The sequence below is a fragment of the Sulfuricurvum sp. genome, from assembly GCF_041651515.1.
In the GTDB taxonomy this organism is placed as follows: domain Bacteria; phylum Campylobacterota; class Campylobacteria; order Campylobacterales; family Sulfurimonadaceae; genus Sulfuricurvum.
This window is the reverse complement of sequence record NZ_JBAZJF010000001.1, coordinates 461,373-576,715: the sequence shown is the minus strand read 5'-3', so window position 1 is coordinate 576,715 and position 115,343 is coordinate 461,373. Positions and strand designations below refer to the sequence as shown.

The window sequence follows — 115,343 nt, the reverse complement described above, 5'->3', positions numbered from 1 at the left end:
AAACGCCCGGGGGAGACTTGGAGATTCTGATCTTTGATCGCTGCGGCGATTTCGGTAGTGCTGACACCTAAAGAGGCCATTTTGTCGGGATTGAGCCAAACACGCATAGCATAATCACGTTGTCCGAATATTTGTGATCGTCCCGCTCCGGGGATTTTTTTGATTTCATCAAGGAGATTAGAGGAGATGTAGTTACTGATCTGCGTCGAATTAAAACTTTCATCCGGTGACGTAATGGCCACAAGCAGGAGAATGTCAGACGTTTTTTTCTCTACGCTTACTCCAAGATCACGTGTACTCTGAGGGAGGAGGGCGAGGACGGTATTAATCCGATTTTGGACATCTACCGCTGCCATATCTTGATTGACCCCGATGTTGAATGTGCAGGTGATCGTGGCACTTCCCGGTAAAGCGGCGGCTTTGGAAGACATATACATTAATCCATCGGCCCCGGAGATCTGAGACTCAAGCGGAGTGAGGATATTGTTTGCTATGGTTTGTGCATCCGCACCTGGATACTGAGCTGTAACGACAACAGTAGGTGGGGTGAGATTGGGTAGTTGTGAAATGGGGAGATTTTTGATCGCCGCAAAGCCCAATATCATAATCATTAAAGCAATAACGGCCGATAAAACAGGTCTATTGATAAAATATTTACTAAACATCTATTATTTCCAATCTATTTTTTATCACTGGGGATAATAGTAGCACCCGGTTTGAGTTTGACCAAGCCGTCTGCAGCAATTTTATCTCCGATATTGATACCACTTTCTATCAAAACATTTTCCCCGACCCACTCTCCGGTCGTCACAGGTTTAGGGGTGACGGTATTGTTGGCTTCGATAGCGTAAACAAATTTCCCTTTGTCCCCTGTAAGAAGGGTTTTTTGCGGGATATAAAGAGTGTTTTTCCACTCCATCCCTTTGACTTTTACATGGACAAATTGCCCCGGAAGAAGTGTATGATCGCTATTGTCGATAATGGCACGGTAGGTAATGGTTCCGGTTGTCGAATCGATGAAGGGAGCCACAAAGTTAATTTGCCCTTTTTTGACCAACGTCGATCCATCGCCTAGGGTGAGTTCTACTTCATAATTTCCATCTTTAGGGGCGACGAGTTGGCCACTTGCAATTGCATTCTGACGAGCAATTTTTTGGTTTTCGCTAAAGGTAAAATTGACATAAATGGGATCATTTTGATAGACCGTGGTAAGAAGACCATTGGCTCCCGCTGTGATATACGTTCCAATATCGATCTTAGACTTATCGACAAATCCGCTGATAGGGGCTTTGATCGTCGTATAGCTAAGATTGAGTTTGGCTTGTTCCAGTGAAGCTTTTGCTCCCATAACAGCAGCAGCGGCATTACGTTCATTTGCCGTTGCGCTGTCGAGATCCTGTTGACTTGCGGCATTGGCTTGTGCCAAAGGTTTGATACGGTTTAAAACAGCTTTTGCATTAGAATAATTTGCATTTGCGAGTTCATAGGCTGCTTTGGCACTCTCTAGAGCATTTTTCAAATCCGATGGATCGATAATAAAGAGCGTTTGTCCTTTGGTTACAAATTGACCTTCTGTATAGGCACGTTTTAGCAGATACCCTGATATCCGAGCATAGACTTGCACGGTATAGTATGCTTGGGTTTGCCCTGTTGCCTCGAGAATGGCAGGAAAACTACCCGATTTTACGTCAGTTACCGTGACAGGAACAGGACCTTCAGGGGGCTTTTCCATCCCCTTGGCTTTCGGGCGTTCGCATCCGCCGAGAGCGAGTAATAAAACAGAAGAGAGGGCGAGGGTAGAGATACGGTTCATTCGGATTCCTTTGAGGTGTAGTTTAAGGTTAGGCACATCTGTTTTAAGACACGCAGTGTAATGGCAAGTTCTTGGGGATCAATTCCCTGATGGATGTAGCAGGTTGCTTCTGCTAAAACTTCCATTGTAGGTTTTTCCAAAGCGACTCCCTGAGGGGTTAGGGTGACATGATTACACCGCTTATCTTGACAACCGGTTGCTCTTTGGATGAGTGAGCGTTTTTCCAAACCGGCGATCAGGCGCGTGACGCTGGTTTTGTCTTTGCCAACGAAATCGGCAATGTTTTGTTGGGTACAACTTCCCTCTTTCCACAAAACGACCATCACTTTAAACTGTTCAATCGTCATATCAATTCCGTGAATGGCGAGTTGACGGGTGAGGTAGTTACGTGCGGCCATGGCAGAGTGATTGGTTACACACCCTAACGATTCTTCAATCGGGCATTCGCATCGATTCATTCATAAACTCCTAAATAGTTGACTATGCAACTAATTGAGCGAATTGTAGGATAATGATACTGAGATGTCAAGATAAATTTGTTAACAATATTAATTCATGGCTTTACAGGTTGCGCTATAATCTGATTAATTTATACAGGGTGGTCTAAATGGTTCGTTTTATATTGGTTTGGGTGTTATTGATGAGTTTTGTTTGGGGTGCAGGAACAGAAAAAAAAGTTCCGATTTTATGTTATCACCGTTTTGGTCTTGAGGTTGTTGATTCGATGACGATGAAAACCTCCGTGTTTAACGAACAGATGGAGTGGCTTAAAACAAACGGTTATAGCGTTATACCTCTTGATACGGCAGTGCAGTATATTCAGGGGAAGATTAAATCGATTCCCTCAAAATCGGTTGTAATCACCGTCGATGACGGACATAAAAGCGTTTACAGCGATATGGCTCCGATTGTAAAAAAATATAAGATTCCGATCACCCTCTTTATCTATCCGAGTGCGATTTCAAATGCGAAATATGCGATGACGTGGGAACAGCTCAGCGAGCTCGAGCGGACAAAACTGTTTCACGTCGAATCCCATACGTACTGGCATCCAAATTTTAAACACGAGAAGAAAAAACTTTCACCCGAAGAGTATGCTAAATTTGTCGATAAACAGCTTGGAGGTGCGAAGAAAAAGCTCGAAGAGCATATGGGACATGAGATCAAATATCTTGCATGGGTCTTCGGTATTTACGATGATGCGCTCCTCGTAGATGCGAAGAAGGCGGGATACGCGGCGGCATTTACGATTGATCGACGTCACGCATCTTCAGGTGGGAATATAATGGCTGAAGGGCGTTATATGGTAATCAGTAAACATACTATTAAAGATTTTGAGAGAATGGTAGATGGAACGGAAGATCGGATGATACCCTCCAAAAAAGAGAAGGTCACGTATTAAATTACAGCATCATATCGCTATAATATAACCATTAAATTCCATTACAAAGACCGTCCTTTGCATTTTGAACCGTACCCATTTGAAAAACTCACCTCCCTTCTAGAAGGGATTACCCCTAATCCTGCTTATTCTCCTATCGCTTTGACCATCGGGGAGCCGCAGTTCGAGACTCCTGCTTTTATCCAAAAATCGCTGGCAAAACACTCCGAAGAGCTTCGCCGTTATCCGAAAACGGCGGGGGAGAGCTATCTCAATGACTCGATGCGCGGTTTTGTCGAGAGCCGTTTCGGCGTGAAGTTGGGAGCGAATGAATTGGTGAGTTCGTTCGGGACACGGGAAGTGCTCTTTAATTTTCCTCAATATTATCTGTTCGATAAAAAAGAGCCTGTAATGGCCTACACCAATCCGTTTTATCAGATTTATGAGGGCTCTGCGATTGCTTCTCGATCACGGGTGATCCATCTCAACCTCACCGAAGCGAACGGTTTTAAGCCGATCATCAACGAAGCGGAACTCGCCGAATGCGATTTGGTGATTCTGAACTTCCCAAATAATCCGACGGCATCGGTACTGAGTCTCGAAGAACTTGGGGCGTGGGTGAAACTTGCCCTCAAGCACGATTTTTGTCTTATCAACGACGAGTGTTACAGTGAGATTTATACCGATCAAAAAGTCCCTTCGCTCCTTGAAGCATCGATTTATGTCGGTAACTCCTCATTCAAAAATGTCCTCGTTATCAACTCGATTTCCAAACGCTCTTCCGCACCTGGACTTCGCAGCGGATTTATCGCGGGGGATGCGGAGATTTTAAAAGGGTACGCACAGTATCGGACGTATGTCGGATGCGCTTCACCTTTGCCTCTCCAAGCAGCAGCAGCAATGGCGTGGGCAGATGGGGAGCATGTGGATCGTGCCCGCGCCGTCTATGCGGAAAATTTCAAAGCGGTGCAGGAAATTTTAGGCATTGAAACCTCCGATGCGACTTTTTATCTTTGGCTCAAAGTAGGGGATGCATTGGAGTTTACAAAACGGCTCTATCGCGACTATAACGTGAAAGTGTTGCCGGGAGAATTCTTGGCACGTGAAGATGCACGAGGAGAAAACCCCGGAATCGGCTATATCCGTATAGCGTTGGTAGAAGAGACGGTACGAACCATCGAAGCACTTAACCGCCTGAAGGAGGCAATGCAATGAATGAACTTAAAGAGAAAATTTTTAAAGCCCAAAGTGAAGGGGACATTGCATCGCTGTACGTACTCGAAGCTCAGGCGCATGAGACATTCGACGAAGAGACGTTGATGGCGTATTATGCCAATATCCTCGATTTGGCGTTAGAGAGACTCACGAATACCTTGGAGAACCTTGAAAAACTCGATATGAGTGAAGTGCAGGATTTCGCAACGCTTCGAGCCTTATACGAATATGCGATCGAGCATTACAGTGCAGGCGCTGCAACGGATGCGAGTGCGTTGTTTGAAGTACTTGGCGGCCTTTCGAATGATGAGGCGTTTTCAGAAGCGATGGCGGTTCACCGCGCGGCATGTGATACCCAAATTCCGTTTGATGATTTTATCGATGAGTACGTCGATATGGTCGCAACTCAAAAGGGTGGGAAGTTTTATATCAGTGTTTTCAAAAAGGAGATCGGAGTATGAAAATCCATTTTATCGGGATCGGCGGGATCGGAATTTCAGGTTTAGCGAAATATATGCGTTTTAGCGGCCATGAGGTGAGCGGTTCGGATATGAAAGCGACCCACATTACACAACGTCTCCTTGATCGCGGTATCAATGTCACAATCGGTCACGATGCGGCAAATATCCCTGATGGGTGTGATTTGGTGATCCACTCGGCGATTATCCGCGATACGAACGTCGAGGTGGTCGAAGCCAAAAGCCGAGGGATCGTAGTTTTGCATCGTCGTGACGCATTGCTCCGCATCCTCAAAGAGAAAAAAGTGTACGCGGTGTGCGGTGCACACGGTAAAAGTACGACGACGGCAATTTTAGCCTCTATTATGAGCGGAAGTGCTATCATCGGCGCGGAGTCCAAGGATTTCGGTTCCAACGTCCGCTATGACGGAAGTACCGACGTGATGCTTTTCGAAGCGGATGAAAGCGATGGCAGTTTTTTGAACTCAAATCCTTACTGCGCAATTGTTACCAATGCCGAGCCGGAACATATGGAGTATTACCACTACAATATCGATGAGTTTCATAATGCCTACCGCCGTTTCGTCGAGATGGCACCGATCCGTGTCATTAACGCCGAAGATCCGTTTATGGCGACATTGGAGTGTGAGGCAATCCGTCTCTATCCGAGTCAGGATATCACCAATATCCGCTATACCCTGATCGATGATGAGCCTTACACCCGCTTTACCCTCAAAAATATGGGCGAGTTTGAAGTATGGGGATTCGGAGAGCATATTGCTATGGATGCGTCACTCGCGATTTTAGCCGCCGCTCAAACGATGAGTATCGCGGCGATCCGCGCCAATATCCTCCACTTCAAAGGGATTAAAAAACGCTTCGATGTGATTTTCAAAGGCTCGGACCGCGTCATCATCGACGATTACGCCCATCACCCGACGGAGATCAAAGCGACCATGGAGTCGCTAAAAATCTACGCGGAACTCAAAGGGTTCAAACGGATTATTGCTATCTGGCAGCCGCATAAATACTCCCGTACTATCGATAACCTCGATGCGTTTGTCGAGTGTTTCGAAGGGTGTGCCGAACTGATCATTCTTCCGGTATGGGCAGCGAGCGAAGAGCCGCGTGAGATCGATTTTGAAGGGCGTTTCGGACACTATAACCTCACGATGAGTGACAAACTTCACCGCGCAGGGGATACGATCGAATCCATTATTGGTGATACCGTTGTAAAAACGTATGATCGTGATCTTATTGTAGGATTCGGAGCAGGGGATTTAACCTATCAGCTGCGAGGAACCAAGTGAGATTGTGCGTTCAATGAGTTCGCTCTCTTCCAACCTCGCCGAGCTTTTCGGCAAGCTTGATCTTCTCCCCCATATTGCCTCGTTAGAGCAGTTTTTCTCCCGTGAGCAAAATATCGCTATCCCCGGAGATCAGGAACGCCATTTTCGTTTTATCGAAGCATTGGATAAGCTGGAGTTCAAGGCTCCCCAAAAAAGTATACCGTTTGAGACGATTATCAATCATCTGAAAAAACAAGGGGTTTTACGGTTCGAAGAGATTTATGAGCTTCTCAAAGTGGTTCGCTATTTTAGACTGATGCGCAACCATGACTTTGCGGGCCTCATCGGCGAATGGATGGATACAATCATCATCCCTGAGCCTTTTAATGAGATTGATGAGTATTTCGATCATGAGGGGAATTTTATCGAATCGCGTGATGAGGAACTTTATAAAATCGCGCAGCGGATCAAAGCGATCAAAACGGAGATCAACGACTCCATCAAGCGCCTCTTTCACACCCAAAAACTCACCCCCTATCTCGTCGATACCCAAATCCACTACATCAATGATGAAGAGACTCTTTTGGTGCGCGGCGGGTTCAACCATGTCCTCAAAGGTGCCGTCGTCGGACGGACGGGGGCGGGATTTTTCTACGTTGCCCCCGATTCGGTGCTCCGCTCCAAAGAGCAGTTGCGGTACGTATTGCAGGAGCGGGAGAGCAAGCTCTATGAGTACGCGAAGCGATTCAGCGCAAAACTTTCCAACCTCGTCCCTTTTATCGGATTTATCGACCGTGAGTTCGACCGGTATGACCACTACCAAGCGCGGGTGTTGTTCGCCCGCGCGAGGGATTTCGCGATACTCAAACCTCAAAACAACACCGATATTGTCCTCGAAGAGTTCTCCCATCCCGCCATCCATAAACCTAAACCGATCAGTGTCGATTTTCGATCCAACCTTCTGATGATTACGGGGGTAAATGCGGGGGGTAAAACGATGCTCCTCAAATCGCTCCTCTCAGCGAGTCTGATGGCGAAATATCTCATCCCGATGAAGATCAATCCCCACAAATCGCGGATCGGGAGTTTCAAACGGATCGAAGCGGTGATCGACGATCCCCAAAGTGTGAGCAACGACATCTCCACCTTTGCAGGGCGGATGGTGCAGTTTAGCCATCTGTTTGAACATAAAAGTGCCCTTGTCGGGGTCGATGAGATCGAGCTGGGAACCGACAGTGACGAGGCGGCGGCACTTTTTGCCATTGTCCTCGACGAGCTGATCAAACGGGGTCAAAAGATCATCGTCACCACCCACCACAAACGTCTCGCCGCACTGATGGCGGATCGCGACGATGTGGAGCTGATGGCGGCGTTGTATGACGAAGAGCGCCGTCTCCCGACCTATGAGTTTTTACAAGGGGTGATCGGCAAGAGCTACGCTTTTGAAACCGCCGCCCGATACGGGATCAACCCCGCCATCATCACCCGTGCCAAATCGCTCTACGGTGAAAACCACGAAAAACTGAGCGTCCTGATCGAGCGGGGGAGTGAGCTGGAGCGGGAACTCAAACGGAAAAACCGCGAGGTGGATGAGCGGCTCGAAGCCCTCAAAGCCCAAGAAGTAGCACTCAAAGAGGCACGGGAGTATTTGCGTGTTGAACTGGATTCAGAGAAATCCAAACTTCGCTCCGGCTACGATGAAGCGATCCGAGAAGCCAAAGAGGCGGCGCGAGGGCACGATATGGCGGCAATCCACCGTCAGCTCAACAAGGCACAAGCCAAACTCCCGAAACCGGAGCCGATCAAGATCGCTGAACCCGAACCGATTCACTACGAAGTAGGGCAGAGCGTGAAATATCGTGCTCAGCGCGGTACGGTGGTGAGCGTCGGAGCCAAAGAGGCGATGATCGAGGTGGAGGGGATGCGTTTGCGGGTCAAACTCACCGATCTCAAACCCAGTGGCAACCTCCCGAAAAAACCGAAAGTGACAGTGACGTCGCAGATCGATCAAAAAAGCGGTCTCAAACTCGATCTTCACGGTCTTCGAGGGGAAGAGGCATGCGAGCGGATGGACAAGTTCCTCTCCGATGCTCTTTTGCAGGGATTCGATGAGGTGATTATCTATCACGGTATCGGAACAGGGAAACTCTCCTATGCGGTCAAAGAGTTTCTAAAAGCTCATCCGAGTGTGAAAAGCTTCACCGATGCTCCGCAACATCTTGGGGGATTTGGGGCGAAGATCGTTCGTCTCTAAGTATCCGTCATCATTCCCAACTTGATTGGGCAAAGTGCCCTTTGGGTAAATCCATTTCTCCGTCATCCCGTGCTCGATACGGGATCTATCCCCTTTCCCCTTGCAAACTTCCTTATTTCATAGTAAAATCTTTAAAAATATGTCATTTTGTTTAATTTTGATAGATTAGTTTTTAGATTTAGATATTCTAAATATCAGATAATCTGTTAGGCGTTGAGTGAAAAGGTACATTTTGGAATAATAATAGTTACAAAGGGAAAAAATATGACAATACCTGGAATATCAACTCTATATTCGATATTGAAACGTCACATTGATCGCGATAACGATATTTTTAATCAACGAAAAAAACTTTCAGATGAATTGGTAGAAAATTGTCGAAAGTGGGCTGAAATTCTTGTTGTTACATTTGATAATGCTGTGGAGAAGTGGGAAATTAAAGGTCGAGATGCTGCTGAAAATGAGATAATGGAGCAACAAATGGATTTTATGAAACTTGATTATTGGTCTATCGAAGAATCAAGTCCAATATTACTTTTTCTTAAAGAAGATTCTCGTTTTGATGCATTTTCGCATAGTTGTGCAGAATTTTATAAATCAGCATTATCTATTAAGCGTCTTGTATATGGTGAAATTGAAAGCCACGCCGGAGTCTACATTAGTTCACATGATGTCGGTATCCGTAAAATGGTAGAACTTTGGAAAAATGAAGTTGAAAGAATGCTTCGTGATGTAACAACTGAGCACATGCGTGTAAAAGTACTTTTACCTAAATGATTACTTGGACTTACAATGCAATATCTAATAAATCGTATTGTGAACAATCAAAAACTAGAGAATATCTTCTTGATTACTCGTGTTAAATATTATACAATGAAGGAATAGTAAAAATCTATGGCTATATTTAATCTATTTTCTAAACGTCAAAAGGCGCTTAGGGGTGAAGTACCTGATGTATATAAATATGATGATTTGTCAAATACTCTAAGAGTTCAAATTGTTCACATATGGACAGATACACTGGGGAATAGTCATGATTACTATAATACCTACAGACATGCAGAAAGCGTAAAGTCCGCATATAAATTTATTGTTGATACCTTATGTCGAGAATATGGTCTTTTCAAATTACCGACGGCAGATAAATATAACGATCGAATGTATCTTGATGAACTAGCCAATTATTTACTTCAAGTAGAAGAAATCGAAAAGCAATTAGATATTGTAGAATTAAGCTTCAAATATATAGATAAAATAACTCGTGATTATAGTTATCTTGGACGTAATAATGCTTCAGAATGTGCTAATAATGCAATAAATGAACTAAATTCGCGCTTTAAGGAGCAAGGTGTTGGTTTCCAGTTTTTAGAAGGTGAAATTGTAAGGGTAGATTCTGAACTAATTCATGTAGAGGCAGTGAAGCCAGCTCTCCGACTATTAAATGAAAAAAATTATAAGGGGGCTCAGCAAGAATTCTTGAGTGCTTATGAACACTATAGACATGGCAAACATAAAGAATCATTGAATGATTGCCTGAAATCTTTCGAAAGCACTATGAAAGGCATTTGCGATAAACGTAAATGGTCATATCTATCAAATGCCACAGCGAAAGTACTTATTCAAATTTGTTTTGATAAAGGGCTTGTTCCTCAGTTCTGGCAACAACAATTGAGTTCATTGCGTAGCATGCTTGAAAGCAGTGTTCCTACAGGTAGAAATAAATTGAGTGGGCACGGTCAAGGATCAACACCTACTGTAGTGCCTGATTATTTGGTCGCTTATATGCTTCATATGACGGCATCGACTTTAGTTTTCCTTACTACTGCGGAGAAAGAACTTGTATAATAAAGCGCTTTCGTTCGAAATACGAAATAGGGGTCAGTCGCCAACAATAACTTCTTAGCTGGATTTACCCTAAAGGGCACTTCGCCCGATCAGGTCGGGAATGACGAAAAATAGGGGTCAGGTGATTACTATAACCCAAAAGCTGGATTCCCGCCTTCGCGGGAATGACGAAATGCAAAAACTTTTTAAAATTCCTGTATAATATTCCGTAAGATTACACGGGAGATTACGATGGTAGCTTATAAATCCAACGAAATGATGAGTTCGACCGATGTCGCCAAAAACTTCGGTGCAGTCCTCTCGAAACTCGCGAACCATGAAGTCGATAAAATCTGCGTACTGCGAAACAACAAACCCGAAGCAGTTGTCCTCAGCGCTCTCGAATATGAACAACTCCGTGATTATCGCTATTGGAATACGATGAGCGAAAAAGAGTATCTTCAAAAATCGCATGAGAGTATCGGCAGTTCACGGAGCTATTCGATAGAAGAAGTAGATGTCTATCTCGAACGGATCATCGACTCGTATGAACGTTAGAATTCTTCCCTCTTTTATCGCCAAACTTCAGTTTGTTTTGGAAAAGATTGCCGAGGATAAAAAAAGTGCGGCACATACATTTCGTCGTGAGATTCTGCGTGAGTGCTATAGCCTCAGCGATTTTCCCTACCGTTGCCGTCGCTCGATCCATTATAATGATGACAATATCCGTGATTTGATTTTTAAAGGGTATACGATTATTTATATAATAGCGGATGATGAGATAAAAGTGTTTGCGCTGACAAAATATGAAGATTACAAAGATGAACTTGGCTCATAAGCCTATATTCCTCTCGTTCCCGATTCAATAAAATCAAAATTGACACAATCAGTCTTAATTCGGTATCATATAAAGACCGAAGGAGTTTATGATGCAGCTGATGAATGATATTAAACCTGTTACCTATTTAAAGAGTCGAGCGGCAGACGTACTCAAACATATCAATGAAACGCATAGACCTATGATCATCACCCAAAACGGTGAAGCCAAAGCGGTTATCCAAGACCCGCAAAGTTATGAAGATATGAAAAATGCGATTTCACTGCTAAAACTTCTCTCTTTTGCCGAAGAAGATATAAAAAACGCCAATGTACAGAGTGAAGAAGATGTATTTCGTTCGGTAGAAGAATTACTAAAAAAATGAGTAAAACGTATAAACTGCTATGGACGCTCAATGCTAAAAATGATCTTTTGAATATCATTGAATATATTAAAAAAGATAGCCCGAACAATGCCAATGAGGTTTATCTGAAAATCAAAAAAGTAGCCCATTCCGCTGATTTTTTCCCTTTAAAAGGGAGAGTTGTACCTGAACTTCAAAAAGAGGGGATAACATACTATCGAGAAGTGATCGCGTCGCCTTGGAGGATTATCTACAAAGTCGGCAATGATACGGTTTATATCATGGCTATTTTGGATTCAAGACAAAATATTGAAGAGATATTGCTACAAAAGCTTTTAAAAGGTTGATTTGCTATTGGCAAACTGCGAAATATATCATTTTATGTTATAGTATAAATATACTATAGAAAAAAGGGGTCATCATGAAGCGTTTTCTTCTATCAGCGGTAATTGCCGCTGCCACTTTTAGTGTTTCGGCACTTGCTGCCGACGTTGGTGTTTCGGTTAGTATCGGTCAGCCTGGCTTTTATGGCCAAATTGATATCGGCGATTTCCCGCGACCAAGGGTGCTCTACTCTCAACCGATAATCGTTGAGCGGGGGGGAATGATGAATCGCCCGCCAGTCTATCTGCGCGTCCCGCCGGGGCATGCTAGAAATTGGAAGAAGCATTGTCACGAATACCGTGCCTGCGGCGAGCGGGTCTTATTTGTGCGCGATGACTGGTACGAACGTGAGTATGTTCCGCGTTATCAAGAAAGACACTATGATCGCGGGTATAATTACCAGAATCAAGGCAGGGGTGATGATCATGGGGACAGAGGCAGAGGTAATGATCATGGGAACAAAGGTCATGGCAGAGACTAAAACATAAAGGGGAGAGGCGAGTGGGAATGCAGACCACTGTTAGACACTCCAACTCAGAAGAGTTGGGGCGAGAAATCGACGATTATAGTATTTTAGATATTCAGTAGTGTATACTATCTCGAAATTTAAATGAACAATGGTTCAGACTGTTAACCGTTGTCAGGATGTTGCCATGAAAACCCGTCTCAAAATCTTATGGCTCCAAGGGGTTACCTGCAACGGTAACACCCATTCCTTCCTCAATTATCCCCACCTCTCCTATATTCTCGAAACGTTTGAATTTTTGTATCATCCCATTTTACCCGCAACCTATACCCTCGAAGAAATCACAACCTGTGCGTATGAGTGTGATATCCTTATTTTTGAGGGGGGGTATGATTCTCGGATGATGCGGATCAATACCAGTATGGAGACTTTGGTAAACCATTACGGCTCTCATGCTCGGTACGTTATTGCGGCAGGGAGCTGTGCGAGTTTCGGCGGTATGTTGAAACAGAGTGATCCTGAACATATTACGGGACTTGGATTTGATCAAAAAGAGCTCAAAGGCCCTTTTGCTCAGAATGATAAGCTTATCAATCTCTCCGGGTGTCCGATCCATCCGGAATGGATGGGATATACCCTTCGGATGATTGCCGAAAAGAAACCTATCTCTGTCGATGAACTGCATCGCCCAAAAGAGCTGTACGCTTATTTGGCACACCATGGATGTACCCGAAACGAATATTTTGAGTGGAAAGTGGATGCGGAGCATTTCGGTACCAAAGAGGGGTGTCTTTTTTACCATCAAGGGTGCCGTGGCCCGATGACCCATGCTTCTTGCAATAAAATATTATGGAATGAAGTAAGCTCGAAAACACGGGTCGGTTCACCGTGCTTTGGGTGTACAGAACCTGACTTTCCCCGAACCGATATGTTTGAGACCAAAACCAATATGTCTATTCCCCAAGATGTCCCGTTCGGTATTTCCAAGCGAAGTTATTTAACCATGGCGGGTATTGCCAAATCGTTTCATATACCCCGCTTAGAACAAAGGCTGATCGATGATAACGCATAAATGGATAGAGCGGATCGAAGGGGAAGCTTCGGTGCAGTTCACTTTCGAAGAGGAGAAAGTTTCGTTTGCGACCATAGCGTTTCCCCATACCCGTGGGATGGAATCGATTTTACGATCCAAACCGGCAATGGATGCATTGGTTATCACTCCGCGCGTATGCGGGATATGCGGTCATTCGCATCTGTTTGCGGCGGTGCGGGCAATCGAATCGGCGTATGAGAACAGCGGGTATCCTATCGAAATCTCTCCCAAAGCCGAGGCTCTCCGAGAGCTGACCCTCTCGTTAGAGTTGATACAAAATCATCTCAAATGGCTTTATCTGGTTATCTATCCGGAATTGTCCCATTTGCTGAAACGTGATATCGCCGACTCGTGTCGGTTGAAGGGGGCCTATTCGGCTTCACTGGCGACAAAGATTTTGGCTATTTTTGCCGGGCAATGGCCTCACTCGTCGTATATGATACCCGGCGGGGTGACGTGTGACCCGACCTATGTCGATACGGTTCGTGCAATAGGGCTTCTGGATGAGTTGATTCGATGGTTTGAGAAAGAGCTGATCGGTATATCTTTGGAAGAGTATGTTCACCTATCCTCGTTAAAAGGGCTTTCTGCGATTAGGGGTGATATGACGAATATCGAAGAAATGTTGCGAGAAGCGGCTATGCATCAGCAGGGTTGTTCTTACGATCGGTATCTGGTATTAGGGGAGCATGGATTTTCCAAACCGTTGAAACTGGCACAAACACGCATGACCAAAGTGAATTCAAAATATGTGACGCTTCAAGAACCGTACACCGTCAATGAAAAAACATTTGCCAAGAATGCCCTCTATAAAAACAGCCATTATGAAACAGGTCCTTTGGCTCGTGCTATGACAAGTAACGTTTCATTAATAAAACAGATACATCGAAACTTTCGCGACAGTACCTATACCCGTGTTATGGCCAGAAGCTATGAGACGGCACTGCTCTTGAGCCACTGCAAAAATCTTTTACAATCGCTCGATTTAAAAGAACCCTCTTTTATTGAGCCGTCGAAAAAAATCGGCTCTATAAGCGGGGAAGGGGTCGGGATCGTCGAAGCTCCACGGGGTTCATTGATCCATAAAACAACCCTGAAAAATGGGATGGTAGAGGATTATACCCTCATCACCCCGACACAATGGAACCTCTCCTCCGGATCACCTCAAACTCCCGGCTCTGCTCAAAAAGCGATGATCGGCGCGGATTCTATCGATGCGGCGACTTTCACATTTCGCTCTTTTGACGTTTGCTCGGTGTGCACTACCCATTAATAGTTTTATTTTTAATAGTAAAAAAATATTTATAGGTGTATATTAGTAAACCGCATCAATAAATTGTTGTTTGATAACTTAGATAATATTTGTTTAAGTTATTTTTCCGTACTATATGAATGATTGTTCATTTAAACAAGGAGGGAATCATGTCCGATAAAGTTGAAGCAGTTAAAAAACTGTTTACTTCGAAAAGTTCGCGTGTTGATACGAAGAAGGGTGATATCTATTATCAGGAGTTGTTTAACAAATGTGAGGCGCGATTGAATGAATTGCGCGCACAAACGCCTGCCAATAGACTAGACTTTTCTGAACTTTTGGAAGAAAACGGAATTGATAGACGAGAATTTATGAAATGGGCAAGTGCTACAACAGCGATGTTGATGCTTCCCCCAATGTTCACTCCACTGGTTGCCGATGCGGCAGTGATGATGAATCGTGCACCGGTCGTTTGGCTTGAGCTACAAGACTGTGCGGGTAACTCTGAAGCACTTTTGCGTGCTGACGGACCAAAAATCGATGAAATCGTACTTGATATTATCTCACTGGAATATCATGAAACATTACAAGCGGCATCAGGCCACCAAGCAGAAAAACAGCTTGATGAAGCGATGGAACACTTTAAAGGGAAATACCTCTTGTTCGTTGAAGGGTCTATTCCTATGGGAATGAACGGTCAATACGGAACTATCGGAGCAAAAGGTGAGACATTTCATGATCACCTTCTCCGTTGTGCTGAAAATGCTGCAGCGGTTATTGCTGTCGGTAACTGTGCTACCTTCGGCGGTATTCCGGCCGCGTCTCCAAATCCTACCGGTGCGGTCGGGGTTATGGATGTCATCAAAAACAAACCTCTTATCAATATTCCGGCATGTCCTGCCAATCCGGCAAATATGGTGGGTGTAATCTTGCATTATGTATTAACCGGACAAGTTCCTGAACTTGACTCATTATTGCGTCCTAAATTTGCATTTGGTTACCGTATCCACGATAACTGCGAACGCCGTGCTCACTTTGATGCGGGTGAATATGTGGAAGAGTGGGGCGATACCGGAGCTCAAAATAACTTCTGTCTTTATAAAATGGGTTGTAAAGGGCCTATGACTTTTAACAACTGTTCTATTGTCCGCTATAACGATGCTGTCAACTGGCCGATCGGTGTAGGACGCGGTTGTATCGGATGTTCAGAGCCTGATTTCTGGGATAAATATGCGTATGAGCGTCCGATGGCCAATGCAAAAATTAAAGCACCTACGGGTGGCGTTGAAAAAACCGTTGACGAATTTGGTTTGGGTATGCTAACCGCCGTTGGAATCGGTATTGGAATTCACGCGGCAGCAAGTGCTGTAGCAGGTAAACGAGAAAATTCAGGAGAGAACCATGAGTAAACATATTGTAGTTGACCCTATCACACGTATTGAGGGGCATTTGCGTATCGAAGCGGTTATTGATGATAACAATACGATTGTTGATGCATACAGTGCATCGACAATGTTTCGTGGTATTGAGACGATTTTGCAAGGGCGTGACCCACGTGACTGCGGATTGTTAGCAATGCGTATCTGCGGAGTTTGTACCGGTACACACTATCAGCGTTCTATCGAAGCGGTAGAGGATGCATTTAAGGTAACTATCCCTAAAAATGCCCGTCTTGTTCGTAATTTGATTCAAGGTGCATTGTATATGCATGACCACGTAGTTCACTTTTATCATCTTCATGCACTTGATTTTGTCGATGTCGTCTCAGCGCTTTCGGCGGATCCGGCTAAAACGGCTGAAGAAGCTCGTAAATGGGCGAGTGTTGCGGGAGAATCTCCGTTTATCGACGGGGAGAGCGAATTTAAAGCGATTCAAGATCGTGTCGCTAAATTTGTCAAACAGGGTCGTTTGGGAATTTTTGGAAACGGATACTGGGGGAATGCTCACTATAAATTGACTCCGGAACAAAACCTTATCGGAGTTGCCCATTATCTTCAAGCGTTAGAAATTCAACGTGAATTGGCAAAAATGCAGGCAATCTTCGGAGGTAAAAATCCGCATCCGCAAAGCATCGTTGTCGGCGGTGTGACATGTGTTCAGGATATCCAAAATCCGGCACGTATTGCACTGTTCAAATCGTTACTCCTTGCTGGGCGTAAATTTATTAAAGAGGCGTATTTGCCGGACGTATATATGGCTGGTACCATGTATGCAGGCGAAGCAACGGATAGCAAAGCGACCTTTACGGAACTTATGGGCGGTAAAGGGGTCGGCGGAACCGGCGGTGGATTGCTTAACTATATGAGTTACGGTGATTTCCGTCTTGATGATACCGGTTTTTACAAATCAGCACTTCTTTTCCCTAGCGGTATTGTAATGGGTGGAGATATTTCCAAAGTAATCCCATTGGATCAAGAAAAAATTGCGGAGGATGTTACCCACTCATGGTACAAAGGGGATAAACCTCTTCACCCGTATGAGGGGCAAACGATTCCTGAATATACCGGTTTAGACAAACGTGAAGACGGTATTGCCTATCTCAAAACCAAAGAGAAATACAGCTGGATTAAATCACCTATTTACAATGATACCCGTGTTGAAGTGGGACCGTTGGCCCGTATGGTTATCGGTGTGGCGGCAAAAGATAAACGTATCACCAAATATGTAACCGAATTTTTAGAGCGCGGTAAGCTTCCGATTGCTGTTTTGTTTAGTACGGTCGGACGTACAGCAGCCCGTGCAATCGAGACATCATTGATGTCCGATGTGATGGTTGAATGGGTAGATGAACTTGCGGCGAATGCAGCATCAGGTGATCATAAAACATGGACCGATTTCAATTTTGACGAAGCAAGCGCCAATACTAAAGGGCGTGGTATGGCAGAAGCTCCTCGTGGAGCATTGGGGCACTGGGTTAGCATCGTAGATGGTAAAGTGGTTAACTATCAAGCTGTTGTTCCTTCAACATGGAATGCTGCTCCTCGGGATCATAAAGGTCGTTTAGGTGCGTATGAAGCGAGTTTGATCGGAACCAAAGTTGCCAATCCGGAACAACCTCTTGAGATCATTCGAACCATCCACAGTTTTGACCCATGTATTGCCTGTGCCGTACACGTTGTCGATACCAAAGGTAAAGAGCTTGCTGTTTACAAAGTAGATACCTCTTGCAGTATCTAAGGAGTTAGCATGAATCAGGAGTACAAACAAATTAAACGTATGACCCCGGCTATGCGCATCATCCATTGGGTGAATGCGTTTAGTATGATCGGAGCCATTGTAACAGGTCTTTATATTGGGCATCCCTATTATCAGACGTTTATTGCAGATGGTGCGGTTGATAAGTATGTGATGGCGTGGAACCGTTACGGACACTTTATTATCGCCATTATCTTTGATGTTACATCGGTTGCCATCGTGTATCTTTATTTTTTCAGTCGATTTGAAAAGCCGTATAAAAAGGTTATTCCAAATAGAAAGAATCTTATTGAGTTTAAAGATGTTTTGGTTAATTTATTGACATTAAACCGAAAAAATGAGTTTAATTCGACACATGCAGACAGTTTCAATACCGTCTATTTTACGATTTTTCATTTGCTTCTTATTTGGATGTTGTTGACCGGTCTTCAAATGTATGTGTGGGGATTGGGATCAGGCTTGAGTTCGATCGGATCATGGTGGCCGTGGATGTTGCACATTGCAACAGACTGGACCATTCCTGTTACCGGCGGAAGTAAAATGGATGTGCGATTGTCGCATCACTATACAATGTGGTTTATTATTTGTTGGATCGTATTTCATATCTATTATCAGGTGTGGAGAACGATTTTCTGGAAAGAGGCAGATATTGCGATCGTTGTCGGCGGTTCAAAATTTGTCAAAGAGAAGAAAGCAAATAGTAAATAAATTCTACGTACACGGATAGATGTGTTTGCCGTGAATAAAACCGAATGAGCAGTATGCTCTTCGGTCATTTTAAGAGAGTTTTCATATATTTCCAATGGAGATGGATGAGAGCTCTATCGATTTAGCAGTAGCAAGGATATTTATGGCATTTACGTTAGAACTTAAGAACTCTTCTTCTCAACCTTATATTAAAAATTATCTGATTTCTACGATCCGATCTTTTAACATTAAAGCGGTTGTCCATCAACAAAAATCAAAAATAATTTGTGCTTTTGAGAGCAATCATGAAAAGCTTCAATCGTGTCTTGAAGCAATAGCTCATACGCTACCGGCTTCGTGTTTTATGACAAGTTCTCAGCACTATGATATTGAGGGAGAACCGGAGTCATTGCCCGACTTTGATGTTGAGTATCCTCTTGGACTCGGGTTATGTCCTTCGTGCCAAAAAGAGATGTTTGATCCCTCATCACGACGCTATTATTACCCTTTTACCCACTGTACCCATTGCGGCGGTCAATACGTATTTTTTGAACACTACCCGTATACGCGTGCCAATACGGTTATGTCGTATATTAAACCGTGTACGAAATGCCAGGCTGAGACCGTTACTTTCGGAAATCGTGAGAAACAGGTACTTAATTCATGCCACGAATGTGCTATTCCGGTTAAGCTGGTGCACAAAGGGAATGAACGTTATGCAAACGATGCAGGGAGTTTTCGAACGATGTTTGAAGTCGCAGCCAAAGCGTTGCGTGACGGTAAAACAGTGTTGATAAAAACGACCATGGGCTATCGTCGTTTTTATCGGACGGATCATTTGAACCAAGGGTCGGTTTTGATGTTGATCAATGCGATGAAGATTACCGACTACTGTTCCCTGATCAACGATGAGTTTAATGCACTGCTGAGTATCGAGCGGCCGATACTGCATGTGGCACTCAAAGATGAAGTACTCCGAAGTACATTCGGTTCGACCATCGATGTTAAATATCCTGATGAGGGATTTTCTATTTTACTCGGAAAAGAGCTCTCGCTTCTGGGTTTGGATATTATTGCCTATGATGCACTTACTGAGGCTGTAGAAGCCGATTTCGTAATGGATTTCGATTTGAGTATTCATACACAAAGCGATATGCGCCTTTTTATCAATAAAGATATTAAATTCATTACTTCCGGGGAGAGAGTTTCGTTTCCCTCACGTTTGTGGTATGGAACCAATACCCTCAGTATTGCAAACGGTTTGGTCGGAATTAAAGATGACAAAGGGATGCTGTTTGATCATTTGGAGCGTTTTACCTCTGCCCCTGCCACCAAAGTCAATCAGTTGGAAGGTGAAACTCCTGCAGTAGAATCGAGTAATTTTCATACTATGGCCGAAGATGAAGCCTCTTTTATGTCGGTAATCGCCGAGCATAATAAATTTGGAACCAAAATCGTGGGAGCCCATTTTGAAGGGGATCCTTCGTTCTTGTATTATGATGGAAAAAAAGTGATTCGAGTCGTTCCGGCACACCCTTTTTCTTCTCAAGGGCTGATTGAAAAGATGAGAACACTGCGAGAAGGCTCAGATCGTCTGATTGTCAATATCCAAACGAAATTTCCGGATATGTATAATCTCCTCTTGGAGATTGAGAACAGTGACGTAAACCTTTTTGAAGCTACCGCTATCATTTTAGGCTTGGAAGATAAAAGCTATGACGGGGTTATGAAAGAGGGATTGAAGTTCATCGGTAAAGGGGGACTTCAAATCGATACCAAAGTGGAAGATAACCGTTTTAACCATACGGCTTTTTTATCGAGTATTATCAGCTATCAAATTGCCGGGGTCGATTCAGTCTATATGAGTTATTCTATCTTTGAATCATTCGGAGATTATTTCAGTGAGTTATTATCGGAGATAAAAGGGAAAACCAATGCTACCGAAGTGGTATTGTGCGGCTCTTATTTTGCAGGGCAATCCCTCTTTAGCAGAATGCAGAGGAATTTGAAAACAACTCCTCCTTTGTTGAATGTAAATTATCCGATCGGGAAGGAAAGTTGCGTTGTCGGTGGAGTCTTTTTATAAACTAATGTTACACACTTGTCGGGCAAAGCCCGCAAAGTGGCAGGGACAAATGTCCCTACAACCCCCTAAAGCTACCCGTATCTTTCGGATACGGGAGAAAGACTGTTTATGATCAGTTGCAAAATTACGATCAAAGGGGTAGTGCAAGGGGTCGGATTTCGTCCTTTCGTCTATCGTGAAGCTATGGCGCATAATGTCATGGGTTTCGTGATTAACACTCCACAAGGGGTAGTGATCGAAGCGGAAGGGTTGGAGTGCAAAGCGTTTATAGATGCTTTGATCACCCATCTTCCTCTCCATGCCCGTATCGACTCTATAGAAATTATGCCGCGCGAAGCATGCAATTATGGCCATTTTGAAATTCGTGACAGTACTCTCGGTGAGGCAAGTGTTGCCATCCCTTTAGACACAGCATTATGCTCTGCCTGCCAAGCTGAAATGAATGATCCTCATAATCGCCGATACCGTTATCCTTTTATCAACTGCACCGATTGCGGCCCCCGATACACGCTTATTCAAATTCCCCCTTATGATCGCGTCCGAACATCGATGAAACATTTTACGATGTGTGACCAATGTCATGATGAGTACATCGATCCTTTATCCCGCCGTTATCATGCCGAGCCGATAAGCTGTCCGGATTGCGGACCACAATTGAAATTTTATGATTCTAAAGGTGTTGTCATTGAAGGTGATCCTTTGGCGTTAGCCGTATCGATGCTGCGAGAGGGGAAAATCATTGCACTCAAAGGGCTGGGCGGGTTTCATCTGATGTGTGATGCGACTTCCGACACAGCAGTTAGCGAATTGCGGCGTCGAAAGCACCGTAAAGCCAAACCGTTAGCCGTGATGTTTTCGTCATTGGAACAGCTGGAAACGTATGCCGATATCAATGACGATGAGAGAGCCCTTATTACCGGAGCTATCAAACCGATTGTTATTGTCCGCGCACAAAAGGGGACAAAGCTCTCCAAAGAGGTGGCCCCCTCCATCGATCGAATCGGGGTGTTTCTCCCTTACACCCCGCTGCATCGTCTTATTTTTGAATCGATCGATTTTCCGCTGATTGCGACGAGTGCCAATATCAGCAATGAACCGATTATTGTCCGTACCGAAGAGATAGCCCAGAGGCTTGGAACGGTTGTAGATGGAATTTTGAGTCATGATCGCTTGATTGTAAATGCGTTGGATGACTCGGTCGTTCAGGTAGCGCAGGGGAGGGTTGTGATGCTCAGGATGGGGCGCGGATATGCACCGTACACCCGTCTTTTGAATCATACGTCAGATAAATGTATTTTGGCGGTGGGGGCGCACCAAAAAAGCTCCATTGCTCTCGGAACTAAGGACAATATAGTTTTGAGCGGGCATATCGGTGATTTGGGAAGTATTGAAGCGGATGGCTATTTTGAGCGGACGGTTCAAACCTTTAAACGGTTTTACGATTGCGAACCAACCCTCTTGATCAGCGATTTACACCCCTTTTATTCTTCAACCCGTTACGCGCAAGGGGAGAATAAAGAGTATTACGGCGTTCAACATCATTATGCCCATATCCTCTCTTGTATGGCGGAATACAGTTTGAACGAAAAAGTGCTGGGCTTCGCATTTGACGGCACGGGATACGGTGAAGACGGGAATCTTTGGGGTGGGGAAGTTATGATCGCCGATACCCATGGGTATGAGCGGATCGGATTTCTAAAACCCTCTGCCCTTATCGGAGGGGACAAAGCGATTAAAGAACCTCGCCGAATTGCTTTATCGCTCTTATTTGAGCGTTATACGCTGGATGAAGTGTTAGAGCTTCAATCTCCAAGCGTAGAAGCTTTTTTATCTCATGAAATTCGCCAGCTTCACCATATGTGGCTTAAGCAAATCAATTCTCCCCTGAGCAGTTCGATGGGCCGTCTTTTCGACGGTGTCGCAAGTTTGGGCGGATTTATCCAGAGCCTTGATTATGAGGGGCAGGGGGGGATGATTATGGAGCAATTTGTAGATGAATCTATTAACGAGCCGTTTGATTTTGAGCTACAAGAGGGTGCGATAGATCTATCCTCGATGGTTCGAGACATTGTCTCTCTCAATGGAGATAAAACACAGATCGCCAGCCGATTTATCGCTACTGTGGAGGCGATAATGGGCTATTATGCTGATCAATATCCTGACTTGCCGATGGTCATCGGGGGCGGAGTATTTCAAAACCAGGCACTTATGTCTCGACTGTATCGCCGTTTTGGTGAGGGGCGATTTTATGCCCAACAGCAAACACCGATGAATGACGGTTCTATTGCACTCGGACAGCTGTATTATGCGATTCATAATACGGAAAAATGCTTCTCTTGAATTCCGCTATAATTTTTGTATTTTAGTGGATGAGATCAGGGTTAAGGAATGGATTGTGAAATGAGTGATAGCAAAATGAAAACCTTTCAAAACGTATTGAAACAACAAAAGCGTTTTGATTTAGCAATAAAATTTGAAAATGCTTATTTTGAACATTATGAGGTTGAAGATAGTGACTATCATATGGGTGCAATTATTTTTTATATAAATCCCATTTATTTTTTTGATTTAGATCAATTACATAAAAAAGATCGAGAACTTTTGTTGTCGATCTTGAACGCATTGAATTTTCCATATGAACGCATATCTCATTTTAAAATTTCTATTAACGAGAAGATTCTCATTGCTGATATTAGTGATACTGTTTATATCTTTGTAGACGAATCAGGTGATATGGATTTTTCTATCAAGGGAAGTAACCACTATATGTTTAATTTTTTGGTGAAGAATAGACCATTTCAACTTCATGAATATATTGCTAATTATCGATATGAGCTCATCGAACGTAATCTTGATCCATTTATAACGCAACATTTAGATATTGAAAAATTTCATGCTTGTGAAGACAATAAATATATTCGTCAGCGGATGTTTGAGATTATCAGTACTTTTACGTCTGAGGCAGTGCAAGTTTATTCCTATATCCTTGAAAAACCGAAAGTTCATCCAGAAAAACGTCAAGAACATTCTATTTTTTATGTTGATAATTTAATGTTTGCCATCACTAAGCTACTTGATAAAATTAATATAGATCGCAACTTCATCATCATTACAGACAGATTGCCTGTTTTAGCAAATAAAAAAGCTCATATTAAAGCATTGAAACAAGGTATTGAAGAATATTTAAAAATTAGTAAAAAAGATTTGAGATATTCAATCCATCATCATTGTAGTGCGTCGAGCTCAAATCTTCAAATTATTGATTATATAGGCTGGGCAATTTATCGTAAATATGAGCACAATGAATCATCCTACTATGAAATGATTAAACAGTATTTGTTGGAAGAAGAGGTGATGACAAAAGATAGAGTAGAAGTACATTATCATAAATGACCCACCTGCCTATCCGAAGAAGCCTCCCTTGGAGTCTTGTCAGCAGGTGGGAACCTTTGCAGAAATTATAGCACAATATACACAAAACGTTACAAAAATTTAGATGACAAAAGGAAAAGAATGAACGCTAAAGTAGCTCTAATCGGTTCGGGGAACGCATTTTTTATGGATGAGGGGATCGGGCTGTACGCGGGTAAATACCTCAAAGAAAATTTTACGTTCACACCTGCATTGGACATTGTGGATGGGGGGACGCTCGGATTTGGATTAATGCCTTTGTTACAAGAATATGAGGTTGTGATAATCGCCAATACCAGCTCGGACGATGACAAGGTAATCGGCAGTATAGAAGTGTTGAGCGGGGAGGAATTGATCGCGAACCAAGGGATTAAAAAAACGGCGAATGAGGTTGAAATAACTGAAATGCTCCAAATTTGTTCCATGGCAAATCATGTCGCAGAGACGACGATGATCAGTATTGTCCCTGAAGATATTATCAGCGTTGAAGTGGGTGTGACGGCAGCATTGCGCGAAAAATGGCTGGAGTATATTGATGTTATCGTGGATGAACTCAAAAAACAGGGGATAACCAGTACCCAAAAAGAGCAATTGATGAGTCTTGATGAGATATTAGAGCAGTTTGCCAATCCGAGCATTGAACACGGAAAAGGATTCTGAATCTCATGACTCGCAGGATTGTTGTATTGGGTGTGGGGAATGTGTTGGAAGAAGATGACGGCGTCGGAATTTACGCGAGCGCGTATCTGGATGCCAATTATACCTTCAGCGATCATGTCCAAATTATAGACGGTGGAGTAGAGGGGATTAATCTGCTGAATCTCTTTTTGGACAACGATCATATCATTATTCTCGATACGATCAATCTTGATGACACGCCGGGAAGTATTTATAATATCCCCTCATATGAACTTAGCGGTTACGGACTTAATAGCGGCGGTGCGCATGAAGTGGGTGTTATGCAGTGTCTTGATATGATTGAACTGATGGGAAAACCGCTTCCGGATTCGAATGTGATTGGGATTATCCCTAAAAGTATTACGTTTCATATGGGTCTAAGCGATGTGTTGATGGATCAATTTGAAGTCTATATTAGCACTGTTTTAACCTATCTCAAAAGTTGTGGTGTCGAGGTGACTCCCAAAGAGAGGGCGTTTTCGTATCAACAGATTATCGAGTTGTTTAAATATCCTACACACGCCTAATCTTTTGTTATTGGGCGAAAATAGAGCTGTTCGAGGATTTCACGGCGCTTCTTGATGGGAGTATTGAATTTAAACTCGGCTTCTTTTAGATAATAGGGGAAGTACTCACGGCTTACCCCTTTGAACGCTATGATAAAGGTCTCAAAATAGTGCCAAAAACGGGTCATCGTATGGTCATATTTGGTGATTTTAATCAGTTTGCTCGATCGCATAAAATGTGAAAATTCTTTTTCATAAATCTCTTCAAGATCATCTTTGATAAATTGCTGTTTGTAGAGATTGAGCGAGGGCATGAGGATATTGTAGACCTTTTCGCCGTAGGCAAAGGTCAAAAAATTATGGGCATCGAAGATGGCTGATTTTTGATTCCGCTTCGATTTTTCCTGATAAATATACTCTTCATATTCACTCTCATTCTTACGATTATTGTGGTATTCCTCTTCACAATGCTCAATGAGTAATTTTCGAAATTCTTGATAATATTTTAGGGCGGCACCATAGCTTATTTCCACTATTTTTGCTCCATCTGACGCGTTATGATCATGGCAAAATAGATCAACCAAATTCAGGATAGTTTCCACTTTTTTCGGACTGTATTTCTTTTTGCAACTTGAACATTTGACCATCCCATCGCTTAGATGATAGAGGCTGTGATGACAGTAAATACAGGGATGAGGTGCTTTCATAAGAGGTATTGTAGCATCTCAAGAGGTTAGAATGTGATACTACCATTTACAATTTATCAGAATCGTTTTATATAAAGTTACATTATAATGCGCCAATAGTTGTTTTAACGCATTTGATAAGAGTATTTATAAGGATTGCAATGAATAAGACATTACTGAAGTCGATTGAATCATTCCCGCCTCTGCGAGAATCCATTAACCAAATTAATGCCATTTGTAATAACGACAACGTTGATTTGAAAGCGCTTATCCGCATCATTGAAGCCGATCCGATGTTATATACGGATATCCTCCGTTATTCCAATGCTCCTCATCACGGATTTAGCCATACCATTATCTCTATCAATCAAGTCATTTCTCTTTTTGGTATTTTTGCGATACGCGGAATGGCTCTAACGGCCGCACTGAAAGCGCATCCTTTTAGCGATCTCACAGCATATGGAACTACTGTGGATCGATGGTTTAACGTCATGACACTGCAGCAACGCTTTTTGGATCTTTGGCTGATGAAGACGCACCGCTCGATTTTGCAATCGTTAGGCGGGCTTACTTTTATTCTCGAAATAGGGCGTTTGGCTGCTTCGTATGTTCTGACGTGTAAGAAAAATCCGTATTCTTTCAGCAAATGCAACCCGCATGAGCTTTCGTTGGAAGAGAAAAATATTATCGGTCTATCCGGTGATGAGTTAGCTGCTGAATTGTTTAAAATGTGGTATTTTGATGAGCTACTTGCCGATTCTTTATGCCATTCCCTTAGTCCGTCCAAGGGGATGAATCCAGAAATCTGTGCCGTTTTGGAATGTGCCAGAACGCTTTTCACCTTGAATGGGATTGAGCCGTTTGAATACATTGAAGCTACTATACAACAGTATAATCTCCCGCTCAGTGATGCGAAACTTGCGTACGAAACCCTCCTTAGGGAAGAATCATAGAGAATAAATTTTAGCGATATGACCGTTTTATGACTTTATGAGTATATGATGTGAACAAATGAAAGAATGTTAGCTGCCTACACGGTATAAAAGCTGTATTTTTTAAAACAATGATGAAGAAGAGCGGCAATGCCAGAAAAAATTCCATTTGTTCAATCGGTCCATAGAGCATATGTGCAAAATCACTTAAATGTGACTTTCCTTCTGCTTGTCTCCGTGATCGTTGCAAGTTTTGTTTGGTCATTTTCAAAAGAGTACTATCACAATCGGGCCCAAGCACTTTTTGAGGTTAAAGTCCATACCAACATTGATCATTTTGAAAAACGGGTTTTCATATATGAGAATGTATTGCGCAGCGGAGTTGCCTATTTTCAGGGAAGTGAAGATGTTGAAGCTCAGGAATGGCACCAATTTATCGAGACACTTCAGATACAAAAATTTTATCCGGGTATGCAGGAAATCGGTTTTTCATTGATGATACGACCGGATGAGGTCGCCAAAGTCGAACGCCAGATGCGCAAAGATTTTCCAAGCTTTATTATTAAGCCCACCGGAAAGAGGGATCAATACAGCGCAATCCTCTATCTTGAACCGCAGGATAAGCGTAATGCGCACGAAATCGGATACGATATGCTTTCTGACCCTATCCTACGAGAAGCGATGGAACAGGCAAGAGACACCGGTCTCGCATCGGCTACAGGGCGTGTAGCCCTAGTGCGGAAGCTTGATTCGGATGTTCAACCGGGTATTGTGATGTATCTGCCGTTATACAAGATAGGGGAAAAAACGGATACGCGTCAAGAACGGCGTAATTCCCTTATCGGATTCATCTACAGCCCTTATCGGATGAAAAATTTGTTTAATGACATCGTTCTCAATGATTCATTGGTGAATTTCGAAGTGTATGATGGAGCGAAGAAATCGCAGAGTACTCTGCTGTACCGGTCATTTGAGCCCTCGACGTATGTTTCCCGATATTATAGCCATCAAACGATAGAAATCGCGGGACGGAAATGGTGTCTTGATTTTGCAAGCACCCCGAAGTTTGATATGGAAATGGATAGTCAGTATCCAATATTTGTGACCTTTGCGGGAATGTTCGTATATTTTATGTTATTGGCGATCATTGTGGTGCTTTTGCGAAGTCGAGAAATGATTCGGAAACAAACGGCTGAGATCGAGATAAACCGATTATGGCTCAATAATTTGCTTAAGTCCGCTACCGATGGAGTCCATATTTTGGATTCCGAGGGGAACCTTATTGAGTACAGCTCTTCTTTTATTCGCTCGCTGGGATACAGTGAGGAGGAAGCACGTTATTTGAGCATTTTTGATTGGGAAGCCCAAATACCCAGACAAATGCTTCGTCAAACGATGGACTCGATTACGCAGTATCCCGTTATGTTTGAAACACGGCACCGCCGCAAAGACGGTACCTCTTTTGATGTGGAAATTACGACTCAAGCGATTGTTTTAGAGGGAAAAAGGTATCTTTCTGCCTCTTCTCGAGATATTTCTGAACGAAAAAATATTGAAAAAGCCCTTCGATACGAAAAAGAGACGGCGCAAAACTATTTGGATATTGTCGATGTGATGATTGTCGTAATCGATGTAAATAAAAAAGTCAAACTGATTAACCGCAGGGGATGTGAGATTATAGGTTACACGACCAATGAGGTCCTCGGAAAAAACTGGATAGAAAATTTTCTGCCGGAACGGATCCACAGCGAAATAGAAAAAGAGGTAGTGGATAAATTGATTCTAGGCAGTGATGATGCCGGCTATTATGAAAACCCTGTTTTGACTAAAAAGGGGGAAGAGCGGCTGATCGCATGGCGAAACACGTTGCTGTTTGATCCACAGGGAAATTTGATCGGCATTTTAGGCTCGGGGGAAGATATCACCGAGATACGGCAGGTGCAAAAACAGCTCAGGGAGAGTGAGGAGTTTTATCGCAGCATATTCTCTTCCGTCCATGAAGCAATTTTCATCTTGGACAATAATCGTATCATCGATTGTAACGATATGGCATTGCAGTTGTTTGAGATGAGCAGAGAAGCACTGATAGGTGCCAATATACTCGATATGGCATGGAATATTCAGTGTGATGAGATGAGTTTTAATCGGTATCTTGATAGCGCGTATCGGGGTGATTTTGTACACGCTCGTTGTTCGTTAGTTATGGAGCACGGGAGTGAAGGGATTAAAATCATTGAGACATCACTCTCAGGGTTTGGCCAAGATAAGAGCAAGTTAATTTTGATTACCCATGATATCACCCAGCGGCTTCAAGAGGAAAAAATGTTCAGAATGCAGATACGGCAGGCTCAAATGGGAGAGATGATTTCAATGATTGCCCATCAGTGGCGGCAGCCTCTTGCCATTATCAATTCCATAATTTCTCAACTGCGCTTAAAAGAGCTTATGAAGGAAGAGAGCGATCCTTTGGTGATAGAGAGTTTAATAAAAGTTGAACTGCAGAATGCTCATCTCTCGCAAACAATTTCCGATTACCGGGATTTTTTCCGTCCTGATAAGCCCAAAGAGCATACCCTTGCCTCTGCTCTTGTGAATCAGGCACTCGATCTGATCGACCATACCCTAAAAAGTCACGGGATTAAGATTGAAAAAGCACTCAATATTGATTCAGAACTCTTCATATATCGTAATGAAGTGCTTCAGGTGTTGATTGCCCTTTTGAAAAATTCGTTGGATGCGTTTACCGAAAACGGTATCTCGGATGGGACCATTACCATCACCGTCACTCAAGAGGATGAATACGGGGTCCTTTTGATCCATGATAATGCAGGAGGGATTGCTCCTGCTGTTATCAGTAGGTTATTCACCCCTTATTTTACGACGAAAAATAAAAATATCGGTACCGGACTAGGGCTTTATATGTCTAAAATGATCATCGAAGAGCATTGTCGTGGAGAACTGAGGGTTAGCAGTACTGGGGATGAAACACTCTTTACCATTAAATTACCGCGAGAAAAGGAAGTGTTATGACATTTAAAGAGACATTGAGTGAGCTAACTCTTTATGCAAAAGGGATGCGGGTATTGTATGTCGAAGATGAGATGCTGATTCGTGAAAATACGGCATCACTTCTGTTGACATTTTTTCCTCAGATAGTAACGGCCAGCAACGGAAAAGAGGGGATGGCTCTTTACAAGGATGGAGTGTATGATTTGGTCATCACCGATATTTTGATGCCGGAGATGAACGGGGTCACGATGATTCAAATGATAAAAGAGCTTAACTCGTCGCAGAATATTATTGTTACCTCCGCATGCGAAGAGAGTAATTATCTTCTTGACCTTATTAATTTAGGGGTAGCGCAATTTCTCCTCAAGCCTATGAAGACGGAGCAGATGGTGCGTGTCCTTTTTGAAGTGGTTAAAAATATATACAATGCACGTAAAGTGCAGGAGTTTACGGCGAATCTCAAACAAGAATTGATTCATCAAACCACCCTTTTAGATCAGTACAAAGAAGTTGTCGATATGTCAATGATTGTGACGCAAACGAACTCGCAGGGGAAGATTATTTATGCCAATGAGGCTTTTTGTAAAACAAGCGGTTACAGCAGCGATGAAATTCTTAATCAAAGTCATAATATGCTTCGAGATCCGGATATGTCTACTGAATTTTATGAACACCTTTGGAATACAATTCTCAAGAAAGAAGCATGGCACGGAACCATTAAAAATCTAAAAAAAGACGGAAGTCGATATATTACCGATACGACAATCAAACCTATTTTGGATGAGTTTGGAAATATTTTGGATTTTATCAGTATCAGTTACGACGTAACCGAATTATATGATTTGAATGAAGAGATATGGCAGACGCAGCATGAGATGCTCTCATTGCTCGGAGAGGTAGGGGAGACCCGTTCCCAGGAAACCGGTAACCATGTTCGTAGGGTCGCCCAGTATTCGAGACTGCTCGGTGAACTTTACGGCCTTGAAGAAGAGGAAATTAAACTTCTTTACAGTGCTTCGCCAATGCACGATATCGGTAAAATCGGAATTCCGGATGCTATTTTATTGAAGCCCGCCAAACTGGATCCCGAAGAGTTTACTATCATGAAAACACACAGTACAATAGGGTACAATATTCTTAAAAACTCGAAGCGCCCACTCCTGCAGGCGGCAGCGATCATCGCCCATGAGCACCATGAAAGATGGGATGGGACAGGATACCCCAGGGGTCTGAGTGGAGAAAATATCCATATTTATGGACGGATTACGGCATTATCGGATGTTTTTGATGCGTTGAGCTGTGAACGCGTTTATAAGAGCATATGGCCGATGGAAACCATCATCGAGTTAATCCAGACACACCGAGGGATCCATTTTGATCCGCAGTTGGTAGATATTTTTATGGACAATATGGATCGCTTTATCGCGATCGCACATGAATTTAAAGATTGAGATATATGAGTAAAGAAAAGATTAGTTTTCAAGAGTTTAAAAATCTCTCCATTTTATATGCGGAAGATGATGTGGTATTGCGCGATATAACGGAAAAAACCCTTCAGCTGATTGTCGGGAAAGTTTATTCTGCTTCAGATGGTACGGAAGCGTTGGCAATTTTCAATGCTAATCATATTGATATAGTCATATTAGATATTCATATGGGGGCTATCAGCGGAATTGAAGTAGCCGAGAAAATCCGGAAGCAAGATAAGGAAATACCTATTGTTATTGTATCGGGATCGGTCGAAACAAAAGATCTTTTGGCAGCGTGCAAACTGAATCTGGTGGAATATATCCCTAAGCCGATCGAATTTAAAACGATGATTAATGTCCTCTTCACCGCGCTTAATAAGCTGAAAGAGAATGGATTATTGTTTGCAAAAATCAATAATTCTTTGTCGTATGATTATTTTGCAAAGGCCATTATCAAAGGAGAAGAGAAAATCGCCCTCTCCAACTATGAAATTAATACGATAGAACTTCTCCTTTCGCGTAGAGGGCAACTTGTTAGCTATGAAACTTTTTTTCATGTTTTGGATGAAGATATGTCTCACGGTGCTTTAAAAAATATTATTCTCAGACTGCGCAAAAAGATGGGAAATGATGAAAGTATTCATAACCTTTCTAAAGTCGGGTATATGCTGATATGAGGGAACCGCATTGCAACAAGTGATTGAAGAATTAAAAAAATTATCCCATTCGTTAGGGATTCTTTATGTTGAGGACAATAAAGGGTTGAGAGATAATATGGCATCTCTATTAGGAAAATTTTTTCCTCATATTTGGGTTGCCGAAGATGGACAAAGCGGATTAGAACTTTATCATGCACATAACCCCGACATAGTCTTAACCGATATCAATATGCCCAAGTTGAAGGGGTTTGCATTAGCACGAGAGATCAAAGCACACAATGCTGATGTTCGTGTTATTGTTCTTTCTGCCTATGATGAAAAAGAGTATTTGTATGAGGCAATCGAAATCGGAATCTTTCGTTATCTGACGAAGCCGACAAAAGTTCCTTTGTTAATTGCAGCGTTGCGTGATGCTAGTTTGGCTATACATACTGAACAAAATAAAAGAATATTTGAGAATCAGCTCAAAGACATTTTTAACTATCAGAATAATCTTTTGATTATGTTAAGGGGGAGAGAGCCTGTTCTTGTAAATCAGCAGTTTTTAAATTTTTTCGGGGTTAAAAGTCTGGATAAATTCATGGAAAATCAGGCTGAATTTGACCAATTGCTCCTTGAACATAAAGGATTTTTGTATTCAACTCCTGAATCACTTTGGTTTGATCAAGCCGTTGCCAATCCCGGCAAATTATTTCATACCAAAGTGCTCAATCATACCAAGAAAGCATGTCATTTGATCATGAAACTCAGAACGATTCCGGATAAAGAAGGGTATACGATTCTCTCTTTTGATGATATTACCGATTTGAACTTGATGATGATTTTTGATAATAAAGCGGCCCAAAATGATCAGAAACTGCAAGATTGCACCGCCGTTTTGAAGCTAATGAATGTTATCAAAGAGAACAGCTCGGAAGTGAAGCTTCATAACTTTTATCGCGGTTTGACGATTGTGAACAGTGCGGTTCTGATCAAAAATGATGATCAAGAGATTACTCTAAAAACAACGCATTCACAGCTAAAAGCGATCAAATTGGCTAAAAATATCACGATTACATCAGAACTTTTCCCTTTTAGCGTCTTATGCAAAACGGCAAATGCAATTGATTTTGATTTACAGACCGTTTCCTTTAGTGATATGCAGTTTGTTCAAGAGAGCGCCGATCAGCGAGCTAATATCAGACTGGAACCGGATGAAAAACGGCATTCCGTGACGCTCTTCCAGCGTGAAATTAAATTTTTGGGTAATGTACGGATTGTTGATATTTCCATTTGTTCGGTCAAAATAGAGATAGATGCCCTTCCTGCAGGATTGGCTGTCGGAGAGATAGCCAAAATCGCGATCGTATTAGAGACCGATAAACAGCCCATAAATCTTTCAATCAGCGGAACAGTTTATCGTATTGACAGTTTTTCAAAATCTTTTCATGTTGTATTACTGTTTGAACTTACTTCCCTAAATGAGGATAAATTATTAGGGTATTTAGCAAATCGGCAGATGGAATTAATTCGTGAATTCAAGGCTATCTGATATGATAAAATTTAACAGTATCAAATCATTTTCGAAATCAGCCATTATTGCTTTGTTAGGTTTTCTGATTTCCATGGGAATCACGTTTTTTCTTTGGTTTAATGCACATGAGAAAGCGCAAAAGGATGCTAAAAAGAATTTTGAAGCCTTTTCGGTTAAAACCACTGTTGAGATTAAAAATCGGATGTTGGCGTATGAAAATGTGTTGCATGGGGGAGCGGCGCTATTAAATACGGTTGAACACATGAACCGTAAAAAGTGGCATATCTATGTAGAAAGTTCCAAGGTCGTCCAAATGTATCCCGGATTTCAGGGGATTGGGGTTTCCGACGTTATTCCTGCAGATGATCTTAGGAACCATTTTAAAAAAATGCGTGAGGATGGATTCGAGGATTATCAGATTAAACCCAGTGGAAAACGGGATGAATACCATACTATTGTCTATCTCGAACCGCTTGATGCAAAAAATCGTAGAGCAATCGGTTACGATATGTACACCAATCCTGTCCGTAAACAAGCAATGGTACGTGCCAGAGATACCGGAACGGCAGCACTCTCGGATAAAGTAACGCTGGTACAGGAACAAGGTATTGACAAACAGGCCGGATTTTTATTGTATATTCCATTCTATCATCTGGAAAATACCCCGAAGACTCAAATACAGCGAAGAGAGGATATTAAAGGTTTCGTTTTTGCCCCTTTTCGTGCACGTGATTTGATGAATGAGATTCTTCAGCAAAAAAATGACAATGTCGCTATGCAACTCTATGATGGTTCTGTTGATGAAAAAAATCTTCTTTACAACCGAGGTACCGTGGTATCTCAACCACTTTTTAAGAAGACTATTCCTATTGAGATGTATGGACATACATGGACAGCCGTATTTCAGACGCTTCCCTCTTTTGAAGAATCGATTGACTATGAAGAGTCTCATTTAATCTTACTGAGTGGATTTCCGATTTCATTTTTACTCTTGTTGAGTATTTTCTTTTATTCACAGACGACAGAGCGGGCACGCAGGATGGCCTATAAGATGACAGCTGAAATTAGAGCACTGAATAATGAGCTGGAAACAATTATAGAAACCGCCCCAAACCCGATAATTTTACATACAGAAGACGGGAGAATTGTAAAAATAAATAAAGCATGGAGCGATAGCTCAGGGTATTCTTTATCGGATATTCCGACAACCGACATTTGGGTTGCTAAAACATACAAAGACGATCACAAAAAGGTGAAAGAACATATCCATAGTCTTTTTTCGATTACCGAAAAAGTGGATGAAGGTGAATTCTCCTTTTTTAGTAAATCAGGAGCCAAAATAACATGGCAGTTTAGTTCAGCCCCGTTTGGGATGCTCAACGGAAAACGGGCAGTCATTACGTCAGCAATGGATGTGACGGAGCTGAAAAATAAAGATGATATGATGATGATGCAGTCACGGCATGCTGCAATGGGGGAAATGATCAATATGATTGCCCACCAGTGGCGGCAGCCTTTAGCCTCTATCGCTGCAATCAGCGGTATTTTGAATCTTGAAGCAATGATGGATCAATACGATCAAGAGTATTTTATGGAAAAGCTTGATTTGATCAGTAACTTGTCGATAGAACTGTCCGATACTATCAACGACTTTAGAAATTTTTTCAAAGAAGATAAACAACAAGAATTAATGACTTGGAAAGAGATCGCGAATGGGAGTTTGACCATTATTGAGCCAATATTAAAAGCAAAGAATATTACACTTCATACTCGGGTAGAGGATGATGCTCTTTTTATGGTTTATCCGCGTGAAATTAGACAAGTTATACTTAATATTCTTAAAAATGCAGAAGATGTATTGACGGATAATATGATTTCTGAGCCTCAAATTTGGATTCAGACTTTACGTGAGGAGAATATGAGTTGTTTGGAGATAGAAGATAATGGCGGAGGGATACCGGAGGAGCTAATCAACAAAATTTTTGATCCTTATTTCAGCACGAAGATGGAGAAAAATGGAACCGGAATTGGACTCTATATGTCAAAAACGATTGTCGAGCAGCATGGTAAAGGAAGACTAACGGTGCATAACACTGCACGCGGAGCCTGTTTTCACATCCTTTTCCCCATCCATCGATAATTATTTAATTCGGGGTATACACGTGAGCATTCAAAAAGAATCATCATTATTCATTCAAACCATATGGCAGAGTGTGGTTGTCTCCCTCTTTTTTGTCCTTTTTTTTATGTTATACGTTTATTCTGAAAAACAGACCGATTTAGCCAATGAAAAGCGCCTGAACTCCTTTTTGCTTGCGGATGAATTGCGTCAATCTTCAGATGATTTGACTCGAATGGTTCGAACATACGCGGTGACTAAAAATCCACTGTATAAAAAGCACTATGAGGAAATTTTAGATATTCGCAACGGCAAAAGGCTGCGTCCGATAGGGTATCAAAATATTTATTGGGATTTGGTTGGATTGGAGGATCAACGTCCTCGCCCTTTGAGTCAGCAATCTATCTCCCTCATGGATGAAATTCGTCAAGCCGGATTTAGTGAGATTGAATTGGCCAAGCTCTTGGAAGCCAAAAACAATTCGGATCGCTTGACTCAGACGGAATACAGCGCTATGAAGCTGATTGAGTCTAACGGCTCAGATGCACAGAAAATGAAGCAACAGCAACACGCGCTTGAACTCTTGCATAATGGAGCTTATCATCAGGCGAAAGCCTCTATTATGCATGCGATAGATGAATTTTCTTTTCTTATGAACGAGCGGACCGCAGCAACCGTCCATAGGGCAAAAGTCACTGCAATAATACTGCAAACGCTTGTTGGCGTTATAGGGCTTTACTTATTTTTTATACTGTGGCGTCTTAAAAAAATATTGAATTTAATATTGGGGAGCTCACCCAGTGATTTGCACGATCATATTAGCCGAATAGGACAAGGAGATTTTTCTGTACCTATCCGTATCGATGATGCGGGAAAAGAGAGTGTTCTAGGTTGGTTAGGGGAAACTCAGAATCAACTGAAACATTTAGTGGAGAATAATAAACGACTGAATCAGATTTACGTCGCCCTCATACAATGCAATCAAGCGATTGTCCGGTCTAAAGATGAAAGTACCCTTTTTCAAAATATTTGTCGAAATGCGGTGCAGATCGGTGGTATGGAAATGGCATGGATCGGAAAATTGGATGAAAATGGATGTTACATCAAGGCCACAGAATATTTCGGAGAGGGGACAGCCTATTTAGACGGGTTGCTGATTTCTGCCGATCCTACCGTATTAATCGGGCGTGGTCCAACTGGTTCTGCATTTCATAAAGGCCATCCTGTTTGGTGCCAAGATTTTATGAATGACCCTTCAACGTCTGCATGGCATGAGCGGGGAAAAGAGTTCGGATGGAATGCTTCTGCGGCTTTGCCCTTATATTGCAATGGCAAAGTTGTGGGGGTGTTGACATTGTACAGTTCCCAAATTAATGCTTTTGACCCCTTAATAAAAGAACTGCTGGACGAGATGGCAAATGATATCAGCTATGCTTTGGATGGATTTGAACATGCCAGAGCACGTGAAGAGGCAGAGAAAAAGCTTATAGTTGAAAAAAAGACGGCACAAAACTATCTTGACATTGTAGATGTGATTATCATGGTAAGTGATGTCAATAAAAATGTCCAATTGATTAATCGTAAAGGGTGTGAAATCATCGGCTACACGGCAAAAGAAGTTATTGGCAAAAATTGGATCGATAATTTTTTACCGGAACGGATCCGTAAAGAAGTGTATGAAGCATCGGAGGCTTTTATGCATGTTTCTAATGAAGTATTGAGCTATGAAAATGTTGTTTTGACCAAAACCGGAGAAGAGCGGCTGATCGCTTGGAAAAACATACCCCTTTTTAGCCCAGACGGTGAGATCATAGGATTGTTAAGTTCAGGTGAAGACATTACTGAACGGCAGTTAATTGAGCAAAAGCTGCACGAGAATGAAGAATTTTACAGAAGCGTATTCAGATCTGTCAGTGAAGCAATTGTTATTTTGAAAGATAATATCATTCTTGATTGTAACGATATGGCTTTAAACCTATTTGAAACCGACAGAAGTGATTTTCTTGGAAAGAATATACTGGAATATAATTTTGACTGCCAGGAAAATGATTTTATTCATTATAGTGCGTCTTCCAATAAAAATCATCATTCAACAAGAATAGAGTGTTCTATTACCATTAAAAGCCAGCAAACGAGCAAGATAATAGAGATGAATCTTTCACCTTTCGGGGACGGCAATAGTAAATTGATTTTAATGGCACGTGATATCACTCAACAACTTGAAGAAGATAAATTTCTGAAAATTCAAGCGCGTCAAGCACAATTAGGAGAGATGGTTGCGATGATCGCTCATCAGTGGCGTCAACCTTTAGCGATAATTAATGCTATTGCATCGCAACTTCACCTTAATGAAATAATGAAAGAGAATGAAGATGAAGCTCTGGTGGATAAATTGGTAAAGATTGAAGAACAATGCACCCATTTATCACAAACCATTTCGGATTACAGAGATTTGTCTAATCCAAATAAAGTTGAAGAAATTCTTGCTATTTCGATATTAGTTCAACATACCAGCAATCTTCTTGATCATACGTTTAAAAATAGTGGTATTGAGTTTAGAAAAAATATTATCCATGATGCCGATGTGATTACGTTCCATAATGAAGTGGTTCAAGTATTACTGACTCTTTTCAAAAACTCACTGGATGCATTTGAGGAGAATAACATTCAGCAATGTATTATTACCGTTGATATTGATTGTGATGAAGAATTCGGAATTATTAGGGTTAGTGATAATGCCGGTGGTATTGCAGCGGAGGTTATGAAGAAACTTTTTACCCCATACTTTACAACCAAAAACATAAACCATGGTACAGGACTTGGGCTTTATATGAGTAAAAAGATCATTGAAGGCCATTGCAATGGTATGCTAGACGCAAGTAGCCAAGGGACAGAGAGTCTCTTCACCATAAAATTGCCCAGAGCTTTTCCATAATTATCAGCATATTTCTCCTATGTGATTTTTTTAAGACTAAATGTATTTATGATATCTATACATAGAGGATAGAGGATACTGTAATGTCAAAAAACAAATCAACAAAAAGCTCAGAAATAATAGAACAAGTCAACACCGATTTTTTAGAAATTTTATCTGAATTGGCTAATATGGTCTCGATGGAAGAAAAATATCGTGCTGCAGGTATTGAGATGAAAAGCAGCGAGGCATTAGTCAAACTACGAGAGCGGATGACTGAGCTGCAAATAAAAATAGATCAGGGTGATTTTTAATGCAAGCTGTTGAGCGATATTAAAACACCCAAAGCAAGCTTGTTATATAAGCTTTGTCCTCTTTTACAACCCCGATAGGCGGATGGCTGTCATAGCTGTATTTTGCAGTCAAACTCAAATTTAGCGACCCAAAGATCGGGATGATCAATTCCATCGTCTGCGATGAGACATAATCGGATGGGGTATTAAACTTCGGTTGGAAATAGCCTAGATAATTGAGTTTTGAGGAGGTCATAAAGCTTTTGGTGTAGGCCAAGTAGCTGTTGAGACGACCGTTCTCTTCATTTGGATTGATTTGCGGGTTGGCATAATTGATTTTTTCGAATAAACCGCCCATGCCGATATACCCTTTTCCCCACTCATCGGCATTAAAAAATCGCCATCGCAGACCGGCACCCGTAAGTGAACGGGCATTAATGCTTTTTATATTGTCTCGTTCGGATTGTACGAACAATTCACCTGTCCAGTTTTTATTCTCATCTATGGCGTGGATATAACGCACATGGGCATAAGTTTTATCTTCGTTTTTTGTTCCGTTGGAGGTTCCATAATCGTAGGTGAAGATTCCCCACGCTAAATAATCGATTCCTTGATCGTATTGTAATCGGCATCCAAGAGAGTAGTCGTCTTTTTGGGTATTGCCGCTTTTGGAACTTAGTGATCCTGAAACATTTCCGCTTATGCCATTTTTGGAGCCGATATCCACCGGTGCAATACTGACAAGAGCGAAGAGAGAGGTAGAAGTAGATAACAGTAAAAAAAACAAGAAAATAAAACGCAATGGGCACCTTTGGTTAAAATAAGAATCGAATTATACCGTTTGGATGACGTAGTGGTTGTAAAAACAGCATCATTAACACCGTTATTATTAGATTAAATAATTTTTTCGTCGTCTGTGGTACACTGTTTTTACAATTCAAGCAGGAGCGTAGTATGCAATCAAAAATTTTTAGTACGGTATGTTTTACACTGTTGATATTCAGTCCAATGGTTTGGGGTATGGCTATGGAAGAACATCAGGATCATCAAAATAGCGCAGTAGTATCGGAAAGTGCAATTAGTGCGACGGGAACGATCAAATCCATTGCCCCCGATCGTATGAGCGTTCGGATTTTTCACAACCCAATTCCTGCACTTAACTGGCCGGCGATGAATATGCCTTTTTCGGTTGCCGATCCTGAATTACTCCATTCGTTACAAGTCGGGGATAAAGTCCGTTTTGAATTTGTCCAAAAAGAGGGAAGCGACGTCATTGTTAAGATAAGCAAATGAATCGTCTCCTACTCTTGTTTTTGCTGTGTATTGCATCCATGAGTGCGGATACCAAAGTCAAATCACCGATTCTTGGCAATACGGCGGAAGGGAAAAGTGTGTATGTTCCGCTTAAACCTTCTCCGAGTCTCACGGAAGAGAGACGTATTCAGCAAGAGGATCAAAATCTAACCCGGCATGGTATGCAAAAATGAAAAAAGAGGTGATTCTCTCATTTGGTGCATTTCTGATTTTGTCCGGGTGTTCCACTGTCTCCCAAAATGATGTGTTTAATTCAATGAACCGTATGAGCGCTGCTCGCGGAGCGGGTGAACTGAAATGGCTTAAGACGCCTCAGGAAGTTCAAGATGTCGATAAAAGCGTTAATGATCTTTTGTCACAACCTCTGAGTGAAGAGAATGCGGTTCGTATTACGTTGATTAATAACCGTGCGTTGCAGCAAACGTATGAGCGAATAGGGATCGCGCAAAGCGATCTTGTACAAGCGGGATTGATGAGCAACCCATTATTGGGGTATTCGGTTGGCCATGGCGGAGGGATCAATCGTTCAGGGGTGAGTGTAGAATTAGCCTTTTTGGATTTATTGTGGATACCGCTGCGTAAAGAGCTGGGTGGATTGGCTCTCGAAGAGACGAAGCTGAGTGTCGGCGATGAGGTACTGCGGAGTGTTCGAGAGGCTAAAAAAAGCTATATCGATGCGCACGTTGCGCAGGAGATGGTTCGATTGAACGGAGATGTACTCAAATCACAGGAAGCATCACTGCAGTTGGCGATGCGTCAATACAGTGCGGGGAACCTTTCGAAACGGGATCTTTTAAAGATTCAAGATGAATATGAGCATGCGCGTCTCGACTCCATCCGACTCCATCGAGACAATGCCAAGGCACGAGAGGCACTCAATAGAAATATGGGGGTGTATGCGGAGCAAACCGATTATACTTTGGTGGATGAGCCGATGATTCTCAGCTCTCAACCGATAGAGAATACCTCTTTGGAACGATGGGCGATAGAGAATCGTCTTGATATCGCTGCCGCACAAAAGAGGGTTGAATACGCGGCCAAAGAAGCAGGGTATACGAAAGATACCCGTTTACTTCAGGAGGTGCGCCTAGAAGCCGGAAGTGAGAAAAGTACGGGAGAAAATCGATTTAACAGCGTAGGCGTTAAGATTCCCCTCCCGATTTTTGATATGGGGCAGGCTCGTATAAGCCTCACTCAGGCCCGTTACAATCAGAGCGTTCACCGTTTGATTGAATTGGCGGTGAATGTCCGATCGGAAGTTCGTGAATCGTATGCACATCTTTGTTATAGCTATGATATTGCACGTGAATACAACGAATCCATTGTAAAAATCAATCAAAATATATTGGAACAGACACAGCTTTATTATAACGGAATGTTGGATGGTATCTATGAGTTGCTTGCCGATCAGCGCCGGTACAGTGATGTAAAAATGCAATCGCTCATCGCCATTGGGGAATACCAAAAAGCACAAGCGGATTTAGCGTACACCATTGGCGGAGTAAACAATGCAGCACAAAGATAGACGAGAATTTTTAGGTTTGGGTGCGGCACTGTTAGCCTCGGCGGCAGTTGCGCGTGCTTCCGGCAGTGATGAAGCGAAAAGCTGTGAAGCGAGTCATGATAAGCGGCACCTCACATTGGTCCAAGATCCAAAACGGGTTTTATCTCCGGCTACTCTCATTACTTCAACGGAGGGGAAAAATTACAATCCCGTCGTAACTCTCAACGGATGGAGCCTTCCGCATGAGATGAAAGAGGGGGTAAAAGAGTTTCGCATCGTTGCCGAACCGGTGATACGCGAGTTCGCACCCGGTATGGTGGTCAACTGCTGGGGATATAACGGTACCTCTCCTGGGCCGACGATCGAAGCGGTAGAGGGGGATAGGGTGCGCCTTATCGTGACCAATAAACTCCCTGAACACACGACGATTCACTGGCACGGGCTTATCCTTCCCAACGGGATGGACGGTGTTGGGGGCTTGACACAGAGTGCTATTGCTCCGGGCGAAACTTATGTTTACGAGTTTACCCTCCGCCAAAGCGGAACGTTTATGTATCACCCTCACGCAGATGAGATGGTGCAGATGGCGCTTGGGATGATGGGGATGTTTATCATCCATCCGAAAAAACGGCAAGAGCATCGTGTGGATCGCGATTTTTGTTTTCTCCTCGCCAGCTATGATGTAGCACCCGGAACCTATACCCCAAACCCCTCGACCATGACGGAGTTTAACCTTTGGAGTTTTAACAGTCGTGTTTTTCCGGGGATTGACTCGATGAATGTTCGGGTGGGTGATCGCGTCCGTATCCGCGTCGGCAATCTCACCATGACCAACCATCCCATCCACATGCACGGGCATCCGTTTGAGGTGACTTGCACCGATGGGGGATGGGTTCCTAAAAGCGCACGATGGCCCGAAGTGACGGCGGATATACCTGTGGGCGCGGTGAGAGCAATCGAGTTCATCGCAACCGAAGAGGGGGATTGGTCGTTTCACTGCCATAAATCGCACCATACCATGGGGCCGATGGGACACACCGTCCCCAATATGATCGGGGTAAAACAAGACGATTTAACCGAAAAGATCAGCGATCTGATGCCGGAATACATGTATATGCCGATGGGTAAAAACGGGATGGCCGAGATGCAGGATATGGCCGATATGGGGATGGCATTACCGGAGAATACCTTACCGATGATGACAGGAAAAGGGCCGTTTGGCCCCATCGAGATGGGGGGGATGTTTACTCTGGTTAAAGTACGTCGCAATCAGCCTAGGGGAGATTACAGCGATCCGGGTTGGTACAACCATCCGCAGGGAAGTGTTGCCCGAAAAATATGAGTGGAAGTATTTGTCCTGTTTATGTATCAAAAAAACAAATTAAGTCCTGAAATAGCATAAGAACATCATTTTTTTAGTTTGTTTTTATCCTATTCTCCTATAATCTTTTATCTGAATGATTATTCATATAAGTGGGGATGCCATGGAACTGGGTTTAATCGTAATTTTTTGGTACGGAATACTGCACGCTTTCGGGCCGGATCATTTGACCGCCATTGCCGATTTTTCCATCGGTAAAGAGGCGAAAAGAACGCTCTTAAGTGTGGGTGCTTTTGCGATAGGGCATGGGATCATGCTTTTCGTTTTTGCTAAAATACTTCAACATACTGCTATACCCGAAGAGGTATTGGGATATGGCGATATTATCGCATCGAGCGTGATTTTTTCGATCGGTGTCTATCTGCTGTATTTAGTCTATGCCAATAAAATCCATTTGAGCTCTCATACCCACGATCACAAAAAACATGTGCACATTTGGTTCGGGGATGAACACAAACATGAATCTTCTACCCCATCGGCATTCGGTGTGGGTATTTTAATGGGAATCGGCGGGGTGCGCGGTATGTTGGTTACCCTTGGGGTACTTCAAGGGCAAGCGGTTGATGTGTCGATGATCTTTGCTTTTATTTTGGGTGTTATGGTAGTCTTTTTCGCTTTCGGTTTGGTGATTTTATGGATTAACAAGGACATTTTAACAACGATTAAAAATGTTCGCCGAGTCTTTGCCGCAGTAGGAACGATTTCTGTCCTCGTAGGCGGAAATATGCTTATGGCATAAGAATAGAAAATTTAAATAATAAGGATTTTAAAATGTGTAAAGATTGCGGATGTTCACTTACGGATCACGATCACCATCATCACGACCATGGGGATCACCACGACCACGATCACGGAGATCATGACCATCACTCTCACAGCCATCATGCGGCACATGAGACACTGCACCATAATCCGCAGCTCAATGACACCAAAACGATTGCGGTGATCAAAAAGATTTTGGATAAAAACGATCAGGAAGCGCATCATAACCGAGAGCATTTCAATGAGCACGGGGTATTGGCGATCAATCTTATGAGCTCACCCGGAAGCGGTAAAACAGCATTGTTGGAAACAATGGTGGGCTTGGCTCCGTTTAAATTCGGAGTGATTGAAGGGGATTTGGAGACGTCGCGTGATGCCGACCGCCTAATCGCCAAAGGGATCAGTGCGGTGCAGATTCAGACGGGGAGTGCGTGTCATCTGGATGCGTTTATGGTTCACAAAGGGTTGCATGATTTGGCGATAGCCGATTTGGATGTCTGTTTTATCGAAAATGTCGGTAATCTCGTTTGCCCGGCAAGCTACGATGTGGGATCGCATCTCAATATCGTCCTCGTATCTATCCCGGAGGGGGAAGATAAAATCGCCAAATATCCGGTGATGTTCCGAAGCGCTGATCTGATCCTTATCACGAAAACGGATCTTCTCCCTTATTTCCAATACGACATAGAGCGTGAAAAAGCTGAGGCGCGGAAAATCAAACCGAATGTCGATATCTTAGAGGTCAATATTAACGATGAAGCTTCGGTCAAACGGGTTATTGAGTGGATTGAATTTAAACGAAAGATGAGAGCGTAATTATGTGTTTATCGATTCCTTCAAAAGTAGTCAAAATTGACACGGAACTTAATATTGCAACCGTAGATACGATGGGTGTACAGCGTACTGCCGGATTGGATTTGATGGAAGAGGGCTCTGTCAAAATCGGAGATTATGTACTTCTTCATATCGGATTTATCATGAATAAAATTGATGAAGAAGATGCGATGGAATCACTGAGAGTTTATCAGGAAATTCTTGAAAAACTCGATGAAGAAGATCGTCGGCAGTTAGTGCTTGATGATGATAATTGTGCCAATAGAGAAGTGCTATGAGTTCTTTGGAACTAAAAGATTTGTATGACGGATTTCGTGATCCCGACGTTATCAAAAGTTTTCAAAAATTGATAGCGCGTGAGGCTAAAATACTTGAACGCAACGTGAACATCATGGAAGTATGCGGAGGACATACCCATACGATCATGAAATACGGCCTTACTCAACTGTTGCCTGAAAATATCAATTTTATCCACGGTCCGGGGTGCCCGGTGTGTATCATGCCTAAAGAACGGGTTGATCATGCGTCCGTTCTAGCACAGCAGAGCGATGTGATTTTACTCACACTGGGGGATATGATCAAAGTTCCGGGAAGCCACGGCTCTTTACAGGATGCGAGAGCCAAAGGGGCGGATGTACGTTATATCTATTCGCCGATGGATGCGCTTCCAGTAGCTGAGGAAAATCCGGATAAAAAAATTATTTTCTTTGCTATCGGATTTGAGACGACGACCCCGATGACTGCGGCATTGCTGGATGTGGTGATCAAGCGCGGAATTAAAAACATCTTTTTTCATATCAATCATGTCACTGTCCCTGAAGTGATGAAAGAGCTGATTGACAGTCGAGATGAACATGTTAACAGCTACGATCACCGTATCGATGCGTTCATCGGACCTTCACACGTCAGTGTTATCAGCGGATCGAAAATTTACGAGAAGTTTCCCAAAGAATATCATATCCCCGTAGTTGTTGCAGGTTTTGAACCGGTCGATGTCATGGAAGCTATTTATATGATGCTTAAGCAGTTTAATGAGGGGCGCAGTGATCTGGAAATTCAATACAAACGGCTTGTTTCCTCTGAGGGAAATCTCAAAGCTCAGGCATTGATTGAAAAGTATTTTGAAAAAGTGAGCCTCTTCAAATGGCGAGGGATGGGAAATGTTCCCGACAGCGGTTTAAAGCTTCGCGATAAATACGCCGCTTATGATGCAGAAGTGTTGTTCAAAGAGATACTTCCTTATGATGAGATCGATGACCATAAACTGTGTATCTGCGGAGATATTTTACGCGGTTTTGCAAAGCCTCAGGAATGCAGTGTATTTGGAACGGCGTGTAAACCGAGTTCACCGTTGGGAAGCTGTATGGTCAGCAGTGAGGGGGCATGTGCCGCCTATTATAAATACGGGAATTTGATATAATCTATGTTAAATCTAAGGCTTTGCAGTTATGAGTTATAAACCGCCGTTTACGATTACCTCTACTATGCTCTCTTTGGTAAGTGATATTGTTGAAATTGTAACTGACATTAAGCATATAGAAATCAATTTAAAAACTCCGAAACTTCGTAAAAAAAATCGTATAAAGAGTATTACGGGAACGTTGCAGATTGAGGGTAATACGTTTAGTGAAGAGAAAATTACCAATGTAATCAATGGCAAAACAGTTTTAGGGACGATGAGAGAAATCGCTGAGGTACAAGGGGCTATAAGAGCGTATGAGCATTTTGATAATTACTCATTTAAAAGTGAAAAAGATCTCCTAAAATCGCATAAACTGATGATGGATGAACTTTTAACCAATGCGGGAAGTTATAGAAGTTTAAATGCAAGTGTTGGTTCAGAGAATGTCATAACGCATATCGCACCCTCTCCATTTCAAGTTCTAGAGCTAATGGGCAATCTGTTTGAATGGTTACAAAATACAAAAGATCATCCTCTGATCGTCTCTTGCGTATTTCATTATGAATTTGAGTTTATCCATCCATTCAGTGATGGAAACGGCAGGGTTGGACGGCTTTGGCAGAGTGTTATACTGAACCATTACAAAAAGATTTTTGGATTTATCCCCATTGAGAGCGTCGTTCGAGAGCATCAAGCATCGTATTATAAGGCTTTGGAAAATTCAGGAAGTGCAGGAGAAAGCACACCGTTTATAGAATTTATGCTGGAGATTATACTCAAAACATTGAAAAATGCTTCGAATGAAAATGTCCCCAAAAATGTCCCCAAAAATGTCCCTAAAAATCGTTTGGATGAGATTGTAAAACTGATCGAAAAAAACAAAGAGATTACGTCGATACAGATAGCCGAGCGATTAAAAGTAAGCGATAAAACCATCAAAAGGGATATGGCAACACTCAAAGAGCAAGGGAGACTACAGAGGGTCGGTAGTTTGAAAAGCGGGCATTGGGAAGTGTTGAATGATAAATAGAATAAATAAAACAACAAGCTTGCCAAAGGAAAAAAATGAGTGAAGAGGAAAAAAATAAAAACAATCCCTTGAATGGTATTAAACTTCAGGAGATTCTAGAGAGTTTGGTTGAACGTTATGGATTTGAAGAGTTAAGTAATCGCATAAATGTTAGATGCTTTTTGATAAATCCGACTATAAACTCATGTCTAAAGTTTCTTAGAAAGACACCTTGGGCGAGAACGAAGGTGGAAGAGTTGTATATAAAGATTATGAAAAAGTAGGTGGAAAAGATGACAAAAACAGTGACATTAGCCCAAGGGAACGGTGGGCAGGAAAACGGTGAACTGATCTCGAAAATATTTTACAAACATTTTAAAAATGAGATTTTGGCAAAAAGTGAAGATGCCGCAATTATTGACGGCGGGCGCTTAGCCTTTACTACCGACAGCTTTACCGTCAGCCCTATCTTCTTTGACGGCGGCGATATCGGGAAACTGAGTATTTGCGGTACGTGTAACGATTTGGCGATGATGGGGGCAAAACCGACCTATATGACGTGCGCTGTGATTGTTGAAGAGGGATTTTCGGTCGATGATTTGGAAAAAATCGTCCGCTCGATGAAAAAAGAACTTGACATCAACGGAGCTATGATCGTCTGCGGTGATACCAAAGTGGTCCCTCGCGGAAGTGTTGATAAGATTTTTATCAATACGACGGGGGTGGGTGTCGTGCAAAAAAGCGGGATATCTTCCAACTGCGTGAGTGTAGCCGATACGATTATCGTATCCAATCAGATAGGACGTCACGGTGCGACGATTTTTGCCAACCGCGAAGGGATGGAGTTTAGCAGTAACCTCCAAAGCGATTGTACTTCTCTTTGGCCGCTGGTTGAAAAACTCCTCTCTGAAGGTATCCAGATCACGGCGATGCGGGATGCGACGCGCGGCGGTGTTGCAGCGGTGCTTAATGAATGGGCTGCGCAATCTACCGTCTGTATCGAAGTCAAAGAAGAGGCTTTGCCGGTGAGTGACGAGGTACGCGGAATTTGCGAAATTTTGGGTTTTGAAGCGTACAATCTTGCCAATGAGGGGACGTTTGTTCTGGCGGTGAAGAGCGAAGATGCACAGCGGGCAGTAGAGATTTTACAGGGGTTTGAAGAGGCGTACCATGCGGCAATTATTGCTGATGTAACCCATCAGTATGACGGACGTGTCGTATTATTGAGTGCGTGGGGATCGAAGCGGTTTATGGATTTGCCAACGGGTGAGTTATTGCCTCGGATATGTTGAAAAAGTAGAAGCAGTTGCGTATCTTGTTGGTTGTCTCGGCATTTAATTCATTGAGCCAGCGCATTTTTTGCGATCTTCGGGATCGAGGGGAAACGGTAGGGATTGCTTTTGCTATCAATGAGCCTCAACTCATCGAAGAGGTTATGGAATTTAAACCCGATCTTATTCTGTCGCCATTTTTAAAAAAGCGGATTCCTGAGAACATTTGGAGCGTGATCCCTACTTTCATCATCCATCCGGGGATTGCGGGAGACCGTGGAGCGCATGCTCTTGATTGGGCAATCATGAATGAAGAGCAGAGATGGGGTGTAACGATATTGAGGGCAAACGGCGAATACGATGCCGGAGATATTTACGCGCACGATACTTTCCCGATGAGTAGAGCCAGCAAAGCTTCGATCTATCGCACTGCTGTAAGTACCCTTGCGTCACAATTGGTGGTTGAACTCTTCAAATCTTTGAATAATTCGATCTTTGTCCCTATTTCGCAACACTCACATACTTTACCCGGCTCGGCTCATTTGGTGATGACACAGAATGACCGCCGTATCGACTGGGAAGAGGATACGACCGAGCGTATCATTACTAAGATTCGATCTGCCGACAGTCATCCAGGTGTTCTGGATACGATTCTTGGGGTAGAATGTACCTTGTACGGTGTCCATAAAGAGTCGAAGCTTCGAGGCGGAATCAAAGAAATTTTGGCAAAGCGAGAAGGGGCGATCTGTCTGGGTACGAAAGACGCATCGATTTGGATAACCCACCTCAAAGAGCGTCATGCTCCGAGTATCAAACTTCCCGCAACCTATGTCCTCAAAGATCGGCTCAAAGGGGTGAGGGAAGATCGATTGGCGCTGTTTGTCGATCCTTCTTTAGAGACGTTCAAAGAGATCACCTATTATGAACGTGATGAGATAGGGTATCTCGGATTTAATTTTCATAACGGTGCGATGGGCGCCCATCAATGCGTACGTCTTAAATACGCGTTTGATCATCTGAAACAATCGGGGATCAAAGTGCTGGTATTGATGGGAGGAGAGGAGTTCTTTTCCAACGGCATCCATCTCAATATTATGGAAGATTCTAAAAAAGCCGACGAAGACGGATGGTCGAATATCCATTCGATGAACGAAGTGGTCAAATCTATTTTGCAGTGTGATGAGGTGCTCACCGTGAGTTCACTGCATCGTAATGCCGGAGCGGGGGGAGTCTTTTTGGCCCTTGCATCCGATTATATTGTTGCGCGTGAAGGGGTTGTACTCAATCCGCATTATAAGACACTTGGATTACACGGGAGCGAGTATTGGACCTATACTTTGCTGCATCGTGTCGGAGGGGAAATGGCTCAGGAAGTGACAAGCGGTTGTTTGCCGATCAGTGCCGTACATGCGGAGGCTATCGGTTTGGTAGATACGGTTTTATCAGAAGATGATGAGACTTATTTAGATGAACTGCACCGTTATTGTGCATCACTCTGCGAAGATGAAGATCGATATTATGAACTTCTGGATGCCAAACGTCAAAAAATCCATCATACTTCGTTTGCAGAGGAGATTCAGCGTCATCGAGAGTACGAATTGGAGCAGATGTATCCGAGTTTTTATGATCCTGCGAGTGATTTCAACCGTCTGCGCAAAGATTTTGTTTATAAGCTTTGTCCAATTCAAACCCCCAATTACCTAAGAAAAATCTGCTTCGAAGAGGCAAGCTTCAGTGCCATAGCGGCGAGCGTAGCCGATCGGGGCATAGCTCCGAATGGCGTTAAAATTAAATAAAAGGAGTAAATTATGCATGAATATTCGATCGTGCAGGCATTATTGACCCAATGCGAAGAGATCGCGGCGCAAAATGAAGCAGAGTCGGTCAAAAAGATTATCGTTAAAATCGGTAAAATGTCCGGAGTAGAGCCTCATCTGCTTGAAATCGCCTTTAATACCTTCAAAGAGAAAACGGTGTGTGACGGGGCGGATTTTGTGATGAATGTGCAGCCTTTGACGATTGAATGCAAACAATGCGGGAAAATCACTGAATTAGGTGAAGTGTATTACAAGTGTCCGGAGTGTGATAGTCTGGAAGTCAAAGTGATCGACGGTGAAGATATGTATTTAATGACCTTGGAAATGGAGTAGAAGATGCAAGAATATTGGGAATTGTATATGAAAACAATCGATGGCCATATTGCCTCGGTGTTAGTGAATGCGGGTATTTCCGTTGAGTTGCCGAGTGAAGATAAGTTTTATATGGGATTTATCAAAGTCACCATGAAAGCTCCTAATGATAAAGGGCTGATTTCGGAAGATGAAGAGGCACAACTCAGTTTTATCGAAGACCGGATTGAGATGGAATCGTTGCGTTATCGCGTCGGGAGTTATGTCGGGAAGATCGTATCGAACGGGGAGATGACCTTTATCTATTACCTAAAACATACTTTTGATTGGCCAGATGCAGTCAAAGCGGCGATGAATGAATTTCCGGATTACGAGTATGAATTTGGATCAAAAATGGATACAGATTGGGAAATTTATAATAAACTTCTTTTCCCGACCCCCATCGAGTGGCAAATTATCCAAAATCATAAAGTGTGTGACAATTTAAAAGCTTCCGGAGATTCACTCCATTTGCCACGTGCAATTGAACATAAAGCGTATTTTGAAACCCTAGAACAGCGCAATTCTTTTGTTGATCGTATCGAATCTGAAGCGTTTAAAGTTAAAGAGTTGATGGAACCAAGTGAAAATACTCCGATGCTAGGGATCAGTTTTTATCGTCAAGACAAACCTTTTTATTATGATATTGACACTTTGACACTGCATCTTATCGATCTCGCCTATCAATCCGAAGGGCAATATGATGGCTGGGAGACCAGTATCGTGAAAATGTAACAGGAAACTAGTGAGGCATAGTTTTGTTGGTATCATGGCGATCCACTGCCAGTAATAAAACTGGCAGGATAAACAGATCGCTCAATAATGAGATCAGCATTAATACGGCTCCGTATGCACCGATGAGTTGCAAAGACTGCAATTGGGTCAGTGTTAATAATGCAAAAACGATCATTAATACCGATGCGCTGATAATAGCCGGAACACCGGCATAAAAGAACATAATCTCAAGGGCATGTTTTCGAGAACGGCCGAAATACCGGCTTCTGAAATATTTGTATCCGAAATGGATAATCGTGTCGGACGTTAATCCCACTGATATTGTCATTGCAATCAATGCTTCGATACTCAGTTCAAATTTAAACAGTATCATAAAGAGTACGAACCAAATAATAGGGATGGCATTTGAAGCGAAACCGACCAATCCAATGGCGGATGAGCGAAAAATAATCCCCATGACAAGAGAAATGATGAAAAGGGCTGAGAACAGCGATGAAACAAGAATGAGCATTTTATCCATTTTTGAACTTTGAGATAAGCTGTCCACATCGGTCAAATAGATCGGTAAGGCTTTGTACGATTCTAAAAATCGTATGACGCCCGAATGATCTGCATTGTTTAATGTAATGGTAATGTTGAGAGAATCTTTGTCAATATAGGATTGTTTCAGATCATACAGGTCAAGAAAAAACAGGGCTTGCAAAAGCCGCTGTTCATCCAAAGAATTTTTTGGATTATTAGCCAAGTCAACTCTTTTTAGGATGGTGACTACTGAATCTACTTTGACTACTCCAGGGTTTTGAGTGCGGAGTTCATGTTCAAAAGCATCGATTTTGTGCAGCGTACTTAGATCGATTTCTTTAAACGGTACTTTAAGTGTCATTGTCTCATTTCCGACACTTCTTTCGAATAAGGTCGGGGCGGTATAAAGACGAATTCCGACGAATACAAAGATTAATAATGAGACAATCATAAATCTTTGAAGCAGTTTTGGGTTGTAATGAACCTCTTGATTGGCAAACCAATAACATACTCGTGCCAACCCTATTTTTGGATGGGTGACCGTAAAATAACTTAACAATGCCGGTAAAAATAAGATACTAACGATATAAGCGACCGCTGAGGAGACCATCAAGCTCAGGCTCATCATACTTACAATCAGCGAATCGGCAAAAAGCAACGATCCTAAGCTGATAATAAGTACCGGCAATGTCCAAAGTGCGGGAAGAAGATTACGGTTAATACTTTTTTCGAGTGCTACGTTAGGATCATTTTTAAATTGAGAGACATGCCAGCGGTAATAGAAATAGAGATAATGCCCGATTGCAATGCTCACAACCATCAGACTCATCGCAATATGAATCTGTTTGTTGCCGGTTAAAAGATAAATCAGTGAAAAAGTCCAAATTAATGTAATAACAGTAACACTGATGGCCCCTAATGCCGCAATGAAATTTTTAAATATGATTTGAGACATCGCGACGATAGTCAATAGAATGATCCCCACATACCACAAATAATGTGACAACTCTGCTTTCACCATCGGCTCAGAATATTCATATGGATAGGGAATAGTCATACGGTCAATCTGTATAGGCTTTTTGGAGTGGATTATAAAATGAAATTGGCGAAAGTCGTTACGAACAAAACGTCGATACGGTTCGGGAAATGTCTGTATAAAAGTAATCATTTTTGGTGTGCTCATTTGTGCTATCGGTAAGGCTTTGACCAATGCTGATTCTTCGGAGCTTTGATCGTTGAAAATCATATACGCTGAAAAAAGAGATTCGACCTGTTCAACTCCATCGCTATGTTCAAGCTCGGTTTGCAGAGATTGCAATGTATTTTTCGTTGCCTCGTCAAATGACGGTACTTTTACACTTAAACGCCCTACATAAATTTTTGAATAGGCTTGTTGCTGTGTTTTTTGGAGTTGTTTGGATTCACTGAGCCAAAACATTGTATCCGATGAAATCAATTCCGGTCTAAGAACACACAACGCTGCGGCTGAAATGAAGAGAAATAGGGCAATGATGAGAATTCGAAAGCGTCGAATCATATTGATAAATCGTGATGTGTTCGGGGTATGGTAATACATGGTTAATCCCACTTCTTTGCAATTATCAGGTAAGGACGCTTCGATACGCCGATCTCATTGGCAACGCGTGCTATATCACCAATTTTTGTCTCGATTTTAGGCTCGATTTGATTGCTCGTTTGCATCTCTTTCCCCCCAACCATGACTTCCAATGTCCGTTGCAATGGCGTAGCTGATTCGTAAATAGCGGAAATTAGATCGTGCGAATTGAATCGTTTTAGTTCATAGAAAAAAATATAATATCGGTACATAGTACGCATTTTCGCATTTTCGTTTATCATGGATATAAAATCTTGAGAATGAGGACATTTCGGATCCACAAATACATAGACCTTTTTCTCCCCCTCTCCATAAATCATTGCATGGTGTTCGATCTCTTCAAGAAGTATCATCGTATTTTTACTTGAAAGTTCTGCAGCATCCGTTTCAGTTCCACTCATGCACAATAATACAACAATGAGGGGAAGCCAAATAGATAAAATTTTTGGTATGCATTTCATAACACCATTATAAACGAAGTATATTACCGTTGAACTACGAATGTGATTAAAAAGTGATCATTAACAAGAAGAGAGCAGTTTAATCCTTAGTAAAATGCTATGTTAACTAGACATTGTGAAATACTTTTGTTAAACTGCCGTCAAATATTACTGAATAGTTATTCAGTCGTGTTGTTTTGATTAGGTGTGAGTGAAATCACAAAGATGCTTTACTACGCCCCGAGAAGGAGGGAACAATGAAAATAGCGGCCAACATTACAGAGTTGATCGGTAATACACCACTGGTTAAACTCAAATATGCAGAAAATAAAACGACACTGTTAGGTAAATGCGAATTTATGAATCCGTCCGGATCGGTCAAAGATCGGATCGGCAGCAACATGATTCTCAGAGCAATAGAGCGAGGCGAGATTACACCTGAGAGTATTATCGTAGAGCCTACCAGCGGAAATACCGGAATCGCTCTTGCCAGTGTGGCGGCGAACCTCGGGTTAAAATTGATTCTCACTATGCCCAGCTCAATGAGTCTGGAACGTAGACGTTTATTAGCGGCATTAGGTGCTCAAATCGTCCTTACCGAACCTGAAAAAGGGATGGGTGGGGCGGTGACAAGAGCGGCTGAACTTGCTCAAACATTGCCCGGTGCTGTTTTGCTGCAGCAGTTCAATAATCCGGATAACTCCGAGATTCATCGTACAACGACAGCAGAGGAGATATGGCGAGATACGGAAGGCAAGGTCGATATTTTTATCGCAGCTGTCGGTACAGGGGGGACCATCACCGGAGTAGGGGAAGTGCTTAAAAGCTATAACCCAAATATCCAGGTGATTGCGGTAGAGCCGGATGCCTCAGCGGTTTTATCCGGAGAAGGAGCCGGACCTCATAAAATTCAGGGGATCGGGGCCGGATTTGTTCCACAAGTGCTCAATACAGAAGTCTATGACGAGATTCTTCGGATTACCAATGCTGAAGCGTTTGAGACCTCCCGAGAAATTGCAAAAAAAGAGGGGCTTTTAGTCGGAATTTCCGCAGGAGCCAATGTTGCCGCGGCACGTAAAATTGCAGCAAGAGCTGAGAATAAAGGGAAAACAATCGTAACGATTTTGTGCGATACCGGGGAACGGTATTTAAGCACCGAGCTTTACGAGTTTCCATCGGAGAATAATTAAGATGAGAGAAAAACATTACCGTAGCATTATCAAAGCAATATCATGGCGAACGGTAGGAACGATCGATACGATGGTTATTTCATTTTTCATTACCGGGAACTTAGTTTGGGCAATATCGATCGGATCTCTCGAAGTTTTTACCAAAATGGTCTTGTATTATCTTCATGAACGGGCCTGGGATAAGACCAATTTCGGGAGAGAGAAGATAGCCTATAACGACTATCAAATTTAGGATATAGAGTATGCGTATGAATTTAGAAAATTTAAATACACAGTTTGAACATGAGCCGGTTGATGTGGTATTGGCTAATTTTTTGGAAGTATTCAGCGGAAAAATTGCCTTGGCTACAAGCTTTGGTGCAGAAGATCAAGTTTTGACAGATTTAGTGTTACAAGCAGATCCAAAAGCAAAAATTTTTACCCTCGATACGGGAAGATTGCACGAAGAAACCTATACCGTGATGGATAAGATCAATAAAAAATACGACATCAAAATTGATGTCTATTTTCCGAACGCTTCGGATATTGAGGTTCTTTATCAGCGCCAAGGGATTAATGGATTTCGCGAAAGCATTGAAAATCGAAAAATGTGTTGCCATGTTCGTAAAATCGCACCGTTGCAAAGGGCATTAAAAGGGGTTGAAGTATGGATTACCGGACTTCGACGCTCTCAATCTCCAACGCGTGAAACGATGAGGTTGGTAGAGTGGGATCAAGGAAACAAGTTGATTAAGCTTAATCCGTTGATTGAGTGGAGTGAAGAAGAGGTTTGGAACTATATCAAGGAGAATAAGCTTCCGTATAACGTGTTGCATGACCAAGGGTATCCGAGTATCGGGTGTGCCCCGTGTACACGTGCTGTTCGCGAAGGAGAAGATATACGTGCCGGGCGATGGTGGTGGGAAAACCCTGAACATAAAGAGTGCGGATTGCACCTGAAAGGAGCAGAAAAATGAATATTTTGCTTGCAATTTTACGTCAAATATGCGGAGACGATTGTGCGTCGCACCGTGAGGACTTGGCCGATTGGGCCTTATTTGTATGAATATTAATGAACGGATAAAGGAGTTAGAATGACTCAAAAACAATTAACACATCTTAGAGCACTGGAAGCAGAATCGATTCACATTATGCGAGAAGTAGTGGCCGAATTTGAAAATCCGGCGATGCTCTATTCGATCGGAAAAGATTCCTCGGTAATGCTTCATTTGGCATTGAAAGCATTTTATCCGGCGAAATTGCCGTTTCCCCTTTTGCATGTCGATACGACATGGAAATTTAAAGAGATGATTGAATTTCGCGACCGTCGTATCAAAGAATTAGGGTTGAGGCTTTTAACCCACATCAATCCTGAAGGGGTTTCCCCTTTTACCCATGGAAGTTCGGTTTATACGGATATTATGAAAACCCAAGGGCTAAAACAGGCTTTGAATGAACACAAGTTTGATGCCGTTTTCGGTGGAGCGCGACGGGATGAAGAGAAGAGCCGAGCTAAAGAGCGGATCTACTCATTTCGTGATAAAAACCACCGATGGGATCCTAAAAAACAGCGTCCTGAATTGTGGAATATTTACAACGGGCGAATCCATAAAGGGGAGAGCATACGGGTATTTCCGTTGTCCAACTGGACAGAACTGGATATTTGGCAATACATTTATCTTGAAGGGATTCCCATTGTACCTCTTTATTATGCGGCACCGAGACCTGTGGTCGAACGTGACGGGGTTAAAATCATGGTGGACGATGAGCGGTTTCCTCTTGAAGAGGGGGAGATACCGGTTATGGAGAATGTCCGTTTTCGCACACTAGGCTGTTATCCGTTGACGGGTGCAGTCCAGAGCGATGCGGTGACGCTTCCTGACATTATTCAGGAGATGCTTCTGACGAAAACAAGTGAGCGGCAAGGTCGCCTGATCGACGCCGATCAGGCCGGATCCATGGAGAAGAAAAAAATTGAAGGATATTTTTAATGGCACATCAAGGAAATTTGATAGCCACCGATATTGAGGGCTATCTTAAAGAACAAGAACACAAAGAGCTGCTCCGTTTTATAACCTGCGGCAGTGTTGATGATGGTAAAAGTACGTTGATCGGAAGACTTTTGCACGATTCAAAAATGATTTTTGAAGACCATCTGGAAAGTCTCAAAAGGGACAGTAAACGGCTCGGTACAACCGGAGATAAGATTGATCTGGCACTTTTGGTGGACGGTCTTCAGAGTGAACGGGAACAGGGGATTACGATCGACGTAGCGTACCGCTATTTTTCGACCGATAAACGTAAATTCATTATCGCGGATACCCCGGGACATGAGCAGTATACCCGTAACATGGCTACGGGCGCATCGACTGCGGATTTGGCGATTATTCTGATCGATGCACGATACGGGATTGTGACGCAGACGCGTCGCCATTCCTTTATCGTCCGTCTTTTGGGAATTCGAAATGTTATCGTCGCGATCAATAAAATGGATCTATTAAACTTTGATCAGGATGTATTTGAGACCATTGATGCCGAATATCGCGCATTCGCAAAAGAGTTGGGAATCGAGACCATTTTTTCAGTTCCTCTTTCTGCGCTCGATGGAGATAACGTTGTGACACGCAGCATTCATACCCCATGGTATGAAGGGAAGACATTGATACAGCTACTGGAAGAGGTACCTCTTTGTACACCATCAGCGGAAGCCCCGTTTCGAATGGCCATACAGTATGTCAATCGTCCCAATCTCGATTTTAGAGGGTTTGCCGGAACAATTGCATCGGGAACTATTCGCGTCGAGGATAAGATAACCGCATTGCCCTCAGGCAAACATGCAACGGTTAAAGAAATTGTAACGTACGACGGAAACTTGGCATCGGCTTCGACTGCACAGGCGGTAACGTTGACATTGAATGAAGAGATTGATATTAGTCGCGGCAATATTATCATTAAAACGGGGGAACCTATTTTAGTATCGGATGCCATTAGGGCACATCTTGTCTGGATGGATGAAGAAGTATTTTTTCCGGGGAAAAGCTATCTATTCAAAAGAGGTTCGACGGTGACTTCGGCTGTGGCTGAGGGGATTGATTATCGTGTAGATGTTAATACGCAAGTGCGGCATGAAGCCAATCAATTGGGATTGAATGACATCGGTTCGGTTCGTTTTGGTTTGGGAGAATCTTTAGCATTTGACAGGTATGAAGAGAACCGTCAAACAGGAGGATTTATCCTGATTGACAAGATAACGAACAATACGGTTGCTGCGGGAATGATTATCGGCAGTACCGAGAAAGAGACTAAACAAGTAGGTGGAGCGGTTGATTTCGAAATAGAATTCAATGCTCTTGTTCGACGACATTTTCCTCATTGGAATGCCCAAATTGTTACGTAAGGAGTAACCGATGGCTTCAGAATCAAAAGCCCAGCGCGTAGAGCGGATAAAAAGCGAAAAAGACGGATTGGATGTTTTAGATGATATTGCCCGTTACGCCCAAAGCGGTGAGGCAATAGATCCTGAAGATATCGATCGGTTTAAATGGTACGGTCTTTATACGCAGAACAAAAACCTGCAAGGACCAGAGGATGAAACTCTCTACTTTATGCTTCGAGTCAAACTTGAAGGGGGATATCTGAACCGTAAACAGTTGATTGAAATCGGAAAGATATCCAAAGAGTTGGCACGCGATACGGCCGATTTGACAACACGTCAGGATATACAGTTTCATTGGATAAAGGTGAGTGATCTTCCGCAGATATTTGCCCGATTGGCTAGGGTAGGACTCAGTACGATAGAAGCTGCAGGAGATTGTCCGCGCAATATTGTCTGCTGTCCGGTAAACGGTATTGATAAGGAACAGATTGACGATGTCCGTGATGTCGTCGATGCTCTGAATGATTTGTACCGCGAAAATCGCGCTTTTTCCAATCTTCCCCGAAAGTTCAAAGTGGGAGTGAGCGGATGCAGCAAACACTGTATTTCGCACGAAGTTCAGGATTTAGCCTTTACGGCGGTTAAACGTCCTGAAGGTGCAATCATTTTCAGTGTCAGTGTCGGAGGAGGGCAGGCGAGCAATCGCCGCATCGCCGAGCATATCGGATATGTACAACGGACGGATGTGGTGGCAATCGCTGAATCGGTTGCAGGAATTTATCGCGATTACGGAGCACGTGACAATCGTTCAAAAGCCCGTTTGGGTCACTTGATAGAGGATTGGGGTGTTGAGCGTTTTGTGAACGAACTTGAAAAAGATTCGGGAGTAACATTTGATCCGTATGATGGAGCACCTTTTACCCCGTATCCGCGTCGGAGCCATTTCGGAGTATTGGAGAGTACAAAAGAAGGATACAACACCATCGGCTACGCCATTACCAGCGGACGTATCGGCGGTGAACGATTACACTCTCTTGGAAATATTCTTGAATTTTACGGGGTTGAGGGGATCACTCTCACAACCACGCAAAATATTGTTGTCCAAGGGGTTCCAGCAGCAGTGAGTAAAGCATTTACGGAGACATTGGAAGCGGCATTAGGATTGGATGCCAATCCATCTGTTTTTGAAGCGCGTACATTGGCTTGTACGGGATTGAATTTTTGTAAATTTGCAGTGAGTGAAACCAAAAATCTTGCGATTGAGGTTGTAGCGTATCTGAAAGATCGATTTAGCGATTTTAATGAGCCGATCAGTATCAGTATCAACGGATGTCCTAATGCGTGTGCCCATCCGCATATCGTTGATCTTGGTTTTGTCGGCGCGATTGTTAAACGGGACGAAGAGAAGTTCAAAGGGTTTGATTTGATCGTAGGCGGCCATCTCGAAGGGGAACAAAGCCGTTTTGCAGTGAAAACCGGTGTAAAGGTCACTTCAGATGAAGTTGCACCTCTGATTGAATCGCTTATCAGAGAATATGAACCAAGCAGTAGTAGTAATTTTGGAAATTTTTTATTGGAGAAATATACTCATGAGTCAGCTATTCCGACCGCTTCTTGAGGCCGGCGACAAATACTCCCAGATAATCGGCAAGACGATTGGGAGACATAAAAAACACTATTTTGATTATACGGCGTCAGGTTTGGCTTATGAGTCGATTGAAGAGCGTATCCGCGAAGTTCTTGAGACATATGCCAATACCCATTCCAAAGAGGCGTCGATGGCGGCCAAAACGGACAGTTACTACCGTCAGGCACGAGAGCATTTGAAAACGCTCTTAGCGTTGGATGAGGGCTTTGCCATTCTTCCCAGCGGATGCGGTGCGACAGCCGCGGTTAAGCGGCTACAGGAGATTCTTGGGCTTTATATTCCTCCTGCGACGCGAGCGCGATACAGTGGTTTGGATATCGCAAAATTGCCGCTTGTCATTGTAGGGCCGTATGAACACCACTCTAACGAGATCAGCTACCGTGAGGCATTATGCGAAACGGTACGAATCGGTTTGAATTCTAAAGGGCTGGTGGATTTGGAAGAGTTGGAGTGGATATTACGAGCTGCCAAAGATCGAGAGATTATCGGCACCTTTTGTATTGCTTCGAATGTAACGGGAACGATTACCCCTTATGCCGAGATTTCAGCATTGCTGCGACGTTATGGGGCACTCGTTTGTTTTGATGCAGCGGCATCCTCCGCATATCAGAATATTCCCTGTGAACTCTACGATGCAATGGTCTTTTCGCCGCACAAACTGTTGGGCGGTCCCGGATCGTGCGGATTGCTTGCGATACGGAAGAACCTGTTTGATGCAGAGGGTTCTCCGACGTTTGCAGGAGGCGGGACGGTAAGTTACGTGAGCCGTAAAAGCCATACCTTTGTTGAGGAAATCGAAGATCGAGAGGATGCCGGTACTCCGGGAATCTTGCAATTGATTCGTGCTGCACTGGCCTATCAGCTTCGCAATGAACTGGGATTCGAATGGATCGGATCGTCTAAAAAAGTGTTGCATACGCATCTTGTGAAAGAGCTTCGGAAAATTCCGGGTGCAGAGTGTTACGGATGCCGGAGTGCGGAAAATATCGGTATCGTATCGTTTAATATTCATAATGTTGACCCCTATGCTCTGTGTGCGCTTCTCTCCGATGAAGAGGGATTTCAAACGCGCGCCGGATGCTCATGTGCGGGTCCTTACGGACATGACCTGTTAGGTTTGAGTGATGATGAGCCATTGGAAATACGTCCGGGATGGCTTCGGATTACTGTCCATTACTCGCAGACGATTGAGGATATAGATGCTCTGATCGGTGCGATCAAAAAATCGATAAGGAGACTTGAATGAAATCGCTAGATAAAGGTAAAGTATACCTTGTCGGTTGCGGACTTGGTGATGTCGAATTGCTGACATTAAAAGCTGCGCGGATTATTTCAGAAGCACCGGTGATATTATACGATCATCTTATCAGTGCTGAAATACTGGAACTGATACCGCAGCAGAGCAAAAAAATATACGTCGGGAAACAAAAAAGCTGCCACAGCGTTTCCCAAGAAGAGATCAATGCCCTGATTGCAGCGTATGCCGATCAAGGATTGGATGTAGCCCGGCTCAAAAGCGGTGATCCCTATATCTTCGGACGGGGGAGTGAAGAAGCTCTTTATCTGATTGAGAGAGGATATGCAGTCGATGTAATCGCGGGAATCTCCTCCTCGGTAGCCGGACCGGCGTGTGCCGGTATTCCGCCAACCGCACGAGGGTATGCGGCAAGCTTTTCAGTGGTATCAGCACATTTGAAAGATTCTGCGTTTAATGCTGATTGGCTTGGATTATTGCTTGTATCCAATCACACAACCGTTGTGTTGATGGGGCTTACTCTTGTCGGACAGATAAGAGAAGCGGCTCTTGCCATTGGTGTAGATGGCAATTTGCCTGCAGCGATTGTTTCGAATGCATCGCGTCCTGACCAAACGACGATAGTAACAACGCTTAATAATATCGAAGAAGCATCGTATGGCGCTAAGAGTCCTGCCGTATTGGTATTTGGAAATGTTGTACATTTACACGGACGACTTCCGTCGTATTAAAGACGATGGGGTCGTTTAGATAAAATACATCGATTGATTATTCAGTTTTTTCCCCTCATCCACAAGCTCCTGCAATGACTCTTTAAAAAGCTCCTGCATCTCATTGGCTGCCCGTTCCCACAACTTATTTAATACGGCATTGGGGCCTGCATTCATCATACATAGACCTCCCTCAAGGGTAACGAGAACGGTATAAACGGAAATTTCCGAGGGTGCTTTAGCTAATATATAACCACCACGAGCTCCTAAGATACTCTGTATTAGCCCCTCTTTGCGTAGACTCGAGAGAATATGTTCCAGATAGTTTTGAGGTATTGATGCTTTATCGGCAATCTGATGAATTTTTAGAGGGCCCTGTTGATAGTGACATGCCAATTCATACATTGCTGCAAGGCCATATGAACCTTTCGTAGTTATTCCTGCCAAAACTTTCCCTCTCCCTCATAATATGAACATATTATATCGGGGAGAGGGTTAAATTAGTGTGTTATTCGATGTAATATCCAAGCCCCATAGCATTTTGGATGAGAGGGATGGGGACTTTTTGGTTCAGCCGCCAAACAAGTGTCCGTACGTCATTATGGGTCTGATAGTTGCCGCCCCAGACAAACCGGATGATCTGTTCAAAATCGACAATGGTTCCCAGCTGGGCAATGAGTAAGGTTATAAGGGCTCGCTCTTTTTTCGTCATTTTGATCTCATCATTTTGATAAAAGAGGGAATAGTTTTTCAGTTTAAACTGATAACAATCGCACAGCTTTATTTTGGAACTATTGGCCTGTACATTGAAAGCACGTTTTCTTAATTGCTCATATTCACTGCGAAGCTGTTGCATCGTAGCATTATACGTTTCTGTTTTTTTGAAGCAATGAAATGCACATTCCATAGAGGTATGTAGGCTTATGGGATCAAAGGGTTGGACATGATAGCCGTGCGGATTTGTTTTTTGGGCTTTAAAAAGTAAAGCGTCATTAGCCTGGTTAGAGAGATAGATAAAAGGGAGTGCTCCAAATTTATGTAAAAAGTTTCCGATGGTAAAGCTATCTTCGGATGTTTCTATGTCAAGGGTGATCACTACTAAATCCGGTGCGTAATGAGAAAGTGCATTTTCTAATGCAACCACTCTCTTTGGGATTGAAAACAGATCGTATCCATAGGCCTCAAGTGAATGTTTTAAACTGGCTGAATCGCTTTCATCCTCCCCGACAATGAGCACTTTTAATGTGCTTGATGTATCCATAATAACATGCCTTCAATCGAAAATAAAATATAAGGCTAATTTTACTGAATGATCATTCATTTGTCAATAAGGATGGGATGATTTAGATAGGTGTATAATTACAAAAAATAGTGTGTAATTTGACTAAATATAGGATGACTACGTGTTAAAAAAACTGTTCAGCCCTTTCCTCCATGCGATAAATTTTAGGAGAATGATAAAACGTGCAGAGCAAGGAGACTTCATTGAACAAAATAAATTGGGAGATATGTATTATTTAGGTTCCTATGTATCCCAAGATTACAAAAAAGCACTCTATTGGTACACTCAATCGGCTGAGCAGGGATATTTACCTGCTCAAACCCATTTAGGGGAAATGTACGAATGTGGTTATGGCACGTTGCCCGATAATGTTAAAGCTGCACATTGGTACACAAAAGCTGCCAAACGTGGGGAGAACACGGCTCAAAACAGTCTTGGATGGATGTATGAAACAGGTAAAGGTGTTGAACAAGACTACACTTTGGCTGCTGATTGGTATTATAAAGCCGCAGCCAAAGGCGCCGCAGATGCACAGTATAATCTCGGTACGATGTATGAAGCCGGAAAAGGGATGGTCCAAGACTCTCGCCAAGCATTTGAATGGTACAAAAAATCTGCTGAGCAAGGATACGCACCGGCTCAAACAAGTCTCGGTATGATGTTCGCGGAGGGATATGGCGTTTTGCAAGATATACGTCAAGCGATGAGCTGGTATCAAAAAGCGGCAGATGAGGGATACGCTGTTGCACAATCCCGTTTAGGTGATATCTATGAAACTAAAAAAGATACGGCCAAGGCAATTTATTGGTATCGTTCGGCTGCAGAAATCGGAGATACATCGGCACAAACCAAACTGGGGTTAATGTACAGTTTCGGGAAAAATCTCCCCAAAAATCCGATTATCGCCTATGCATTATTAGAAATGGCAGTATCAAGCGGCAATGAAACGGCAAAAGATATTTACGATGCCATAGCCAAAGGGCTCATACCGGCACAAATAGAGCAAGCGAAGATATTAGTGAATGAAGCTGAAAAATTATGGGCATTAATCGATAGCACTTTAGATGAAAAGATGAAAAAATGATTCACACCGAATACCAAAACGCCGTAGAGCAACTTAAAAAATATTCCTACCATTACTATGTCCTCGACGATCCCATTACGACGGATGAAGAGTACGATATCCTCTATCATCAAGTTGTAGCGTATGAGGCAGAACACCCTGATGAAATAATCATCGATTCACCGACACAGCGGGTAGGGGATGTGCCTCAAGATAAATTTGACAAAGCACAGCATCTCAGCCGTATGTGGAGTTTGGAAGACCTTTTCAACCGCGATGAGCTGGAGACGTGGGTAAACCGTATCACCAAGAGTTACGGGGATGTCCGTTTTTACTGTGAACCCAAATTTGACGGGGCAAGTCTGAATCTTATCTATGACAACGGTGTATTGGTACAAGCGATTACACGCGGAGACGGTGTAGAGGGGGAAGATGTTACCCAAAACGCCAAAACGATTCAGAGTATCCCATTAACTATTCAATATCAAGGACGGATTGAGATACGAGGTGAGGTGGTGATCTTCAAAGAGGATTTTGAGAAGATCAACGAAGAGCGGCTACGCAACGGTGAGTCCCTTTTTGCCAACCCGCGCAATGCGGCGGCGGGGAGTCTTCGACAGCTTGATACCCGCATCACTGCATCGCGCCGTTTGGTTTTTATGCCTTACGGTATCGGAGCCAACACGCTGGAAATCAAAAACCTCTCGGAGCGGATGGAGTGGGTTTATAGTCTCGGATTTCGTAATCCTCACATGACCCACTTGTGCGTTAGTGCGGATCAGATCGAGGCTTTTTACCATGAGATGCGCATTGAGCGGGATAACTTTGCGATGCTGTTGGACGGGATGGTGATCAAAGTCGATGCGATTTCAGTTCAGGACGAACTGGGCTATACCGTCAAAAATCCCCGTTGGGCTGCGGCGTATAAATTTCCGGCAATAGAGAAGCTGACAACGCTCAAAGAGGTCATCATGCAGGTGGGTCGCAGCGGTGTAGTTACCCCTGTTGCGATTGTAGAACCGGTCGATATCGAAGGGGTAACGGTAGAGCGCTCAACGCTTCATAATTTTGATGAGATCGAGCGTAAAGATATCCGTATCGGTGACAAGGTGATCATATTGCGCAGCGGTGACGTTATCCCAAAAATTGTTAAGGTAATTGCAAGCGAACGAGATGGAAGCGAACAGATCATCCATCGCCCGCATCATTGTCCTGTATGCGGTTCGGAACTTCTTGATGAAGGAGCATTGATCAAATGCCAAAATCTCTCCTGCGAAGCACGAGTTGTCAATTCCATCATCTATTTTGCTTCTAAACAGTGCCTCAATATCGACGGATTAGGGGACAAAATCGTCGAAGCACTCCATCAATCAGGATTAGTGAGAGAAGTCAGTGATCTTTTTAGCCTTACGATGGAACAGCTCCTTTCTTTGGAAGGGTTCAAGGAGAAAAAGAGCCGCAATCTCATTGATGCGATTGTTGCGGTAAAGGGGTGTGATTGCTGGCGCTTTATCAATGCTTTAGGGATCGAGCATATCGGGGAAGTAGCATCCAAAACGCTTTGCACCTCATTTGGAACGGCATTTGATAAGGCAAGCCGAGAAGAGATTTTGGCATTGGAGGGATTCGGAGGGGAGATGGTCGAATCGGTTCTTGAGTTTGTCCGTGTGAATCAGGAAAAGATTGAAAGACTTAGATCGATTCTAAATCCGGTTGCTCCGATAAAAATTGAAGCTCACGAGAATCCCTTTAAAGGCAAAAGCGTTGTGATTACCGGTTCGATGAGTGTTCCGCGCGATCAAATCAAAGCCGTATTGGAGGGATTGGGGGCAAAAGTTGCCTCATCCGTGTCGAAAAAGACCGATTATGTGGTGTATGGCGAAGATGCGGGGAGCAAGTACGATAAAGCGGTGGAACTGGGTGTGACGTTACTTACCGAGAGCGAATTTCGCTCCTTAACGTCGCTTTCCGATAGTGCTGCGTCGTCGCAAGGGGTTAGTGTACAGCCGAAAAATAGCCTTTTTGATTAAGTAGGCGAGATACCCTTTTACTTTGATCCCTCCGGGCAAGATGCCTGCCCCGTATTCCCCCCCCAACGCAATCATTATTCCTTGATTTTTAAAACGAAACGGACGTTTCGGTTCCCCTTTGAGTGAGCGAAGAATATTGGCGGCAACGTGTTCGGCACCCCGTTCGGCTAATTGTGCGGTCGGCGGGATAAATTTAGCGTTTTCGTCGAGGGCTTGAGTAATATCCCCGATGGCATAAATATTCTCATGTGCAGGAATATTCAGATTTTCATTGACAACCAAATGCCCTTTCCTATTTGTCTCAAATCCGAGATATTGGGTAAGTGTCGATGCGGCAATCCCCCCCGTAAAAATCATAAATTCAAAGGTGAGTGTTGTCCCGCTGTCGAGTAGAATTTCTCTTTCGCGCACTTCACTGATACGGTTATTATGCCAAACATGTACACCAAGTTTTATCAGTCGTTCATAAGCGCTTTCGATCAAAAACGGATCCATCCCAAAGAGGATAGATTCATATGCATCGATGAGGTATACATCGATGCCGCGACATCCGAAATTGCCGTTTTGATAGAAGCTATTGGCATAGGCCGCCATTTCTGCGGCAATCTCAACACCGGAGAGTCCCGCTCCTCCGATGATGATATTAAAAGGTTCAACATCGCATCCGTGCGATTGGGCTTCGATACGGTTGAGGAGCGAGCGTTCAAACTGCTGTTTGAAATCAAGTGCGGCAGGGATACTTTTTACCCCGTGGGTATGCTCCCGAAGTCCTTTGATGAAATCGGGAAAATAGGTTCGGCTTCCGGTTCCGATAATGAGATGATCGTAATGAATGCTTTGAGTTTGGGTTTGTACAAGGGAGCTTGCGGTATCGATGGCACTCACTTCGTCGCAAACAAACTTGACCGTTCCGAAACTTTTACACAGTGAGGGGAGATCGATCATAATGTGGGACATATCGACCTTGTTTGCGATAAAATCGTACACTTCCGCTTGCATATAGTGATAAGGATTTTTATCGATCAGGGTCATCGTGATACGGCTGTTTGCAGCTAACTGCTCAATCGCCCGTATACCGCCATATCCGCCGCCGATGATCACTACATGAACTGATTTCACACGTTATCCCTAATTTTTTTTGCAATGGTAGCGGATTTTGGGCTCATTCTCAACGGTTTCGCTATAATTTGCTTATTAATAGTGATAGGAAATAAATGAGACTTGATAGTCATTTGGTAGACATTGGATTGGTAGAGAGCCGTAACAAAGCACAACAGTTGATAAAAGATCATGCAGTAAGCGTTGATGGAAAGATTATTGATAAAGTCTCTTTTGAAGTGAATGAAGGGATGGTGGTTGAAATTGCTGATGCGGAGCTTTACGTCAGTCGTGCCGCTATCAAGCTAAAAGGATTTCTCCCTTATACCGAATGGGAGTTAAAAGGGTTAAACGCACTTGATATCGGGTCGAGTACGGGAGGATTTACCCAAATTCTTTTAGAAGAGGGTGTTCAGAATGTCACCTGCGTCGATGTCGGAAGTGATCAACTCCATCCAAGTCTGCGCAGTGATTCACGGGTGAGTGTGTATGAAAATACCGATATTCGCGCCTTTACGAGTGAACGTTCTTTTGATATTGTTACGTGCGATGTAGCTTTTATCCCCTTAGAACTTATTCTCGAATCAATGGATCGCCTTGCATCGCGCTATATTATCGTCCTATTTAAACCGCAGTTTCAAGTCGGGCGTGAAGTGAAACGGGATAAAAACGGTGTGGTGAAAGACGATAAAGCTATCGGAAAAGCGATGATCCGTTTTGAAGATTCTTGCGCTTTATTAGGATGGAAAATGGTTGCCAAAGAGGTCGCCCATATAGCAGGAAAAGAGGGAAATCAGGAGACGTGTTATGCCTTTATCAAAGGTTGAAGCGATTGCCTTAGGGGGATTTGACGGGATGCATATTGGGCATCAGCACCTTTTTGATCTATTAGGAGAGAAGGGGGCTATTGTCGTAATCGAGACGGGATATGCCAATCTTACCCCTGCTACTGAGAGGGAACACTATACCCATTATCCGGTAGTCTACTACTCGTTAGATGATATTCGTCATTTGGAAGGGGAAGAGTTTATTGCCTTGCTCTGTGAGCGATTTCCCCATTTGCAAACAATCGTGGTCGGGTATGATTTTCATTTCGGTAAAAATCGTCGTTATTCTCATGCTGAATTGGGTAAATTATTTTCAGGCGATGTAAAAGTGGTCGAAGAGGTGTGTTTGGAAGGAGACTCTGTCCATTCGCATAAAATACGAGCCAAAATTCAGATCGGCGATATCAGTGGGGCAAACCGTTTTTTAGGGCATAACTACTCCATAAAAGGGGTGGTTATCAAAGGACAGGGGATTGGTAAAACCGATCTGGTTCCTACCATCAATTTGGAGTGCACGGGATATTTACTACCAGGCGAGGGGGTTTATGCCGCATTTACGCGTTTGGGTGAGGAAGAACATTATCACCCCTCTGTGGTATTTTTGGGGCACCGTGTAACGACCGATGGAAGCTATGCTGTAGAGAGTCATATTTTAGGGGAGACGATAGGTTCGTACGAAAATGCGTCGATCAGTTTCGTCAAATTTTTACGAAAAAATGAGAAATTCGATTCCCTTGATTCCCTTAAAAATGCGATTGAAAATGACATTGCATCTGCGAAGAGGGAACTGCGTCATCTGAGCTTATAAACATTAAGACTTTTTTAAATACAAGGTGTTATCATTAAGTATATTAATTAAGGAGCTGTAGATGAAAACACGTGGTTTATTTGTAATTGGCCTTGCATCTTTGTTGATGTCAAGTTTCTGTAGTGCGAAAACTTTAGAAACTCCTAGTATGATTTATAAAAATCGTTGTGCTAACTGTCATGGTATTAAAGCAAACGGGATTCCGAAGCTTAAAGAACAGCCGGGTACTTCGGTAGAAGAAGCCGCAGCACAGGGTATGGCATCACAAGAAAAAGCGGATATCTACGGTCCACCTCTAGCCGCATTGAGCAAAGAGGAGCTTGTAGCTAAATTAAAAGATTTAAGAAACAAAGATTTTGACAGTAAATCGGCTCACTCTGTAATGCAGAAGAACTTAAAGAAAGTCGAAGAGCGTGAAGGTAAAATTTCCGATGAAAAAATGGCGGAGTATATTTTTACAACCTTCGGTCCCAAATAAATTCCCCTTTTCCCCAGTTGATCTGGGGTATTTTATAAAATGCCTCTTTTTTCCTCCATTTAAATCGGTTGTATTCCTTCAAAAATAGATTCATGATCATATATTGAGCGCAAAGCGAGAAGTGTAGCGTATCAGTTTATAGGAATTTAATCTCAAAACGATTATAATTGCGGCAATTTTACGCAAAGGAACGCTTCTTATGGGTGAGCTCTTTACCTTCTTTGGCCTTATTAGCCAAGAACATTCTTTTATTTTCCTCACGCACATGCTACTTACGGCGGCAATCGTCCTCGTAATCGCAAAAATGGCGACTTCTAATCTCCGCTTGGTTCCGACCGGAACTCAAAACGTAATGGAAGCCTATTTGAGCGGTGTATTGGCAATGGGTGCCGATGTTATGGGCAGAGCGGAAGCACGTCGCTATCTCCCTCTTGTAGCGACCATCGGTCTTTTCGTCGGTATTGCAAACGTTATCGGGGTTCTTCCGGGTTTTGAAGCACCGAGTGCATTTTTGGATTTTACCCTTGCTTTGGCATTGGTTGTTTTTACCTATTACAACTTCGAAGGTATTCGTCGTAACGGCATCATCAGTTACTTCAAACACTTTATGGGTCCAGTATGGTGGTTGGCATGGTTGATGTTCCCGATCGAGATCGTTTCACATATCTCTCGTATCATCTCTTTGAGTTTCCGATTATTCGGTAATGTCAAAGGGGACGATATGTTCTTGATGGTATTGTTAATGTTGGCTCCGTGGATTCTTCCTATCGTACCGTTTGCATTGTTGACCTTTATGGCATTCTTGCAAGCGTTCATTTTCATGATGCTCACCTATGTTTATCTCGGTGGTGCAGTTCTTCTTCACGACGAACACTAAGTATATAGTATGAAGCGAAGTACGTTCGACGCGCTTTTAAGCTTCCTTAGCGGAGTATCCTGGGCTTTCGTTATCGTCGGAGCCTGGGTGACCTTTCAGTCTTTCGTTTTTCTTGGTATCGTCCCTGCAATCATGTTTACCTTTTTATTTATCTTTTTAGCTCTATTTTTAATTTTGGTACTGGAAATGATGGCGATTTATCGCGAACGTCATGAATCACAGATCAAGCAAACTGAACTTCTCGAAGAGATACAAAAGAGTTTAAAAACGTTGGCTCCGCACACTGTACACGAGTGAAAACTTATTTAATTACCGATCCCTCCTACTATGGCAGTACGCCTGATACTCTCGAATCGGCATTAGATGTGATCTATTCGCATAGATTTCCCGATTTTGTACTATTCAGAGATAAGCAAACCCCTGAATATGCTGATCTCGCACATACATTTATAACGCTCTCTCGTCAATATAAAATTCCTCATGTTTTACTGCACGGTGATTATCTTCTTGCACATGAATTAAAAGCCGATGGGGTGCATTTCACCTCTACACAATTTGACGAGATAACAGAGGCTAAAAAACTGGGGTTATACGCCGTTATCAGTACCCACTCGTATGAAGAAGCGCTCAAAGCGCAAGCGTTAGGTGCCGATGCGATCACCTACAGCCCGATTTTTACCTCCCCGAACAAGGGAGAGCCCAAGGGTTTAGAGGATTTAAAAGAAATAGTGGATAAAATAGAGATACCTATTTTTGCGCTCGGCGGAATTACGACCGAGGAGCAGATAAATGCGGTTAAAGAGTGCGGAGCTTACGGCTTTGCCTCCATCCGCTATTTTATATAAACCAAGGAAATTATTCGTATGTTTGAAACCATTATCGGTTTGGAAGTCCACGTCCAGCTCAATACCCAGTCTAAACTTTTTTGCTCTTGTCCTACGAGTTTTAACCACGAACAAAACACCAATACCTGCCCAACATGTTTGGCATTGCCCGGAGCATTGCCGGTATTGAACAAAGAAGCCGTGCGTAAAGCGGGAATGTTTGGAACAGCCGTGGGTGCAACGATTAACCGAACCAGCTTCTTTGACCGTAAAAGTTACTTTTATCCCGACAGCCCGAGTGCGTATCAAATCACGCAGCTCTATACTCCGATCGTCGAACACGGTAACTTGGTGATCGATTTTGAAGACGGAAGCCACAAAACCATCCGGATCAACCGTGCCCATATCGAGGCGGATGCAGGGAAAAATATCCATGAGGGGGCAATCTCAAAAGTGGACTTGAATCGTGCGGGGACACCGTTATTGGAGATCGTATCCGAGCCCGATATGCGCTCTGCCGAAGATGCGATTTTGTACCTTAAAAAGCTCCACTCGATCGTCCGTTATATTGATATTTCGGATGCGAACATGCAAGAGGGGTCGTTTCGTGTTGACGTTAACGTCTCTATCCGCCCCAAAGGGGATGAGAAACTCTATACCCGTGTTGAGATCAAAAATATCAACAGTTTCCGCTTTATCCAGCGTGCGATTGAACTCGAAGTAGCGCGCCAGCGTGAGGCGTGGGAAGATGGCACCTATGAGAGCGAGATTGTTCAGGAGACGCGATTGTTTGACCAAGCCAAGCAAGAGACACGCTCTATGCGCGGTAAAGAAGAAGCGGCTGATTATCGTTATTTTCCTGAGCCTGATTTGCTCAAAGTCGTGGTAGATGATGCAATGTATACGGCGGTTATCACGATTCCTGAGCTACCTGATGCGAAAAAAGAACGTTTGGTGCGCGAACACGGTATTCGTGAATACGATGCGGCAGTTATAACTGCAGAGCTGGAGAGCGCTCATTATTTTGAAGAGATGTTGGAGTGCGGTATCACGGCTAGAAATGCCGTTTCATGGCTCAGTGTTGAGTTGCAGGGACGTCTCAAAGGGGGAATGGGGGCACACGAATCGGCGGTGAGCGCTAAGATGCTTGGAACCCTTGTCAAGCGGATCGAAGAGAGTGTGATAAGCGGTAAAGCGGCCAAAGAGGTTCTTGATTATCTCCTCGAACAAAACGGCGGTGATGTGGATGCATCGATTGAAAAACTCGGACTTAAACAAGTGAGTGATACGGGTGCTCTTGAAGCATTGATCGATGACATTTTAAATGCTAATGCCGATAAAGTAGCAGAATATAAATCGGGGAAAGATAAACTTTTTGGCTTTTTCGTCGGTCAAGCGATGAAAGCATCAAAAGGTTCGGCAAACCCTAATACGCTCAACGAAATTCTTCAAGCCAAACTGGCACAATAAGGGTGGCGATGATCGGCCGATTGATCGTAGGGATTGCTTTTTATCTACAAGGATCGGCACGTTATCGTCATGTAAAGAAATTCTTTCATAATCTACTCGAAAATCCTACATACCCGTATAAGAAGTTTTTTGATTATGTGATGATGGCATTTATTGTGATGAGCGTTTATATACTTGTCCGTCATGTTAAACATGAAGTAAGTCAGGATTGGCTCTTTTTTAACAACTATATTATTTCTTTCGTTTTTTTGATGGAATATCTTTTACGTCTTTGGGTTTACAGTGATAACTCCAAAGCTATTATCGAACAGTATGAACATGATATTTTTTTACAGCGTCCGTTTGGCTGGATGGGGGCCATGCACCGAATTGTCATGATCAAAATGGGATTTATTTTCTCTCCTGCCGCTATTATCGATTTACTTGCCATAATGCCATTCTTTCACGAAATGCGATTGTTGCGGGTATTCATTTTGTTTCGTGTCTTTAAACTCTTTAGATACGCAAAAAGTTTGACACAGTTTGTTTCTATCCTTGCTTCCAAAAAGTTTGAAATTTTTACTCTCGGTGTTTTTGCAAGTGTGATTATTACGGTCTCTTCCGTACTTATTTATGTTATGGAAGCGAATAACCCCGAATCTCGCATTAATACCCTTTTTGATGCTTTTTACTGGTCTGTGGTCACAATCTTTACGGTCGGATACGGTGACTTTGTTCCGGTAACGGATGAGGGACGTGTGGTCGCAATGGTGATTATTGTGGCGGGTATCGCGGTTATCTCCTTTGCAACATCGATTGTTGTGTCAGCGTTTACCGAAAAATTGGATGAGATTAAAGAGGATAAATTGATCGATGATGTTTCAAAAATTGATCAGTTTTATCTTATTTGCGGGTATGGCCCTTTGGCCTACCAAGTTGCACATCGGTTTATTAAAAATGGAAAACAGGTTGTTATCGTAGATAACAATCATGAAAAAATCTCTGAAGCGCAAAAAGAGGGATTTTTAGCCCTAACGTATGATCCCTCTTCCCTTCATTCGTATCATATGCTGAGAATTGATTTTGAGAGTCAGGTTATTGCCGCTATCTTATTGCAAGAGAGTGATGTTTTAAATGTCTATACAGCACTCACCATTCGTGAAATGACCAAAAAGGTACCTCTTCTATCGATTTTATTACACCATGAAAATCGCCGTAAACTTACCCTTGCAGGGATTGATGAAGTTGTCTATACCCAAGAGCTTATCGGACTTATGAGCAAAGAAGTGAGTGGAAGACCGGTGGCATTTGAAGTTATACATGCTCTTCGATCTGAAAATAGCGGTGTTTTTATCGAAGAGATTATTTTAGACAAGATTATGGCAGAGCGATTTTTTGACATGGGTAAACTCCCGCTTTTTCATAAAAGGCTGATTATATTAGGGGTTTATAAACAAACGTCTCAATCGTTTTTCTTTAACCCCTCAAGTTCTCTTATGGTTGCAGCTGGGGATGTTGCCATTGTTGTAGGGACACGCTCATTGATTGATGAGTTCAAAGTATTGATACGGACCAAGGGGAGACGATGAACTCGAAAAGTGCTGTAGTATTTGGATTTAACGAATATGCTAAACAAATCGCGCTTCAAATTGCTTCGGAATACGATTCATTTGCCGTTTTTGTCCGAAATGAAGCAGAACAAACGGCTGCGCGTGCAGCTGGATTTAATGCTGAGCTATTTGATTTAAGTGAAGATTGGAAGCTTATTGAAGAGAGGTTTGATACCGATAATCTGATGGTTTTTTGTGCTTTGGATAATGATGCGGAGAACGTTTTTTTAACAATATCCTTACGATCCATTTTCGAAGAGCTTCCGATCATCGCATTGGCTGGGGATCATGAGAGTGCGGCAAAGATGAAAAGTGCCGGTGCAAACAAAGTGATGCCGATTTTACAGATTACGGCCAATGTGATTACTGAAATGCTTGAAAAACCGACCGTTACCGAAGTATTACACGATATTTTATATGAGCAATCTTTTTTGAAAATAGCCCAAATTGTAGTCCCGGAAGGGTCATTTATCGTAGGGAAACATCTGCACGACATTGATTTGGGCGAAGAATTTGATGTTTTAGTTTTAGCCATCGTCGATCATGAGATGGCAGCAACGTTTAGTTTTACTTCTCGAGGGCACAATCACCATATTGATCCGGAAGATATTTTAGTGGTTATCGGATATGAGGATAACATTTCGGCATTATCTGAGGCACTTGGGGCGCATAAATGAATACAATTGGTGTTATCGGAGCAGGTAAATGGGGAGAAGCTCTTGCCTTCGCCATGAGTGAGAAAAATGAGGTGATTATAACTTCTCGAACGCTGCGGGATTGGCCTTCATTCAAACCTCTTGAAGAGGTCTTGACCTGTGAATATCTTATTATCACCGTCCCTGCACAAGAGGTTTCGGGATGGCTTGAAGAGAACTTTACTTACAGCGGACAAAAAATTCTGGTTGCGGCCAAAGGGATAGAAGCTTCAAGCGGTCGATTCCTCAATGAAATCTACGCACAGTATGTACCTGAGTCAAATTTGGCATTTTTATCCGGCCCATCTTTCGCCAGTGAGGTGATGCGTTCTCTTCCTACCGCATTGGTGGTGAATTCGAGTTCGCGAGAGACGGCAAAAGCTTTTTGTACTCTATTTCCGACTTTCATCCGTACTTACGTTAGTGAAGATGTGATGGGTGCCGAGATTGCAGGAGCTTATAAAAACGTTATTGCGATTGCTGCGGGGATTTGTGAAGGGTTAGAACTGGGGCACAATGCTGCGGCAAGTCTCATCGCGCGAGGATTAGTCGAAATGGAGCGTTTCGGCAGAGCATACGGAGCGCAGGAAGAGAGTTTTCTTGGACTTAGCGGTGCCGGAGATCTGTTTTTAACGGCGAGTTCACCGATGTCACGCAATTATCGTGTCGGTCTCGGTCTTGCACAGGGAAAAAATAAAGAGGTCGTTTGTGCCCAGATCGGTGAGGTGAGCGAGGGGATAGGAACCGCGTATGCGCTGCATGAGATTGCCACGGCAAGAGGGATTTATCTTCCTATCGCGGCGGAAGTGTATGCAATTTTAGAGGGGAAATCCCCATTGCAAAGTTTACAGGATTTAATACAACGATAAAAGGACTAAGATGCTCGTACACATAGTGATGTTTCAATTCAAAGAAGAGAATAAAGCTGAAAATATAGCACGTGTTAAAGCAATGCTTGAGGCATTGCCGGCACAGATCGATACCCTTAAAAGTATGGAGGTTGGAATCGATATCAGCCGTTCAGAACGCTCCTTTGATCTCTCTCTTATCTCTGTGTTTGACGATCAAGCGGGACTCGATGTGTATGTGCCGCATCCGGCACATCAAGAGGTTGTGAGTATTATAAAAGAGGTGACGCTCCTCTCAAAAGTCGTCGATTACATCCGTTAAGGCCAAAATCGTGAATATTAATTCAGCTGAAGAAACATTTGAAAGTGAATCTACCCCTTTTTATGAGAAATATAAAATCCATCTCTCCCTGGTAGCAGCGATCATTATTGTGGGTATAAGTGCATTTGCACACTACAAAAATGAGCGTATTAAAGGAGAATTGGTTGCATCGATCAGTGCGTATCAAAAGAATCTTCTTCTGGTCGGAGGAGAGATGGCATACGGCTCGATTGATTGCAGCGGTATCGTTACGACGGATTGTGAAATCGAGAAGATCAAACTCTCATTATTGGGACAAGAACAACTTTCGATAGAGTCGCTTCGTCTTGGAGATATGGAAGAACTTGGTGCTTTGAAAGAGCTTGCAGAGGGGAAAGCGATCAATGCATCGATCGATATCGAAGCGGATGCGGTAGCATTGCCGAAAACCCTTATTGCTCAGCTGGTAGCTCAAAATGTGAGCAATGCGTTTCAGCAAAATACTATTGAAAAGCTCAACAGTGTAAACTTGGAATTCAAAGGGGAATTTGAAGGGGATAGAACGGTGATGAAGCATATTGTCATTGATCGATTGGTCATTGATAATGCTATCCTTCCTATACGCTTTGCAATGGAAGCGCATCAAGTTTCTGCCGTTGCTCCGGATTCGATGATACTGGATCATTTTTCTTTAAGTGCCGAGAATCGTGCCCTATCCGATGTGACATATGGATCGGTAAAGAGTTTTCATGATGGGTTAGCGCCCGCAGAACAAGCGTTGTTTTTAAAAGAGTTTGGCCTCACTTCTGAAGATATGTCGGATAAGAAAAAAGCGGCTAGCATAATTGATGCAGTGATGGCGAAACGGTTTGAAGGTGACCTTGCCAATACCCATGGAGTGGTCGAAAAAGAGCTCATTCGCGCTATTATAAAAATATTAAAAGGGGATGCGAGCGAAGTGGTTCTTGAAGGCCAAAATAAGAACAATTTGAGCGTTGCACAGCTCCAAAATGCTTTGTCCCAATCATCAAGTATGAGTGAAGATGCCGCCAAAAAATTTATGGAAGACAAATTTACGATTACGGCCAAAGCCGAGTAGTTTTAAAGCGACTTTTTGTTGCGGTACATAGCTTCATCGGCTTTTTCTATAACACGATTACGGTTGGCACCTTTTAAAAATGAAGCGATTCCGTAGGCAAAATCGATTTTAAATGTCTCTTTTTCAACGTTGAAATGGGTGCGTTGAAAGTAGTTGAGTACCTCTTCCACTTTTTCACTAACATTTTTTTCATCATGCGGGAAAAGGATTACAAATTCATCTCCTCCGTATCGAATTACATTTCCTCCCGTGCTTTTTAGCTTTTTGGCGACGAGAATAAGGACTTTGTCCCCTGTAATATGTCCATACGTATCATTGATACGTTTAAATTTATTGAGATCGATAAGGACGAGAATCCCCTCTTTTTGCATAGTTGATCCATCAGATTCCAGTAAGATGTCATCAAACCATTTTCGATTATATGTATGTGTCAGATTATCTTCATAGACAACTTTACGCAGTTCTTGAATCTCTTCGCGAAGTATTTTGGTTTCGTGAAGAATGGCTTGAAGTTTAGCCGTATCTTGCATTTCGATGGCTTCAATTGCTGTGTCCGTACAGGCGGTGAGGGTGATTATATGACGTATCATCTGCTCATCAAGCATCTCAGTATTCAGTAGTTGCTCAGGTTGGAGCTCGAGGTTGTATTTTTGAGCTAATAGTGTATAAAGATGACCGTATTGGGCGGGGAAAAGAACCTTAAGGGGCTCTACCTCTTTTTTTATTTCTGCGGTTATAGCTACATGCTCTTCGTATAAATCAGTCATTTTTTCTTTCAGCTTTTATCAAATTCTTTATCAGAATATACCCTATTATGGATATAAAAGAGTTGTATGACTTAAATGAATAGTTAAAATCCTTCATAGCTGATGTAATAGATTTAACATTTAACATTTTATTAATACTATTGTTCTACAATGGTTGTAATTATCTAAAGGAGTTTATCATGAAAACAAGTATTATCCTTTTGTCGGCCTCAGTTCTCTTCTCCTCCGTAGTCTTGGGGGAAGTTACTGCTGCTAATCAGGAACGTTCAACCGTTCAAAACGAAATACAAAATCGGTTTCATACGATGAGTACGGATGAACTTCTCCAAAAACGGGGAACCGTAGCAACTCAGCAAGAGCGTGAACAATTGCATAATGAATTGATGAATCGGCAACAAAGTATGACTAAAGAGCAGAACGACAAATTTATGGGGAGACCGGAAAATCGTACTCCAAAAATGAAAAACCAAGGCTCAGGTCAAGGGATGATGCAAGGCTCAGGGATGGGATCAGGTTCAGGCATGGGCGGCGGTATGATGGGTGGAGGCAAAGGGGGGCGTTAATCGCCTCCCTCATCCCCAAATTCTTAGAAATTACCCCTTGGTATAATAGATTGCTTTGAGGGTATGGCTCTCTCCGGGTTGCAGCGTGATGATATCTTTCTCTGCATTTGCGGTCTCGATGCAGACCATCTTTTTATAATCCTCAGCCGTCAAATCAGCTTTTTGTTCACATACCCGTGCCCATGGATTCCATATAACCGCTGTGCGGCTCCCTTCACATTCGATGTGGATATTTCGCTTAGGTGCATCATCACGCAGTACAATATCGCCACCATCGGTAGAATAGATGCGGTCGGTTTCGGCGGCGATGCGGATAGGACCTTCTTCTCTCTTTTCACGTCCGTTGAGTGTTTTATCGGAGTAGGTGTACCCCTCTAGCCCTGTGATGTTTGTATGGGTGATATCTCCGACGGAAAGGTAGGTATGGAGGGCTTGTGTGAGCTCTAATGGAGTCTCATCGCGATTTTGTGTCGTGAGTTCCAGTGTTAGCTGCTTTCCTACGGTGAGTTTTAGAATGAGGCGGAAACGGTGTGGCCATAGTGCGTAGGTTTCTGGGGTATCGGTAAGCTCGAACGTGATAGCACATTCTTGATCATTGAGTAGATAGGTGGATCCGACATTCCACATTTGTGTGCGGGCAAGTCCGTGATCGTTACGTCCGAGATGTTGCGGATCGGGACCGAACCACGGCCAACAGATCGGAACCCCGCCGCGTATGGGAGTTCCCTCTTTGAAGATCGCCTTTTCGCTGAGAAACAGTAAATCAGCCGAATCGGAGGCAAAATAGTATGAGAGGAGCTGTGCTCCGTAGGGGGTAATGGCAGCGGTGGCATGAGGAGTTGTGATGAGGGCAATCGGAAATCCGTTAGGCCCTTCTTTAAAGGTGAGATATCCTGCATGAGAGTGCAAGGAGTTGAGCGTTTCGATATCCATAGAACCTCCTTAGCTGTTTTTGAGTGCTTCGATCTCTTCGGCTTTCTCTTCGATGGTGAGGAGCTCGTCCACTTTTTCTTCATAGAGGGCTTTGGTTTTTTCCAGCTCTTCGGCCAAGAGACTGATCCCGATTTTTTCATATTTTTTCGGATCGGCAAGGGAGGCGTTTAGTTCATCGATTTTAGCTTCTAGCGCTTCGACCTCGGCAGGTAGTTTTTCAAGGGCACGTTGTTCATTGAATGTCAGTTTGAATACTTTCGGTTTTTCGTTCTGTACTGTTGCTGTAGCGGTAGAAGATTTGGAAAATTCGGCCTCCATAGCATCCATTTCGCTAAATTCTTTCTCATCTTCGAGGTATTCGCTGTAAGGTTTGTAGCTCTCCTCTATGGTGCCATCCCCTTTGAAAATAAAGAGTTTTTTCGCAATTTTATCGACGAAATATCTATCATGGCTCACGAGAATAACGGCTCCGGGAAAGTTTTGAAGTTTCTCTTCGAGGATATTGATCGTAGGGATATCGAGATCGTTGGTCGGCTCATCGAGGATGAGAATATCCACTTTTTTTGTAAAGAGGAGGGCGAGGGCGACGCGATTTTTTTCTCCGCCGCTGAGGACGCCGATCTTTTTGTCCAAAAACTCTCTTGGGAAGAGGAAGTTTTTCAGATAACCGTACACATGGTAATCCTGTCCTTGTGCATCAACACGATCTCCGCCGTGCGGACAGAAAGTTTCGACGAGGTTGAGGTTATCATCGAGCATCTCGCGGTGCTGATCGAAATAGCCGATCGTGAGTTCCCCTTGTTTGATAATTCCTGAGGTTGGTTTAAGTCGCCCTAGGAGTGCTTTGAGCAGAGTGGATTTACCGCTCCCGTTGGGTCCGACAACCGCTATGACATCTTTTTGAAGGATTCGGGTGGAGAAATCTTTGATAAGTACTTTATCTCCGAGGGTGAGTCCAAGATGCTCGATTTCAAAGAGCATTTTTTGACGGTTTATCCCTTCGGAGCGGTTAAAATGCTTTGCTTCGCGTTCAAGTTCAAGTTTCATTTTTCGGATTTTACTGGGGTTGTTTTTGGCATCTTCACGCAGTTGCAGAACCCGTTGTTTACGTCCCTCATTCCGTTTTAGTCGTGCTTTAACCCCTCGGCGGAGCCATTCATTTTCTGTTTTTAGAAGTTTGAGGAGATTGTCATGCTGCTGCGCCATCGTCCGAAGGAGCTCTTGCTTTTGTTCGAGGTAGTTACTGTAGCCGCCGTTGAATTCGCGTAAGGCACAATCTTCAACTTCAATCGTTTTGGTGGCAACCTGATCGATGAAGTACCGGTCATGGGAGATAAAGAGGAGGGTGAAGCGCTCTTTGAGGATCAGCTCTTCGAGAAATTCTACCATGTAAACATCGAGGTGATTGGTCGGTTCATCGAGGAGTAATATATCTGGTTTTTGGAGAAGCAGTGAGGCGAGGGCGACACGGCGTTGTTCTCCTCCACTGAGGAGATCGACACTTTTGTGCTCATACTCTTTGAGCATGAAATGGTGCATTACCCGTTCGATTTTATCGTCCAAATTCCAGGCGTTGTGGTGATCGAGAAAGTTGGTTAGATGGGATTGTTCATCGAGGAGTGAGGCGTTATCGGATTGCTCGGCTAAGAGTTGTGAGATTGCGTCAAAACGGACTCGCGCCGATTTGAGTTCCCCCAATCCCGCTTCGATCGCTTCGCGAACCGTATGATTGGGTTCAAATTTCGGTACTTGGGAGAGCATCTTGATTTCAATCCCCTGACGGTTGATCCGCTCACCCGCGTCCGTATCGAGAGACCCGTGGACGATTTTCATGAGTGTCGATTTGCCGCTGCCGTTTTTACCGACGATGACGATCCGTTCCCCTTCATCGATGTGAAAGTTGATGTTTTCTAAAATTTTTTGAGCTTCATAATGTTTGGATACGTTTAGGAGATCGACTAATGCCATAAAAATTATTCCTTAGGAAGTGTAAAACACGCAGTTCGTGAGAGGTACCATGTTGCGATGGCATAATCATCATACGCATATTCGCGTTGAGTCGGAGGGATAGAATCATTACGGAGTTTGGAGCGTACGATACCGAAAACAATGATTCCGAGCAATAGTACTCCGATCGCGATGAACCAGTCACTTATCCACCATACAATTAGAGCGATGGCGTAATTGCCATAGGTTAATCCCCATCCCATAAGGCGTGCCATAAAACGGCATTGTCTTGAGGGGAGAGTTGGCGTTGGATCGATGTGAAAAGTGAACGGTTCATTATTCATAGAGCAATTATAGCCGAAGGGAGTTTAACGACGGTTGTATTTTGATACGAACGATTTCTTTATACTGTGCCTAAGTTCGAAACGATAAAATGCGCTCACAGTTCAAAGGGCAAACGTGCAAAAAATTATCATCAATCAAAAATTTTACGGCTCTATCGCACTCCCCGAAACGGAGGCGGCGCGTAGAGTCTTCGCTATCGTTACCAAAGCGTATGCCTCTCGAAAGCACATGAGCGTCAATCTCCTCTTTTCTCCGGGAAAACTCAGAGCCCTGCAACATTACCAAGCCGGCGGAGCATGGCAGGAGCTTGCGGATTTGGAGCTTTATATAGAATTGGGTGCTATTTTACGATTTGAAACGGTTGATGCGGTTAAGCTGAAAAATTCGATTGAACTTATCAACGATATTGCCCATAACCATTTTAATATCACCAAACGGCTGACCTTGGTAAATAAAGCTCTTCCGTCACCTTCCGGTAGGAAATATATTTTTTGGGATATTGAAAATTTTTCCAATATCGGGCCGATGTTCACTGACCTGATCGAAAAATATGAGGTTCCCGATCACCATATCTACATGGCAGCCAATCCCGATTCGCTCTATTTGTTTAAAGACGAGTGGGAAGCCGATCTGTACGATTACGGAAAAACCCTTAAATCGTTTAACTTTACGAAATGCGATCACGGAAAAAACGTTGCCGATACGGTGCTGTTGGAAAATTTCAAAAGCTTGCAGGCTAAAAATGCCGACATTTATCTGATGACGTTTGATCGGGAACTCAAAGAGCGTTTTAGCGATGTATGCGATATCTCAAATAACCTTTACATTCTTGAAAAATAAAACCGATACAGGAACCTTATGACCCCACTTATTCAACTATTATGCGAAAAAACAGATATTTCCGAAAAAAACGTTGTTAATATTCTCAAACTCCTCGAAGAGGGATCGACGATCCCTTTTATCGCCCGCTATCGCAAAGAGATGACGGGAGGGGCAAGTGATGAGCAGCTACGCGCGTTTGAGAGCGTCTACGTCTATTCTAAAAAATTGCTGGAGCGTAAAGAGGAGATCGGGCGTCTGATACAAGAGAGGGGGCATCTGACCTCGGAACTGCGTTCACAAATTGAAGCGGCCGAAACCCTCCATCTGCTGGAAGATATTTATCGCCCGTTTAAAGAGAAGAAAAATACCCGCGCGAGCGCAGCAATTGCTGCAGGGCTCGAACCGCTGGCCGATATCCTTCAAAGCGGCCGTTTAGAGAGAGGCGAATTTACTAAAAAGGCGGAAGCGTTTATCAAAGGCTCTATCAAAACATCTGAGGATGCGATAAAAGGGGCTCAGGACATTGTGGCAGAGCGGTACAGCGATGATCCGAAAGAGCGTGAGTATTGGCGGAACCAACTGGAGGGTTACTCCTCGTTCGAGATCAAAGGGGCAAAAGCACTAAAAGAAGAAGGGCTGTACGCCAAGCTTGCCGGAAAAGCGGAACGGATCTCCTCTATCCCTTCCCACCGTTATCTGGCAATGATGCGCGGGGTGCACGAAAAAGAGCTGAGTGTCAAACTCTCCATCGACATGGAACGGGTGGAGGGGGCGATAAAACGGTACCGTATCCCCTCTCAAGCGAAAGGGAGCAGAGAGATACTGTTGGAAGCGTATATGGACGGGTTTAAGCGGCTCTTATTCCCCTCGTTGGAGCGGGAAATCCATACACGGATAAAAGAGCGCTCCGATGCTCAGGCCATAGCGACGTTCGGTAAAAATCTGATTCAGCTTCTGGGATCTCCCCCCGTAACCAAGAGGGTCATTTTAGGGGTCGATCCGGCGTACCGCACCGGATGCAAGCTCGCGGTTGTGGATGAACACGGAACCTATCTGGCCCACAGGGTGATCTATCCGACCCCTCCGCAAAGTGACTATGCGGCGTCGGCAAAGGTGATCAAAGAGCTGGCTTCACGCTACCGCATTACAGCCGTCTCGATTGGCAACGGGACCGGCTCGCGCGAGACGCAGGAGTTTTTTGCACGCATAAATCGTGAAGAGGGGTTAAATCTCGCCTATACCGTCGTTTCCGAAGCGGGGGCGTCAGTCTACTCGGCGTCTAAAATTGCCCAAGAGGAGTATCCGGCTCTCGATGTGACGATCCGAGGGGCAATCTCTATCGCTCAGCGTCTGCGCGATCCGATGGCGGCACTGGTCAAAATCGATCCTAAGTCGCTGGGGATCGGGCAGTATCAGCACGATGTCGATCAAAAGCTTTTGGAAAAACAGTTGGGTGACGTGACAGAGGATCTGGTCAATCGTATCGGAGTTGATCCCAACAGCGCTTCCGTCTCCCTCCTCTCCTATGTTGCAGGGGTGGGATCAAAGCTGGCTCGTGCAATTGTCGAGTATCGGGAAACCAAGGGAGCGTTCAAAAGTAAACAGGAACTTTTAAAAGTAAAAGGGCTTGGAGCAAAAGCGTATGAGCAATGTGCGGGATTTTTTCGGATACGGGAGGGGAAAAATATCCTCGACAATACCGGAGTCCATCCTGAAAGTTACCAAGCGACGGACAATTTGACCAAGCGGTACGATGTACAAACGCTCACCAAAGCGCAGATACCCGTTATTGCAAAAGAATTGGGAATAGGGGAGATAACGCTCGGTGATATCATCGCCGAACTTAAAAAACCGGGGTTCGACCCCCGAGAGACGCTCCCACCGATTATGTTCCGATCCGATTTGACCGATATTAAAGAGCTTAAAGAGGGAAATATTGTTTCCGGCGTTGTGCGAAATATTGCCGATTTCGGGGCATTTGTCGATATCGGTCTGAAAAATGACGGATTGATCCATATCTCTCAAATGTCGGAAAAACGGATATCTCATCCGCTGGAGGTGCTGAGCGTGAATCAGCAGTTAAGCCGCATTCGGGTTATTGAAGTGGATATTCAAAAAGGGAAAGTGGCATTGAGTTTAAAAGAAGTATAGAGTAATGTTTTTTATTTACATTGTTAATGTATTTACAAGATAAAATGACAAAAAAATAGGAGTTCATTATGAATCATAAAAAAACAATATCTTTTATCGCGGCTTTATTCATCTCGATGGGGGCACATGCGGGACAAATAGACGGAGGGGCTGTTCTGGGCAGTGCACTTGGTGCGGCGGCAGGTTCGGCAGTCGGTTCCGCCAGTGGCGGTAAAAACGGTGCAATCATAGGCGGAGGTGTCGGTGGAGCCCTTGGAGCAGCAGTTGGGAGCAGAGATACGCAAGAGCGGACAGTATACGTCGATCAACAACGATACTATGATGATCATGGGCATCGTAAACATCATGATGAGGGGAATCATTATGGAGAACGCAAGCACGGGAATGATCGCGATTAAATACTATCTTGATTAGATAGTGGCTCCTTTGTTTTAGATTTAATTGAAATGTGATACTATTATCGATAAAACAAATGAGTGAGAATTCTGAATGAACACAGTGAACATGGTAACTCGAAGTGTAGGGATACTGATCGGGTTAACCATGGCTTTGCAGGCTGAGCCGTACACGTTAGGGCAGGGGATTCAAGTTAACGATATGGTTAATATCGGCAGCTATTTTTCGACGGAGTTTTTAGCTAAAAAAGGGCAGGATACCGCTTCTGTCGAAGATGTGGCCGTTATGGCCTATGGCGATATCAATCCGATGTTATCTTATATGGCGGAGCTTGAATCGGTTGGATTTTATTCGAAAAATATTTCCACCGGTATTGAAACCGGAAATCAAACTTTTCATATAGAACGTTTGTACGGTGATTTGTGGTTGGCAGATGCCTATAATATCCGTTTCGGTAAGCAAATTACCCCAATCGGGTATTGGAATAAAGAACCGATTAATGTCCTACGTGATACCACTTCTAATCCTCTTTACACCACATTGTTGTTTCCGAGATTTTTGACCGGTATCGATATCAATGGGTATATTCCCGGTGTAGAAGGGGCTCGCTACCATCTATTCGGTCAAAAAAATCATGATTTTGATGATGAATATATCAATATTCCCAACACCCATTTTTTTGGATTATCGGTTGAAAAAGAACTATCAACCGAATGGAGTGCCGGGGGAAGCTTTGGAGAATACACCACTAAACTAACAGATCAGCGAACCCGTTTTGTACAGGCAAATGCCAAATATGACGATGCCGTATGGCAGGTGATGGGTGAAGCATTGATGGCCAAGAGTGAATATGCAACAACTGAAGACTCCTCAGCCCTTTCAGGGTATATTCAAGGAATGTATCGATATACACCCGAGCATGCTTTTGTGACACGCGCCGAATATTTTGATGATCACCATACGAAATACAAAGACACTATCGGTATCGTCGGCTACAGCTACCGTCCGCTCTATCCTGTATCCTTAAAAGGGGAATACCAGTGGCATTCGCTCAACGCTGAGAGTTGCTTTTTATTCTCTTTCTCGGTGCTGTTCTAATGAAAGTACTGTTGCTTCTTATAGGGCTTATTGCTGGAAGTGCAGCCTCCGAATACAGTGTGATAATGTCGAAAAAAAATTCTCTCTCGACACTCACTCTTCAACAAATCCGTGATGTTTATTTGCAAAAACGGCATACAATCGGAGATCAGACTATCATTCCTGTTAATCTGGTCGGACAAAATGAAGTTCGAAGTGCATTTGAATCGATAGTACTTGGGATGGATCGAAATCGTCTTAATGCCTACTGGATTAAACAGCATTTCCAAGGTGCTACCCCTCCTTTGACACAGCCCTCTATTGAATCCGTTCGATTATTTGTCCAAAATGTTGAAGGGGCGATGGGATATATCCCATCATCCATGGTGGATAACGGTGTAAAGGTTGTATATGAGTTTTAAGCTTAAAACGATTCTTCTTTTTTTAGGGATCAGTTTAATCCCCTATGCTCTGACCATGTTTGTAATGGGGAGTTCATTCCGCCAAGAGCAATATAATGCTGTTACACAGGAGATGAATACCCAATTAGGTCTTACGGTAGAGAGGATTGATCATCAATTAACTACTCTTAAAAATGATATGGCTTTTATTGTCAAATCCGATGTGATGAATGATATTTATACGCAAGATTTGGATCGACGCATCAGTAGCATGCTGTTGGCAAAGAAAAACGATATGAAAATAGAGGGTGATTTTTACGTTGTAGATCAAAAAAAGAGTATTATCGCTTCCAGTGATTTCAGCTCTATCGGAAAGAAAGAGCCCCCGTCCCCGTTTTATACCATTCCGATCGGATCGAGTTTTTCACAACAGCAGATCGGAACGCTGATGGTTACCTATCCGCTGCAAAATTTTAAACCCTATTTCTCAAACACGCTGCAACGTCATTATTATATTTTACATCCTGACGGTAAAGTTGAATTGCGACCGAGTGTGTTTGACGAGTCGTTGAGCGTTTCAAGAACTCTCTCTGTAAAACCGGAGATAACCATTGTTTTGGAAGAGGAGAAAGGGTTTGCCTATCAGCTGTTGTACAAGTACGAGCGGTGGTTTATCCTTTTATTGATTCTCGGAGCGTTGTTTATTTCAGCAGCGGCTTATTATGTTGCTACCGAGCTTATCCGTCCCGTTATTACCCTTGCCGATACGGCTAAAATTATTACCTTAACCGGTGACTATACCCAGCAGGTTTCTATCCACCGTGATGATGAGATAGGACAGCTTTCCAATGCCTTTAATACCATGATCCATGGGATGGATGATGCGTTGAGCGAAATCACAACTCTCAATAAAGAGATCGAAGATACGCAACGCGAAGTTGTATTTACGATGGGATCGATCGGTGAGAGCCGTTCAAAAGAGACGGGAAACCATGTAAAGAGGGTGGCTGAATACAGTAAATTGCTAGCGATTTATTCTGGATTGGAGGAATCTGAATCTGAAATGCTCAGACAAGCTTCTCCGATGCACGATATCGGTAAAGTCGCTATTCCCGATGCTGTACTGAATAAACCGGGTCGATTTGATGAAGAAGAGCGGCGTATTATGGATACGCATGCTGTTCTAGGCTATGAGATGTTGAAGCACTCTAACCGCTCGTTGCTAAAAACGGCCGCCATTGTTGCGTATGAACATCATGAGAAGTGGGACGGCAGCGGCTATCCTAGAAAACTTTGCGGGGAAGAGATTCATATATACGGTCGCATTACGGCATTAGCTGATGTATTTGATGCTTTGGGAAGTGATCGAGTGTATAAAAAAGCGTGGGATGATGAGAAAATATTTGCCCTTTTTAGAGAAGAGCGAGGAAAACATTTCGATCCGGCACTTGTGGATATCTTTTTTGACCATCTGGATGAATTTTTAACCATTCGTGAACATTTAAAAGATACACTTGAGGGATAATTTTAAAGGAGATAGCACATGCTGAAAGAATTTAAAAAATTCCTTATTTCAGGTAATGTCGTCGATATGGCAGTAGGTTTTATTTTCGGAGCGGCATTTGCAACAGTCGTTAAATCATTGGTGGCTAATATCATTATGCCGCCGATCGGATTACTTATGGGTGGCGTTGACTTCTCCTCTTTGTTTATTGCCCTTGACGGTAAAGAGTATGCTTCACTCTCGGCTTTAGAGGCTGCGGGTGCTCCGGCAATCAAATTTGGGGTGTTTTTCAACGATGTCATTTCATTTACGATTTTGGGGTTTGTAATGTTTATGATGGTGAAAGCCTATAATAAACTTAAAGCTGCCGAACCCACTCCTGAGCCGGTTGCTCCGAGAACAAAAATATGTGATGAATGCGCAATGGATATTCCTCTTGCGGCAAAAATTTGCCCTTACTGCAACATTGCACAGCTCTGAGAGAGCAGTTAAGCGGTAGTGTCCAAGATACTGCCGCCTAATGCGGTGATTTTTTCATCGACTTTCGCGAGAGCTTTTTCAAGAGTCTGATAGGAGATATCGGGGAGTTTCCCGCCCCACATCTTTTCGGCTTCATTGAATCCGTTAATTATCCCCTCACGTCCGGCTTTGAGTTTTTCGACACTGTCTCCGCCACCGCTTAATACAAAATCACTTAACCGTGCTGATGTTTGGGTTATCCCGAAATAGCCATCTTCACTTACCAATGCTTTGGCTTCATCCGGAGTCATATCCGTGATGGCTTTACCCGTATATCCGATCGCTTTGAAGTCGATGGATTTTAAAATGTCTTGGACTTTTTTGGGATCAAAGAGGGTACTTTGTGCTTCTGCATTTCCTGCTGAGTAACTTTCCACACTTTGAGAATATTGGACAAGATAGGCTTGCGATAGCACCTTTCCCGACATCTCACCATTCTTGATTTTATCGTGAAAATCTTTGGCGTCTGTTTCACTCAAAGCGACACCGCTTTGGGCATAAGGATTTATAGATAAGGGTGTTGTTCCGATTTGCATATTCTCTCCTTCTCTCTGTACTTTTATATATCGTCCAAATCACTCATGACGTAAAGCGTCGATGGGATTGAGGCGTGCTGCTTTTCGGGCAGGAAAATAACCAAAGACAATTCCGACAACCGTTGAGAAGAGAAAAGCGATAACGACGATAGAAGTGTTAAAAACGAAGGGCAAATCAAAAAAGAGATTGATGCCGACTCCGACACCGATTCCCAAAGCCATACCGATTATACCGCCCAAAGAGGAGAGAACTACCGCTTCGACCAAGAATTGAAGTAAGACTTCGCGCTCCAATGCACCGATGGCGAGACGGATACCGATCTCACGTGTTCGCTCCGTTACGGAGACCAGCATAATATTCATAATCCCGATCCCTCCGACGAGGAGACTGATCGCGGCAACAGCACCCAGTAAGAGGGTCAGCATTTTAGTTGTCGAAGAGAGGGTTTGAACCACTTCACGTAAATCTCTCACATTAAAATCATCTTCATCTCCGAGATGAATATGGCGGCGTTCGCGCAGGAGAGAGATGATATTGTTTTTAATGTTTTCAATTCCGGATGCATTTTTAGCCGAAACTAAAATGGCAGAGACCTCTTGATTGCCGCTGATACGGCGCTGAAACATTCGGATCGGTGCAACGATAATATCATCTTGGTCCATTCCGAACATTGATGCCCCTTTGGGGTGGAGCAATCCGATGACCTGACAGGAAAAATTACCCAGTCGGATTGATGCGTTGAGAGGATTTTGATCACCAAAAAGCTCTTTATGGACCGTTTCTCCGATAATACAAACGGCTTTTCCTCCCTTTAACTCAGCAGCGCTAAAGGTTCTCCCCTCTTCAAACTGCCAATCCTTGACAGTAAAATAATCATTATCGCTTCCATCAATCGAAGTGGAGTAATTTTGGTTTCCATAGACCGCCTGAATCCCCTTGGAGGAAATTGGGGCTATCCCTTTGAGCCCTCCGATTTCACGGTTTAGGGCAATAACATCATTATGGGTAAACCGTTTTGCTGTGGCATCACCTCCCGGATTATGACGATCTTGGCCAGGGCGGATGATCAGCATGTTACTACCGAGTTTGGAGATACTGTTAGTGACATAGGCAGTGGTTGCGTCGCCCAGCATCACCATGGCGATCACCGATGCGACACCGATCACAATTCCGAGTGTTGTGAGGATGGAACGCATGGCACTGCGGCGTATTTCACGAAGTGCCAAGAGAAAAGCATTCCAGATCATGAGAGAACTTTCGTATCGATCATACCATCGCGAAAATGGATAGTGCGTGAGGCGTATGCCGCCATATCAACTTCATGGGTTACCATTATGATCGTGATCCCTTTATCTCTATTAAAAGCGCGGAGCAGTTCCATTACTTCAATACTTTTAGCGGTGTCAAGGTTTCCTGTCGGTTCATCGGCAAGCAAGATCAATGGATTGGTCACAATGGCACGGGCAATAGCAACCCTCTGCTGTTGTCCGCCGGAGAGTTCGGCAGGGGTGTGATGAGCAACATGTTCAAGTCCGACACTTCGTAACGCCTCTAATGCCAATTCCCGACGTTCATGGGATGAAACTCCTCGATAGAGCAGGGGGAGTTCGACATTTTCAACGGCAGAGGTTTTGCCCAGTAGATTGAATCCCTGAAAGATAAAACCGATGTAATTTCGTCGGAGCAGTGCCCGCTGATCTCGACTGAGTGTTCCGACATCGATCCCTTCAAAGAGGTATTCCCCTTCACTGGGGGTATCTAAACATCCGATAATATTCATAGCGGTTGATTTTCCTGAACCGCTTGGTCCCATAATCGTTACGAATTCACCTCGATGGATAGTAAAATCGACACCTATTAGGGCATAGGCCGTAGCTTCACCTGAGCCGTAATATTTTTTGACCCCTTTGAATTCGATAACACCGGAGAGAGTGTTATTCATGGTTATTCTTCGATTCCGGTGATAACGAGATCGCCGATTTTGAGCGGTGAGTCCAGTAAAACCGTTGAAATACCGTCGCTTTGTCCGATACGAACTTTGACTTTCATCGGAGTTTTATTTTTAAGGATCCAGACGTGATCTCCTTTATCGCTCTCTTCTGTTGCGTGTTTTTTCTTATCCTGCGCATTCGCACTGCTCGGAAGGGGAGGGGTAAAGCGCAATGCGGCATTGGGGACAACATTTGCATGCTTTTGGATACCGGTGATGATCAAGGCATTAGCTGTCATACCGGGGCGCAGGAGGAGGGCATTATTTTGCACTTCTACGACCGCTTCGTAACTCACGACACCGTTTACGACTTCGGAATTTAGACGCAGTTGGGTAATCTTTCCCTCAAATTCGCGATTTGGATAGGCGTCAACACTGAATGTCACTTTTTGGTTCTCTTTGACTCCACCAATGTCCGCCTCATCGACGCTCACGATCGCTTTCATTTTGGTCAAATCTTCTGCCAACGTAAACAAAACCGGCGTTTGCATGGCCGCAACGACGGTTTGTCCCGGCTCGACTTTGCGGGATAAAACGATCCCCTCTATAGGAGAGATGACCAGAGCTTTTTTAAGATTTTCCTCATCGGTTTTGAATTGTGCGAACGACTGAGCCACCTGTGCTTTGGCAGCAGCAAGTCCTGATTTCGCTTGCTCCACGGTCGTTAAGGCCGATTGCATATCTTTTCGTGAGGGGTAGTTACCTTGCGTGGATGCGTACATTTTTAATACACGGTCATTTTCGATTAATGCATTATCCAGTGAGGCTTCGGCACTTTTCTTATTGGCTTGAAACTTCATCCAATTGGCTTTTGAACTGGTCTCTACTGCGGCGAGTTTGGTCGTATCGAGGCGTGCCATCGGTTGATTGATATGGACGCGGTCATTATAATCAACCAGTACTTCGCTGATGGTTCCGGAGACTTCGATTCCGACATCGACAGTATTGGTCGGTTCCAAATTTCCCGTTGCCGATACGGTTGTCGTGAGGTCTTGTACTTTGAGAGGAACGGTGATGTAGGCAACCTCGTTTTTGGCATTGTTCTTCATCACGAGTATCGCAGTACCCCCTGCGATAAGGAGCGCTAAAAGGGCTAATAAAATCTTTTTCCATCGTCTGGAAGTAGGAGTTTTCCCTACACCGAGGGTTTTTTCGATGGTGGCAGCGTCGGAAGTCATAATGCTAGCTCCTGAGAATGGCGTGTAAGAGTGTAAAGAGAGGCAAGCTCAATTTGAATATTGATTTCGTTGATCTTAATTTCAAGTTCTTCGATAGATTTCGTATTTTGAAGGGTTTGTAAATCATAGCCCGCTTTATATCCGGCATTGACGGCTGCTTTGGTTGCATCGATCAATTCTTCGTAAAATTTGAGATTTTCCCCTGTGATAGCAATAACACGTTTATAGCTTTCTATATGAGCAATGGATTGCTCGTATTGTGCATCCATCTGCCGTTTTATATCGGAAGCTTCGGCCTGTTGTTTGAGATAAAGACTTTGCGCCTCTTGAATAGTTGCAGTTGAATTATAGGTTAAGGGCATCGAAAGCTGTAGCCCCATATCGTAGTAATTGCCCCGATAATTAGCGCTAGAGAGTTCGCTGGAATCAAACCGTTGAACTCCTGCATCGGCTATGAGCGTAAGCTTAGGGAGATAGGAACTTTTGGTTTGACCGTATTGCTGTTCACTGCTTTGACTTTGTGCTTGGCTGTAGCGAAAACTCCACCCCTCTTCTAAAAAATCATTTTTTTGCACAAGGGTAAATACGGGCAGCTCAGTTCCTTCAATAGGGTGATTACTGTATTTGAGCGCTTCAAGACGCAGTTGGGAGAGCGTATAGCGTATGGAGGTATTATTTTTAAGCTCACTACTTTGATTCATCAACGCATTATTAAGCAGCGTAATATCGATATCTCCCGCTTCGTACTGTTTGCGTTTGAGAAAAATTTCGATTTTGCCATTCTTGAGTTTGATTTCACTCTGTTCTAAGAGGAGGGTGTTTTTACGATAATTTAATAAGGTGTTGATAAATTGCTGATTAATCGCCGCTATATCTTTGTGCATACCGATTGTATCCGTTTGCTTCTTAGCTTCCGCATACCCTATGGTATACGCAATACCGCCGGATCGAAAGAGATCTTGAGCCATACCTGCGGATATATTTTGGCGGCTGTCATACCCCCCTAGTGAAACCGATTTTTCATACGTATTAGAAGCTTTAAGGGTAATCGGAGAGAGCCAATCATAACGTAGTCTCTCGTATCCCGCATTGATTTGTTGTTGCTGCTGTTCATAGTAGCGTTGTTTTTCAGGGGAGAGGAGCGATATATCTCCACAGAAAAGGGTTGTAACAAGAAACGAAGAGGTGAATATAGGTAATGTACAGCAGTATTTCATAAGCTTATTGTAATCCAATTTTTATAGGATTGCGTCAACAAAATAGATTAATCCATTAAGCGTTGATTGTTATATTGGGTAAAATACCGAAATTTTATATCTATTAGCAGGAATAATTATGATCTATCGTCCGATTATCCCCTTATTATTAACTTCGACGCTAAGTATTTCTGCCGTATGTGCGCAAGAAGTGATGTCGATCGAAGCGATTCAAGTTGAAGAGCATGCAGATACTATCGAAGCGCGCCGTGACAACTCGATTGCCAAACGCTTTATCAGCGGTGAAGAGTTGACAAAATACGGGGATCTCAACGCCCTTGAAATCCTCAAACGTACCCCTGGTGTCAGTATTCCCGATAGTAAAAATACCAAATCCTCTCCCGGCAAAGGATACACGGTTATTTTGATTGACGGGGAAGAGGCTCCGAGTGGTTCCAAACGGGCAAATCCGTTAGAACAGATTGCCCCGGATATGATCGAGAGGATTGAGATTATGACAAACGGTTCGGCAGAATATACGGCTGAATCGATGGGGGGGATTGTTAATATTGTCCTTAAACAGCCCAAATCCAAGGGGCATACCATAGCCAAAGCAACGGTTGGAGAGTATGGCGGAAAGCCGATGGACAGTATGTTTCTCCAAAGAGAAGGGAAATCGGGTGATTTGGGGTATTTGGTCAATCTGAGTGCTTCGGATAATCGTGAAATTTATAACTCCTCTACGGACAAACAAACGGTTGCTTCATCAAGCAGCGAGCAGCGGAATAATACGATGCGCAATCAGAGCCTCAATGTTACGACGAAATTACGTTATACCCCATCAGAAAAAGATAAATATTTTTTTGACGGATCGATCAACTTCCATAAAAGCCAAACCGATACCGATGCGTTGAGTTACACCAACGGTTCGTCCGTGCCCGGTGGGCAACTGAGCAATTATGACCGTTCGCATGGAATGATGCTTTGGTCGGTGATTAAAGGGGAACATCACCTCTCCGGAAGCGAGCTGTTGGAATGGAAACTAAAATTCCATCAAAACGATGACAACGGCGATAGCGGATCGACTCAAATGCCCTCATCGAGCGTGCGGATGCAAAACGATAAAGGTTTTTTACGGATACTCGGAGCAGAGAGTATATACTCCATTGCAAAAGGGGATCATTTTATTAAAACGGGAGTAGAACTCAAAGGGATGAGTCAGCGTGATGAGGTGCAACGTACCCTCAACGGCATTGATGCGACAAATCCTACCGATAACGTCAGCATGCACCAAAACAAAGGATCTGTATATGTGCTCGATGAGGTAAGTTTCGGCGACAATACGGTTGTGACACCGGGGGTACGGTATGAGACCCTCTCAAGAGATTATGGGGCGACAACGCATACGGATTATATGGCCCCTTCGTTGCATTTCTTAACCCATTTAAGTGCCAATGACAATTTTCGAGCCAGTATTGCCAAAACGGTAAAATTACCTCGTCTCGATGAACTTTCCAGCTCACTTGACAGCTCTTTGGAACGTAATGACATTCGTCATCCCGATACTACCGGAAATCCTAATCTTACGGAAGAGAAAGCTCTTAGTTATGAGCTTCGTTTAGAACACTATTTCGAGGATAAAGGGATTATGAGTCTTGGTGGTTTTTATCGAAATATCGATAACAAGATAGAGCAGATGACGGTTTTGGAAGGGTCACGTTATGTGATGCGCCCTTATAACTCAGGGCAGGGTACTTTACACGGGATAGAGTTGGAGCTGAAAAAATCGCTTAGCAACTATGTCGAGGGGGTAGGGATGTTTGCCAATGCGACGTTTCAAAACTCTTCACTTACCAATAATACTACAGGGACAAAACGCCCTTTCAAGCAAACCAGCAATACCCTTGCCAATATCGGGTTGGATCATACTCTGAAGAGATATAATTTGACTTATGGAACGGCCTACCGATATGTCGGAGGGTATGATGATCCTCTCGATGAAACCTTGATATCACAATCTCAAAAAGGGTACGGTGCCCTTGATTTGTATGCAAGCAAACGGATCGATAAAACATTCAAATTTCAACTCAATCTAAAAAATATCACCCGTACGACTATTGAAAACACCGCTACCGTGTATAATAATTCAGGGGTTGTGACAGAGAGACAGGTGGATAACGAGCGTTCAAAACCGTATGTTCTTTTGACACTCGAAGGGCGATGGTAATCTGACGTAAAAATAAACCAATATGTAACCTTAAAGCGTCATTTTAGAGGGTATTCGTTAACTGTATATGGGATAAGATAGCTACTATAGCTTAATTAAAATCCAAGGATACACTTATGAAAGACAATGAACCTACCCTCCGAGGCATTGAGGACTACAATACCCTTAAAGGACCTAAAAAACGGGTTGTTTGGGCTGTTATTATCAGCGGTTTGCTTATCGGGGCCATTTTTTTTGCGGCAAAGACCTATTATGGAAATGTCAATGATTCCCTTCCTCTGCACGATGCGATCGGCAAAGTTCCACTAAAATAATGGTAAAATCACATTCTTTTAATCAAGGAGCTTTATGATTTCGGCCATTATCGGTGTCTATACCCTCTATATTCTTATCCGTCTCTATGTCAGCGTTATGCAGATCGGCTACATCAATCAGGTCAAACGCAAAGGGGCTGTTTTGATGGGGGAGCGCGAGTATTTGGATGCTGCCAATTATGCGGTTGCCAAAGAGAAGCTGGGTATGATCGAAGCATTTGTCGAATTCGGTCTTTTTTTAGTGTGGATCAGCGGGATGATGGCGTGGATGGATGGCGCTTTAATGGGGCAAACGACCATTATTCAATCGATGGTTGCTGTTATGGGGTTGCTTATCATTAACTCTGTGGTGATGTTGCCGTTTGGATGGATTAGTAAATTCAAAATTGATGCACAATACGGCTTTAACCGTTCCACTACCGGACAATTTATTAAAGATACCCTTATCAGTACGGCATTGATGATTGTCATCGGCAGTTTAATAGTTTGGATTGTTACGCTCATTATGACATCAAGCCAGTTGTGGTGGTTATGGAGCTTCGCGTTTATCATGAGCGTTGTTATTGCCGTCAATATGTTTTTTCCTACCATCCGGGCACTTTTCTTTGACAAGGTGACTCCGCTTGAAAACGCACAATTGCGCGGAAAAATCGAAGAGCTAATGGCGAAAACGGGGTTTGTAAGCAGCGGTGTATTTATCAGTGATGCAAGCAAGCGGGATGCTCGATTGAATGCTTATTTCGGCGGTTTAGGGAAAGCCAAACGGGTAGTATTGTTTGATACTTTGATCCAAAAACTTTCCCCGGCCGAATTAATCGCGGTACTGGGGCATGAATTGGGTCATTTCGCTCACGGCGATCTGTATAAAAATATTGCGATTGTCGGAGCAATGTTGTTTACGATGTTTGCTGCTTTTGGAAATTTACCGGAAAAGCTCTATTTGGAACTGGGAGTTGCAGCCTCTCCTCATATTGTTATGATGCTTTTTATCCTCCTCCTTCCGGTCGTGAGTTTTGTAATGATGCCGATTATGGGATTGGTAAGCCGTCATAACGAATACGAAGCCGATAAAAGCGGTGCGGAACTCGGCGGAGCGGAACATCTTGTCAATGCGCTTAAAAAATTGGTAACTGAGAATAAGAGCTTCCCCCTCTCTCATCCGTTGTACCGCTTTTTTCATACCACCCACCCTCCGGTCGTGGATCGACTTCGTGCCTTGGGGTACGATATTCATGTTGATTCGGATGAAGGGTACGCGGATCCATGTCCAAAAGACTAAAGGAGCTGCACGCCGATGTGGCGGCACGATTGGAGGGGATTGTGGAATCTCCCCGCCGTGAGGCAGAACTTCTTCTTATGGCCTATCTTGGCCGTGATCAGCTCTATTTTATTACCCATCAAGAGGATCTTATCGATGATAAAGAGCCGAGATTGTTGGAGTGGGTAGAAAAACGGAGGCTTAACGTCCCACTCGAATACCTCACCAACCGTGTCAGTTTTTATTCCAGAGAATTTTACATTGATGAGGGAGCTTTGATCCCTCGACCCGAAACCGAACACCTCATTGATGAAGTATTAGCCCGTGTTGCGGCGGATGAAATGATAAACGTTGTTGAAGTCGGTGTAGGGAGCGGAATCATTTCGATTTTGTTGGCGCTTCACCTCCCGAATGCCCGATTTATTGCCGTCGATATTTCTCCGCGTGCACTTGCGGTCGCACGCCGCAATATTGAAGCGTTCGGTTTGAGTGAGCGGATTGAATTACGTGAAGGGGATTTATTAGCTCCCGTGAACGAACAAATTGATTTGCTCGTCTCCAATCCCCCCTATATTGCACAAGATGCCCCGTTGGAGAGTAATCTCTCCTATGAGCCGCAAAATGCCCTCTTTGGCGGAGCGATCGGCGATGAGATCATTTGTCGTTTGCTGGATGAAACGATTCAACGTAAAATCCCTGTTTTTGCCTGTGAAATGGGGTACGATCAGCGCCTTAAAGTGCAAGAGTATCTTAAAACTTTTGCGGTACAATCTCTAGAATTTTATAAAGATTTAGCCTCATTTGATCGAGGATTCATAGTAAGGATGCCAAATGAATAAAAAAGCGCTATTGGATGTTTTATATATACTGTGTGTGGGGACAACGATAGGTGCCGTTTTGGTATTGGGGGCAGTGGTAGCAGCAGTTGTTTTCCACTCCGAAGTTTTTCTCAGTGTTCCACTCCTCTCACGCTATGAAGAGGGGAAAATTATGGGTGAGATATTTCGTCGTTTCAGCTACTGGGGTTATTTTATGGCGGCGGTGATTACCCTTTATGAAGTTTCCCGTTATAAAGTGATGCAGATTGATAAAATATCGATTTTAAGTGCGATGGGTTCGATCGGAACCTTGCTTCTTTTCAGCGCCGTCTATACCCCTAAAATTTTAGAGTATCAAGGGGAGGGGGAATCTGTTATGATGGATAACTCTTTTGAAGCACTGCACAAAGCCAGCGAGATTGATTTTAAAATTCTCCTTGTTATGCTAAGTATTTTATTTGTCCGTCGCGCTTATCTTATGGTGGTGAAACGATGATTCGTTTCGAGAATGTCACCAAACGTTTTGGCAAACGTGAGATTCTTCGTGGGGTCAATTTAGAGATTGAAGCAGGGAAAACAACGGTTATTTTTGGCGTTTCCGGCGGTGGTAAATCGACAATCATCAAACACATGGTAGGGCTTTTAAAACCGGATAGCGGAACCATAAGCTATAAAGGGATACGGATTGATCATGCCGATGAGACGACATTACGCGAGATTCGAAAAAAAATAGGCTTTCTCTTTCAAAGCGGTGCGTTGTTCGACAGTATGAACATCCGTGATAATGTTGCATTTCCGATGAATGAACATCAAAAATTAACCCCAAAAGAGCTTGATTTTAAAATCGATGAAAAACTGACAATGGTAGGGCTTGACCCTTCCATCGTAAAATCTCTCTATCCCGAAGAACTCAGCGGTGGGATGCGCAAGCGGGTCGGTTTAGCCCGTACCCTTGCATTGGAACCTGAAGTAATTTTATACGATGAACCGACATCGGGTCTTGATCCGGTTACAAGCGATTTTATTACCCAGATGATCTGCCGTTTACGCGATGAGATCGGGATGACCTCCGTACTCATCAGCCACGATATCGCGGAGAGTTTTAAAGCAGGAGACAACTACGCCATGTTGTTTGACGGTATTATCGTCGAAGCAGGGGATAAAGAGAGCTTCAGAAACTCGCCCAATGCCGTAGTGCAGCAGTTTATCCATGCCCGCGCTGAAGGGCCGATAGCGTTTCATTAATCCCTTTCGTCATTCGGTACTTGACACGGAATCTATTCTCTGTACCGTTTTCCCCTCAACACTATGTTTAACTATTGTCTTTTAGCAAAGTAACAGATTTGGTGTTCGTTTATTTAGTTAAATCCAAGCTCTGAAATATATAATGTTCGTTGAATAAATAGTTAGCTGAAAGGAGTTTCCATGTCTGAGTACAGTCTTACTACAGAGATCATCAATCGCTCTCAATTGAAGATTTGGGATGAGGCAAAACTCGAATGGAATCTCTATCAAATATACGAAGCTGAAGAGCCAGAGAGATGTCTTTGTGGACATTTTCCAATAATGGAAATCTGTATTCTCAAAAATAAATTAAATGGACAACTTGCCACTGTAGGAAATTGTTGTGTTAAAAAATTCATAAGTCTTCCATCTGATTTAATATTTCAAGCAGTAAAGCGTGTTAGAAAAGACAAACAAAAATCATTAAATTCAGAAGCCATTCAACACGCATATGATAAAGGATGGATTAATAAATGGGAATATGATTTTTCTTTTAATACCATACGTAAAAGGAATCTGTCTGAAAAGCAACTCAATACTAGAATTAAAGTTAATGAAAAAATGCTTGCGAACATGAGGCGACACTAATAGTAGCTAGCAAACCAAAAAATAGGAAAAATAGGTGTTAGGTATTCAATCTTCACTTTGACCGTTTTACGCCTAGGTGCGGTTTAGGCAGTTGGAATAAACGTATATGTTGGTATCCTACCATTTTGTGGGCAAAAAGAGAAGATACCATAGCGATCCGAAGGGGTGATTAAGCCCTTCGTTTTTGATTAGTACAGAGCGGGTACGAACACCATCAGCACTAAAAAAATCACTATGTAAATTGATAACAAAGGTTTCCCTTTGGGTGAGTTCCCACCCGCCCCAACCTTGCCGTATAGACAAAAAAAAAGGGCGATGACCCTAAAGCCACCGCCCACTCACCTATCCGTTAATCAGACGGAAAGGATTCCTTTGTATCAATTACAAAGAAAGTATAACATAAAAGCAAAAAAGTGTAGAAGAGCTAAAACTCTCCTATCTCCCCCCAAACTTCTTCGCCCACCACTCTTGCGGGGTGAGGGTTTTTTCTTGCAAGAAAGACTCTTCCAGATTGTATTCATAAGCGGAACAATATTCGAGCAATATTGCATAAGCTTCATTAATTTGGGTACTCATGGCGTGAGCCGTTTTGGGATCATCAGGATGCTTATCGGGATGCCATTGTTGCATCATAGTTTTGTAGCGGGATTTAATATCGGAGAGGGTGACTTTGTCGCTCAGGCCAAGGAGCGTTTTGGCCTTTATGAGCTTGTCAAAAGTAAGCATGGAAGAGGAAGAATTAATCTCTTTGTTGACGCATAAACGTCGGTACGTCTAAGAAATCTTCGGTATAGTCGCCGTTTGCAACCCTTTGAACCGCAGGTCGAGCAACCACACGCGGTTTTTCGGCTGCTGCGGCAATAACCTCTTTGTTTTCAAATTCATGGTTATTGATCCCCATTGCCGCTTTTTTCTCAAAACCGGTTGCAACAAGAGTTATACGGATAAAATCTTTTGGTAATGTTTCATCAGTGGTCGTACCGAAGATAACATCCGCGGATTCATCAACACTGTTGTGTACAACATCCATAGCGGCAGAAAGTTCCATAAACGGAAACTCAGGGTGCATGCTGAAGTGTACCAATACACCGAGTGCGCCGTTAACCGACATATTGTCAAGGAGCGGAGATTCGATCGCATTTTTGATCGCTTCGTACGCTGCATTCTCCCCTTTGTATTCGCCCACACCCATAAGAGCCAATCCACGGTGGCTCATAACGGTTTGTAAGTCGGCGAAGTCAAGGTTGATGTCATTATCACCACTGGCAAGAATAACACCTGATGTACCGCTAACGGCGCGAGCAAGTACGCTGTCAACGATTTTGAAACTCTCTTTGATCCCCAGTTTCGGATCAATGATAGAGAGCAATTTATCGTTTGGAATCACAACGATACAATCCGATTCATTTTTAAGTTCATTGAGACCGTCTTCGGCAAGTTTAAGACGCTTTTTCCCCTCAAACGAGAACGGTTTGGTGACAACGGCAATCGTAAGTGCTCCCACTTCTTTTGCAATTTTAGCAATAATCGGAGCTGCACCTGTACCGGTACCGCCGCCAAGACCTGCAGCTACGAATACGATATCCGCACCTTCTAATGCACGAGCAAGGTCTTCATAGCTCTCTAATGCCGATTCTTTACCCACTTCAGGCTTCATCCCCGCACCCAACCCTTTGGTCAACTTTGCACCCAATTGGATTTTAGTGGCTGCTGAACCTTGTTCCAAAACCTGAGCATCGGTATTCGCGATGATAAGTTCAATTCCAGGAATGGCTTCCTTAAGCATATAGCCGATCATGTTTCCGCCGCCGCCGCCGACACCGACTGCTACAATCCGTGCCCCTGTTAGTGATGTTGATTCTTCAATTGAAAATGGTTCCATGCTTGCTCCTTGACGTGATTAAAAAAGTTGAGTTGCCCAATTCCAAAACTTGGAAATTGGGTTTGGTTGTTCGGTTTGAACAGGTTTGTTAGACCCGATATTGACCATCTTTTGAGCTTCCGTTTTCTTCTCTTCCTTGATCGGTTCGACCGCAGGGGGAGGAGTAGGAACGGTAGGCTCAAATTCAGGCACCTCTTCATAGACTGGATGGGCGTGATGCGCAAGCGGCTCTTCGCTGGCATAGCGCATACGTTTATTGACATCGATTTCGTACGGAGTATATCCGCCCGCAGAGTATTTGATCAATCCTACCGCACCGGAGTATGAAGGATCTCTGAGGGTATCAAACAAGCCCCCCATATCGGTCGGTTTTGCAAGACGTACCGGCATGTTGTCTAAGATAGCAACCGCAAGTTCACGCAATCCTTCGATCTTGGTAAAACCGCCGGTAAGAACAACACCCGCTCCCAAATGATCTTTAAGACCGCTTTTTTCTAATGATTGGGCAATAATCATGAGCGTCTCTTCGACGCGTGCATAAATGACATTGTGCACCACTTCAAGAGAGACTTCATGGGTAGCATTTTCATCTCCGATGACCGGAAGCTCAATGAGATCATTGCTGGGTGCATAGAGTGAACCATACGTCATTTTAACATTGTCAGCCGTGTGCAAAGGGGTGTGCAATGCCATAGAGAGATCGTTGGTGATGTGATTTGAACCGACACCTAAAAAGTCGTTGTAGCGAATGGCATGACCGGAGTGGATAACGATGTTGCTCGTGTTTCCACCCATATCGACGACAGCGGCACCGAGCTCTTTTTCATCATTATTCAGTACGGCAATCGCCGAAGCGTATCCGCTAAGGACAACGCTCTCTACTTCTACACCGGCAGCTTTAACGGCTTTGCGCAAATTATTGAGATTTGACTTTTGGGTAGTGATAATATGGGTTTCCACTTCAAGACGTGACGCATTCATCCCAAGCGGATCTTCAATGAAATCTTGGTCATCTACTTTGAAGTTATACGGAAGGGCGTGTAAGACTTCAAATTCATTCGGGATATTGGCATTGTACAACGACGTGTGCATAACGCGGTTAATCTCTTTGAGGGTAATTTCTTTATTAGGAATATTGACGATGCCGCTAGAATTTAAACTTTTTGTATAGGCACCGGAGATAGAGACTATTGCACTTCTCAGTTCTGTTCCTGCCACCCGTTTTGCATCATTGAGAGCGCTTTTAATTGACTTGCTTGCCAGCTCAATATTGGTGATACTCCCTTTCCGAAGCCCCTGTGCTTTGGAGATACCGGCTCCGATAATTTGGGCACTGTTATCGGTATCGATTTCGGCAATAATCGCACATACCTTAGTCGAACCTATATCGATGGCTAAAACCGTTCGTTTCAAAATCAAATCCCCTCTACATAGATTTCAACTGGATACTTGCTCTCAAGTGCTTTTATAAGCCCCCCGTCCAACAAGTTTCCTTTGAGCTTCGCTACGGTAGTTTCATCAGCTACTTTGGTGTCTTGAAGCAACTTTTGTTCCAAAACGTTATAAAGAATAACATTTCCGCTCTCAAGAGTAACAAAACCTTGTTTTTGTTTGGAAGCGAAGAGTTTTGTTAGAAATTCTGAGGCCTCAGTAGTGCTCAAACCGCTTAATTTAGCCGCATCCGTGTGGGTTATAAAGTCGGTTGTATTTCCTTGAAATGTTTTATAACTGTTTTGAGCTAACTCTTGAAGTTTGGCTTTTTTCGCTTCTGCAAGATAAAGTCCGTTCACTTCTTGTTTGGCTTCTTCAAATGTTTTAATGACGGATGGATTGTACGAATCGAGTTTAACGACAATGTACTCGTTTCCGACTTTACGCGGTTTCAAAAAAGGCTTTTGGGTACTAAGTGCGCTGATCTCTTTGGTGATAGACGGATCAAACGGCGAGTTTGATGCACTAAGAGTTTGCTTCTGAACCGTAACATCTGATTTGAGAGCACCTTTTTTGAAATCGATATAAAGACGTAAAGCCTCTTTCTCAGTCGCCGCATCATTGAGGGCAGTTATGATCATTCCGCGTGCTTGTGCAAGATCAAGCAGTTTTCCCTCGGGACTTTTTAGGAGTTGGTGGTTGGCTGCATAATAATCGCTGATCTCTTTTTCACTTGGGTTAACACTAACCGGTGATTGACGAACGATAGAGAGGGTATAGCTCGGTTCGGTCTTAAACTCTTTTTTGTTCTTTTCCCAATACCCTTTAAGAGCTGTTTCATCAGCACTCAATGCAATCATATTGGGTGAGAGAATTTTATAGTTTAGTTTATCAGCAATACCCATAGCACTGCTAAGGGTTTTGGTTTCCAAGGATCGATTGCCAGAGGTGAGGAGGTAAAGAGTTTTTTGAATCAGCAATTCACGTCGAAGATTGGCTTCGTACTCTTTTTTGGTTTTATGGTTGCTTTTGAGCAACTCTTCATACAGTGTTTTGTCAAATCCGCCGTTCTTTGCAAACATTGCTTGTGAGCTGATTGTGCGGAGAAGCTCATCATCCGTTACGATAAGGCCATAACTTTTTGCAAGGTTAAGAACGAGCGCTTGGTTTACAAGCTGGCGCAGGGCTTGACGCTGAAGGCCAAATTGTTTGGCCTGCTTTTCGTCAAATTTCCCTTGGAAAAGTTGATTGTATTGTTGGAAAAGGGCACCGTACGTTTCTTGCAGTTCACCGGAGGTAATAGATACATCCCCGACTTTTGCGACGGCTCCGGCTTTGTCGCCGTAACTGTATTGTCCCCATCCCATAAACCCAGCTCCGATAAAAGCAATGGTCGATATCCAGATGGTTATGACAAGGTATTTTCGATGGCGTTGCATCCAAGTAATCATTAAGACGCCTTTAGTAGTGTAAAATTCAGATATTTTATTAGGTTTACCATTAAACTTGGATGAAAAAGTGTTTCGCTAACATATGTTATCACAATAATAACTCGAATGGTGAGGTTTATATGAATAATTTCGAGATGTCGAGACGAGATTTGAACGTTGTATGGCACCCGTGTACTCAAATGAAAGATCATGAGACGATTCCCCTTGTTCCGATTCGACGCGGAAACGGAGTTTATCTGGAAGATTTTGAGGGGAATAGTTACATTGATGCGATCAGCAGCTGGTGGGTAAATTTGTTCGGTCATTGCAATGCGTATATCAATACGAAAGTCAAAGAGCAACTCGATACGTTAGAGCACGTCATATTGGCCGGATTTACCCATGAGAGTGTGGTGCGTCTCTCTGAGCGACTGGTTGGCTTGGCACCCAAGGGGCTAACACGCTGTTTTTATGCCGATAACGGTTCGAGCGCTATCGAAGTGGCATTGAAAATGTCTTACCACTCCCATAAAAACAGTGGACGAGAGAAACCCCTGTTCGTCTCTCTCAGTGAGAGTTATCATGGTGAGACGTTAGGGGCATTATCGATCGGAGATGTGGCTCTTTATAAAGAGACCTATGAGCCGCTGCTCATTCGCGCTATCCAAACTCCCTCACCTGAAGATCAATCCGAAGAGGCGGCTTGGGAAGCGGCAAAAGCATTCAGAACTCTTTTGGAAACAAGAAGCGATGAAATTGCGGCCTTAATCGTCGAACCGCTTTTACAAGGGGCAGGGGGAATGCGAATGTATCATCCGCTGTTTTTGCGTGAAGCCAAAGCGCTGTGCAAAGAGTTTGGAATCCATTTTATCGCCGATGAAATTCTGGTCGGATTTGGACGGACGGGAAGTATGTTCGCGTGCGAACAAGCCGATATCACCCCCGATTTTTTGATCCTCTCCAAAGGGTTGACAGGGGGATATTTACCCCTCTCGGTTGTACTGGCTACCGAAGAAATTTATAACTCGTTTTACTGCGATTATGATCCGGCTCGTTCTTTCTTACACTCACACAGTTATACCGGAAATGCACTCGCTTGTGCCGCTGCCAACGCAACTCTTGATATTTTTGAAAAGGATAACGTGATAGAGAATAACCGTGTTATAAGCGCATTGATGGGGGAACATTTAAAACGCTTTTCGGGAATGAAACGGGTTAAAGAGATACGTCAATGCGGTATGATCGGTGCCATAGAATTAGAGGGGTTTGAGCCTCAAGAGCGTATAGGGCTAAAGATTCATCAGCACTGTTTAACGAGGGGGGTAATGATCCGTCCTCTGGGGAGTGTCATTTATGTAATGCCACCGTATGTCATTACAGCTGAACAGTTGGGCGAAGTTTTTGATGCTATCGAGTCGGCACTAAAAGTGATTTAAACGAGTTGTTAGTGAGCAGATGATACCATAATGCAATTTTTTTAAAGGGCTGCAAAGCGTGCAAGAGATTCCTCATATTCCTGTTCTGTATCGTGAAGTGATCGAAGCATTTTCCCCGTGTGACAAGGGGAGTGTTATCGACTGCACGATGGGGTACGGCGGTCATACCTCTTTGCTGCTCGAAAACAACCCCTCTCTCAAGCTGATCGGTATCGATCAAGATCCTACCGCGATTGCCTTTTCTACCAAGCGGCTTGAACTTTTTGGTCATCGTGTGGAGATACGACGCGGCCGTTTTTCCGAAGTGGCCAAAGCGGTTATGGGAGAAAAGGGGGGAGAAATTTGCGGTATTTTGGCCGATATAGGTGTTTCATCCTTGCAACTCGATCAACGCGAACGTGGATTTTCGTATGAGAGTGATTGTCTCGATATGCGGATGAATCCCGATGCGCCGCTCAGTGCCAGCGAGGTCGTCAATACCTATTCGCAGAGTGAGTTGGAACGGATTTTGCGAGAGTACGGTGAAGTGACCAATTCGCGTAAAGTGGCTGAAACAATTGTTTCGCGTCGTCCCTTTGCCTCGGCGAAGGAACTTTCCAATGCAATTTTTCATCTTATGCCCAAGGGTAAAAAGATCCATCCCTCCACCCTCGTGATGCAGGCGATACGGATCGAAGTGAATGATGAACTGGGAGAGTTGGAGCGGTTGTTGGATGCGGTGGAGGAGTCTGAAATCTCTCGTATGAGAGTAGCGATTATTACGTTTCACTCCCTCGAAGACCGGATCGTCAAACAGCGTTTCAGCGCATGGGCAAAAAACTGTATCTGTCCCGATGAGGCGATGCGATGCACCTGCGGGAACAACCATTCGATCGGAAAAGTGATCACCAAAAAGCCGTTGTCGGCACAAGAGGATGAGCTTCGAGCCAATCCCCGAAGCCGAAGCGCAAAATTACGAATATTTGAGATAAACCGATGAGCGAAAAGCACGATATTTTAGAGGAGACCCATTCGATCATCAACCCTGATGAGACGATGGGGCCATTGTTCTTACGCAATGTCTTCGTAGGAATATTTTTGGTCCTTATTGTCGTGTTCCCTAAAATCTTCATCAACACCCAAATCTACTTCAAAAGCCGTGAAATTTCTACTTTGACTCATGAACATGATTCCCTTCTGGAAGAAAATCGATTGATCCGAGCCAAAGTAGAATCACTTCGCTATAAACATAAGGTTTTGGACACCCTGTTTTAAATTATTTCTTTAATTTCCTTTTCTTTAAAAATAAAATATACATTTAAATTCTATGCATATAAGAGCTACTAGATTAATCCTATTCTTTTATTTTTACTCTGTATCTCCTTTTTTTATGCACCTAAGAATTCAGATGGTATAATCGCCGACTTAAATTGATACTTTGGAGATACGATGTATAATTTGTTTGAAGACGAAGATGATATTTTCCAAGGTTCGCCGAAAAGCAAGTTTTTGGATATCGTTTTTAATGCCAATCGTGATTTAGTTCATAATGAACTCGCCCGTTTGATGGAGCGTATGGCGGTTATGGAATTGCTGCTTCATGAACAATACGGCGAAGAGGGTATCGATCAAAAAGTGCGTCAATATGAGTTTGAACGTGCGGATGATGTCGATATGATGGCTAAAAATCTTTATATTATATCGGTCGGAAACGTTTTAAGCCGAAACGAGTAGTATAGTCGTGCAAAAGGGTTTACTTTTTTTGCTGATGATGGCAGTGGCATCGTACTCTGCTCCTTGGCGTGAAAGTAAAACCTTTCTCCTCAAAAAAGATGAATTGGCCAAGATTATGGTCAAAAGCACAGGGCAAGAGCGGTTATTTAATTTTCGATGGACCCTTTACACCGATAAAGCATTGGTGGTACATGAGAGTTTTGATCGGATTGTCGGTCAGCATATGCTTGAGGGGACGAGTCAAAGTTTCAGCAAACGTTTTTTGTCGGCAAATAAAAGTGAGCGGGATGTCCCGTATGCGCTTGTTGTGTTTAAAAAGTTTGACGAGGAAAATCAAACCGCTCAGTTTGATTTACTGCTGTTTGATAAAGAGAATCGGGTCAAATTGGATTATTTGACGAAGACGACAGAAAAATAGAATAAAGTAGGGTATGTTGGAACGGGTAGAAGCCATAATAGCGCAATTGGTCGATGAGGTCGGATATGCGAATGCAAGCAAACTTTTCGCAAAACTTTCCGGCGGTAAACGTCTTCGGGCGCGTCTTATTCTTACCATTGCCCCTGAAGCGCCTACCGCACCTTTGCTCGGGGCGATTGTTGAGCTGATCCATGCGGCGAGTCTGTTGCACGATGACGTTATCGATGAAGCGATGGTTCGTCGCGGAGTCGAATCGGTCAATGCGACGCACGGCAGTAAAATGGCGATTATGCTCGGCGATATCCTCTACTCAAAAGCGTTTAGTGAGCTTACCTCGTTTGATCCTCTTATCTCACGCGCTATCGCCGAATCGGTGACCAAACTCTCCGTAGGAGAGATGATGGACGTTGAAATGGCAAATGCCTTTAATACCGATCGAGACCTGTATCTCAAAATGCTTTATCTCAAAACCGCAACCTTAATCGAATCGTGTGCCTACAGTGCGGCAATTTTGGCCGGAAAAGATGCGGATGCCTATGCAACGTACGGCAAAAATCTCGGATTGGCCTTTCAGATCGTTGATGATATTTTGGATATTACGGCGGATGAAGCGACGCTCGGCAAACCTTCGCTTAACGATTTTTCTGAAGGAAAAGTTACCTTGCCGTATATCGACCTGTATGAGCGATTGGATCATGAGCAGCAAAAGCGGCTCCTTAACAATCATGCCAAAGTCTTGAGTACAGAAGAGAAGGTGTGGATTCGTACTAAAATGGATGAAAACAGTATTATTGAACACTCATACAAACATGCCCGTGTTTTGTGTGATGAAGCAATCGGTGCGATCGGAGATGATGTCGCGTTGCGCGCCATTATTGAGTCCGTTATTCAAAGAAGTCATTAATGCACTATCTAATCGTCAGCTTTTCACATAAAAATTCCACCCTCGCTATCCGAGAGAAACTCGCTTTTGTGGATGAAACACGGCAGTTGAGTGCGATGGAGGAGTTGTGGAAAACGGCATACATCAGTGAGGTGATGATCCTTTCCACCTGCAACCGTGTTGAGATTTTTTGCAGCTGCAATGATACGGAAGGGGCGAGAGACGCTATTTTTGCCTTATTGACGAAACGTTCGGGGTTAAGTCACGAAGAACTTCATACCCGTGCCGATGTATTTGACGATCAAGGGTGTATCCACCATCTTTTCAGCGTTGCGAGTTCGCTCGATTCGATGGTGGTGGGTGAGACGCAGATCGCCGGACAGCTTAAAGATGCGTTTAAACTCTCACAGGATCACGGTTTTTCGATGCAAAAGCTTTCCCGTGCAATGAGCTATGCGTTTAAATGTGCCGCAGAGGTTCGTAACGCAACCAATATCTCTTCCAAACCGGTATCGGTTGCAAGTGTCGCCGTGGCCAAGGTCAAAGAGAGATTAGGTGATCTGAGCGGTAAACGGGCATTGGTTATAGGTTCAGGTGAGATGTCGGTGATTACCTGTAAACATCTGGTGGCACAAGGGGTGGATGTTACGGTAATGAACCGTACTTTTGCCAAAGCCGAGGTGATTGCATCTGAGTGTAATGCGCGGGTACGATCGTTTGAAGAGATTGCCTATGCCATCAATGAAAACGAGCTGTTATTTACCTCTACCGGATCGATCCATCCGATTATTACCGATGAGATGATCCGTCCGTTTGAATCTAATCGGGTTTGGTTTGATATGGCGGTTCCTCGCGATATCGAGTGTGATCCGAGTGTATGGGGAATCGATTTGTTTTATGTGGATGATCTCAAAGAGATTGTAAGTGAAAATATTGCACTGCGTGAAGATGAAGCTAAACTCTCGTATGTGATCGTCAGCCGCCATACGATCGGATTTTTCGAGTGGCTTAAAACGCTTACGATTGAACCGTTGATCAAAAACCTTTATACCCGCGCCTATCACTCTGCGCACAAAGAATCGGCACGGGTTATCGAACACGGTTTTATTCCGAAAGAGTATGAATATGCGGTGCAAAAAGCGACCGAACAGGCATTGAAACGGTTCTTGCACCCTTTTGCAAGCCGGATGCGTGACGGTTCCGATTCGATGCGAGTGGATGCATTGATCGAAGCAATGAGTTTTTTAATGGAACAAGATGAGGGCGAAGAGATGAGCCAAACCAGCTGTAAATATTACCCAAAAGGACAATAATGCGTTTTTCAAGAGCCTATATACCTACTACTAAAGAGTCACCTAAAGATGCTCAACTTCCGAGCCATATCTACCTCTCACGAGCAGGATTTGTGGCACAGGTGGCGAGCGGTCTTTATAATTTCTTGCCGTTAGGAAAACGGGTTCTTCGTAAAATTGAGAACATTATTAATGAAGAGATGGCGATATGCGGTGCTCTCGAAGTCGATTTGAGCTTTGTTACTCCGGCAGAGCTGTGGCAGGAGAGCGGGCGTATCGAAAAATTCGGTAAAGAGCTTCTCCGTTTCCGTGACCGCAAAGACAACCTTTTCGTCCTTGGGCCTACCCATGAAGAGATGATGGTCAGTATCGTCCGTAACCGCATTACCAGTTACAAGCAGCTTCCTCTCAACGTCTATCAGGTCAAAACCAAATTTCGTGACGAAGCGCGTCCGAGATTCGGATTGATGCGAGCGCGTGAGTTTGTAATGAAAGACGGATACAGTTTCCACTCTTCCACGGAAGATTTGGATCGCGAATTTGATGCAATGGAAGCGGCATACAAACGAATTTTAGAGCGTCTTGGATTGACATTTCGTATTGTAGAGGCAGACAGCGGAGCAATCGGCGGTACAGGTTCAAAAGAGCTGATGGTATTGGCTGAGAGCGGTGAAGATACTTTGGCCGTGTGTGATACCTGCGAATACGGTGCCAATGTCGAAGCGGCACGCCGTGCACCGCGCACTCTAATCCCTGAAGCGCCGCAAGCCGATTTTGCCCGTTTCAAAACCCCCAATATCAAATCGATTGATGATTTGAGCAACTTTTTCCATGTCGATCCGTACTATACCCTCAAAGCGGTGGTTATGCGCGCCGTTTATACCGAGGGGAGCGAGCCGGTTTGTTTCTTTATTCGCGGATGCGATGAGCTTCAAGAGGTCAAAGCGCGAAACAGTGTCGGCGCAATCGATTTGGTCGATATCAGCGAAGCGGAACTTATTGAAATCGGTTTGGTACCGGGCTTTATGGGACCGCTCGATCAGGATAAAATCCGTTTTGTTATGGACAATGATACCCGTAATGCAACCGCGATGATCTGTGGTGCGAATGAAGTAGATTACCATTTCGTCGGTGTTGATTTAAGTGTGATGAACGAAGCCGTATTTGCGGATTTGGTAACGGTGCAAGAGGGGGATGGATGTCCTCATTGCAGCGGCAAGATGGAACATACTAAGGGGATCGAAGTCGGGCATATTTTTAAACTCGGTACCGTCTATTCCGCACCGCTCAAAGCGGAGTATTTGGATGAGAATGGACGATCCCAGCCTTTCATTATGGGAACCTACGGGATGGGAGTCAGCCGCCTAGTAGCAGCGGTCATCGAGCAGCACCATGATGAAAAAGGGTGTATCTGGACCCATGCAACCGCTCCGTATTTGGTCAATGTTATGGTCTCTAATATCAAAGAAGAAGCCCATATGGCGTATGCGGAAGAGTTGTATACTACACTTCAATCTCGCGGAGTTGAAGTGATATTGGATGATCGTAAAGAGCGTTTCGGATTTAAAATGTCGGATGCAGAACTGATCGGATTCCCGTTTACGGTAATCGTTGGAAAAGAGCTTGAAAACGGTTCTGTGCAAATTATGATTCGTGCTACACGCGAGATGATTACCGTCGATGCGGCGAACGTAATGGAAAAAATCGAGGAATTGCTTCGATGATCTATTTCTTGATCTACCTTTTTTTAGAGGTTATGGTCACTACCGATATTGCTTCGCGGATCGGTGGAGTTGCAACATTTATCGAGATTATTGCGAGTGCGGTATTGGGGATTGTAATTTTACTCAATTTCCGCCATACTTTAAGTGAAAATATTCAAGCTTTACAAATGCGTCAGATCGATATGGATGGATTTACTCAACGAAATCTCATGGGACTTTTCGGTGCTATTTTACTGATATTGCCGGGATTTTTAGGCGATATTCTTGGCCTTTTGATGCAATTCACCCTTATCTCAAAACTGTTGATTAACCGTTTTTCGAGAAAATATCAAAAACCAAACCAACCAAAGGAAGATTATGTCATTGATGCCGAAATTATCGACGATACTCCTACTCTCCGCTAGCCTTATAGCGGCGAGTGATGCAGATATAGTCGCATTTTTAAAAAAAGGGATCGGAAGCAATCCTAATGTCTCTAATTTGCAAATTGAAGTAAATGGAAAAAAAGCACTTCCCGGAATGAACGGGTGGCAAGCGTATTTTGTGAGTATCAATGCCGATGTAAAACAAGGCTCCGATAGCCGTCATATCATTCAAAACGGAACGTACTTCGTAAACGGTGATATTATTGCACCGGAGCTTGTTAATCTTAAAACGGGTAGTCGTCTAAATGATACGGTTGCTCCTGATTTTAATACGGCGTTTTACACAAAAGCCAACCTTATCAGCGGCAGTAGCGAAGCCAAAAATAAAGTAGCGATTTTTTCCGATCCGTTGTGCCCCTTTTGCCGTAAATTTGTACCGGAAGCTTTGGATTATATGAGTAAATATCCGCAAATATTTGCAGTTTATTATTACCATTTTCCTCTTACAGGACTCCATCCTGCTGCAGCGACATTGACCAAAGCGGCAATTGCTGCCGAACAAAACGGCACGGACAATGCTGTGATCGGATTGTACAAAGTGGATGTTAATGCCAATGAAAAAGACGATCAAAAAATTCTTGATGCCTTTAACCGTACGTTCAAAACCAAAATTTCCCTTGCCGATATTAAACGTCCTTCGGTGGTAAAACAGTTTGATATGGATCAAAATATTGCACAATCAATGATGGTGGCCGGTACACCGACGGTCTTTTTTAACGGCCAAAAAGATCCCTCTAAAACAAAATACAAAGATGTAAAGGTTAAATAATTGATGAAAAAACTCACCATTGCGACACGCGGAAGCAAATTGGCTCTTTGGCAATCTCATCACATCAAATCGGTGATTGAATCGCATTTCAGCGATGTCGAGGTTGAGCTTAAAATCATTATCACTTCAGGCGACAAGATTTTGGATGTTCCTCTTGCTAAAATCGGAGGTAAAGGGCTGTTTCTTAAAGAGATTGAAGAGTCTATGCTTCGAGGTGAAGCTCAGATGGCGGTGCACTCACTTAAAGACGTTCCGACTGTGATGCCGAAAGGGTTATTGCTTTCTGCTATTACCACGCGAGAAGATGTGCGTGATGCTATGTTGAGTGAAAAATATCCCGATATCGCTTCACTTCCTCAGGGAGCTACTGTCGGTACCTCTTCATTGCGACGTCGTATGCAGCTTGCCATGGAACGCCCCGATTTAGTGATCAAAGATTTACGCGGAAATGTCGATACCCGTATCCGTAAGCTCAAAGAGGGGGAGTTTGATGCTATTATCCTTGCTGCTGCAGGGATTAACCGCCTTGGATTGAGTGAGAACGTAGGATATTTCTATCCGATTTCACTCGATGAGATGCTTCCGGCAATGGGGCAGGGGGCTTTAGGGATCGAGACGATTAATGAGCCGTGGGTACTGGAAATTGTAGAGATACTCAATGATCGAAACACCCATATCGAAACAGCAATTGAACGGGGATTTGTTGACACCTTGCAAGGGGGATGTCAGGTTCCTATCGGGGTAAGCGCACGTGTTCAGGAGAACGGTGAAGTTGTAGTTCGCTCGATACTCGGACTTCCCGATGGCAGTGAAGTGATGGGTGAATCGATTCGTGTTAGCATAGACAATACCGAAGGGGTTGGTGAATCTATGGCCGCACGTTTGATCGATCAAGGGGCGATGGAGCTTTTGCAGCGTGCAGAAGCCATGGCATCCAAGGAATAATATGGATATGAAAAAAACGCTCGATTTACTCAGAGCAAATAATGAATTGCGGGTGATCGATACTCCATTGGATGTGGTACTTGAAATCCCGCATTTAGCTTATGCAGAGGTAAAAAAACAAGACGGCGGAAAAGCACTTCTTTTTACCCATCCGATTGATAAAGCACGCGGAATTACCTATGATACGCCAGTGATTATGAATCTATTCGGATCGTATGCCCGCACGGAATTGCTCTTTGGCAGAGATATCGAAGGGGTTGCAACAGAAATTGAAAATCTTCTCCACATGAAACCGCCTCAAAACTTCAAAGAGAAGTTGGGGATGTTGGGTGATTTGTTCGCGATGAAAGACATTTTCCCGAAAAAGCTTAAAACACGCGGTAGTTGCCAAGAGACTATTAAACAAGGCGATGAGATCAATTTGTACGATTTGCCGATTTTGACCACCTGGGAAGAAGATGGCGGCCCTTTTATAACCATGGGGCAGGTTTATACCCAAAGTCTGGACGGTAACGTTGTCAATCTCGGGATGTACCGCTTGCAAGTGTATGATAAAAATCACTTAGGACTCCATTGGCAAATTCACAAAGATTCATCCCATTTTTTTGACCAGTATCAGCGTGCCGGCAAAAAGATGCCTGTCTCCATCGGAATCGGCGGCGATCCGCTTTATACCTGGTGTGCAACGGCACCGTTGCCGTACGGTGTAAATGAATTGCTCTTGTACGGCTTGGTCAAAAAAGAGACGTTAAAACTGGTACAATCGATCACTACGCCCCTTTATATTCCTGAAGATGTTGATTTTGTCATCGAAGGATGGGTTGATCCTGAAAAACTCGTTCTTGAGGGACCATTCGGAGATCATACCGGATATTACACCCTAGAAGAGCACTACCCGGTTTTAGAAGTAAGTGCGATCACAAATCGAAAAAATCCCCATTTCCTAGCAACGGTTGTCGGTAAACCGCCGCTGGAAGATAAATATATGGGATGGGCCACCGAACGGATA

The 115,343-nt window shown here is 43.5% G+C and carries 116 protein-coding genes (2 of these 116 cut by a window edge); 93 read left to right on the top strand and 23 right to left on the bottom strand.

Features of this window, described 5'->3' with window-relative positions; all coding sequences use genetic code 11:
- The 3 genes in view from WC407_RS02830 to WC407_RS02820 are tightly spaced (at most 14 nt apart) and all read right to left on the bottom strand, a layout consistent with a single transcriptional unit that may run on beyond the window.
- Nucleotides 1–665 carry the start of an efflux RND transporter permease subunit gene (locus WC407_RS02830; RefSeq protein ID WP_373021032.1) on the bottom strand. It extends 2,467 nt beyond the left edge of the window, so the window shows 665 of its 3,132 coding nt (coding positions 1–665); its start codon is at nt 663–665; the stop codon falls past the left edge of the window.
- A gap of 14 nt (nt 666–679) precedes the next feature.
- A complete protein-coding gene (locus WC407_RS02825; protein ID WP_373021031.1) occupies nt 680–1,813 on the bottom strand; it encodes an efflux RND transporter periplasmic adaptor subunit in 1,134 nt (377 codons plus the stop codon).
- Nucleotides 1,810–2,271 (bottom strand): MarR family winged helix-turn-helix transcriptional regulator, encoded by a 462-nt coding sequence (locus WC407_RS02820; protein ID WP_373021030.1) that lies wholly within the window; start codon nt 2,269–2,271, stop codon nt 1,810–1,812. Before WC407_RS02820 ends, WC407_RS02825 begins: the two co-directional genes overlap by 4 nt.
- Before the next feature lie 149 nt (nt 2,272–2,420).
- On the opposite strand from WC407_RS02820, the gene WC407_RS02815 reads away from it, so the two are divergent.
- The 22 genes from WC407_RS02815 (at nt 2,421) to WC407_RS02710 (ending at nt 25,194) form a co-directional block, all read left to right on the top strand.
- Entirely contained in the window at nt 2,421–3,215 is a 795-nt protein-coding gene (locus tag WC407_RS02815) for a polysaccharide deacetylase family protein (RefSeq protein WP_373021029.1), read from the top strand.
- A gap of 57 nt (nt 3,216–3,272) precedes the next feature.
- Nucleotides 3,273–4,409 carry a succinyldiaminopimelate transaminase gene (locus WC407_RS02810; RefSeq protein WP_373021028.1) on the top strand — a complete coding sequence of 379 codons (1,137 nt, stop codon included), beginning with the start codon at nt 3,273–3,275 and terminating at the stop codon, nt 4,407–4,409.
- A complete protein-coding gene (locus WC407_RS02805; RefSeq protein WP_373021027.1) occupies nt 4,406–4,870 on the top strand; it encodes a hypothetical protein in 465 nt (154 codons plus the stop codon). Before WC407_RS02810 ends, WC407_RS02805 begins: the two co-directional genes overlap by 4 nt.
- A complete protein-coding gene (gene murC, locus WC407_RS02800; RefSeq protein WP_373021026.1) occupies nt 4,867–6,177 on the top strand; it encodes a UDP-N-acetylmuramate--L-alanine ligase in 1,311 nt (436 codons plus the stop codon). Before WC407_RS02805 ends, murC begins: the two co-directional genes overlap by 4 nt.
- A gap of 13 nt (nt 6,178–6,190) precedes the next feature.
- Nucleotides 6,191–8,410 (top strand): endonuclease MutS2, encoded by a 2,220-nt coding sequence (locus WC407_RS02795; RefSeq protein ID WP_373021025.1) that lies wholly within the window; start codon nt 6,191–6,193, stop codon nt 8,408–8,410.
- A 264-nt stretch (nt 8,411–8,674) separates the two neighbouring features.
- On the top strand, nt 8,675–9,187 hold the full coding sequence (locus WC407_RS02790) for a hypothetical protein (protein WP_373021024.1): 513 nt from the start codon (nt 8,675–8,677) through the stop codon (nt 9,185–9,187).
- A gap of 117 nt (nt 9,188–9,304) precedes the next feature.
- Complete coding sequence (locus WC407_RS02785; protein WP_373021023.1) at nt 9,305–10,255, top strand: STM4504/CBY_0614 family protein; 951 nt, start codon at nt 9,305–9,307, stop codon at nt 10,253–10,255.
- Nucleotides 10,256–10,486: 231 nt separating this feature from the next.
- Nucleotides 10,487–10,792 carry a hypothetical protein gene (locus WC407_RS02780; RefSeq protein WP_373021022.1) on the top strand — a complete coding sequence of 102 codons (306 nt, stop codon included), beginning with the start codon at nt 10,487–10,489 and terminating at the stop codon, nt 10,790–10,792.
- Entirely contained in the window at nt 10,782–11,072 is a 291-nt protein-coding gene (locus WC407_RS02775; RefSeq protein ID WP_373021021.1) for a type II toxin-antitoxin system RelE/ParE family toxin, read from the top strand. The genes WC407_RS02780 and WC407_RS02775 overlap by 11 nt, the downstream gene beginning before the upstream one ends.
- Nucleotides 11,073–11,163: 91 nt before the next feature.
- Nucleotides 11,164–11,436, top strand: coding sequence for a type II toxin-antitoxin system Phd/YefM family antitoxin (locus WC407_RS02770; protein WP_373021020.1), 273 nt, complete (start codon nt 11,164–11,166; stop codon nt 11,434–11,436).
- Entirely contained in the window at nt 11,433–11,762 is a 330-nt protein-coding gene (locus WC407_RS02765; protein ID WP_373021019.1) for a type II toxin-antitoxin system RelE/ParE family toxin, read from the top strand. Before WC407_RS02770 ends, WC407_RS02765 begins: the two co-directional genes overlap by 4 nt.
- A 74-nt stretch (nt 11,763–11,836) precedes the next feature.
- The gene (locus WC407_RS02760; RefSeq protein WP_373021018.1) at nt 11,837–12,280 is read left to right on the top strand and encodes a hypothetical protein; all 444 of its coding nucleotides are present in this window, start codon (nt 11,837–11,839) and stop codon (nt 12,278–12,280) included.
- A gap of 172 nt (nt 12,281–12,452) precedes the next feature.
- On the top strand, nt 12,453–13,337 hold the full coding sequence (locus WC407_RS02755; protein ID WP_373021017.1) for a hydrogenase: 885 nt from the start codon (nt 12,453–12,455) through the stop codon (nt 13,335–13,337).
- Entirely contained in the window at nt 13,324–14,631 is a 1,308-nt protein-coding gene (locus WC407_RS02750) for a nickel-dependent hydrogenase large subunit (RefSeq protein WP_373021016.1), read from the top strand. The genes WC407_RS02755 and WC407_RS02750 overlap by 14 nt, the downstream gene beginning before the upstream one ends.
- Before the next feature lie 149 nt (nt 14,632–14,780).
- The gene (locus tag WC407_RS02745; RefSeq protein ID WP_373021015.1) at nt 14,781–16,019 is read left to right on the top strand and encodes a hydrogenase small subunit; all 1,239 of its coding nucleotides are present in this window, start codon (nt 14,781–14,783) and stop codon (nt 16,017–16,019) included.
- Nucleotides 16,012–17,787 carry a nickel-dependent hydrogenase large subunit gene (locus tag WC407_RS02740; RefSeq protein WP_373021014.1) on the top strand — a complete coding sequence of 592 codons (1,776 nt, stop codon included), beginning with the start codon at nt 16,012–16,014 and terminating at the stop codon, nt 17,785–17,787. The genes WC407_RS02745 and WC407_RS02740 overlap by 8 nt, the downstream gene beginning before the upstream one ends.
- 9 nt (nt 17,788–17,796) lie before the next feature.
- The gene (locus WC407_RS02735; RefSeq protein ID WP_373021013.1) at nt 17,797–18,513 is read left to right on the top strand and encodes a cytochrome b/b6 domain-containing protein; all 717 of its coding nucleotides are present in this window, start codon (nt 17,797–17,799) and stop codon (nt 18,511–18,513) included.
- Nucleotides 18,514–18,655: 142 nt separating this feature from the next.
- Nucleotides 18,656–20,578 carry a hypothetical protein gene (locus tag WC407_RS02730; RefSeq protein WP_373021012.1) on the top strand — a complete coding sequence of 641 codons (1,923 nt, stop codon included), beginning with the start codon at nt 18,656–18,658 and terminating at the stop codon, nt 20,576–20,578.
- Nucleotides 20,579–20,686: 108 nt separating this feature from the next.
- Nucleotides 20,687–22,918 carry a carbamoyltransferase HypF gene (hypF, locus tag WC407_RS02725; protein WP_373021011.1) on the top strand — a complete coding sequence of 744 codons (2,232 nt, stop codon included), beginning with the start codon at nt 20,687–20,689 and terminating at the stop codon, nt 22,916–22,918.
- A 60-nt stretch (nt 22,919–22,978) separates the two neighbouring features.
- Nucleotides 22,979–23,971: a DUF3800 domain-containing protein gene (locus WC407_RS02720; RefSeq protein ID WP_373021009.1), complete on the top strand. Its 993-nt coding sequence runs from the start codon at nt 22,979–22,981 to the stop codon at nt 23,969–23,971.
- Nucleotides 23,972–24,091: 120 nt separating this feature from the next.
- Nucleotides 24,092–24,649 carry a hydrogenase maturation protease gene (locus WC407_RS02715; protein WP_373021008.1) on the top strand — a complete coding sequence of 186 codons (558 nt, stop codon included), beginning with the start codon at nt 24,092–24,094 and terminating at the stop codon, nt 24,647–24,649.
- 5 nt (nt 24,650–24,654) lie between these two features.
- On the top strand, nt 24,655–25,194 hold the full coding sequence (locus tag WC407_RS02710) for a HyaD/HybD family hydrogenase maturation endopeptidase (protein WP_373021007.1): 540 nt from the start codon (nt 24,655–24,657) through the stop codon (nt 25,192–25,194).
- Here WC407_RS02710 and WC407_RS02705 read toward each other — a convergent pair.
- Nucleotides 25,191–25,880, bottom strand: coding sequence for a transposase (locus tag WC407_RS02705; RefSeq protein ID WP_373021006.1), 690 nt, complete (start codon nt 25,878–25,880; stop codon nt 25,191–25,193). The two genes, WC407_RS02710 and WC407_RS02705, sit on opposite strands and share 4 nt — an antisense overlap.
- Nucleotides 25,881–26,020: 140 nt before the next feature.
- Between WC407_RS02705 and WC407_RS02700 the strand changes: the two genes are divergently transcribed.
- The 8 genes from WC407_RS02700 (at nt 26,021) to WC407_RS02665 (ending at nt 38,788) form a co-directional block, all read left to right on the top strand.
- A complete protein-coding gene (locus WC407_RS02700; RefSeq protein ID WP_373021005.1) occupies nt 26,021–26,812 on the top strand; it encodes an HDOD domain-containing protein in 792 nt (263 codons plus the stop codon).
- 129 nt (nt 26,813–26,941) lie between these two features.
- Entirely contained in the window at nt 26,942–29,821 is a 2,880-nt protein-coding gene (locus WC407_RS02695) for a CHASE domain-containing protein (protein WP_373021004.1), read from the top strand.
- Nucleotides 29,818–31,251 (top strand): HD domain-containing phosphohydrolase, encoded by a 1,434-nt coding sequence (locus WC407_RS02690; protein WP_373021003.1) that lies wholly within the window; start codon nt 29,818–29,820, stop codon nt 31,249–31,251. Before WC407_RS02695 ends, WC407_RS02690 begins: the two co-directional genes overlap by 4 nt.
- A gap of 5 nt (nt 31,252–31,256) precedes the next feature.
- The gene (locus WC407_RS02685) at nt 31,257–31,946 is read left to right on the top strand and encodes a response regulator transcription factor (protein ID WP_373021002.1); all 690 of its coding nucleotides are present in this window, start codon (nt 31,257–31,259) and stop codon (nt 31,944–31,946) included.
- A 19-nt stretch (nt 31,947–31,965) separates the two neighbouring features.
- Entirely contained in the window at nt 31,966–33,459 is a 1,494-nt protein-coding gene (locus tag WC407_RS02680; RefSeq protein WP_373021093.1) for a response regulator transcription factor, read from the top strand.
- Between the two features lies 1 nt (nt 33,460).
- Nucleotides 33,461–35,581 carry a CHASE domain-containing protein gene (locus WC407_RS02675; RefSeq protein ID WP_373021001.1) on the top strand — a complete coding sequence of 707 codons (2,121 nt, stop codon included), beginning with the start codon at nt 33,461–33,463 and terminating at the stop codon, nt 35,579–35,581.
- A 22-nt stretch (nt 35,582–35,603) separates the two neighbouring features.
- On the top strand, nt 35,604–38,495 hold the full coding sequence (locus WC407_RS02670; RefSeq protein ID WP_373021000.1) for a PAS domain S-box protein: 2,892 nt from the start codon (nt 35,604–35,606) through the stop codon (nt 38,493–38,495).
- Nucleotides 38,496–38,578: 83 nt separating this feature from the next.
- Nucleotides 38,579–38,788 carry a hypothetical protein gene (locus tag WC407_RS02665; protein ID WP_373020999.1) on the top strand — a complete coding sequence of 70 codons (210 nt, stop codon included), beginning with the start codon at nt 38,579–38,581 and terminating at the stop codon, nt 38,786–38,788.
- Nucleotides 38,789–38,807: 19 nt separating this feature from the next.
- On the opposite strand, the gene WC407_RS02660 is transcribed toward WC407_RS02665, so the two are convergent.
- Complete coding sequence (locus WC407_RS02660; protein ID WP_373020998.1) at nt 38,808–39,569, bottom strand: DUF481 domain-containing protein; 762 nt, start codon at nt 39,567–39,569, stop codon at nt 38,808–38,810.
- A 152-nt stretch (nt 39,570–39,721) separates the two neighbouring features.
- On the opposite strand from WC407_RS02660, the gene WC407_RS02655 reads away from it, so the two are divergent.
- From WC407_RS02655 to WC407_RS02590, 14 genes are all read left to right on the top strand, one after another.
- On the top strand, nt 39,722–40,060 hold the full coding sequence (locus WC407_RS02655) for a copper-binding protein (protein ID WP_373020996.1): 339 nt from the start codon (nt 39,722–39,724) through the stop codon (nt 40,058–40,060).
- Complete coding sequence (locus WC407_RS02650; RefSeq protein WP_373020994.1) at nt 40,057–40,254, top strand: hypothetical protein; 198 nt, start codon at nt 40,057–40,059, stop codon at nt 40,252–40,254. Before WC407_RS02655 ends, WC407_RS02650 begins: the two co-directional genes overlap by 4 nt.
- Nucleotides 40,251–41,606, top strand: a complete 1,356-nt coding sequence (locus WC407_RS02645; protein WP_373020989.1) for a TolC family protein — start codon at nt 40,251–40,253, stop codon at nt 41,604–41,606. Before WC407_RS02650 ends, WC407_RS02645 begins: the two co-directional genes overlap by 4 nt.
- Nucleotides 41,590–42,927, top strand: coding sequence for a multicopper oxidase family protein (locus WC407_RS02640; protein WP_373020987.1), 1,338 nt, complete (start codon nt 41,590–41,592; stop codon nt 42,925–42,927). Before WC407_RS02645 ends, WC407_RS02640 begins: the two co-directional genes overlap by 17 nt.
- A 142-nt stretch (nt 42,928–43,069) precedes the next feature.
- A complete protein-coding gene (locus WC407_RS02635) occupies nt 43,070–43,705 on the top strand; it encodes a hypothetical protein (RefSeq protein WP_373020985.1) in 636 nt (211 codons plus the stop codon).
- A 32-nt stretch (nt 43,706–43,737) separates the two neighbouring features.
- Nucleotides 43,738–44,544: a hydrogenase nickel incorporation protein HypB gene (hypB, locus tag WC407_RS02630; protein ID WP_373020983.1), complete on the top strand. Its 807-nt coding sequence runs from the start codon at nt 43,738–43,740 to the stop codon at nt 44,542–44,544.
- 2 nt (nt 44,545–44,546) lie between these two features.
- Nucleotides 44,547–44,840, top strand: a complete 294-nt coding sequence (locus WC407_RS02625) for a HypC/HybG/HupF family hydrogenase formation chaperone (protein WP_373020981.1) — start codon at nt 44,547–44,549, stop codon at nt 44,838–44,840.
- The gene (hypD, locus tag WC407_RS02620; RefSeq protein ID WP_373020979.1) at nt 44,837–45,982 is read left to right on the top strand and encodes a hydrogenase formation protein HypD; all 1,146 of its coding nucleotides are present in this window, start codon (nt 44,837–44,839) and stop codon (nt 45,980–45,982) included. The genes WC407_RS02625 and hypD overlap by 4 nt, the downstream gene beginning before the upstream one ends.
- Nucleotides 45,983–46,010: 28 nt before the next feature.
- The gene (locus WC407_RS02615) at nt 46,011–46,994 is read left to right on the top strand and encodes a Fic family protein (protein WP_373020975.1); all 984 of its coding nucleotides are present in this window, start codon (nt 46,011–46,013) and stop codon (nt 46,992–46,994) included.
- Between the two features lie 35 nt (nt 46,995–47,029).
- Nucleotides 47,030–47,257, top strand: coding sequence for a VF530 family DNA-binding protein (locus tag WC407_RS02610; RefSeq protein WP_373020973.1), 228 nt, complete (start codon nt 47,030–47,032; stop codon nt 47,255–47,257).
- Between the two features lie 9 nt (nt 47,258–47,266).
- The gene (hypE, locus tag WC407_RS02605; RefSeq protein WP_373020971.1) at nt 47,267–48,265 is read left to right on the top strand and encodes a hydrogenase expression/formation protein HypE; all 999 of its coding nucleotides are present in this window, start codon (nt 47,267–47,269) and stop codon (nt 48,263–48,265) included.
- A gap of 14 nt (nt 48,266–48,279) precedes the next feature.
- Entirely contained in the window at nt 48,280–50,040 is a 1,761-nt protein-coding gene (locus WC407_RS02600) for a hydrogenase maturation protein (RefSeq protein ID WP_373020969.1), read from the top strand.
- A gap of 12 nt (nt 50,041–50,052) precedes the next feature.
- Nucleotides 50,053–50,394, top strand: coding sequence for a hydrogenase maturation nickel metallochaperone HypA (gene hypA, locus WC407_RS02595; RefSeq protein WP_373020967.1), 342 nt, complete (start codon nt 50,053–50,055; stop codon nt 50,392–50,394).
- A 3-nt stretch (nt 50,395–50,397) separates the two neighbouring features.
- Nucleotides 50,398–51,147, top strand: coding sequence for a DUF695 domain-containing protein (locus WC407_RS02590; RefSeq protein WP_373020962.1), 750 nt, complete (start codon nt 50,398–50,400; stop codon nt 51,145–51,147).
- Between the two features lie 7 nt (nt 51,148–51,154).
- Here WC407_RS02590 and WC407_RS02585 read toward each other — a convergent pair whose 3' ends face one another.
- Both WC407_RS02585 and WC407_RS02580 read right to left on the bottom strand, forming a co-directional pair.
- Nucleotides 51,155–53,245, bottom strand: a complete 2,091-nt coding sequence (locus WC407_RS02585; RefSeq protein ID WP_373020960.1) for a hypothetical protein — start codon at nt 53,243–53,245, stop codon at nt 51,155–51,157.
- A 2-nt stretch (nt 53,246–53,247) separates the two neighbouring features.
- A complete protein-coding gene (locus WC407_RS02580; protein ID WP_373020958.1) occupies nt 53,248–53,685 on the bottom strand; it encodes a hypothetical protein in 438 nt (145 codons plus the stop codon).
- Nucleotides 53,686–53,981: 296 nt separating this feature from the next.
- Here WC407_RS02580 and cysK point away from each other — a divergent pair, with 296 nt between their 5' ends.
- The 8 genes from cysK to cobA all read left to right on the top strand — a co-directional run bounded on the left by cysK (nt 53,982) and on the right by cobA (nt 61,903).
- Entirely contained in the window at nt 53,982–54,914 is a 933-nt protein-coding gene (cysK, locus tag WC407_RS02575; RefSeq protein WP_373020956.1) for a cysteine synthase A, read from the top strand.
- Nucleotide 54,915: 1 nt separating this feature from the next.
- Nucleotides 54,916–55,146, top strand: a complete 231-nt coding sequence (locus WC407_RS02570) for a DUF2061 domain-containing protein (protein WP_373020954.1) — start codon at nt 54,916–54,918, stop codon at nt 55,144–55,146.
- Between the two features lie 10 nt (nt 55,147–55,156).
- The gene (locus tag WC407_RS02565) at nt 55,157–55,870 is read left to right on the top strand and encodes a phosphoadenylyl-sulfate reductase (protein ID WP_373020949.1); all 714 of its coding nucleotides are present in this window, start codon (nt 55,157–55,159) and stop codon (nt 55,868–55,870) included.
- Nucleotides 55,871–55,987: 117 nt separating this feature from the next.
- Nucleotides 55,988–56,884 carry a sulfate adenylyltransferase subunit CysD gene (gene cysD / locus WC407_RS02560; RefSeq protein ID WP_373020946.1) on the top strand — a complete coding sequence of 299 codons (897 nt, stop codon included), beginning with the start codon at nt 55,988–55,990 and terminating at the stop codon, nt 56,882–56,884.
- Nucleotides 56,884–58,290 carry a sulfate adenylyltransferase subunit CysN gene (gene cysN / locus WC407_RS02555; RefSeq protein WP_373020944.1) on the top strand — a complete coding sequence of 469 codons (1,407 nt, stop codon included), beginning with the start codon at nt 56,884–56,886 and terminating at the stop codon, nt 58,288–58,290. Before cysD ends, cysN begins: the two co-directional genes overlap by 1 nt.
- A gap of 10 nt (nt 58,291–58,300) precedes the next feature.
- Complete coding sequence (locus WC407_RS02550; RefSeq protein ID WP_373020942.1) at nt 58,301–59,887, top strand: nitrite/sulfite reductase; 1,587 nt, start codon at nt 58,301–58,303, stop codon at nt 59,885–59,887.
- Nucleotides 59,859–61,163, top strand: coding sequence for an aminotransferase class V-fold PLP-dependent enzyme (locus tag WC407_RS02545; RefSeq protein WP_373020940.1), 1,305 nt, complete (start codon nt 59,859–59,861; stop codon nt 61,161–61,163). The genes WC407_RS02550 and WC407_RS02545 overlap by 29 nt, the downstream gene beginning before the upstream one ends.
- Nucleotides 61,160–61,903, top strand: coding sequence for a uroporphyrinogen-III C-methyltransferase (gene cobA / locus WC407_RS02540; protein ID WP_373020938.1), 744 nt, complete (start codon nt 61,160–61,162; stop codon nt 61,901–61,903). Before WC407_RS02545 ends, cobA begins: the two co-directional genes overlap by 4 nt.
- A 15-nt stretch (nt 61,904–61,918) precedes the next feature.
- Here cobA and WC407_RS02535 read toward each other — a convergent pair whose 3' ends face one another.
- Together WC407_RS02535 and WC407_RS02530 are read right to left on the bottom strand one after the other, a co-directional pair.
- Complete coding sequence (locus tag WC407_RS02535) at nt 61,919–62,329, bottom strand: Rrf2 family transcriptional regulator (protein WP_373020936.1); 411 nt, start codon at nt 62,327–62,329, stop codon at nt 61,919–61,921.
- Nucleotides 62,330–62,390: 61 nt separating this feature from the next.
- Entirely contained in the window at nt 62,391–63,143 is a 753-nt protein-coding gene (locus tag WC407_RS02530; RefSeq protein WP_373020929.1) for a response regulator transcription factor, read from the bottom strand.
- Between the two features lie 193 nt (nt 63,144–63,336).
- Between WC407_RS02530 and WC407_RS02525 the strand changes: the two genes are divergently transcribed.
- Nucleotides 63,337–64,248 (top strand): tetratricopeptide repeat protein, encoded by a 912-nt coding sequence (locus WC407_RS02525; RefSeq protein WP_373020927.1) that lies wholly within the window; start codon nt 63,337–63,339, stop codon nt 64,246–64,248.
- Nucleotides 64,245–66,257, top strand: coding sequence for an NAD-dependent DNA ligase LigA (gene ligA, locus WC407_RS02520; RefSeq protein ID WP_373020925.1), 2,013 nt, complete (start codon nt 64,245–64,247; stop codon nt 66,255–66,257). The genes WC407_RS02525 and ligA overlap by 4 nt, the downstream gene beginning before the upstream one ends.
- Here ligA and WC407_RS02515 read toward each other — a convergent pair.
- Nucleotides 66,183–67,376: an NAD(P)/FAD-dependent oxidoreductase gene (locus tag WC407_RS02515; protein WP_373020923.1), complete on the bottom strand. Its 1,194-nt coding sequence runs from the start codon at nt 67,374–67,376 to the stop codon at nt 66,183–66,185. The two genes, ligA and WC407_RS02515, sit on opposite strands and share 75 nt — an antisense overlap.
- 95 nt (nt 67,377–67,471) lie before the next feature.
- Here WC407_RS02515 and WC407_RS02510 point away from each other — a divergent pair, with 95 nt between their 5' ends.
- From WC407_RS02510 to WC407_RS02455, 12 genes are all read left to right on the top strand, one after another.
- Nucleotides 67,472–68,182 (top strand): TlyA family RNA methyltransferase, encoded by a 711-nt coding sequence (locus tag WC407_RS02510; protein WP_373020921.1) that lies wholly within the window; start codon nt 67,472–67,474, stop codon nt 68,180–68,182.
- Nucleotides 68,163–68,990: a bifunctional riboflavin kinase/FAD synthetase gene (locus WC407_RS02505; protein WP_373020919.1), complete on the top strand. Its 828-nt coding sequence runs from the start codon at nt 68,163–68,165 to the stop codon at nt 68,988–68,990. The genes WC407_RS02510 and WC407_RS02505 overlap by 20 nt, the downstream gene beginning before the upstream one ends.
- 61 nt (nt 68,991–69,051) lie before the next feature.
- The gene (locus WC407_RS02500) at nt 69,052–69,468 is read left to right on the top strand and encodes a c-type cytochrome (protein ID WP_373020915.1); all 417 of its coding nucleotides are present in this window, start codon (nt 69,052–69,054) and stop codon (nt 69,466–69,468) included.
- Between the two features lie 199 nt (nt 69,469–69,667).
- Complete coding sequence (locus WC407_RS02495; protein WP_373020913.1) at nt 69,668–70,345, top strand: F0F1 ATP synthase subunit A; 678 nt, start codon at nt 69,668–69,670, stop codon at nt 70,343–70,345.
- A gap of 9 nt (nt 70,346–70,354) precedes the next feature.
- On the top strand, nt 70,355–70,642 hold the full coding sequence (locus tag WC407_RS02490) for a hypothetical protein (protein ID WP_373020911.1): 288 nt from the start codon (nt 70,355–70,357) through the stop codon (nt 70,640–70,642).
- Nucleotides 70,639–71,190, top strand: coding sequence for a thiamine phosphate synthase (locus WC407_RS02485; protein WP_373020909.1), 552 nt, complete (start codon nt 70,639–70,641; stop codon nt 71,188–71,190). Before WC407_RS02490 ends, WC407_RS02485 begins: the two co-directional genes overlap by 4 nt.
- Nucleotides 71,191–71,208: 18 nt before the next feature.
- Nucleotides 71,209–72,639, top strand: a complete 1,431-nt coding sequence (gene gatB, locus WC407_RS02480; RefSeq protein ID WP_373020907.1) for an Asp-tRNA(Asn)/Glu-tRNA(Gln) amidotransferase subunit GatB — start codon at nt 71,209–71,211, stop codon at nt 72,637–72,639.
- Between the two features lie 8 nt (nt 72,640–72,647).
- Nucleotides 72,648–74,207, top strand: a complete 1,560-nt coding sequence (locus tag WC407_RS02475; RefSeq protein WP_373020903.1) for an ion transporter — start codon at nt 72,648–72,650, stop codon at nt 74,205–74,207.
- Entirely contained in the window at nt 74,204–74,905 is a 702-nt protein-coding gene (locus tag WC407_RS02470; RefSeq protein ID WP_373020901.1) for an NAD-binding protein, read from the top strand. The genes WC407_RS02475 and WC407_RS02470 overlap by 4 nt, the downstream gene beginning before the upstream one ends.
- Entirely contained in the window at nt 74,902–75,792 is an 891-nt protein-coding gene (locus WC407_RS02465) for an NAD(P)H-dependent glycerol-3-phosphate dehydrogenase (protein WP_373020899.1), read from the top strand. Before WC407_RS02470 ends, WC407_RS02465 begins: the two co-directional genes overlap by 4 nt.
- Nucleotides 75,793–75,802: 10 nt before the next feature.
- Nucleotides 75,803–76,093 (top strand): Dabb family protein, encoded by a 291-nt coding sequence (locus WC407_RS02460; RefSeq protein WP_373020896.1) that lies wholly within the window; start codon nt 75,803–75,805, stop codon nt 76,091–76,093.
- Nucleotides 76,094–76,103: 10 nt separating this feature from the next.
- Nucleotides 76,104–77,171 carry a hypothetical protein gene (locus WC407_RS02455; RefSeq protein ID WP_373020894.1) on the top strand — a complete coding sequence of 356 codons (1,068 nt, stop codon included), beginning with the start codon at nt 76,104–76,106 and terminating at the stop codon, nt 77,169–77,171.
- 2 nt (nt 77,172–77,173) lie between these two features.
- Here the strand turns inward: WC407_RS02455 and WC407_RS02450 are convergent, their stop codons facing one another.
- Nucleotides 77,174–77,938, bottom strand: a complete 765-nt coding sequence (locus tag WC407_RS02450; protein ID WP_373020892.1) for a GGDEF domain-containing protein — start codon at nt 77,936–77,938, stop codon at nt 77,174–77,176.
- Between the two features lie 179 nt (nt 77,939–78,117).
- Between WC407_RS02450 and WC407_RS02445 the strand changes: the two genes are divergently transcribed.
- Nucleotides 78,118–78,501: a hypothetical protein gene (locus tag WC407_RS02445; protein ID WP_373020890.1), complete on the top strand. Its 384-nt coding sequence runs from the start codon at nt 78,118–78,120 to the stop codon at nt 78,499–78,501.
- 30 nt (nt 78,502–78,531) lie between these two features.
- On the opposite strand, the gene WC407_RS02440 is transcribed toward WC407_RS02445, so the two are convergent.
- From WC407_RS02440 to WC407_RS02430, 3 genes are read right to left on the bottom strand one after another with little or no spacing between them, the layout of a single operon-like run.
- A complete protein-coding gene (locus tag WC407_RS02440) occupies nt 78,532–79,434 on the bottom strand; it encodes a D-hexose-6-phosphate mutarotase (RefSeq protein WP_373020888.1) in 903 nt (300 codons plus the stop codon).
- 9 nt (nt 79,435–79,443) lie between these two features.
- Nucleotides 79,444–81,402, bottom strand: a complete 1,959-nt coding sequence (gene abc-f, locus WC407_RS02435; RefSeq protein WP_373020882.1) for a ribosomal protection-like ABC-F family protein — start codon at nt 81,400–81,402, stop codon at nt 79,444–79,446.
- Nucleotides 81,403–81,407: 5 nt separating this feature from the next.
- Entirely contained in the window at nt 81,408–81,725 is a 318-nt protein-coding gene (locus WC407_RS02430) for a hypothetical protein (RefSeq protein WP_373020880.1), read from the bottom strand.
- 115 nt (nt 81,726–81,840) lie between these two features.
- Between WC407_RS02430 and WC407_RS02425 the strand changes: the two genes are divergently transcribed.
- The 7 genes from WC407_RS02425 (at nt 81,841) to mscL (ending at nt 88,557) form a co-directional block, all read left to right on the top strand.
- Nucleotides 81,841–82,566, top strand: coding sequence for a hypothetical protein (locus WC407_RS02425; protein WP_373020878.1), 726 nt, complete (start codon nt 81,841–81,843; stop codon nt 82,564–82,566).
- A gap of 18 nt (nt 82,567–82,584) precedes the next feature.
- Complete coding sequence (locus WC407_RS02420; RefSeq protein WP_373020876.1) at nt 82,585–84,699, top strand: helix-hairpin-helix domain-containing protein; 2,115 nt, start codon at nt 82,585–82,587, stop codon at nt 84,697–84,699.
- A 68-nt stretch (nt 84,700–84,767) separates the two neighbouring features.
- The gene (locus WC407_RS02415; RefSeq protein WP_373020873.1) at nt 84,768–85,097 is read left to right on the top strand and encodes a hypothetical protein; all 330 of its coding nucleotides are present in this window, start codon (nt 84,768–84,770) and stop codon (nt 85,095–85,097) included.
- 106 nt (nt 85,098–85,203) lie between these two features.
- Entirely contained in the window at nt 85,204–86,193 is a 990-nt protein-coding gene (locus WC407_RS02410; protein WP_373020871.1) for a hypothetical protein, read from the top strand.
- A complete protein-coding gene (locus WC407_RS02405; RefSeq protein WP_373020869.1) occupies nt 86,193–86,594 on the top strand; it encodes a hypothetical protein in 402 nt (133 codons plus the stop codon). The genes WC407_RS02410 and WC407_RS02405 overlap by 1 nt, the downstream gene beginning before the upstream one ends.
- A complete protein-coding gene (locus tag WC407_RS02400) occupies nt 86,584–88,098 on the top strand; it encodes an HD domain-containing phosphohydrolase (protein ID WP_373020867.1) in 1,515 nt (504 codons plus the stop codon). The genes WC407_RS02405 and WC407_RS02400 overlap by 11 nt, the downstream gene beginning before the upstream one ends.
- Before the next feature lie 18 nt (nt 88,099–88,116).
- A complete protein-coding gene (gene mscL, locus WC407_RS02395; RefSeq protein WP_373020862.1) occupies nt 88,117–88,557 on the top strand; it encodes a large conductance mechanosensitive channel protein MscL in 441 nt (146 codons plus the stop codon).
- Between the two features lie 8 nt (nt 88,558–88,565).
- Here mscL and WC407_RS02390 read toward each other — a convergent pair whose 3' ends face one another.
- The 5 genes from WC407_RS02390 to WC407_RS02370 are packed head-to-tail and all read right to left on the bottom strand — an operon-like array spanning nt 88,566 to nt 93,518.
- Nucleotides 88,566–89,132, bottom strand: coding sequence for a hydrogenase-4 component G (locus tag WC407_RS02390; protein WP_373020860.1), 567 nt, complete (start codon nt 89,130–89,132; stop codon nt 88,566–88,568).
- Nucleotides 89,133–89,171: 39 nt separating this feature from the next.
- Nucleotides 89,172–90,380: an ABC transporter permease gene (locus WC407_RS02385; RefSeq protein ID WP_373020858.1), complete on the bottom strand. Its 1,209-nt coding sequence runs from the start codon at nt 90,378–90,380 to the stop codon at nt 89,172–89,174.
- The gene (locus tag WC407_RS02380; RefSeq protein ID WP_373020856.1) at nt 90,377–91,075 is read right to left on the bottom strand and encodes an ABC transporter ATP-binding protein; all 699 of its coding nucleotides are present in this window, start codon (nt 91,073–91,075) and stop codon (nt 90,377–90,379) included. Before WC407_RS02380 ends, WC407_RS02385 begins: the two co-directional genes overlap by 4 nt.
- Nucleotides 91,076–91,077: 2 nt before the next feature.
- Nucleotides 91,078–92,301 carry an efflux RND transporter periplasmic adaptor subunit gene (locus WC407_RS02375; protein WP_373020851.1) on the bottom strand — a complete coding sequence of 408 codons (1,224 nt, stop codon included), beginning with the start codon at nt 92,299–92,301 and terminating at the stop codon, nt 91,078–91,080.
- Nucleotides 92,298–93,518: a TolC family protein gene (locus WC407_RS02370; protein WP_373020847.1), complete on the bottom strand. Its 1,221-nt coding sequence runs from the start codon at nt 93,516–93,518 to the stop codon at nt 92,298–92,300. The genes WC407_RS02375 and WC407_RS02370 overlap by 4 nt, the downstream gene beginning before the upstream one ends.
- A 118-nt stretch (nt 93,519–93,636) precedes the next feature.
- Between WC407_RS02370 and WC407_RS02365 the strand changes: the two genes are divergently transcribed.
- The 7 genes from WC407_RS02365 (at nt 93,637) to WC407_RS02335 (ending at nt 99,986) form a co-directional block, all read left to right on the top strand.
- Complete coding sequence (locus WC407_RS02365; protein WP_373020845.1) at nt 93,637–95,724, top strand: TonB-dependent receptor plug domain-containing protein; 2,088 nt, start codon at nt 93,637–93,639, stop codon at nt 95,722–95,724.
- 116 nt (nt 95,725–95,840) lie between these two features.
- Complete coding sequence (locus WC407_RS02360) at nt 95,841–96,038, top strand: hypothetical protein (RefSeq protein WP_373020843.1); 198 nt, start codon at nt 95,841–95,843, stop codon at nt 96,036–96,038.
- 34 nt (nt 96,039–96,072) lie between these two features.
- Nucleotides 96,073–97,317: a M48 family metallopeptidase gene (locus WC407_RS02355; protein ID WP_373020841.1), complete on the top strand. Its 1,245-nt coding sequence runs from the start codon at nt 96,073–96,075 to the stop codon at nt 97,315–97,317.
- Nucleotides 97,302–98,135: a peptide chain release factor N(5)-glutamine methyltransferase gene (prmC, locus tag WC407_RS02350; protein ID WP_373020836.1), complete on the top strand. Its 834-nt coding sequence runs from the start codon at nt 97,302–97,304 to the stop codon at nt 98,133–98,135. The genes WC407_RS02355 and prmC overlap by 16 nt, the downstream gene beginning before the upstream one ends.
- Complete coding sequence (locus WC407_RS02345) at nt 98,128–98,610, top strand: DUF4149 domain-containing protein (RefSeq protein WP_373020834.1); 483 nt, start codon at nt 98,128–98,130, stop codon at nt 98,608–98,610. The genes prmC and WC407_RS02345 overlap by 8 nt, the downstream gene beginning before the upstream one ends.
- The gene (locus WC407_RS02340) at nt 98,607–99,359 is read left to right on the top strand and encodes an ABC transporter ATP-binding protein (RefSeq protein ID WP_373020832.1); all 753 of its coding nucleotides are present in this window, start codon (nt 98,607–98,609) and stop codon (nt 99,357–99,359) included. Before WC407_RS02345 ends, WC407_RS02340 begins: the two co-directional genes overlap by 4 nt.
- A gap of 180 nt (nt 99,360–99,539) precedes the next feature.
- The gene (locus WC407_RS02335; RefSeq protein ID WP_373020830.1) at nt 99,540–99,986 is read left to right on the top strand and encodes a hypothetical protein; all 447 of its coding nucleotides are present in this window, start codon (nt 99,540–99,542) and stop codon (nt 99,984–99,986) included.
- A 435-nt stretch (nt 99,987–100,421) separates the two neighbouring features.
- Here the strand turns inward: WC407_RS02335 and WC407_RS02330 are convergent, their stop codons facing one another.
- The 4 genes from WC407_RS02330 to WC407_RS02315 are packed head-to-tail and all read right to left on the bottom strand — an operon-like array spanning nt 100,422 to nt 104,750.
- Nucleotides 100,422–100,712, bottom strand: coding sequence for a J domain-containing protein (locus WC407_RS02330; protein ID WP_373020828.1), 291 nt, complete (start codon nt 100,710–100,712; stop codon nt 100,422–100,424).
- A gap of 13 nt (nt 100,713–100,725) precedes the next feature.
- On the bottom strand, nt 100,726–101,868 hold the full coding sequence (ftsZ, locus tag WC407_RS02325; RefSeq protein WP_373020826.1) for a cell division protein FtsZ: 1,143 nt from the start codon (nt 101,866–101,868) through the stop codon (nt 100,726–100,728).
- 18 nt (nt 101,869–101,886) lie between these two features.
- Nucleotides 101,887–103,281: a cell division protein FtsA gene (gene ftsA, locus WC407_RS02320; protein WP_373020824.1), complete on the bottom strand. Its 1,395-nt coding sequence runs from the start codon at nt 103,279–103,281 to the stop codon at nt 101,887–101,889.
- A 2-nt stretch (nt 103,282–103,283) separates the two neighbouring features.
- Entirely contained in the window at nt 103,284–104,750 is a 1,467-nt protein-coding gene (locus WC407_RS02315; protein WP_373020819.1) for a SurA N-terminal domain-containing protein, read from the bottom strand.
- Between the two features lie 119 nt (nt 104,751–104,869).
- On the opposite strand from WC407_RS02315, the gene WC407_RS02310 reads away from it, so the two are divergent.
- The 12 genes from WC407_RS02310 to WC407_RS02255 all read left to right on the top strand — a co-directional run.
- Nucleotides 104,870–106,165 (top strand): adenosylmethionine--8-amino-7-oxononanoate transaminase, encoded by a 1,296-nt coding sequence (locus WC407_RS02310; RefSeq protein ID WP_373020817.1) that lies wholly within the window; start codon nt 104,870–104,872, stop codon nt 106,163–106,165.
- 58 nt (nt 106,166–106,223) lie between these two features.
- Complete coding sequence (rsmH, locus tag WC407_RS02305) at nt 106,224–107,144, top strand: 16S rRNA (cytosine(1402)-N(4))-methyltransferase RsmH (RefSeq protein WP_373020815.1); 921 nt, start codon at nt 106,224–106,226, stop codon at nt 107,142–107,144.
- Complete coding sequence (locus tag WC407_RS02300; protein ID WP_373020813.1) at nt 107,141–107,419, top strand: hypothetical protein; 279 nt, start codon at nt 107,141–107,143, stop codon at nt 107,417–107,419. Before rsmH ends, WC407_RS02300 begins: the two co-directional genes overlap by 4 nt.
- A gap of 174 nt (nt 107,420–107,593) precedes the next feature.
- Nucleotides 107,594–107,878, top strand: coding sequence for a DUF2018 family protein (locus tag WC407_RS02295; RefSeq protein WP_373020811.1), 285 nt, complete (start codon nt 107,594–107,596; stop codon nt 107,876–107,878).
- 7 nt (nt 107,879–107,885) lie between these two features.
- Nucleotides 107,886–108,296, top strand: coding sequence for a hypothetical protein (locus tag WC407_RS02290; protein WP_373020805.1), 411 nt, complete (start codon nt 107,886–107,888; stop codon nt 108,294–108,296).
- A gap of 13 nt (nt 108,297–108,309) precedes the next feature.
- Nucleotides 108,310–109,200 (top strand): polyprenyl synthetase family protein, encoded by an 891-nt coding sequence (locus WC407_RS02285; RefSeq protein ID WP_373020803.1) that lies wholly within the window; start codon nt 108,310–108,312, stop codon nt 109,198–109,200.
- Complete coding sequence (gene hemA, locus WC407_RS02280; protein WP_373020801.1) at nt 109,200–110,492, top strand: glutamyl-tRNA reductase; 1,293 nt, start codon at nt 109,200–109,202, stop codon at nt 110,490–110,492. Before WC407_RS02285 ends, hemA begins: the two co-directional genes overlap by 1 nt.
- The gene (locus tag WC407_RS02275; RefSeq protein WP_373020799.1) at nt 110,492–112,195 is read left to right on the top strand and encodes a proline--tRNA ligase; all 1,704 of its coding nucleotides are present in this window, start codon (nt 110,492–110,494) and stop codon (nt 112,193–112,195) included. The genes hemA and WC407_RS02275 overlap by 1 nt, the downstream gene beginning before the upstream one ends.
- Entirely contained in the window at nt 112,192–112,599 is a 408-nt protein-coding gene (locus tag WC407_RS02270; protein ID WP_373020797.1) for an FxsA family protein, read from the top strand. Before WC407_RS02275 ends, WC407_RS02270 begins: the two co-directional genes overlap by 4 nt.
- The gene (locus WC407_RS02265; RefSeq protein ID WP_373020795.1) at nt 112,553–113,389 is read left to right on the top strand and encodes a DsbA family protein; all 837 of its coding nucleotides are present in this window, start codon (nt 112,553–112,555) and stop codon (nt 113,387–113,389) included. Before WC407_RS02270 ends, WC407_RS02265 begins: the two co-directional genes overlap by 47 nt.
- Before the next feature lie 3 nt (nt 113,390–113,392).
- On the top strand, nt 113,393–114,334 hold the full coding sequence (hemC, locus tag WC407_RS02260; RefSeq protein WP_373020793.1) for a hydroxymethylbilane synthase: 942 nt from the start codon (nt 113,393–113,395) through the stop codon (nt 114,332–114,334).
- 7 nt (nt 114,335–114,341) lie between these two features.
- Nucleotides 114,342–115,343: the 5' portion of a menaquinone biosynthesis decarboxylase gene (locus WC407_RS02255; protein WP_373021092.1), read on the top strand. 813 nt of this gene lie beyond the right edge of the window; only the first 1,002 of its 1,815 coding nucleotides appear in the window; the start codon lies at nt 114,342–114,344; its stop codon lies beyond the right edge, outside the window.

Coding starts and splice junctions, on each gene's coding strand:
- WC407_RS02825 (WP_373021031.1), bottom strand. CDS start 1,813: ATGAACCGTATCTCTACCCTCGCCCTCTCTTCTGTTTTATTACTCGCT.
- WC407_RS02820 (WP_373021030.1), bottom strand. CDS start 2,271: ATGAATCGATGCGAATGCCCGATTGAAGAATCGTTAGGGTGTGTAACC.
- WC407_RS02815 (WP_373021029.1), top strand. CDS start 2,421: ATGGTTCGTTTTATATTGGTTTGGGTGTTATTGATGAGTTTTGTTTGG.
- WC407_RS02805 (WP_373021027.1), top strand. CDS start 4,406: ATGAATGAACTTAAAGAGAAAATTTTTAAAGCCCAAAGTGAAGGGGAC.
- murC (WP_373021026.1), top strand. CDS start 4,867: ATGAAAATCCATTTTATCGGGATCGGCGGGATCGGAATTTCAGGTTTA.
- WC407_RS02795 (WP_373021025.1), top strand. CDS start 6,191: ATGAGTTCGCTCTCTTCCAACCTCGCCGAGCTTTTCGGCAAGCTTGAT.
- WC407_RS02790 (WP_373021024.1), top strand. CDS start 8,675: ATGACAATACCTGGAATATCAACTCTATATTCGATATTGAAACGTCAC.
- WC407_RS02785 (WP_373021023.1), top strand. CDS start 9,305: ATGGCTATATTTAATCTATTTTCTAAACGTCAAAAGGCGCTTAGGGGT.
- WC407_RS02780 (WP_373021022.1), top strand. CDS start 10,487: ATGGTAGCTTATAAATCCAACGAAATGATGAGTTCGACCGATGTCGCC.
- WC407_RS02775 (WP_373021021.1), top strand. CDS start 10,782: ATGAACGTTAGAATTCTTCCCTCTTTTATCGCCAAACTTCAGTTTGTT.
- WC407_RS02770 (WP_373021020.1), top strand. CDS start 11,164: ATGCAGCTGATGAATGATATTAAACCTGTTACCTATTTAAAGAGTCGA.
- WC407_RS02765 (WP_373021019.1), top strand. CDS start 11,433: ATGAGTAAAACGTATAAACTGCTATGGACGCTCAATGCTAAAAATGAT.
- WC407_RS02760 (WP_373021018.1), top strand. CDS start 11,837: ATGAAGCGTTTTCTTCTATCAGCGGTAATTGCCGCTGCCACTTTTAGT.
- WC407_RS02755 (WP_373021017.1), top strand. CDS start 12,453: ATGAAAACCCGTCTCAAAATCTTATGGCTCCAAGGGGTTACCTGCAAC.
- WC407_RS02750 (WP_373021016.1), top strand. CDS start 13,324: ATGATAACGCATAAATGGATAGAGCGGATCGAAGGGGAAGCTTCGGTG.
- WC407_RS02745 (WP_373021015.1), top strand. CDS start 14,781: ATGTCCGATAAAGTTGAAGCAGTTAAAAAACTGTTTACTTCGAAAAGT.
- WC407_RS02740 (WP_373021014.1), top strand. CDS start 16,012: ATGAGTAAACATATTGTAGTTGACCCTATCACACGTATTGAGGGGCAT.
- WC407_RS02735 (WP_373021013.1), top strand. CDS start 17,797: ATGAATCAGGAGTACAAACAAATTAAACGTATGACCCCGGCTATGCGC.
- WC407_RS02730 (WP_373021012.1), top strand. CDS start 18,656: ATGGCATTTACGTTAGAACTTAAGAACTCTTCTTCTCAACCTTATATT.
- hypF (WP_373021011.1), top strand. CDS start 20,687: ATGATCAGTTGCAAAATTACGATCAAAGGGGTAGTGCAAGGGGTCGGA.
- WC407_RS02720 (WP_373021009.1), top strand. CDS start 22,979: ATGAGTGATAGCAAAATGAAAACCTTTCAAAACGTATTGAAACAACAA.
- WC407_RS02715 (WP_373021008.1), top strand. CDS start 24,092: ATGAACGCTAAAGTAGCTCTAATCGGTTCGGGGAACGCATTTTTTATG.
- WC407_RS02710 (WP_373021007.1), top strand. CDS start 24,655: ATGACTCGCAGGATTGTTGTATTGGGTGTGGGGAATGTGTTGGAAGAA.
- WC407_RS02705 (WP_373021006.1), bottom strand. CDS start 25,880: ATGAAAGCACCTCATCCCTGTATTTACTGTCATCACAGCCTCTATCAT.
- WC407_RS02700 (WP_373021005.1), top strand. CDS start 26,021: ATGAATAAGACATTACTGAAGTCGATTGAATCATTCCCGCCTCTGCGA.
- WC407_RS02695 (WP_373021004.1), top strand. CDS start 26,942: ATGCCAGAAAAAATTCCATTTGTTCAATCGGTCCATAGAGCATATGTG.
- WC407_RS02690 (WP_373021003.1), top strand. CDS start 29,818: ATGACATTTAAAGAGACATTGAGTGAGCTAACTCTTTATGCAAAAGGG.
- WC407_RS02685 (WP_373021002.1), top strand. CDS start 31,257: ATGAGTAAAGAAAAGATTAGTTTTCAAGAGTTTAAAAATCTCTCCATT.
- WC407_RS02675 (WP_373021001.1), top strand. CDS start 33,461: ATGATAAAATTTAACAGTATCAAATCATTTTCGAAATCAGCCATTATT.
- WC407_RS02665 (WP_373020999.1), top strand. CDS start 38,579: ATGTCAAAAAACAAATCAACAAAAAGCTCAGAAATAATAGAACAAGTC.
- WC407_RS02655 (WP_373020996.1), top strand. CDS start 39,722: ATGCAATCAAAAATTTTTAGTACGGTATGTTTTACACTGTTGATATTC.
- WC407_RS02650 (WP_373020994.1), top strand. CDS start 40,057: ATGAATCGTCTCCTACTCTTGTTTTTGCTGTGTATTGCATCCATGAGT.
- WC407_RS02645 (WP_373020989.1), top strand. CDS start 40,251: ATGAAAAAAGAGGTGATTCTCTCATTTGGTGCATTTCTGATTTTGTCC.
- WC407_RS02640 (WP_373020987.1), top strand. CDS start 41,590: ATGCAGCACAAAGATAGACGAGAATTTTTAGGTTTGGGTGCGGCACTG.
- WC407_RS02635 (WP_373020985.1), top strand. CDS start 43,070: ATGGAACTGGGTTTAATCGTAATTTTTTGGTACGGAATACTGCACGCT.
- hypB (WP_373020983.1), top strand. CDS start 43,738: ATGTGTAAAGATTGCGGATGTTCACTTACGGATCACGATCACCATCAT.
- WC407_RS02625 (WP_373020981.1), top strand. CDS start 44,547: ATGTGTTTATCGATTCCTTCAAAAGTAGTCAAAATTGACACGGAACTT.
- hypD (WP_373020979.1), top strand. CDS start 44,837: ATGAGTTCTTTGGAACTAAAAGATTTGTATGACGGATTTCGTGATCCC.
- WC407_RS02615 (WP_373020975.1), top strand. CDS start 46,011: ATGAGTTATAAACCGCCGTTTACGATTACCTCTACTATGCTCTCTTTG.
- WC407_RS02610 (WP_373020973.1), top strand. CDS start 47,030: ATGAGTGAAGAGGAAAAAAATAAAAACAATCCCTTGAATGGTATTAAA.
- hypE (WP_373020971.1), top strand. CDS start 47,267: ATGACAAAAACAGTGACATTAGCCCAAGGGAACGGTGGGCAGGAAAAC.
- hypA (WP_373020967.1), top strand. CDS start 50,053: ATGCATGAATATTCGATCGTGCAGGCATTATTGACCCAATGCGAAGAG.
- WC407_RS02590 (WP_373020962.1), top strand. CDS start 50,398: ATGCAAGAATATTGGGAATTGTATATGAAAACAATCGATGGCCATATT.
- WC407_RS02585 (WP_373020960.1), bottom strand. CDS start 53,245: ATGTATTACCATACCCCGAACACATCACGATTTATCAATATGATTCGA.
- WC407_RS02580 (WP_373020958.1), bottom strand. CDS start 53,685: ATGAGTGGAACTGAAACGGATGCTGCAGAACTTTCAAGTAAAAATACG.
- cysK (WP_373020956.1), top strand. CDS start 53,982: ATGAAAATAGCGGCCAACATTACAGAGTTGATCGGTAATACACCACTG.
- WC407_RS02570 (WP_373020954.1), top strand. CDS start 54,916: ATGAGAGAAAAACATTACCGTAGCATTATCAAAGCAATATCATGGCGA.
- WC407_RS02565 (WP_373020949.1), top strand. CDS start 55,157: ATGCGTATGAATTTAGAAAATTTAAATACACAGTTTGAACATGAGCCG.
- cysD (WP_373020946.1), top strand. CDS start 55,988: ATGACTCAAAAACAATTAACACATCTTAGAGCACTGGAAGCAGAATCG.
- cysN (WP_373020944.1), top strand. CDS start 56,884: ATGGCACATCAAGGAAATTTGATAGCCACCGATATTGAGGGCTATCTT.
- WC407_RS02550 (WP_373020942.1), top strand. CDS start 58,301: ATGGCTTCAGAATCAAAAGCCCAGCGCGTAGAGCGGATAAAAAGCGAA.
- WC407_RS02545 (WP_373020940.1), top strand. CDS start 59,859: ATGAGTCAGCTATTCCGACCGCTTCTTGAGGCCGGCGACAAATACTCC.
- cobA (WP_373020938.1), top strand. CDS start 61,160: ATGAAATCGCTAGATAAAGGTAAAGTATACCTTGTCGGTTGCGGACTT.
- WC407_RS02530 (WP_373020929.1), bottom strand. CDS start 63,143: ATGGATACATCAAGCACATTAAAAGTGCTCATTGTCGGGGAGGATGAA.
- WC407_RS02525 (WP_373020927.1), top strand. CDS start 63,337: ATGATAAAACGTGCAGAGCAAGGAGACTTCATTGAACAAAATAAATTG.
- ligA (WP_373020925.1), top strand. CDS start 64,245: ATGATTCACACCGAATACCAAAACGCCGTAGAGCAACTTAAAAAATAT.
- WC407_RS02510 (WP_373020921.1), top strand. CDS start 67,472: ATGAGACTTGATAGTCATTTGGTAGACATTGGATTGGTAGAGAGCCGT.
- WC407_RS02505 (WP_373020919.1), top strand. CDS start 68,163: ATGCCTTTATCAAAGGTTGAAGCGATTGCCTTAGGGGGATTTGACGGG.
- WC407_RS02500 (WP_373020915.1), top strand. CDS start 69,052: ATGAAAACACGTGGTTTATTTGTAATTGGCCTTGCATCTTTGTTGATG.
- WC407_RS02495 (WP_373020913.1), top strand. CDS start 69,668: ATGGGTGAGCTCTTTACCTTCTTTGGCCTTATTAGCCAAGAACATTCT.
- WC407_RS02490 (WP_373020911.1), top strand. CDS start 70,355: ATGAAGCGAAGTACGTTCGACGCGCTTTTAAGCTTCCTTAGCGGAGTA.
- gatB (WP_373020907.1), top strand. CDS start 71,209: ATGTTTGAAACCATTATCGGTTTGGAAGTCCACGTCCAGCTCAATACC.
- WC407_RS02475 (WP_373020903.1), top strand. CDS start 72,648: ATGATCGGCCGATTGATCGTAGGGATTGCTTTTTATCTACAAGGATCG.
- WC407_RS02470 (WP_373020901.1), top strand. CDS start 74,204: ATGAACTCGAAAAGTGCTGTAGTATTTGGATTTAACGAATATGCTAAA.
- WC407_RS02465 (WP_373020899.1), top strand. CDS start 74,902: ATGAATACAATTGGTGTTATCGGAGCAGGTAAATGGGGAGAAGCTCTT.
- WC407_RS02460 (WP_373020896.1), top strand. CDS start 75,803: ATGCTCGTACACATAGTGATGTTTCAATTCAAAGAAGAGAATAAAGCT.
- WC407_RS02450 (WP_373020892.1), bottom strand. CDS start 77,938: ATGACTGATTTATACGAAGAGCATGTAGCTATAACCGCAGAAATAAAA.
- WC407_RS02445 (WP_373020890.1), top strand. CDS start 78,118: ATGAAAACAAGTATTATCCTTTTGTCGGCCTCAGTTCTCTTCTCCTCC.
- WC407_RS02440 (WP_373020888.1), bottom strand. CDS start 79,434: ATGGATATCGAAACGCTCAACTCCTTGCACTCTCATGCAGGATATCTC.
- abc-f (WP_373020882.1), bottom strand. CDS start 81,402: ATGGCATTAGTCGATCTCCTAAACGTATCCAAACATTATGAAGCTCAA.
- WC407_RS02430 (WP_373020880.1), bottom strand. CDS start 81,725: ATGAATAATGAACCGTTCACTTTTCACATCGATCCAACGCCAACTCTC.
- WC407_RS02420 (WP_373020876.1), top strand. CDS start 82,585: ATGACCCCACTTATTCAACTATTATGCGAAAAAACAGATATTTCCGAA.
- WC407_RS02415 (WP_373020873.1), top strand. CDS start 84,768: ATGAATCATAAAAAAACAATATCTTTTATCGCGGCTTTATTCATCTCG.
- WC407_RS02410 (WP_373020871.1), top strand. CDS start 85,204: ATGGTAACTCGAAGTGTAGGGATACTGATCGGGTTAACCATGGCTTTG.
- WC407_RS02405 (WP_373020869.1), top strand. CDS start 86,193: ATGAAAGTACTGTTGCTTCTTATAGGGCTTATTGCTGGAAGTGCAGCC.
- WC407_RS02400 (WP_373020867.1), top strand. CDS start 86,584: ATGAGTTTTAAGCTTAAAACGATTCTTCTTTTTTTAGGGATCAGTTTA.
- mscL (WP_373020862.1), top strand. CDS start 88,117: ATGCTGAAAGAATTTAAAAAATTCCTTATTTCAGGTAATGTCGTCGAT.
- WC407_RS02390 (WP_373020860.1), bottom strand. CDS start 89,132: ATGCAAATCGGAACAACACCCTTATCTATAAATCCTTATGCCCAAAGC.
- WC407_RS02385 (WP_373020858.1), bottom strand. CDS start 90,380: ATGATCTGGAATGCTTTTCTCTTGGCACTTCGTGAAATACGCCGCAGT.
- WC407_RS02380 (WP_373020856.1), bottom strand. CDS start 91,075: ATGAATAACACTCTCTCCGGTGTTATCGAATTCAAAGGGGTCAAAAAA.
- WC407_RS02375 (WP_373020851.1), bottom strand. CDS start 92,301: ATGACTTCCGACGCTGCCACCATCGAAAAAACCCTCGGTGTAGGGAAA.
- WC407_RS02370 (WP_373020847.1), bottom strand. CDS start 93,518: ATGAAATACTGCTGTACATTACCTATATTCACCTCTTCGTTTCTTGTT.
- WC407_RS02365 (WP_373020845.1), top strand. CDS start 93,637: ATGATCTATCGTCCGATTATCCCCTTATTATTAACTTCGACGCTAAGT.
- WC407_RS02360 (WP_373020843.1), top strand. CDS start 95,841: ATGAAAGACAATGAACCTACCCTCCGAGGCATTGAGGACTACAATACC.
- WC407_RS02355 (WP_373020841.1), top strand. CDS start 96,073: ATGATTTCGGCCATTATCGGTGTCTATACCCTCTATATTCTTATCCGT.
- prmC (WP_373020836.1), top strand. CDS start 97,302: ATGTCCAAAAGACTAAAGGAGCTGCACGCCGATGTGGCGGCACGATTG.
- WC407_RS02345 (WP_373020834.1), top strand. CDS start 98,128: ATGAATAAAAAAGCGCTATTGGATGTTTTATATATACTGTGTGTGGGG.
- WC407_RS02340 (WP_373020832.1), top strand. CDS start 98,607: ATGATTCGTTTCGAGAATGTCACCAAACGTTTTGGCAAACGTGAGATT.
- WC407_RS02335 (WP_373020830.1), top strand. CDS start 99,540: ATGTCTGAGTACAGTCTTACTACAGAGATCATCAATCGCTCTCAATTG.
- WC407_RS02330 (WP_373020828.1), bottom strand. CDS start 100,712: ATGCTTACTTTTGACAAGCTCATAAAGGCCAAAACGCTCCTTGGCCTG.
- ftsZ (WP_373020826.1), bottom strand. CDS start 101,868: ATGGAACCATTTTCAATTGAAGAATCAACATCACTAACAGGGGCACGG.
- WC407_RS02315 (WP_373020819.1), bottom strand. CDS start 104,750: ATGATTACTTGGATGCAACGCCATCGAAAATACCTTGTCATAACCATC.
- WC407_RS02310 (WP_373020817.1), top strand. CDS start 104,870: ATGAATAATTTCGAGATGTCGAGACGAGATTTGAACGTTGTATGGCAC.
- WC407_RS02300 (WP_373020813.1), top strand. CDS start 107,141: ATGAGCGAAAAGCACGATATTTTAGAGGAGACCCATTCGATCATCAAC.
- WC407_RS02295 (WP_373020811.1), top strand. CDS start 107,594: ATGTATAATTTGTTTGAAGACGAAGATGATATTTTCCAAGGTTCGCCG.
- WC407_RS02285 (WP_373020803.1), top strand. CDS start 108,310: ATGTTGGAACGGGTAGAAGCCATAATAGCGCAATTGGTCGATGAGGTC.
- hemA (WP_373020801.1), top strand. CDS start 109,200: ATGCACTATCTAATCGTCAGCTTTTCACATAAAAATTCCACCCTCGCT.
- WC407_RS02275 (WP_373020799.1), top strand. CDS start 110,492: ATGCGTTTTTCAAGAGCCTATATACCTACTACTAAAGAGTCACCTAAA.
- WC407_RS02270 (WP_373020797.1), top strand. CDS start 112,192: ATGATCTATTTCTTGATCTACCTTTTTTTAGAGGTTATGGTCACTACC.
- WC407_RS02265 (WP_373020795.1), top strand. CDS start 112,553: ATGTCATTGATGCCGAAATTATCGACGATACTCCTACTCTCCGCTAGC.
- hemC (WP_373020793.1), top strand. CDS start 113,393: ATGAAAAAACTCACCATTGCGACACGCGGAAGCAAATTGGCTCTTTGG.